At 65.8% G+C, this 114,035-nt stretch carries 109 protein-coding genes and 4 pseudogenes (1 of these 113 running past the window's edge); 54 read left to right on the top strand and 59 right to left on the bottom strand.

All coding sequences use genetic code 11. From position 1 onward, the window contains the following. On the top strand, positions 1 to 596 hold the 3' portion of the coding sequence (locus NS1_RS04580; RefSeq protein WP_062981922.1) for an HD domain-containing protein. It extends 127 nt beyond the left edge of the window; the window shows 596 of its 723 coding nt (coding positions 128-723); its start codon lies off the left edge, out of view; it ends in the stop codon at positions 594 to 596. A gap of 29 nt (positions 597 to 625) precedes the next feature. Here NS1_RS04580 and NS1_RS04575 read toward each other — a convergent pair whose 3' ends face one another. Continuing rightward, positions 626 to 1,219 carry a TetR-type transcription factor C-terminal domain-containing protein gene (locus NS1_RS04575; RefSeq protein WP_062981920.1) on the bottom strand — a complete coding sequence of 198 codons (594 nt, stop codon included), beginning with the start codon at positions 1,217 to 1,219 and terminating at the stop codon, positions 626 to 628. 144 nt (positions 1,220 to 1,363) lie between these two features. On the opposite strand from NS1_RS04575, the gene NS1_RS04570 reads away from it, so the two are divergent. The 7 genes from NS1_RS04570 to NS1_RS04540 are packed head-to-tail and all read left to right on the top strand — an operon-like array spanning position 1,364 to position 7,940. Continuing rightward, on the top strand, positions 1,364 to 2,581 hold the full coding sequence (locus NS1_RS04570) for an acetyl-CoA C-acetyltransferase (protein WP_062981918.1): 1,218 nt from the start codon (positions 1,364 to 1,366) through the stop codon (positions 2,579 to 2,581). Then, on the top strand, positions 2,578 to 3,333 hold the full coding sequence (locus NS1_RS04565; RefSeq protein ID WP_062981916.1) for an SDR family oxidoreductase: 756 nt from the start codon (positions 2,578 to 2,580) through the stop codon (positions 3,331 to 3,333). The genes NS1_RS04570 and NS1_RS04565 overlap by 4 nt, the downstream gene beginning before the upstream one ends. A 51-nt stretch (positions 3,334 to 3,384) precedes the next feature. After that, positions 3,385 to 4,140 carry a 3-oxoacyl-ACP reductase FabG gene (fabG, locus tag NS1_RS04560; RefSeq protein WP_062981907.1) on the top strand — a complete coding sequence of 252 codons (756 nt, stop codon included), beginning with the start codon at positions 3,385 to 3,387 and terminating at the stop codon, positions 4,138 to 4,140. Then, positions 4,137 to 4,589 (top strand): MaoC family dehydratase, encoded by a 453-nt coding sequence (locus NS1_RS04555; protein WP_062981905.1) that lies wholly within the window; start codon positions 4,137 to 4,139, stop codon positions 4,587 to 4,589. Before fabG ends, NS1_RS04555 begins: the two co-directional genes overlap by 4 nt. Then, positions 4,589 to 5,668 carry a phosphotransferase family protein gene (locus NS1_RS04550; RefSeq protein ID WP_062981903.1) on the top strand — a complete coding sequence of 360 codons (1,080 nt, stop codon included), beginning with the start codon at positions 4,589 to 4,591 and terminating at the stop codon, positions 5,666 to 5,668. The genes NS1_RS04555 and NS1_RS04550 overlap by 1 nt, the downstream gene beginning before the upstream one ends. After that, positions 5,665 to 6,843: an acyl-CoA dehydrogenase family protein gene (locus tag NS1_RS04545; RefSeq protein ID WP_056820668.1), complete on the top strand. Its 1,179-nt coding sequence runs from the start codon at positions 5,665 to 5,667 to the stop codon at positions 6,841 to 6,843. Before NS1_RS04550 ends, NS1_RS04545 begins: the two co-directional genes overlap by 4 nt. After that, entirely contained in the window at positions 6,840 to 7,940 is a 1,101-nt protein-coding gene (locus tag NS1_RS04540; protein ID WP_062981902.1) for an acyl-CoA dehydrogenase family protein, read from the top strand. Before NS1_RS04545 ends, NS1_RS04540 begins: the two co-directional genes overlap by 4 nt. Before the next feature lie 20 nt (positions 7,941 to 7,960). Here the strand turns inward: NS1_RS04540 and ald are convergent, their stop codons facing one another. Then, positions 7,961 to 9,061 (bottom strand): alanine dehydrogenase, encoded by a 1,101-nt coding sequence (gene ald, locus NS1_RS04535; protein ID WP_062981900.1) that lies wholly within the window; start codon positions 9,059 to 9,061, stop codon positions 7,961 to 7,963. Positions 9,062 to 9,181: 120 nt separating this feature from the next. Here ald and NS1_RS04530 point away from each other — a divergent pair, with 120 nt between their 5' ends. The 3 genes from NS1_RS04530 to NS1_RS04520 all read left to right on the top strand — a co-directional run bounded on the left by NS1_RS04530 (position 9,182) and on the right by NS1_RS04520 (position 11,965). Then, complete coding sequence (locus NS1_RS04530; RefSeq protein WP_062981898.1) at positions 9,182 to 9,694, top strand: Lrp/AsnC family transcriptional regulator; 513 nt, start codon at positions 9,182 to 9,184, stop codon at positions 9,692 to 9,694. 60 nt (positions 9,695 to 9,754) lie between these two features. After that, positions 9,755 to 11,044, top strand: coding sequence for an MFS transporter (locus NS1_RS04525; RefSeq protein WP_062982313.1), 1,290 nt, complete (start codon positions 9,755 to 9,757; stop codon positions 11,042 to 11,044). Between the two features lie 105 nt (positions 11,045 to 11,149). After that, a complete protein-coding gene (locus NS1_RS04520) occupies positions 11,150 to 11,965 on the top strand; it encodes a cyclase family protein (protein WP_062981896.1) in 816 nt (271 codons plus the stop codon). Between the two features lie 6 nt (positions 11,966 to 11,971). Here the strand turns inward: NS1_RS04520 and NS1_RS04515 are convergent, their stop codons facing one another. Both NS1_RS04515 and NS1_RS04510 read right to left on the bottom strand, forming a co-directional pair. Then, positions 11,972 to 13,528, bottom strand: a complete 1,557-nt coding sequence (locus tag NS1_RS04515) for an FAD-binding oxidoreductase (RefSeq protein WP_084503485.1) — start codon at positions 13,526 to 13,528, stop codon at positions 11,972 to 11,974. Between the two features lie 134 nt (positions 13,529 to 13,662). Then, the gene (locus NS1_RS04510) at positions 13,663 to 14,229 is read right to left on the bottom strand and encodes a type 1 glutamine amidotransferase domain-containing protein (protein ID WP_062981894.1); all 567 of its coding nucleotides are present in this window, start codon (positions 14,227 to 14,229) and stop codon (positions 13,663 to 13,665) included. 115 nt (positions 14,230 to 14,344) lie between these two features. On the opposite strand from NS1_RS04510, the gene NS1_RS39850 reads away from it, so the two are divergent. Continuing rightward, positions 14,345 to 14,611 (top strand): hypothetical protein, encoded by a 267-nt coding sequence (locus tag NS1_RS39850; protein WP_157125096.1) that lies wholly within the window; start codon positions 14,345 to 14,347, stop codon positions 14,609 to 14,611. A gap of 22 nt (positions 14,612 to 14,633) precedes the next feature. On the opposite strand, the gene NS1_RS04505 is transcribed toward NS1_RS39850, so the two are convergent. Further along, positions 14,634 to 15,317, bottom strand: a complete 684-nt coding sequence (locus tag NS1_RS04505; RefSeq protein ID WP_084503483.1) for a GTP pyrophosphokinase — start codon at positions 15,315 to 15,317, stop codon at positions 14,634 to 14,636. A gap of 360 nt (positions 15,318 to 15,677) precedes the next feature. Between NS1_RS04505 and NS1_RS04500 the strand changes: the two genes are divergently transcribed. Beyond that, positions 15,678 to 17,738: an AMP-binding protein gene (locus NS1_RS04500; protein ID WP_062981893.1), complete on the top strand. Its 2,061-nt coding sequence runs from the start codon at positions 15,678 to 15,680 to the stop codon at positions 17,736 to 17,738. Positions 17,739 to 17,774: 36 nt separating this feature from the next. Here the strand turns inward: NS1_RS04500 and NS1_RS04495 are convergent, their stop codons facing one another. From NS1_RS04495 to NS1_RS04475, 5 genes are all read right to left on the bottom strand, one after another. Next, positions 17,775 to 18,647 (bottom strand): CE1 family esterase, encoded by an 873-nt coding sequence (locus NS1_RS04495; protein WP_062981891.1) that lies wholly within the window; start codon positions 18,645 to 18,647, stop codon positions 17,775 to 17,777. A 112-nt stretch (positions 18,648 to 18,759) separates the two neighbouring features. Further along, positions 18,760 to 19,866, bottom strand: coding sequence for a PDR/VanB family oxidoreductase (locus tag NS1_RS04490; protein WP_062981888.1), 1,107 nt, complete (start codon positions 19,864 to 19,866; stop codon positions 18,760 to 18,762). Further along, positions 19,863 to 20,762, bottom strand: coding sequence for a metal-dependent hydrolase (locus NS1_RS04485; RefSeq protein ID WP_062981885.1), 900 nt, complete (start codon positions 20,760 to 20,762; stop codon positions 19,863 to 19,865). Before NS1_RS04485 ends, NS1_RS04490 begins: the two co-directional genes overlap by 4 nt. Further along, positions 20,759 to 22,537: an N-acyl-D-amino-acid deacylase family protein gene (locus NS1_RS04480; RefSeq protein WP_062981883.1), complete on the bottom strand. Its 1,779-nt coding sequence runs from the start codon at positions 22,535 to 22,537 to the stop codon at positions 20,759 to 20,761. The genes NS1_RS04485 and NS1_RS04480 overlap by 4 nt, the downstream gene beginning before the upstream one ends. A 21-nt stretch (positions 22,538 to 22,558) precedes the next feature. After that, positions 22,559 to 23,485: an alpha/beta fold hydrolase gene (locus tag NS1_RS04475; protein ID WP_056820652.1), complete on the bottom strand. Its 927-nt coding sequence runs from the start codon at positions 23,483 to 23,485 to the stop codon at positions 22,559 to 22,561. A gap of 211 nt (positions 23,486 to 23,696) precedes the next feature. Here NS1_RS04475 and NS1_RS04470 point away from each other — a divergent pair, with 211 nt between their 5' ends. Further along, positions 23,697 to 24,404 (top strand): TetR/AcrR family transcriptional regulator, encoded by a 708-nt coding sequence (locus NS1_RS04470; protein ID WP_063816068.1) that lies wholly within the window; start codon positions 23,697 to 23,699, stop codon positions 24,402 to 24,404. A 14-nt stretch (positions 24,405 to 24,418) separates the two neighbouring features. Here NS1_RS04470 and NS1_RS04465 read toward each other — a convergent pair whose 3' ends face one another. After that, positions 24,419 to 26,341, bottom strand: a complete 1,923-nt coding sequence (locus NS1_RS04465) for an acyl-CoA dehydrogenase family protein (RefSeq protein ID WP_062981881.1) — start codon at positions 26,339 to 26,341, stop codon at positions 24,419 to 24,421. A 107-nt stretch (positions 26,342 to 26,448) separates the two neighbouring features. On the opposite strand from NS1_RS04465, the gene NS1_RS04460 reads away from it, so the two are divergent. Beyond that, positions 26,449 to 27,075: a TetR/AcrR family transcriptional regulator gene (locus NS1_RS04460; protein WP_062981879.1), complete on the top strand. Its 627-nt coding sequence runs from the start codon at positions 26,449 to 26,451 to the stop codon at positions 27,073 to 27,075. Between the two features lie 76 nt (positions 27,076 to 27,151). Here the strand turns inward: NS1_RS04460 and NS1_RS04455 are convergent, their stop codons facing one another. Then, entirely contained in the window at positions 27,152 to 28,219 is a 1,068-nt protein-coding gene (locus NS1_RS04455) for a polyhydroxyalkanoate synthase family protein (protein ID WP_062981877.1), read from the bottom strand. A gap of 206 nt (positions 28,220 to 28,425) precedes the next feature. Then, complete coding sequence (locus tag NS1_RS04450) at positions 28,426 to 29,223, bottom strand: SAM-dependent methyltransferase (RefSeq protein WP_062981875.1); 798 nt, start codon at positions 29,221 to 29,223, stop codon at positions 28,426 to 28,428. Between the two features lie 170 nt (positions 29,224 to 29,393). Here NS1_RS04450 and NS1_RS04445 point away from each other — a divergent pair, with 170 nt between their 5' ends. Together NS1_RS04445 and NS1_RS04440 are read left to right on the top strand one after the other, a co-directional pair. Further along, the gene (locus NS1_RS04445; RefSeq protein WP_062981873.1) at positions 29,394 to 29,717 is read left to right on the top strand and encodes a hypothetical protein; all 324 of its coding nucleotides are present in this window, start codon (positions 29,394 to 29,396) and stop codon (positions 29,715 to 29,717) included. A 234-nt stretch (positions 29,718 to 29,951) separates the two neighbouring features. Beyond that, complete coding sequence (locus NS1_RS04440; RefSeq protein ID WP_062981871.1) at positions 29,952 to 31,154, top strand: cytochrome P450 family protein; 1,203 nt, start codon at positions 29,952 to 29,954, stop codon at positions 31,152 to 31,154. 49 nt (positions 31,155 to 31,203) lie between these two features. Here NS1_RS04440 and NS1_RS04435 read toward each other — a convergent pair whose 3' ends face one another. Genes NS1_RS04435 through NS1_RS04425 form a run of 3 tightly spaced genes read right to left on the bottom strand, consistent with a single transcriptional unit; the run spans position 31,204 to position 34,108 of the window. Further along, positions 31,204 to 32,427: a cytochrome P450 gene (locus NS1_RS04435; RefSeq protein ID WP_131816562.1), complete on the bottom strand. Its 1,224-nt coding sequence runs from the start codon at positions 32,425 to 32,427 to the stop codon at positions 31,204 to 31,206. Between the two features lie 2 nt (positions 32,428 to 32,429). Further along, a complete protein-coding gene (locus tag NS1_RS04430; protein ID WP_056820635.1) occupies positions 32,430 to 32,858 on the bottom strand; it encodes a roadblock/LC7 domain-containing protein in 429 nt (142 codons plus the stop codon). Further along, on the bottom strand, positions 32,858 to 34,108 hold the full coding sequence (locus tag NS1_RS04425) for an ATP-binding protein (RefSeq protein ID WP_056820633.1): 1,251 nt from the start codon (positions 34,106 to 34,108) through the stop codon (positions 32,858 to 32,860). Before NS1_RS04425 ends, NS1_RS04430 begins: the two co-directional genes overlap by 1 nt. 430 nt (positions 34,109 to 34,538) lie before the next feature. Here NS1_RS04425 and NS1_RS39845 point away from each other — a divergent pair, with 430 nt between their 5' ends. The 12 genes from NS1_RS39845 (at position 34,539) to NS1_RS04370 (ending at position 47,255) form a co-directional block, all read left to right on the top strand. After that, positions 34,539 to 34,697: a hypothetical protein gene (locus NS1_RS39845; protein WP_156677555.1), complete on the top strand. Its 159-nt coding sequence runs from the start codon at positions 34,539 to 34,541 to the stop codon at positions 34,695 to 34,697. Positions 34,698 to 34,858: 161 nt separating this feature from the next. Then, the gene (locus NS1_RS04420) at positions 34,859 to 36,049 is read left to right on the top strand and encodes a lipid-transfer protein (RefSeq protein WP_056820631.1); all 1,191 of its coding nucleotides are present in this window, start codon (positions 34,859 to 34,861) and stop codon (positions 36,047 to 36,049) included. 34 nt (positions 36,050 to 36,083) lie between these two features. After that, the gene (locus tag NS1_RS04415) at positions 36,084 to 36,524 is read left to right on the top strand and encodes a type II toxin-antitoxin system Rv0910 family toxin (protein WP_056820628.1); all 441 of its coding nucleotides are present in this window, start codon (positions 36,084 to 36,086) and stop codon (positions 36,522 to 36,524) included. After that, positions 36,521 to 37,393 (top strand): MaoC/PaaZ C-terminal domain-containing protein, encoded by an 873-nt coding sequence (locus NS1_RS04410; protein WP_062981868.1) that lies wholly within the window; start codon positions 36,521 to 36,523, stop codon positions 37,391 to 37,393. Before NS1_RS04415 ends, NS1_RS04410 begins: the two co-directional genes overlap by 4 nt. A 12-nt stretch (positions 37,394 to 37,405) precedes the next feature. Then, entirely contained in the window at positions 37,406 to 38,284 is an 879-nt protein-coding gene (locus tag NS1_RS04405; protein ID WP_056820622.1) for an SDR family oxidoreductase, read from the top strand. Between the two features lie 2 nt (positions 38,285 to 38,286). Then, the gene (locus tag NS1_RS04400; RefSeq protein WP_062981865.1) at positions 38,287 to 40,521 is read left to right on the top strand and encodes an acyl-CoA dehydrogenase family protein; all 2,235 of its coding nucleotides are present in this window, start codon (positions 38,287 to 38,289) and stop codon (positions 40,519 to 40,521) included. Next, complete coding sequence (locus NS1_RS04395; RefSeq protein ID WP_062981863.1) at positions 40,518 to 41,675, top strand: CaiB/BaiF CoA transferase family protein; 1,158 nt, start codon at positions 40,518 to 40,520, stop codon at positions 41,673 to 41,675. The genes NS1_RS04400 and NS1_RS04395 overlap by 4 nt, the downstream gene beginning before the upstream one ends. Before the next feature lie 233 nt (positions 41,676 to 41,908). Continuing rightward, the gene (locus NS1_RS04390; RefSeq protein ID WP_062981861.1) at positions 41,909 to 42,592 is read left to right on the top strand and encodes a TetR/AcrR family transcriptional regulator; all 684 of its coding nucleotides are present in this window, start codon (positions 41,909 to 41,911) and stop codon (positions 42,590 to 42,592) included. 84 nt (positions 42,593 to 42,676) lie between these two features. Further along, positions 42,677 to 43,636, top strand: coding sequence for an AurF N-oxygenase family protein (locus tag NS1_RS04385; RefSeq protein WP_056820609.1), 960 nt, complete (start codon positions 42,677 to 42,679; stop codon positions 43,634 to 43,636). Next, positions 43,633 to 44,961, top strand: coding sequence for a lipase family protein (locus NS1_RS04380; protein WP_062981859.1), 1,329 nt, complete (start codon positions 43,633 to 43,635; stop codon positions 44,959 to 44,961). Before NS1_RS04385 ends, NS1_RS04380 begins: the two co-directional genes overlap by 4 nt. Before the next feature lie 81 nt (positions 44,962 to 45,042). Further along, the gene (locus NS1_RS04375) at positions 45,043 to 46,077 is read left to right on the top strand and encodes an alpha/beta fold hydrolase (protein ID WP_062981857.1); all 1,035 of its coding nucleotides are present in this window, start codon (positions 45,043 to 45,045) and stop codon (positions 46,075 to 46,077) included. A gap of 143 nt (positions 46,078 to 46,220) precedes the next feature. Then, complete coding sequence (locus tag NS1_RS04370) at positions 46,221 to 47,255, top strand: alpha/beta hydrolase (protein ID WP_255284417.1); 1,035 nt, start codon at positions 46,221 to 46,223, stop codon at positions 47,253 to 47,255. 49 nt (positions 47,256 to 47,304) lie between these two features. On the opposite strand, the gene NS1_RS04365 is transcribed toward NS1_RS04370, so the two are convergent. The 3 genes from NS1_RS04365 to NS1_RS04355 all read right to left on the bottom strand — a co-directional run bounded on the left by NS1_RS04365 (position 47,305) and on the right by NS1_RS04355 (position 50,124). Further along, positions 47,305 to 47,958, bottom strand: a complete 654-nt coding sequence (locus NS1_RS04365) for a class I SAM-dependent methyltransferase (RefSeq protein WP_157125095.1) — start codon at positions 47,956 to 47,958, stop codon at positions 47,305 to 47,307. A 577-nt stretch (positions 47,959 to 48,535) separates the two neighbouring features. Beyond that, positions 48,536 to 48,814 (bottom strand): hypothetical protein, encoded by a 279-nt coding sequence (locus NS1_RS04360; protein ID WP_062981850.1) that lies wholly within the window; start codon positions 48,812 to 48,814, stop codon positions 48,536 to 48,538. A 68-nt stretch (positions 48,815 to 48,882) separates the two neighbouring features. Further along, complete coding sequence (locus NS1_RS04355) at positions 48,883 to 50,124, bottom strand: oxygenase MpaB family protein (RefSeq protein ID WP_062981848.1); 1,242 nt, start codon at positions 50,122 to 50,124, stop codon at positions 48,883 to 48,885. 740 nt (positions 50,125 to 50,864) lie between these two features. Here NS1_RS04355 and NS1_RS04350 point away from each other — a divergent pair. Then, a complete protein-coding gene (locus NS1_RS04350; protein ID WP_062981846.1) occupies positions 50,865 to 51,608 on the top strand; it encodes an SDR family NAD(P)-dependent oxidoreductase in 744 nt (247 codons plus the stop codon). 46 nt (positions 51,609 to 51,654) lie between these two features. After that, a complete protein-coding gene (locus NS1_RS04345) occupies positions 51,655 to 52,287 on the top strand; it encodes a TetR/AcrR family transcriptional regulator (RefSeq protein WP_062981844.1) in 633 nt (210 codons plus the stop codon). A gap of 28 nt (positions 52,288 to 52,315) precedes the next feature. Here the strand turns inward: NS1_RS04345 and NS1_RS04340 are convergent, their stop codons facing one another. From NS1_RS04340 to NS1_RS04325, 4 genes are read right to left on the bottom strand one after another with little or no spacing between them, the layout of a single operon-like run. Continuing rightward, the gene (locus NS1_RS04340; protein ID WP_084503481.1) at positions 52,316 to 52,639 is read right to left on the bottom strand and encodes a WhiB family transcriptional regulator; all 324 of its coding nucleotides are present in this window, start codon (positions 52,637 to 52,639) and stop codon (positions 52,316 to 52,318) included. Between the two features lie 58 nt (positions 52,640 to 52,697). Then, positions 52,698 to 53,627 carry a hydroxymethylbilane synthase gene (hemC, locus tag NS1_RS04335; protein ID WP_062981840.1) on the bottom strand — a complete coding sequence of 310 codons (930 nt, stop codon included), beginning with the start codon at positions 53,625 to 53,627 and terminating at the stop codon, positions 52,698 to 52,700. Positions 53,628 to 53,660: 33 nt separating this feature from the next. Then, positions 53,661 to 55,514, bottom strand: coding sequence for an AMP-dependent synthetase/ligase (locus NS1_RS04330; protein WP_062981838.1), 1,854 nt, complete (start codon positions 55,512 to 55,514; stop codon positions 53,661 to 53,663). An 11-nt stretch (positions 55,515 to 55,525) separates the two neighbouring features. Continuing rightward, entirely contained in the window at positions 55,526 to 56,383 is an 858-nt protein-coding gene (locus tag NS1_RS04325; protein ID WP_062981836.1) for an oxygenase MpaB family protein, read from the bottom strand. Positions 56,384 to 56,579: 196 nt separating this feature from the next. Between NS1_RS04325 and NS1_RS04320 the strand changes: the two genes are divergently transcribed. The 5 genes and pseudogenes from NS1_RS04320 (at position 56,580) to tatA (ending at position 61,054) form a co-directional block, all read left to right on the top strand. Next, positions 56,580 to 58,226: an acyl-CoA synthetase gene (locus NS1_RS04320; protein ID WP_062982310.1), complete on the top strand. Its 1,647-nt coding sequence runs from the start codon at positions 56,580 to 56,582 to the stop codon at positions 58,224 to 58,226. A 399-nt stretch (positions 58,227 to 58,625) separates the two neighbouring features. Further along, positions 58,626 to 59,858 carry a PucR family transcriptional regulator gene (locus NS1_RS04315; protein ID WP_063816067.1) on the top strand — a complete coding sequence of 411 codons (1,233 nt, stop codon included), beginning with the start codon at positions 58,626 to 58,628 and terminating at the stop codon, positions 59,856 to 59,858. A gap of 193 nt (positions 59,859 to 60,051) precedes the next feature. Continuing rightward, on the top strand, positions 60,052 to 60,174 hold the full coding sequence (locus tag NS1_RS41500; RefSeq protein WP_255284416.1) for a hypothetical protein: 123 nt from the start codon (positions 60,052 to 60,054) through the stop codon (positions 60,172 to 60,174). Between the two features lie 250 nt (positions 60,175 to 60,424). Next, a pseudogene (locus NS1_RS04310) lies at positions 60,425 to 60,603 on the top strand (oxygenase MpaB family protein); the annotation flags it as partial. A gap of 190 nt (positions 60,604 to 60,793) precedes the next feature. Then, positions 60,794 to 61,054 carry a Sec-independent protein translocase subunit TatA gene (gene tatA / locus NS1_RS04305; protein WP_062982308.1) on the top strand — a complete coding sequence of 87 codons (261 nt, stop codon included), beginning with the start codon at positions 60,794 to 60,796 and terminating at the stop codon, positions 61,052 to 61,054. Positions 61,055 to 61,371: 317 nt separating this feature from the next. On the opposite strand, the gene tatB is transcribed toward tatA, so the two are convergent. The 3 genes and pseudogenes from tatB to NS1_RS42690 all read right to left on the bottom strand — a co-directional run. After that, entirely contained in the window at positions 61,372 to 61,782 is a 411-nt protein-coding gene (gene tatB, locus NS1_RS04300; protein ID WP_062981828.1) for a Sec-independent protein translocase protein TatB, read from the bottom strand. Between the two features lie 14 nt (positions 61,783 to 61,796). Continuing rightward, positions 61,797 to 62,579, bottom strand: a complete 783-nt coding sequence (locus NS1_RS04295; protein WP_255284415.1) for a PucR family transcriptional regulator — start codon at positions 62,577 to 62,579, stop codon at positions 61,797 to 61,799. Between the two features lie 30 nt (positions 62,580 to 62,609). Beyond that, a pseudogene (locus NS1_RS42690) lies at positions 62,610 to 62,978 on the bottom strand (RsbRD N-terminal domain-containing protein); the annotation flags it as partial. Positions 62,979 to 63,306: 328 nt separating this feature from the next. Here NS1_RS42690 and NS1_RS04290 point away from each other — a divergent pair. Continuing rightward, positions 63,307 to 64,410 carry an acyl-CoA dehydrogenase family protein gene (locus NS1_RS04290; protein ID WP_169812741.1) on the top strand — a complete coding sequence of 368 codons (1,104 nt, stop codon included), beginning with the start codon at positions 63,307 to 63,309 and terminating at the stop codon, positions 64,408 to 64,410. Between the two features lie 117 nt (positions 64,411 to 64,527). Here NS1_RS04290 and fadD5 read toward each other — a convergent pair. The 3 genes and pseudogenes from fadD5 to NS1_RS04275 form a co-directional block, all read right to left on the bottom strand. Continuing rightward, a pseudogene (gene fadD5 / locus NS1_RS04285) lies at positions 64,528 to 66,109 on the bottom strand (fatty-acid--CoA ligase FadD5). Between the two features lie 23 nt (positions 66,110 to 66,132). Continuing rightward, the gene (locus NS1_RS04280) at positions 66,133 to 66,939 is read right to left on the bottom strand and encodes an enoyl-CoA hydratase-related protein (protein ID WP_062981822.1); all 807 of its coding nucleotides are present in this window, start codon (positions 66,937 to 66,939) and stop codon (positions 66,133 to 66,135) included. After that, positions 66,936 to 67,922, bottom strand: a complete 987-nt coding sequence (locus NS1_RS04275; protein ID WP_062981819.1) for an NAD(P)H-dependent flavin oxidoreductase — start codon at positions 67,920 to 67,922, stop codon at positions 66,936 to 66,938. Before NS1_RS04275 ends, NS1_RS04280 begins: the two co-directional genes overlap by 4 nt. 232 nt (positions 67,923 to 68,154) lie before the next feature. Between NS1_RS04275 and NS1_RS04270 the strand changes: the two genes are divergently transcribed. Continuing rightward, on the top strand, positions 68,155 to 68,427 hold the full coding sequence (locus NS1_RS04270; protein ID WP_056820546.1) for an aldehyde dehydrogenase family protein: 273 nt from the start codon (positions 68,155 to 68,157) through the stop codon (positions 68,425 to 68,427). A 39-nt stretch (positions 68,428 to 68,466) separates the two neighbouring features. Then, positions 68,467 to 69,612 (top strand): acyl-CoA dehydrogenase family protein, encoded by a 1,146-nt coding sequence (locus NS1_RS04265; protein ID WP_062981817.1) that lies wholly within the window; start codon positions 68,467 to 68,469, stop codon positions 69,610 to 69,612. A 70-nt stretch (positions 69,613 to 69,682) separates the two neighbouring features. On the opposite strand, the gene NS1_RS04260 is transcribed toward NS1_RS04265, so the two are convergent. The 12 genes from NS1_RS04260 to NS1_RS04205 are packed head-to-tail and all read right to left on the bottom strand — an operon-like array spanning position 69,683 to position 80,674. After that, positions 69,683 to 70,972: a TetR/AcrR family transcriptional regulator gene (locus NS1_RS04260; protein WP_082844220.1), complete on the bottom strand. Its 1,290-nt coding sequence runs from the start codon at positions 70,970 to 70,972 to the stop codon at positions 69,683 to 69,685. Positions 70,973 to 71,012: 40 nt separating this feature from the next. Beyond that, a complete protein-coding gene (locus tag NS1_RS04255; RefSeq protein WP_062981815.1) occupies positions 71,013 to 71,615 on the bottom strand; it encodes a hypothetical protein in 603 nt (200 codons plus the stop codon). A gap of 15 nt (positions 71,616 to 71,630) precedes the next feature. After that, positions 71,631 to 72,815 (bottom strand): MCE family protein, encoded by a 1,185-nt coding sequence (locus tag NS1_RS04250; protein WP_056817271.1) that lies wholly within the window; start codon positions 72,813 to 72,815, stop codon positions 71,631 to 71,633. After that, entirely contained in the window at positions 72,812 to 73,924 is a 1,113-nt protein-coding gene (locus tag NS1_RS04245) for an MCE family protein (protein ID WP_062981813.1), read from the bottom strand. The genes NS1_RS04250 and NS1_RS04245 overlap by 4 nt, the downstream gene beginning before the upstream one ends. Then, complete coding sequence (locus NS1_RS04240; protein WP_062981811.1) at positions 73,921 to 75,021, bottom strand: MCE family protein; 1,101 nt, start codon at positions 75,019 to 75,021, stop codon at positions 73,921 to 73,923. The genes NS1_RS04245 and NS1_RS04240 overlap by 4 nt, the downstream gene beginning before the upstream one ends. Next, a complete protein-coding gene (locus NS1_RS04235; RefSeq protein WP_062982306.1) occupies positions 75,021 to 76,034 on the bottom strand; it encodes an MlaD family protein in 1,014 nt (337 codons plus the stop codon). Before NS1_RS04235 ends, NS1_RS04240 begins: the two co-directional genes overlap by 1 nt. Continuing rightward, positions 76,031 to 77,053 carry an MCE family protein gene (locus tag NS1_RS04230; protein WP_062981803.1) on the bottom strand — a complete coding sequence of 341 codons (1,023 nt, stop codon included), beginning with the start codon at positions 77,051 to 77,053 and terminating at the stop codon, positions 76,031 to 76,033. The genes NS1_RS04235 and NS1_RS04230 overlap by 4 nt, the downstream gene beginning before the upstream one ends. Continuing rightward, positions 77,050 to 78,492: an MCE family protein gene (locus NS1_RS04225; protein ID WP_062981801.1), complete on the bottom strand. Its 1,443-nt coding sequence runs from the start codon at positions 78,490 to 78,492 to the stop codon at positions 77,050 to 77,052. The genes NS1_RS04230 and NS1_RS04225 overlap by 4 nt, the downstream gene beginning before the upstream one ends. A gap of 9 nt (positions 78,493 to 78,501) precedes the next feature. Beyond that, positions 78,502 to 79,365: an ABC transporter permease gene (locus tag NS1_RS04220; protein WP_056817257.1), complete on the bottom strand. Its 864-nt coding sequence runs from the start codon at positions 79,363 to 79,365 to the stop codon at positions 78,502 to 78,504. 1 nt (position 79,366) lies between these two features. Beyond that, on the bottom strand, positions 79,367 to 80,218 hold the full coding sequence (locus NS1_RS04215) for an MlaE family ABC transporter permease (RefSeq protein ID WP_056817255.1): 852 nt from the start codon (positions 80,216 to 80,218) through the stop codon (positions 79,367 to 79,369). Positions 80,219 to 80,264: 46 nt separating this feature from the next. Then, positions 80,265 to 80,450 carry a hypothetical protein gene (locus tag NS1_RS04210; protein ID WP_056817253.1) on the bottom strand — a complete coding sequence of 62 codons (186 nt, stop codon included), beginning with the start codon at positions 80,448 to 80,450 and terminating at the stop codon, positions 80,265 to 80,267. After that, on the bottom strand, positions 80,450 to 80,674 hold the full coding sequence (locus NS1_RS04205; RefSeq protein WP_062981799.1) for a hypothetical protein: 225 nt from the start codon (positions 80,672 to 80,674) through the stop codon (positions 80,450 to 80,452). Before NS1_RS04205 ends, NS1_RS04210 begins: the two co-directional genes overlap by 1 nt. 564 nt (positions 80,675 to 81,238) lie before the next feature. Between NS1_RS04205 and NS1_RS04200 the strand changes: the two genes are divergently transcribed. Together NS1_RS04200 and NS1_RS04195 are read left to right on the top strand one after the other, a co-directional pair. Continuing rightward, positions 81,239 to 82,405: a thiolase family protein gene (locus NS1_RS04200; protein WP_062981797.1), complete on the top strand. Its 1,167-nt coding sequence runs from the start codon at positions 81,239 to 81,241 to the stop codon at positions 82,403 to 82,405. Between the two features lie 413 nt (positions 82,406 to 82,818). Beyond that, complete coding sequence (locus NS1_RS04195; protein ID WP_084503522.1) at positions 82,819 to 83,817, top strand: oxygenase MpaB family protein; 999 nt, start codon at positions 82,819 to 82,821, stop codon at positions 83,815 to 83,817. A gap of 60 nt (positions 83,818 to 83,877) precedes the next feature. Here NS1_RS04195 and NS1_RS04190 read toward each other — a convergent pair whose 3' ends face one another. From NS1_RS04190 to NS1_RS04165, 6 genes are all read right to left on the bottom strand, one after another. Continuing rightward, a complete protein-coding gene (locus NS1_RS04190) occupies positions 83,878 to 84,552 on the bottom strand; it encodes a TetR/AcrR family transcriptional regulator (RefSeq protein ID WP_062981795.1) in 675 nt (224 codons plus the stop codon). Between the two features lie 42 nt (positions 84,553 to 84,594). Beyond that, on the bottom strand, positions 84,595 to 85,326 hold the full coding sequence (locus NS1_RS04185; RefSeq protein WP_373864327.1) for an ABC transporter ATP-binding protein: 732 nt from the start codon (positions 85,324 to 85,326) through the stop codon (positions 84,595 to 84,597). 11 nt (positions 85,327 to 85,337) lie between these two features. Continuing rightward, positions 85,338 to 86,132, bottom strand: a complete 795-nt coding sequence (locus NS1_RS04180; RefSeq protein WP_062981792.1) for an ABC transporter ATP-binding protein — start codon at positions 86,130 to 86,132, stop codon at positions 85,338 to 85,340. After that, on the bottom strand, positions 86,122 to 88,134 hold the full coding sequence (locus NS1_RS04175) for an ABC transporter permease (protein ID WP_062981790.1): 2,013 nt from the start codon (positions 88,132 to 88,134) through the stop codon (positions 86,122 to 86,124). Before NS1_RS04175 ends, NS1_RS04180 begins: the two co-directional genes overlap by 11 nt. A gap of 88 nt (positions 88,135 to 88,222) precedes the next feature. Beyond that, entirely contained in the window at positions 88,223 to 89,485 is a 1,263-nt protein-coding gene (locus tag NS1_RS04170; RefSeq protein ID WP_174562621.1) for an ABC transporter substrate-binding protein, read from the bottom strand. A 231-nt stretch (positions 89,486 to 89,716) separates the two neighbouring features. After that, positions 89,717 to 90,622: an oxygenase MpaB family protein gene (locus tag NS1_RS04165; protein ID WP_084503475.1), complete on the bottom strand. Its 906-nt coding sequence runs from the start codon at positions 90,620 to 90,622 to the stop codon at positions 89,717 to 89,719. A 225-nt stretch (positions 90,623 to 90,847) separates the two neighbouring features. Here NS1_RS04165 and NS1_RS04160 point away from each other — a divergent pair, with 225 nt between their 5' ends. Then, a complete protein-coding gene (locus NS1_RS04160; protein ID WP_063816066.1) occupies positions 90,848 to 91,480 on the top strand; it encodes a TetR/AcrR family transcriptional regulator in 633 nt (210 codons plus the stop codon). A 17-nt stretch (positions 91,481 to 91,497) separates the two neighbouring features. Here NS1_RS04160 and NS1_RS04155 read toward each other — a convergent pair whose 3' ends face one another. From NS1_RS04155 to NS1_RS04145, 3 genes are all read right to left on the bottom strand, one after another. Continuing rightward, entirely contained in the window at positions 91,498 to 92,472 is a 975-nt protein-coding gene (locus NS1_RS04155) for an oxygenase MpaB family protein (RefSeq protein ID WP_084503520.1), read from the bottom strand. A 1,007-nt stretch (positions 92,473 to 93,479) separates the two neighbouring features. After that, on the bottom strand, positions 93,480 to 94,661 hold the full coding sequence (locus NS1_RS04150; RefSeq protein ID WP_062982296.1) for an acyl-CoA dehydrogenase family protein: 1,182 nt from the start codon (positions 94,659 to 94,661) through the stop codon (positions 93,480 to 93,482). A gap of 260 nt (positions 94,662 to 94,921) precedes the next feature. After that, positions 94,922 to 96,205, bottom strand: coding sequence for an MFS transporter (locus NS1_RS04145; protein ID WP_255284413.1), 1,284 nt, complete (start codon positions 96,203 to 96,205; stop codon positions 94,922 to 94,924). Positions 96,206 to 96,317: 112 nt separating this feature from the next. Here NS1_RS04145 and NS1_RS41490 point away from each other — a divergent pair, with 112 nt between their 5' ends. After that, positions 96,318 to 97,163 carry a winged helix-turn-helix transcriptional regulator gene (locus tag NS1_RS41490; RefSeq protein WP_255284412.1) on the top strand — a complete coding sequence of 282 codons (846 nt, stop codon included), beginning with the start codon at positions 96,318 to 96,320 and terminating at the stop codon, positions 97,161 to 97,163. 65 nt (positions 97,164 to 97,228) lie between these two features. On the opposite strand, the gene NS1_RS42380 is transcribed toward NS1_RS41490, so the two are convergent. Next, a complete protein-coding gene (locus tag NS1_RS42380) occupies positions 97,229 to 97,546 on the bottom strand; it encodes a hypothetical protein (protein WP_062981786.1) in 318 nt (105 codons plus the stop codon). Positions 97,547 to 97,704: 158 nt separating this feature from the next. Between NS1_RS42380 and NS1_RS42375 the strand changes: the two genes are divergently transcribed. Continuing rightward, positions 97,705 to 97,953: a hypothetical protein gene (locus tag NS1_RS42375; RefSeq protein ID WP_062981784.1), complete on the top strand. Its 249-nt coding sequence runs from the start codon at positions 97,705 to 97,707 to the stop codon at positions 97,951 to 97,953. A 64-nt stretch (positions 97,954 to 98,017) separates the two neighbouring features. Here NS1_RS42375 and NS1_RS04125 read toward each other — a convergent pair whose 3' ends face one another. Beyond that, positions 98,018 to 98,581: a TetR/AcrR family transcriptional regulator gene (locus tag NS1_RS04125; protein ID WP_063816078.1), complete on the bottom strand. Its 564-nt coding sequence runs from the start codon at positions 98,579 to 98,581 to the stop codon at positions 98,018 to 98,020. On the opposite strand from NS1_RS04125, the gene NS1_RS04120 reads away from it, so the two are divergent. Beyond that, positions 98,580 to 100,100 (top strand): FAD-dependent oxidoreductase, encoded by a 1,521-nt coding sequence (locus tag NS1_RS04120; RefSeq protein WP_157125094.1) that lies wholly within the window; start codon positions 98,580 to 98,582, stop codon positions 100,098 to 100,100. The two genes, NS1_RS04125 and NS1_RS04120, sit on opposite strands and share 2 nt — an antisense overlap. Before the next feature lie 62 nt (positions 100,101 to 100,162). On the opposite strand, the gene NS1_RS04115 is transcribed toward NS1_RS04120, so the two are convergent. Continuing rightward, positions 100,163 to 100,528: a VOC family protein gene (locus NS1_RS04115; protein ID WP_062981778.1), complete on the bottom strand. Its 366-nt coding sequence runs from the start codon at positions 100,526 to 100,528 to the stop codon at positions 100,163 to 100,165. Between the two features lie 134 nt (positions 100,529 to 100,662). Continuing rightward, positions 100,663 to 101,646, bottom strand: coding sequence for a zinc-binding dehydrogenase (locus NS1_RS04110; protein ID WP_062981776.1), 984 nt, complete (start codon positions 101,644 to 101,646; stop codon positions 100,663 to 100,665). Positions 101,647 to 101,729: 83 nt separating this feature from the next. On the opposite strand from NS1_RS04110, the gene NS1_RS04105 reads away from it, so the two are divergent. Further along, complete coding sequence (locus tag NS1_RS04105; RefSeq protein ID WP_174562620.1) at positions 101,730 to 102,371, top strand: TetR/AcrR family transcriptional regulator; 642 nt, start codon at positions 101,730 to 101,732, stop codon at positions 102,369 to 102,371. Between the two features lie 432 nt (positions 102,372 to 102,803). Next, the gene (locus NS1_RS04100) at positions 102,804 to 103,988 is read left to right on the top strand and encodes an alanine--tRNA ligase-related protein (protein WP_062981772.1); all 1,185 of its coding nucleotides are present in this window, start codon (positions 102,804 to 102,806) and stop codon (positions 103,986 to 103,988) included. Between the two features lie 135 nt (positions 103,989 to 104,123). Here NS1_RS04100 and NS1_RS04095 read toward each other — a convergent pair whose 3' ends face one another. Beyond that, the gene (locus tag NS1_RS04095; protein WP_218019895.1) at positions 104,124 to 104,879 is read right to left on the bottom strand and encodes a phosphotransferase family protein; all 756 of its coding nucleotides are present in this window, start codon (positions 104,877 to 104,879) and stop codon (positions 104,124 to 104,126) included. A gap of 27 nt (positions 104,880 to 104,906) precedes the next feature. Here NS1_RS04095 and NS1_RS41480 point away from each other — a divergent pair, with 27 nt between their 5' ends. The 4 genes from NS1_RS41480 (at position 104,907) to NS1_RS04080 (ending at position 107,818) form a co-directional block, all read left to right on the top strand. Further along, positions 104,907 to 105,290, top strand: coding sequence for a VOC family protein (locus NS1_RS41480; RefSeq protein ID WP_255284411.1), 384 nt, complete (start codon positions 104,907 to 104,909; stop codon positions 105,288 to 105,290). Between the two features lie 29 nt (positions 105,291 to 105,319). Further along, entirely contained in the window at positions 105,320 to 105,487 is a 168-nt protein-coding gene (locus NS1_RS38825) for a CsbD family protein (protein WP_174562626.1), read from the top strand. 88 nt (positions 105,488 to 105,575) lie between these two features. Continuing rightward, entirely contained in the window at positions 105,576 to 106,415 is an 840-nt protein-coding gene (locus NS1_RS04085; RefSeq protein WP_062981770.1) for a DUF1206 domain-containing protein, read from the top strand. A 344-nt stretch (positions 106,416 to 106,759) separates the two neighbouring features. Further along, entirely contained in the window at positions 106,760 to 107,818 is a 1,059-nt protein-coding gene (locus NS1_RS04080; RefSeq protein WP_255284410.1) for a lipase family protein, read from the top strand. 131 nt (positions 107,819 to 107,949) lie between these two features. Here the strand turns inward: NS1_RS04080 and NS1_RS04075 are convergent, their stop codons facing one another. Beyond that, a complete protein-coding gene (locus NS1_RS04075; protein ID WP_218019894.1) occupies positions 107,950 to 108,576 on the bottom strand; it encodes a hypothetical protein in 627 nt (208 codons plus the stop codon). Positions 108,577 to 109,065: 489 nt separating this feature from the next. After that, a complete protein-coding gene (locus NS1_RS04065) occupies positions 109,066 to 109,905 on the bottom strand; it encodes a LysR family transcriptional regulator (protein WP_062982285.1) in 840 nt (279 codons plus the stop codon). A 105-nt stretch (positions 109,906 to 110,010) separates the two neighbouring features. Between NS1_RS04065 and NS1_RS04060 the strand changes: the two genes are divergently transcribed. After that, a complete protein-coding gene (locus tag NS1_RS04060; RefSeq protein WP_062982283.1) occupies positions 110,011 to 110,736 on the top strand; it encodes an SDR family NAD(P)-dependent oxidoreductase in 726 nt (241 codons plus the stop codon). Positions 110,737 to 110,918: 182 nt separating this feature from the next. After that, complete coding sequence (locus NS1_RS42370) at positions 110,919 to 111,137, top strand: hypothetical protein (RefSeq protein ID WP_373864326.1); 219 nt, start codon at positions 110,919 to 110,921, stop codon at positions 111,135 to 111,137. Positions 111,138 to 111,323: 186 nt separating this feature from the next. On the opposite strand, the pseudogene NS1_RS04055 reads toward NS1_RS42370, so the two are convergent. Continuing rightward, positions 111,324 to 112,633 (bottom strand): annotated as a pseudogene (locus tag NS1_RS04055) (carotenoid oxygenase family protein). 24 nt (positions 112,634 to 112,657) lie between these two features. Continuing rightward, entirely contained in the window at positions 112,658 to 113,218 is a 561-nt protein-coding gene (locus NS1_RS04050) for a DUF3159 domain-containing protein (protein WP_062981764.1), read from the bottom strand. 101 nt (positions 113,219 to 113,319) lie between these two features. On the opposite strand from NS1_RS04050, the gene NS1_RS04045 reads away from it, so the two are divergent. Next, positions 113,320 to 113,889, top strand: coding sequence for a PadR family transcriptional regulator (locus NS1_RS04045; protein WP_084503465.1), 570 nt, complete (start codon positions 113,320 to 113,322; stop codon positions 113,887 to 113,889). Positions 113,890 to 114,035: the final 146 nt, after the last annotated feature.

Genomic DNA, 114,035 nt, shown 5'->3' with positions numbered 1-114,035 from the left:
CGGGGTGGGCGGCGCCGGTACCGCCGGATTCGCGACTGTGCCGGTCCGCCCTGGACGAGGCCACCCAGGTACTCACGCCCGCGCTGCTCGCCCACAGCCTGCGATGCTGGGAATTCGGGATGGCCTTGGCGCAGGTGGACAACCTACGGCCCGACCCGGAGGCGCTCTACGTCGCCTGCGTGCTGCACGATGTCGCGGTGGGGGAGCCGGCCGACCCCACGGTGGGGTGTTTCGCGTTGCTCGGCGCACGGCGCGCTCGCACGTTCGTCCTCGACCGCGGCGCCACGCCCGAGCTGGGTGAGTGCGTCCATACCGCCATCGCACGCCACATGGACCCGGCGACACCGCGTGATCGTGGGGCGGAAGCGGCATTGCTGCACGACGCCGCCCATCTGGACGTCACGGGTCTACGTGCTTACCAACTGGATTCGCGTCAACTCGCCGCCATCGATGCCCGCCACGACAGGGCCGGATTCGCCGCCGAGTTCACCGCGACCATGCGCGACGAGGCCCGCATCCGGCCGCGCTCGACGGCCGCGACGCTCTGGCGCTCGGGAATGCGGGTCGCCATCACGCTGAACCCGCTGGATCGCTGATTCGCGACAGCTCACCGGGGTTCGCCGGGTCAGTGCGCCCCGACGATGCGTAGCGCCATGTCGGCATAGGCGGCGGCGATGTCTTCGGGGCTCCATTCACCCTCGTCGCGGTACCAGCGGGCGATGTCGATGCCCAGCGAGAGCAGGGCGACCGCCGCCATCCGGGGGCTGGCGGTGTCGAAGACGCCCGCCGCGACGCCGCGCTCGACGAGTCCACGAATCTCCCGGTCGATCCGGTGGCGAATGTCGAGGATCTCGGCGTAGTGCTCGGGGGTGAGCGCGGACAGCTCGTAGTTCACGATCCTGGCGCCGGTGTGTCCTCTGGCATGGTGAACAGCGAAGGCGTGCACCACATTTCGCAGCGCGGTGGCCGGCTCGTCGGACGACTCGACCCCCTTCAGCACGAGGTCGAGTGTTTCCTCGTGCCCGGTCCGCGAGATCAGATAGAGCAGCTCTTCCTTCGATTTGTGATGCACGTACACCGCGGCGGGGCTCAGGCCCGCAGCCGCGGCGATGTCGCGCGTGGTGGTGCCGTTGAAGCCCTTCTCGGCGAACGCGGCGATGGCCGCGTCGAGTAGACGCGCGCGGGTCGCATCGGAGCGGGCTTCTGTCATGTCGGTCATCGCCGGGTCATTATCTCGCCCCGGAATCGCCTGCCTCGGACCAGGTGGTGTGACGTGGATTACAAGGATGCGCGTATTGACGGCCGTGGCCGGGCTGTTGCACCATGCTGACTAAGCAAGCGCTTACTTAATTGAGGAGATTCGATGCCGGAAGCCGTGATCGTCGCCGCCGCCCGTTCCCCGATCGGCCGGGCAGGCAAGGGGTCGCTCAAAGACATGCGCCCCGATGATCTGACCGTTCAGATGGTCCAGGCCGCCTTGGCGCAGGTACCCGCACTGAACCCCGCCGAGATCGAGGACCTGGTACTCGGCTGTGGGCAGCCCGCGGGGGAATCGGGCTTCAACATGGCCCGGGTGGTCTCGGTACTGGCGGGGCTCGACGGCGTCCCGGGTACTACGGTCAACCGCTACTGTTCGTCGAGCTTGCAGACCACCCGGATGGCGCTGCACGCGATCAAGGCCGGCGAAGGTGATGTCTTCATCTCGGCCGGTGTCGAGACAGTGAGCCGCTACTTCAAGGGCAATGCCGACGGCCTGCCCGACACACAGAATCCCTACTTCGCCGACGCGGTGGCTCGCACCGAGAAGCGTGCCGCGGGCGGCTCGACCTGGGGTGATCCGCGCGTCGACGGACTGGCTCCCGATGTGTACATCGCGATGGGGCAGACGGCGGAGAACGTCGCCCAGTTCACCGGCATCACCCGCGCGGAACAGGACGCCTTCGGCGTGCGGTCGCAGAACCTGGCGGAGAAGGCGATCGCCAACGGCTTCTGGGCCACCGACATCACACCGGTGACATTGCCCGACGGCACGGTTGTCAGCACCGACGACGGTCCGCGCGCGGGGGTCACCCTGGAAGCGGTCTCGGCGCTGAAGCCGGTGTTCCGTCCCGATGGCACCGTCACCGCGGGCAACTGCTGTGCCCTCAACGACGGGGCGGCCGCCCTGGTGATCATGTCCGACACGCGAGCCAAGGAGCTCGGCCTCACCCCGTTGGCCCGGGTCGTCAGCACCGGAGTCTCGGCGTTGTCGCCCGAGGTCATGGGCCTGGGCCCGATCGAAGCGTCGAAGAAGGCGCTGCTGCGCGCCGGTCTCACTGTCGACGACATCGACCTGGTGGAGATCAACGAGGCCTTCGCGGTGCAGGTGATCGGCTCGGCCCGCGAGCTCGGCATCCCCGAGGACAAGGTCAATATCAACGGCGGCGCGATCGCGGTGGGACACCCGTTCGGCATGACCGGCGCGCGGATCACCAGCACCCTGATCAACTCACTTCGCTACCACGACAAGCAGTTCGGCCTCGAGACCATGTGTGTCGGCGGCGGCCAGGGTATGGCGATGGTGCTGGAGCGTCTGTCGTGACCGGCCGATTCGCGGGCAAGACCGCGATCGTGACCGGGGCGAGCCGGGGCATCGGCTTCGGCATCGCCGAGCGACTGGTGGCCGACGGGGCGAAGGTCGTGATCACCGCACGCACACAGGACGCGCTCGACGACGCCGTCGAGCAGTTGGGCGGCGCCGAGCACGCGCTCGGGGTAGCCGGACGCGCCGACGACGTCGAGCACCAGGCCGATGCGGTCGGGCGGGCGATCGCGGCGTTCGGCAGCGTCGACCTGCTGGTGAACAACACCGGAATCAATCCGGTGTACGGGCCGATGATCGAGATGGATCTCCAGGCCGCCCGCAAGATCATCGAGGTCAATTGCCTCGCGGCGTTGTCGTGGGCTCAGCAGGCGCACAAGGCGTGGATGGGCGAGCACGGCGGCGCGGTCGTCAACGTCTCCTCGGTCGCCGGCGTACGGCCCGCGCCGGGCATCGGCTTCTACGGTGCCAGCAAGGCGATGCTGACCTACATCACCCAGGAACTGGCCGTCGAGCTCGGCCCGAACATCCGGGTCAACGCGGTGGCGCCCGCCGTGGTGAAGACGAAGTTCGCCACCGCGCTCTACGAGGGTCGAGAGCAGGAACTCGCCGAGACCTACCCGCTCAAACGGCTCGGAGTGCCAGAGGACATCGCGGGCGCGGTGGCGTTCCTGCTCTCCGCCGATGCCGGCTGGATCACCGGCCAGCTGCTGGTCGTCGACGGCGGCATGACCTTGACCGGCGGCGTCTGAATTATCGCCTCGCCCAGCCGAACACACATCGAACCCACAGGAGTGACTCCCATGAGCACCACCAACACCGCGATCGTCACCGGTGCCGCCCGAGGAATCGGCGCGGCCGTGGCCCGCCGTCTGGCCGCGGACGGATTCGCCGTCGCCGTCATCGATCTCGACGAGGCCGCGGGCAAACCCGTGGTCGACCGGATCGAGGCCGCCGGTGGCCGGGCGATCGCGATCGGCGCCGACGTCGCCGACGAGGCCGCCGTCGACGCCGCTGTCGAGCGGGTCACCGCCGAGCTCGGCGCGCCCACCGTCCTGGTCAACAACGCAGGCGTCCTGCGCGACAACCTGATCTTCAAGATGACCGCCGACGACTGGGACATCGTCATGAACGTGCACCTGCGCGGGTCGTTCCTGATGACCCGGGCGGTCCAGAAGCACATGACCAAGGCCGGTTTCGGACGCATCGTCAACCTGTCGAGCACCTCGGCGCTCGGCAACCGAGGACAGGCCAACTACGCCGCCGCCAAGGCCGGGCTGCAGGGATTCACCAAGACCCTCGCCTTCGAGCTCGGCAAGTTCGGCGTCACCGCGAACGCGATCGCACCCGGTTTCATCGAAACCGAGATGACCGCGGCTACGGCGGCGCGCATCGGTGTTCCGTTCGAGGACTTCAAGGCCGGGGCCGCGGCCGAGATCCCCGTGGCGCGCACCGGCGTGCCCGACGACATCGCGCACGCGGTGTCGTTCTTCGTCAGCGAGGGCGCCGGTTTCGTCTCCGGCCAGGTGCTCTACGTCGCGGGCGGGCCGAAGGCATGAGGACCTTCCACGGCATCGACGAACTCACCGACGCTGTCGGCACCCATCTCGGCTACTCCGAGTGGCACACCGTGGCCCAGCCCCAGATCGACACCTTCGCGGACGCGACCGGCGATCACCAATGGATCCATGTCGATCCGGCGAAGGCGGCCGACGGCCCGTTCGGAACCACCATCGCGCACGGCTATCTGACGCTGTCGCTGGTCCCGGATCTGGTCGGACAGGTCTATCGGATCGAGGGCGTCCGCATGGGTGTCAACTACGGCGCCAACAAGCTTCGGTTCCCGGCGCCGGTGCCGGTCGACTCGAAGGTTCGCGCCGGTGTCGAGTTGCTCTCGGTGAAGCCCGGTGGCGGCGGACACCTGGTCACCGCGCAGGTCACCGTCGAGCGCGAGGGCGGCGACAAGCCGGTGTGCGTGGTCGAGACCGTGTCGCTCGTGGTGGTGTGATGGGGATCCGGACCGAACTCCCCGGGCTCGATCTCGGTCGCTTCGCGGCGTGGTTGCGGACCGAGATCCCCGGTGCCGACTCGCCGATCAGTGGTCGGCTGATCGCGGGTGGGAGGTCGAACCTGACCTACGAGGTCACCGATGGCACCCGGCGGTGGATCGTTCGTCGTCCGCCGCTGGGCCATGTGCTGGCGACCGCGCACGACATGGCGCGCGAATACCGGGTGATGGCGGCGCTGCGGCCGACCGCCGTCCCGGTGCCCGAGATGTACGCGCTGTGCGGTGACGCCGATGTTGTCGGCGCGCCGTTCTATGTGATGGAGCGCGTCGAGGGCACGCCGTATCGCGACGCCGCGGAGCTGGTGGCGCTGGGACCCGAACGGACCAGGGCGATCTCGACCGGTCTGATCGACACCCTCGCCGCGTTGCACGCTGTCGATCCGGCCGCGGTCGGGCTGTCGGACTTCGGTCACCCGACGGGTTTTCTCGCGCGCCAGGTGAACCGGTGGCGCAAGCAGCTCGACGCCTCGCACACCCGCGACCTGCCCGCGGCCGTCGAGCTCCACGCGCGCCTTGCCGCCGACGTGCCCGCCGAGTCGGCGGTCGGGATCGTGCACGGCGACTTCCGCCTCGACAATGTGTTGACCGACGCCGACGACCGAATCGCTGCCGTCATCGATTGGGAAATGGCCACTCTCGGCGACCCACTCACCGATCTGGCGTTGATGGTCGTCTACGGTCGCCTCGCCGCCGCGACCTCGAGCAACACGAATGTGGCCGACGCCTCTGCCGCGCCCGGGTTCCTGTCCGAAGCCGAGATCATCGCGCGCTACACCGCGCGCAGCGACCGCGACATGTCGCGCTTCGGTTTCTACCTGGGCCTGGCGGCCTTCAAGCTCGCCGCGATCCTCGAGGGCGTGCACTACCGCTACCTGCACGGCCAGACCGTGGGCGAGGGCTTCGAGACCATCGGCGCCTCGGTCGAACCGCTGCTCGAAACCGGCCTCGCCGCACTACGTTTCGAGACCGACGAGAACGCTCCAGCCGGCGCCGAGCCGCACAGTCAGGAGGCACGATGACAGTCGACGAACTGGCCCGGGCGATCGAGGAGTTCCTCGCCGCCCATGATCCGGCCACGACCGAGCGCCTGGAGTTCCTGCGCGCCCGTTACGACGCGGGACTGGCCTGGGTGTACTTCCCGCACGGCCACGGTGGGCTGGGTCTAGCGCCTGCCCGGCAACTCGAGGTGGACCGTGCCTTCGCGGAGGCGGGCGCACCCGACAACAACCCCGAGGGCAACGGCATCGGGCTCGGCATGGCGGCGCCGACGATCCTGGCCTACGGGACCGACGAGCAGAAGCGGCGCTTCCTGCGGCCGCTGTGGACCGGCGAGGAAATCTGGTGCCAGCTCTTCAGCGAGCCGGGCGCGGGCTCCGACCTGGCCAACGTCAGCACCCGTGCGGTCCGCGACGGCGAGGACTGGGTCGTGGACGGGCAGAAGGTGTGGACCTCGGGGGCGCACCTCGCCCAGTTCGCGATCCTGCTGGCCCGCACCGACACCGGGCTGCCCAAGCACCGCGGCATGACGTACTTCCTGTGCGACATGACCGATCCCGGCGTGGAGGTCCGGCCGCTGCGTCAGATCACCGGCGAGGCCGAGTTCAACGAGGTCTTCCTCACCGGTGTCCGCATTCCCGATGCCCAGCGCCTCGGTGGCGAAGGTGACGGGTGGCGGGTGGCCAACGCGACGCTCAATACCGAGCGGGTCGCGATCGGCGGCAGGGCAAGTGACCGCGAGTCCGGAATCGTCGGCGTGGTCACCGACACCTGGCGCGCGCATCCCGACCGGCGCACATCCGAGTTGCACGACCGGCTGTTGCGGCTGTGGGTCGATGCCGAGGTAGGCCGGATCACCGGCATGCGGCTGCGGCAGAAGCTGGCTCAGGGCAGGCCGGGTCCGGAAGGAGCGGCGATGAAGCTGACCTTCGCCCGGGTCGCCCAGCAGCTGTCCGGCCTGGAACTGGAGATCCTCGGCGAAGAGGGCCTGCGCTACTCGGACTGGACCATGGTCCGGCCCGACCGGGTCGATTTCAACGCCCGGGACGCGGGCTACCGCTACCTGCGGGCCAAGGGCAACTCGATCGAAGGCGGCACCTCCGAGATTCTGCGCAACATCGTGTCCGAGCGGATTCTCGGCCTGCCACCCGAGTCGCGAACCGACAAGGACCGACCATGGAACGAGGTTGCCCGATGACCGAGCTGGATCTGCTCTACACCGAGGTCGAGGACGACCTGCGCAATGTCGTGCGCGCTGTGCTCGCCGCACAGTGTGATCCGGGTGCGGTGACGGCGCTCTACGACGGTGACCGGTCGCTGGTCGCAAGCCTGTGGAAGAGCATCGCCGTCGACCTCGGTCTGGCCGGGCTGCTGGTCCCCGAGGACCGCGGGGGTGCGGGAGCCTCGGCACGGGAGGCCGCGGTCGTGCTCGAGGAACTCGGCCGTTTCGTCGCGCCGGTGCCGTTCCTGACGAGTGCGGTAGTGGCGACCACCCTGCTGCTCGACACCGACGGTCCGCTGCTCGGTCAGTTGGCGGCGGGGGAGCTGACCGCGGCGCTCGTGACACCGTTGTCCACGTCGGCCGACGGGACGTTTCCCACCGTGTCCCTGGGGTCGGACGGCCTGACCGGCACCGTCACCAGCGTGGCCGGTGCGCTCGAGGCCGACGTCCTGTTGGTTCCGGTCAGCGGGCCCGAAGGCATTGCGGTGTACGCCGTTTCGGCCGACCGTGCCGACATCAGCCCGGTGATCTCGCTCGACATGACTCGGCAGCTGGCCGACATCACCTTCGACGCCGTCGCGGGTGAGCAGGTCGTCGCCGACGGAGAGGTCGCGGTGCGTCGCGCGCTCGAGGCGGGCACCGCCCTGCTGGCGTCGGAGCAATACGGCATTGCCCGGTGGTGCCTCGAAGAGACCGTGGCCTACTTGAAGGAGCGACGCCAGTTCGGTCGGGTGGTCGGCGGCTTCCAGGCGATCAAGCACCGGCTGGCCGATCTCTACACCGCGGTCGAGTCCGCCAACGCGGCCGCTCGATACGCCGCGGCCACCCTCGCCGCGCACGACGCCGACGCCGCCGTGGCGGCCGGTGTGGCTCAGGCGTTCTGCAGCGATCTCGCGGTATTCGCGGGCGAGGAAGCCGTGCAGCTACACGGCGGTATGGGTATGACCTGGGAACATCCCGCGCACCTGTATCTCAAGCGGGCCAAGGCCGACCAGATCGCCTTCGGCACGGGCGGTATTCATCGGTCGCGTCTGGCCGAGCTGGTCGACATACCCGGCCCGCGACAGGACTGATTCGCTGCCGCCTGTGCCCCTCACCGGACCTGTGTCACGAGGTCATGGGCGGCAGCGACCGGTGCGTTGGTGACGTGGCCCGCGTGGGTGTTCAGGCCCAGTGCCAGGCTCGAATCCTGCGCGCAGGCGCGTTCCCAGCCCTTGTCGGCCAGGGCCACCACATAGGGCAGGGTCGCGTTGGTCAGTGCGTAGGTCGAGGTATGCGGCACGGAGCCCGGCATGTTCGCCACGCAATAGAACGTCGAGGCGTGGACCGGATAGGTCAGATCCGCGTGGGTGGTCGGGTGGGTGTCTTCGAAGCAGCCGCCCTGGTCGACCGCGATATCGACCAGCACCGATCCCGGTTTCATCTGCGCTACCAGGTCGTTGCTCACCAACTTGGGTGCCGCGGCGCCGGGGATCAGGACGGCGCCGATCACCATGTCCGCCGCGCGGACCTGCTCGGCGATCGCCAGCTTCGACGAGGCCAAGTCGCGCACGCGATTGTTGTAGCGCCAGAACGACATTCGCAGTTTGTCGAGGTCGGTGTCGAGCAGTGTCACGTGCGCGCCCATGCCCAAGGCGATATTGGCCGCGTTCTGTCCCGCCACCCCGGCCCCGATGATGACCACCTTGGCCTGGTCGACGCCGCCGACGCCGCCGAGCAACACCCCGCGACCACCATAGGGCTTCATCAGCGCGTGCGCGCCCACCTGCGGCGCCAGACAGCCCGCGACCTCCGACATCGGATACAGCAACGGCAGCGCGCCGGACGGCAACTGCACGGTCTCGTAGGCGATGGCCGTAACCCGCTGCGCCAGTAGCTGTTCGGTCAACGGCCGGTCTGCCGCCAAATGCAGGTAGGTGAACAGGATCAGCCCTTCGCGCAAGCGGTGATACTCCTGCGCGACAGGTTCTTTCACCTTCAACACCAGATCCGCCTCGGCCCAGACGTTGTCGGCTTCGGCGAGGATCTGCGCTCCTGCCGCGAGGTATTCCGAATCGGGAATCGACGATCCCAGCCCGGCACCCGCTTCGATGACCACGTGATGACCGTTCGACACGAGTTCGTGCACACCGATCGGTGTGATCGCTACGCGGAATTCGTTGTTCTTGACTTCTTGGGGGACACCGATGCGCATGGGAGCTGCTCCTTCAGGATGATCGGGTTCTGCTCCAAGCATCGAGAATTAGTGCGGCAATCAGCGATGACACCTGCATGATCGACGGAATTCGGTGTCGAAGCTGAGTATCCTGCGGTGATGGCGTCGCGAGAGCAACACCGACCGCAACCCGTGCAACCGTTTCGTGGGTCCCCGACGAACCTGGACGACATCGACCGCAGGCTCCTCGCCGAACTCGCCGAGGATGCGCGCGTACCCAACAATGTCCTGGCGGCGCGGGTGGGCATCGCCGCCTCGACTTGCTCGCTGCGGCTACGCAGGCTCCGCGAACTCGGTGCGATCCGTGGTTTCTACACCGACATCGCCCCGGAGGCGCTGGGGCTGCCGATCCAGGCGATGATCTCGGTGCAGGTCCAACCGGCGGCGCGGGCCCGCATCGGTGAGCTCAGCGCCAAGCTCGCCGCACTGCCGGGTGTGGTGAACGTGTACTTTCTCGCCGGAACGGTCGACTTCTTGATCCAGGTCTCGGCGGCCTCGCCGGACGCGCTGCGCGAGTTCGTGACTCAGGAGCTCAGCGCGACCCGCGAATTCGCCTCGACCGAGACCAGCTTGGTCTTCGAGCACGTCCGCAGTCCGCAGCCCACGCTCTGATATCGGATCACGCCGAGTCCGTGCGCTGTGCTCGGGCGGACTCTCTGCGACGATGTGCCCATGAGCACCACCACCCGACCGGGTGTGATCACGGCAGGCACGCTGGTTCTGTTGTCGTCGCTGTACTTCGCGCAAGGGTTGCCGTTCGGCTTCTTCACCCAGGCGCTGCCGGTGGTACTGCGCGAATCGGGCTATTCGCTGGTGGTGATCAGCGCCTCGGGTGTGCTGTACCTGCCCTGGGCGCTGAAGTTCCTGTGGGCGCCCTATGTCGATCGGTACGGCACCCGGCGCACCTGGCTGCTGGTGTTGCAACTGCTGTCGGCCGCGGTCGCGATGGTGTTGGCCTGCCTGGATCTGTCGTCCTCGCTGCGCTGGTTGTTCGTCGGCATCGTGGTGGTGAATCTGCTCTCGGCGACCCAGGACGTGGCCACCGACGGTTCGGCCGTGCGGTTGCTGGGTCCGCGTCAGCGCGGGCTGGGCAACGGCATCCAGGTCGGGGCCTACCGGGTCGGCATGATCGTCGGCGGCGGGGCCCTGTTGTGGTTGTACGCGCTGGCCGGGTGGCGGGCGCTCTTTCTCGCGATGGCGGCCTTGATCGTGCTCACCACGGTTCCGGTGTGGCTGATGCGCGAGCCGGTCGCGGACCGGCTGCCGAGCCCGAAGCCCGCACAGTTGCTCTTCGCCTGGTGGACCAGACTGCGTCGACCCGGCGTTCTCGCCTTCATCGCGTTGATCGGCGCGTTCAAATTCGGTGACTCGATGGCCGCGGCGCTCACCGGCCCCTTCCTGTCCGACGCCGGACTCGACCTCAGCGAGATCGCCCTGATCAAAGGCGTGCTCTCCTCGGCGGGCGCGCTGGCGGGCGCGGCCCTCGGCGGTTGGCTCGCCTACCGTTTCGGTCGCGGCAAGGCCCTGCTGATCGGCGGTGTCACCCAGACCGCCAGCATCGCGCTGTACCTGTTCGCCGCCCTCGGCCTGGGTGGTTTCGAACTTCTCGTCACCGCGAGCCTGGCCGAGCATGTCTTCGGTGGCGCGGCCACGGTCGCGGTCTTCGCGCTGATGATGGACGCGTCCCAACCCGAATACGCGGGCAGCGACTACACCCTGCTCGCGTGCGCGATCGTCGTCGTCCAGGGCGTGGCCGGGATGGCCGCGGGCATCGTCGGCGAACTGGCCGGTTATCCCACGCTCTTCGCCACCGGGCTCGTCCTGTCCGGACTCGGGTGCGCCGCAATGGTTCTCGGCCTGTCCCGGGGTCTCGGCCCCTCGAACCTGCACCGAGCCCTTGCCCCGACGGACAATCGGCTGCGTGACGCCGCCGATGGCGGCGATCGCCGCGTCGACAGGTAGTCGCGTGTCGTCGTCGGCGGTCCGCCCGGTCGGCCGACCGAGCCGGAGCGCGGCATCGGCCCCGATCAGGCGCCGGACCCGGTTCGCTTGGCTATCTTGAGTCCGATGTGTTCGCCCGAAATCGTTCGTCTCGCCCACGAGAGCGCGCCGCAGCCGAGTCGGCGGGCGCTGCTCGGCTTCGCGGGGCTCACCGCTCTGGCCGCGGTGGCCCCCGCGCCCGCCGTCGCCGCGCCGCACCGCGGCGTTGTCGATCTCACCCACACACTGACGCCGCACCTGCCGGTGTGGCCGGGTAATCCGCCGCTGGTCATGGTCCCGGTGGCCACGCACGCGTCGGGTGGGTTCGGGCAGTTCGCACTCGGGTACTGGGAGCACACCGGAACCCATCTCGACGCGCCCGCGCATCGGATCCCCGGCGCCGCCACGACCGATGCCCTCGCCGTCGACGATCTCGTCGCGCCGCTCGTCGTCATCGATATCAGCGCCAAGGCCGCCGTCGACGCCGACGCGGTGGTGACCGTCGCCGATATCGACAACTGGCGATCACAGCACGGCGACCTCCCGGAGCGGGCATTCGTCGCGATGTACTCCGGGTGGGAACGCCGCATCGACCGACCGTCGACCTTTCTCAATCTCGACGAACGCGGAACGCCCCACGCCCCGGGGTTCTCCGCCGACGCCGCGGAATACCTTGTCGCGCGCTGCGGAATCGTCGGCGCCGGTGTCGATACGCTCAGCCTGGATTGCGGTGCCGATCCCGAATACGGTGCGCACACGGCCTTTCTCAGTGCCGGTCGCTACGGCGTGGAGATGCTCGCCAACCTCGCCGCGGTTCCGCCGAAGGGCGCGACGGTCGTCATCGGCGCACCGAAACACGCGGGCGGCACCGGCGGACCGTGTCGGGTGCTCGCGCTCACCTGACTGTCGTCACCAGTCCGGCCGGCCGATCGAAAGCCGGTGCTGGAAAACATTTCTCGGATCCACCGCCGCTTTGACTCGCAGTAGCCGCCGATAGTTGTCACCGTAGTAGAAGGCGTGCCACGGCAGGCCGGAGGTGTTCCACGCGGCATCGGCCAGATCCGGGTCCGGGTAGTTGATGTAACTGCCGCCGTAGGCCGCGTTCGGCACCGGAACACCGCCGGTGCCGGCATGCACCTCGCGATACATCTCGCGCGCCCAGCGCAGATACCGTTCGTCGTCGAAGGGCAGTCGCCACGACGCGTGGATCAGCATCTTCATGAACGAATCCCGTGCGGGCATCGCCGTCGCGTCGGCGGCCACGGCGTTGATCGCGCCGCCGAACGGCAGGAATTCGAGCTGGGATTCGCCGAGGAAGCCGGGATCGGTGATGTAGCGGTAGAAGATTCGGAGTTGTTCGGGGGAGTACGCCTTACGCAGATAGGCGGCTTTCACTTTGACCCGTGTGGTGTTCACGCCCTTCGCGTAATACACCTGGTTCACGGTGTCCGGGTAGGACAGTTGTGTGACCGGGGTCAGGATGGGCGGCGGGAACACCCCGTCGCTCACCGTGGCGACGAATTCGTCGAAACGTTGTCGTGCGTCGGGTGTTTCGGCATCGAAGAGGATCAGCATCTCGGCCGCGCCGGTGCCGGTCGTCCTGATCATCAGCGGCGCGTAGAGACCGGCGAATTCATTACCCGGTGCACTGTGGCGTTCGAAGAACCCGAGGTAGTTACCGAGCAACCGGACGAACGAATCCTCGGTGGTTATGGGCAGAATCAGTCGCGCGTTCAGCATGCTGCTCGGCGGTTTCGGCAGCGCGCGCCTGGGGTCCGCGCCGTCGGAATCGGGAGATCGCAGCAGATACCGGGTCACCACACCGAAATTGCCGCCGCCGCCACCGGTGTGCGCCCACCACAGGTCGCGGTCGGGGCCGTCTTCGGTCGCCACGACCACTTTCGTGGTTCCGTCGGCATCGACAGTGACCACTTCGACCCCGGCCAGGTGATCGGCCACGAGCCCGAATCGCCGGGACAACGGACCGTAGCCGCCCCCGCAGACATGACCACCCATCCCGACGCCGAGGCAGATCCCACCCGGCACCGTCACGCCCCAGCGGTGCAGCGCGTTGTAGACGGTGCCGATATCGGCGCCCGCGTCGACCGAGAACGCGCGGTGGTGCTCGTCCCAGTACACCGCGCCGAGTCGGCCGAGGTCGATGATCGAACGGGTCCGCGCGTTGTCGACGAAATCGTCGAAGCAGTGCCCGCCCGAGCGGACCGTGATCCCACCGTCTCCGCCCACCGCCTCGGCGACCGCGCGGCGAACCTCTTCGGCGCTGGTCGGCACATAGATCTTCGCCGGTCGCGCCAGGAACCGCCGGTTGTACCCGCGCGAGGCCAGCGACTCGACATCGCCCGCACCGAGCACCCGCTCCTCGGCGCGCCCCGCGGGCATTCCGAGCGCGGCCATCGCGCCGCCCGCCGCGGTCGCGGTGATCAACTTCCGACGTGAGAGCGCCACCGGATTCCTTTCGCGCCACGCTGTTCGAGATGAATCTGCTCGGACAGTAGCGGAATCGCCGAGGCGCGGATGGCGGAAATACCCAGAGGTCGCAGTGGTTGTGAGTTCGATATCGAGGCAGTCTCAGCCGAGGACTAGGTGGCGGCCGGGTGGCGTCCCTCGGCGAACTCTTCGACGACCTTGGCGCAGAACGCGGGCAGATCGTCGGGGTTGCGACTCGAGACCAAGCCCCGGTCGACGACGACCTCCTCGTCGACAACGGTGCCACCGGCATTGCGGATATCGGTGCGCACGCTGGGATAGGAGGTGAGCGTGCGGCCGCGCACGGCGTCGGCCTCGACCAGCGTCCACGGTCCGTGGCAGATCACGCCGACCGGTTTGCCGGTGCCGACGAATTCCTTGACGAAGCGGACCGCGGCGGGATCTTGGCGGAGTTTGTCGGGGTTGGTAGTGCCGCCCGGGAGCAGTAGCGCGTCGAAGTCGGCCGGGCTCACGTCGGCGATCAGCTCGTCGACGGTGAAGGTGTCACCCTTCTCGACGTCGTGGTTCATCGCCTGGATGGTGCCGGAAGCGAGGGACACCAGCGTCGTGACGGCGCCCGCGTCTTCCACCGCCGCACGGGGTCGGACGAGTTCGACCTGCTCCACCCCATCGGTGGCGAGGATCGCGACGCGCTTTCCTGTCAGCATCCGGTCAGTCATCTTCGGCTCCTTCCTGGCTCTGGCGCCCAGCAGGCGATGTCAGTGTGGCGGTACCGCAGATGCCGGGACCTAAACAGGATCGGGCGGGTGGGCACGGTGGCGATCCTGTGCTCAGATGGAGACAGGATCGCCGACCGAGTCATGGGAGGTACCAGCGTTGCCTGACGACGGCGCGAATCAGGGGACCGAGGACCCGGCTTTTCGGCGAGCCGTGATCTATGGCCTGTCGGTGATCGCGACGGCCGCGGTGGTGTGTGCGATCGCCACCGTCTGGGCGGCGAACAGGAGCGCGTGTGCGGCGGCCGAGGCCCGGCTGTGCGACGACGCGGCCAAGACGATGACGGCCTATCTGGCGATCGGCGCCGGTTCCCTCGCACAATGACACGCGACGACCACGGTGTATGTCAGGCCGGCGGATCGGTGGGGCGGAGGTAGACGGGATGGCCGCCGGTGAGGCTGTTGTACAGCACGCTGAGGTCCAGTGAGTCCGTGCTCGGCTTCGGCTTCGGGTGCGCGCTGCGGTCGACCTGACGGTGGAGGGCTTCCATCTTCTCGTCGAGCTGGGTGGCGACCTCGGCGGCCTGGGCGAGGTCGGTACGCAGGTTCGGGGGGACCTCGCCGCGGTACTTGTAGTAGATCTTGTGCTCGAGGCTGGCCCAGAAGTCCATCGCGATCGTGCGGATCTGGATCTCGACCGGAATCCGCTCGGTGCGGTCGGAGCGGAACACCGGGATCGACACGATCAGGTGCATGCTCTGGTAGCCGTTCGGCTTGCGGTGGGTGATGTAGTCGCGCTCCTCGATCACCGTGATGTCTTCCTGACCGGCCAGCATGTCCCTGATCGTGCCGATATCGGAGATGAAGCTGCACACCACCCTGACCCCGGCGATATCGAGCACGTTGTCCCTGATCGCGGCCAGATTCATCGCGTAATTCTTGCGACGGACCTTCTCGAGAACACTCTCGGGCGACTTGAGTCGCGATCCCACGTGCTCGATAGGGTTGTACTCGTGGGTGTTGTTGAAGTCCTCACGTAAGATGTTGATCTTGGTCGTCACCTCGTCGATCGCGAACTTGTAGCCGAGCATGAAGTCGACGAACTGCTCCCGCAGGGCCCGCAGGTCATCGATACCGACGCCTTAGCCGTTGCCAAGGGTGCTGTCATCGGTGCCGGGATCGCGCTGCCAAGGTTTCATCGACTCCATTGTGCCGTTCGCACGGTGAATGCCTCGTCCGGCGGCTGCCGGGAGATATTGGCATCGCTCACAGTTACCGGGGGTTGTGTTCGTTCGGTCACCAGAATCCGTAGATATTTCGTTCGCCCACGCGCGGGCAGGCCGATGATGACTTCTGGTGCAGTGCCTCACGACGGGCACCGTCGCGGCACGGGGGCCGAGGCGAGCAGGCACTACCCGGCAGTGTGGCCGGGCCGAGGAAGGCGCGCAGCAATGCCGAGTGATGTCGTCGATGTGTCCGTGGAGTTCTCCGTCTCGCGCCGGGCGCTGTGGGATGTATTACTCGAGCCGCAGAGTTACCCGCGGCTGTGGGCCGGGATCGGGGGTTGTGATCGGGTGTCGAACCCCGACGGGAGCACCGTCTGGGAGGTCAGGATCGGGGACAGGGCGGTCGGCGTGCGGCGCACCGGGCTGGTGCTGACCATCGGGCGCTGGTACGAGAGTTTCGAACTGCACAATCCCGAATCCGGCAGTTTCGCCATGATCCGGCTCACCGGGGACGAGCAGCGCACGAGGGTGAGCGTCACCGTCTTCGCCGCGCCGCGGCTGCACCCCACGCTGGCCGGTGTCACGAACTCGGTGATCGTCGGATGGGTCAAGGACGGTCTGCGTCGCGCGGCCGATGTCGTGGGTGGAGCCCGCACCTCGGTGGTGGCCAATGGCAACCGGGCGCCGATCCGGCGCAAATCCGAACTCGTGCGCTGGTGGGTGAACTCGGGTCAGGTGTCGCCGCCGCTGACCTCGGCCAGACAGTTGCGGTCGCTGTACCGGTGGGGATTCAATCTGGCGGGCGGATACGCCGCGGGCGCCGCGCACAGCCCGGACCAGATCGCGCTGATCGACGACACCAGCACCGCCAGCTTCGCCGAAACCGACAAGCGGACCACCGCGTTGGCGGGCGCGATGTACGAGGTGGGGCTGCGTGCGGGTGACGCGGTGGGCCTGCTGGCCGGAAACCATTGCGGCATGGTCGAATCCATGGTCGCGGCGGGCAAGCTCGGTGTCGACGTCGCACTGCTGAACTCGGGACTCTCGGGGCGGCGGATCGAGGAAATCGTGCAGCGGCACCGGCTTTCGGCGTTGTTCGTCGACACCGATCTGGCTTACCTCGTGCAATACCTGCACACCGATCTGCCGCGCTTCTTCACCGACGACGCCCCCGCCGACCCGACGCGGATCACGATCGAAGACCTCATCGCGACCCGCGACTCGAAGTTTCCCGTCCCGACGGTGCCGGGACGCCAGATCGTGCTCACCTCGGGCACCAGCGGCACCCCGAAGGGAGCCCGGCGTCCGCACCCGAAGGGCTTCGACACCCTGGTCGCGCTGCTGTCGCTGATCCCGATCCACGCGGGCAGCACCATGATGATCCCGGCGCCGCTGTTTCACACCTGGGGGTTGTCGGCGCTGCAATTGAGCACCGCGGTGCGGGCCACGGTGGTGCTGACGCAGGGCTTCGACGCCGAGGACTGCCTGCGCCGGATCACCGAACACGGAGTGAACACGCTCATCGCGGTGCCCACCATGGTGCAGCGACTGGTCGACCTGCCCGCCGAGGTGCGCGAGCGGTACGACCTGAGCAGCCTGCGGCATGTGATCAGCTGCGGCGCACCACTGACCGCGGTCACCGTCGACCGGTTCCTCGACGACTACGGCGATGTCCTCTACAACCTCTACGGTTCCACGGAGGTCTCCTGGGCCAGCGTGGCCGGGCCCGACGACCTGCGCGCCGCGCCCACTACCGCAGGACGCCCGCCACTGGGTACCAAGATCGCGATCCTCGATGCCGAGCACAAAGCAGTGCCGATCGGCGTGGTCGGGCGGATCTTCGTCGGCAACCACATGCTCTTCGACGGCTATGTCAGCGACGCACCGCCCGAGGAATCCGACGGCATGATGGATACCGGCGATCTCGGTTACCTCGACGCCGAAGGCAGATTGTTCGTGGCGGGACGCGACGACGAGATGATCATCTCCGGCGGCGAGAACGTTTTTCCGCGACCGGTCGAGGAAGCGTTGGCGTATCTGCCGCAGGTCACCGATGTCGCGGTGGTCGGCGTGCCGGACCGTGAATTCGGCCAGCGACTGGCCGCGTTCCTGGTCAAGAACGAGGGCTCGGGGCTCGACTCGGACATGGTGCGCACCTACGTCCGAAACCGCCTCAGCCGCTTCTCCGTCCCGCGCGATGTCACCTTTCTCAACGCGCTGCCGCGCGGCGAGACCGGCAAGGTGCTCAAGCGGTTGCTGGTGGACCCGGAAGGGCTGGTCGGCTGAGCCGGGGCGCGGCGACCAGCCCTTGCACCGGGGGCGTTACGGGCGCGGGTTGTCCTGGAACAACTGCCACATCCGGTTCATCATCTCGGTGCGCCGCGCGCCCGTCGGCCAGGTATGGCTGCCGCCGTTGTAGACCCGCCACAGCACCTCGGTGCCGGACTCGCAGTCCCAGTGCCTTGAATCCTTGATGTCGGTGCCGCCGCCGGGCTGCTCGTTCTGGCACGGACGGTTTTCCCAGCTCCAGTACATGACGTGGCCGTAGGCGATGGGCTCGAGGACGATGGGATCGCTCGCCGAGGCGAACACGCCCCACGAGACCGCGCGGGCGGGATTGCAGCCGGTCGGCGGGGGCGCGGGTGCGTACACGGCGCCCGAGGCGAACACCTCCGGTGCGGTGCAGGCCGCGCGCGAGGCCATCTGACCACCGTTGGAATGGCCTGTGAGATGGACCCGATCGCGGTTCACCCCGTATTGCGTGGCGACCGCGTTGACGACGTTCTTGATATGCGTGACGTCGGCCGCATCGGCGTTCCAGCCCCAACCAGGGGAGCCGTCCGTCTTGCACTCCTTCTTGGTACCCCGGGGGTAGACGACGATGAACTTGTGCTGATCGGCGAGGGCGTTCCACCCCCACGCCGCCTCGACGCTTTCGGGCGAGTCGTAACCACCGTGGATGGCGACCACGAGCGGTGCCCCCGCCGGCACGCCTGACGGGACGTGAACGCGGTAGTGCCGACCTTCGAACCCGATGTTGCCGGGGTAGTTCGGCGGTGTCGGGCATTCGTCGGCCGGACTTTCGAGAACTGCCCGGTCGGCATGGCCGGGCGCGGCCGCCGGTACCGCGAGTAGTAGGGCTGCGCAGGACGCGCCGAACAGTGCGGCCAGACGTTTGATCAGAGAGGACGCCACGGAAACTCCTTGTGTGCGAACGGTATTGCACGTCGCACACTACGCGGACAGTGGTGTTCTTCGATGTCGATTGACCCGTGGGGGATGAGACGGAAAAGACCCGCGCTCGGGCTCAGAGGTCGAGAACCAAGCGCTTTCCCGCGCAGCGGGAGACGCACGCCAGCGTCACCCCGGCGGCGCGTTCCTCGGGGGTCAGCGCGCCGTCGCGGTGGTCGGGGGTGCCGTCGGTGACGCGGACGACGCAGGTGCGACAGAAGCCCTGGCGACACGAGTAGGGCTGGTCGGGGCGCACCGCCAGTAGTGCGTCGAGCATGGTCTGGTCCGCGCCGACGGCGATGACCTCACCCGTGCTCGTCAACTCCACCTCGAACGCGGTGCCGTCGACAACCGGTGCGGGAGAGAATCTTTCGGAATGGAATTCGATGCCGGGCATCGTGCGCACAGCGGCGACCAGGACGGCCGTCATCGGGGTGGGTCCACAGCAGTAGATCGCCGTGTCGTGGTCGACGCCGTCGAGAAGATCTGTAGCACTGGGTGTTCCGTGCTCGTCATCGGTGCGCACCACCACGTGTCCGCGGAGTTCGGCGAGCTCGTCGAGGAAGGGCAGGGTGTCGCGGCTTCGCCCGCAATAGACCAGGGTCCAGGCGATGCCGAGCCGGTCGGCGGCCCGCGCCATCGCCAGGATCGGGGTGATGCCGATGCCGCCCGCGACGAAATGCAGGCGTTTCGCCGACGAGCCACGCCCAGGGGGCGCGAACGGGAACGCGTTGCGCGGCCCGCGGATCACCACCGCGGTACCGACCGTCAGCTCGTCGTGGATCTCGATCGACCCGCCGCCACCGTGCGGAATGCGGCGCACCGCGATGCGGTACTCCCCGGTTTCGGCCGGGTCGCCACACAGCGAGTACTGCCGTAGGCGCCCGGACGGCAGCTCGATGTCGATGTGCGCGCCCGGCGCCCACCGGGGCAGCTGAGCGCCATCGGGTGCGCGCAGCCCCAGGTTGATGACGGCCTGGTCCTCGGCCACCAGCACCCGGTCGGTGACGACCACCGGAAAGCGGGCGTCGTCGGCCCTGGTGAGCAGGGGGCGGCGGTTGATCAAGGTAGACCAGCGCACGCGCAGGTTGGCGACCGTGTCGAGCACTCTGGTCGTCGGGTCGTGCTCGTGTTTGCCGTACAGGTCCGGCGGGATCACCGTGGGTGCGGGGTAGACGGTCACTGGGCGGCCGCCCTGGCTGCCGGCGACTTGGCCAGATAGGCGATCGCCTGTTCGGTGGAGCCCACATTCGCCGGGTCGTAGCGGGGATTGAACGTGGACCCGGCACTGATCAGCAGGGCCGGAATGCCCGGCAGCGCGCCCCGGCGCATCGCTCCCAGAATCTTCCAGATCAGCCGCGGGTAGCCGATATTCGGCAGCTCCGGATCCTGATTGACCAGGTACTTCGTGCCGCGCACGAGCAAGCTGAGCAGGATCGGGATGACGAGCAGCATGATTCCCGCCCGCCGGATGTATCCGGCCCCGAAGTAGATCGCGACATCGTGGGCGACGCTGCGATGCTCGACTTCCTCGGCGCCGTGCCAGCGGAACAGGTCGAGTACGCGTGGTTCGGCGCCGTGGGATTCCAAGTCGGCGTTGAGGATCCAGTCACCGAGCCACGCGAAGAAGTGCTCGAGGCTGGCGATGAACGTCAACCGTTCGACCAGGCGGGTCTGGGCCGCTTGTGGGCTGCCCTCGCGCGCGCCGAGCGAGTTGCGGAAGACGTACTCCATCTGGCGGGTGTAGGGCGCGGTGTCGATGTGGTGGGCGGCGAAAACCTGATCGAGCACCTTGGCGTGGGTTTCGGCGTGCATCGACTCCTGGCCGATGAACCCGAGCATTGCCTCGCGCACCTTCGCATCCCGCACGTAGGGGAGGGCGTCGCGGTAGGTGGCGCAGAACATCCGCTCGCCCTCGGGCAGCAGCAGGTTCAGCGAGTTCACCACGTGCGAGGCGATCGGCTCGGACGGCATCCAGTGCAGTGGTGCCGAGGTCCAGTCGAACTTCACATTGCGTGCCTGCAGGGCGACATCAGGTGTGCGCGGGGTCTTGGCCGCACGCCGGTTCGGGAGTTTCATCGGGTCTCCTGTGCCTGGGGAGCGGAGTCGGCATGTCCTGCGCGCAGGAACCGCCCGGTTCCCCAGTCCGCGCCGATTCCGGGCGCTACTTCGCCCTCGCCGAAGACTCGGCGGCCGTTGACGACGGTCGCGACGACGGCGCGGTCGTTGCGGTTGACCATCCGGTCCAGGCCGAATTCGGGGAGCGGCGCTTCGTGGAGCCGGTGTACCTCCTCGTCGAGTCCGGCCGGGTCGATGACGACCAGGTCGGCTCGACCGCCTTCGCGCAGGTGACCGGCGTCGATCTGGTACCAGTCGGCGAGCTCGCCGGTGAGGCGGTGAACGGCACGTTCCAGACTCAGGAACGGCGTGCCGGATTCCTGGGCGCGCAGCACTCTTTCGAGCAGACGCAGCCCGAAGTTGTAGAATGACATGTTGCGCAGGTGCGCGCCCGCGTCGCCGAATCCCATCTGCACGCCCGGGCTCGCGGCGAGCTTGTTCAGGTAGTCGGGGCGATCGTTGGCGATCGTCGTGCGCCACCGCAGCGCCGGGCCGTATTCGACAACCATGTCGAGGTAGGCGTCGACCGGGTGCAGGCCACGGTCCTTGCCGACCTGGCCGATCGACTTGCCGACCACCGACTCGTCGGGGCAGGCGATGATCTCGGCGTCGAAGAAGTTGCGGTGCCAGATGCGGGGGGTGAACTTGTTGTCGTACTGCTTGCGGAACCAGCGACGGTACGGCTCGCTCTGGAGCAGCTCGTTGCGTTCGACCTGGTCTTTGAGGTGCAGGGCCGCGGCGCCGGCGCCGAACTCCTCGAACACCACCAGGTCGATACCGTCGGCGTAGACGGTGAACGGCACGGGCAGATGCTGCCACCGGAAGTTGGTGCGGGCGAAGCGATTCAGCAGCGGCGCGGCGTAGAGCATGAACCACACCAGCGGCGGGTAGGCCTTGGAGTCGGCCGCCGACAACAGCGAGGTGCGCAGCCGGGGTCGGCCGATGCCGGCGCTGGCGAGGAAGAACTTGGCGATGTTGGGGCTCAGGCTGACCGTCGGGGCGCTCTGCAGCACCCGGTCCCGCTTGCGCAACACCTTGTTGAGCGCGCGCACCTCTTTGCCGCGGGTGTAGGTCGACGGCAGCGACCGCGACCGGTATTCGTCGCCGTCGATCTTGTCGAGCTTGTTAGTCATCGACGACAGCCCGAGGAAGCCGGCGTCGATCGCCGCGTCGAGCAGGGTGGTCATCTGCTCGATCTCGGCGGCGGTGGGTTCGGTGTCGCGGGTGACCGCCCGGCCGAGCCCGAGCACATGGGTGCGCAGATCGGAGTGTCCGAGGAACGCGGCGACGTTGGGGCCCAACGGCAACGCGTCGAGCGCCTTGGCGTACTCGCCGGGATCCGACCAGGTGCGGTGCTTGTCGAGGGCGCCGTGCACCGCGTCGCGGGGCACGGCCTCGACCCGGCTGAACAGATCCGCGCAGTCGGCGTTGGAGGCCAGGACCGTCGACAGCGAGCAGTTGCCGACGACGACCGTGGTGACGCCGTGGCGCAGCGACTCCGATAATTCGGGCTTGATCAGCATTTCGGCGTCGTAGTGGGTGTGGACGTCGACGAAGCCGGGCAGCACCCACTTGCCCGCGGCGTCGATCACCTCGGTGTCGGCGCCGATCGGCAGCGGGTCCACCGAGACGGCCTCGACGATGCCGTCGCGGATGCCGATAGTGCGCTGTGCGGACGCGGCCCCGGTGCCGTCGAACCAGCGACCGTCGGTAATGACGATGTCGAAGTCGAGCATTGGCTTTTCTCTCATTCGTCGTTACTTGGGCTGAGCCTGGATGAACGCGTCGGCGTATCCGGCGATCGCGGCGGGGTCGGAGTAGGGCAGCCAGTGCCCGCGCGACAGGTCGTGTCGCACGACCTGATCGGCCCACTTCGCGGTGTCGTCGTAGCCCGCGGGGCGCACGGCGATGTCACGGGTGTTCACGAGCAACTGCACCGGAACGGTGGTGCGTCGTTCCCGTGGCCCGAACATGCGGGCGATGATGTTGGCCTTGTAGAAGCGCAGCCCCGAGATCATGTCCTGTTTCAGGGTCGGAGCCAGCGAGATCTGCTCGGCGGGGGTGCCCTCGATCACGCGAAGGAACAACTTCCAGCTCTTCTCGGTGCCCACGAGCCGGAAGAACAGGCCCGGCAGGATCGGCAGCATGAAGAAGGTGGTGTAGGCCGACGACAGGCACTGGCTGAGCGTGCCCCAGATGCCGCGCGGCGTACCCGACAGCACGCCACGGCGCATCCAGGTGGCCAGGTGGTCGAGGTTCGGGCCCGAGATCGAGGTGAACGACGCCACGTACTGGTCCGCGCCCGGCTCACACACCGCTTCCCAGACCTGGACCGAGCCCCAGTCGTGGGCCACGACGTGCACGGGTTCGGTGGGGCTGACAGCCTCCACCACGGCGAAGAAGTCGGTCGCGAGACGATTCAGCTCGTAGGCCGATACCTCGGTCGGCGCGCTGGATCGGCCGTACCCGCGAGTGTCGTAGGAGATCACGCGATATTTGCCCGACAGCAGCGGCACGACGCCGTCCCACAGGTGATGGGTATCGGGCCACCCGTGGACCAGGACCACCGGAATGCCGTCTTCGGGACCGAATTCGTAGACAGCGAGCGATATGTCGCCGTTGCGCACCAGATGCGATCTGGATGACGCTGCCCCGGGATTGTCGGTGCCGGTTTCGCGCGTCATACGAGACTCCTTCCGCACGGGGCTTCGTTGCTCCGTGCACAATCGATAGTACCGGCGGTACCGATATGCGGTACGCGGGGTATCGGGAATATCTTGAGGATCTCGCGGCCCGCTGTCAACAAGACCGCCGAGACTGCCCGCGACAGGGCGGCGGAGCCGTCGCCGCACGCCGCTATCCTGGCCGTACGCGAAGGGCGGATCAGGGAGAACAGTGACTACATCGTCGAGGCCGGTGCGCCGGTCGCCAGTACGGTTGCTCACCCGCGAACAAGTCATCGCGGGTGCGGTGCGGTGCATCGACCGCGACGGACCCCAGGTGAGCATGGAAACGCTGGCCCGGGAGATGGGCGTGGCCAAACCGCGTCTGTACCGGATGTTCGCCGACAAATCCGAACTCGACGGCGCGGTGTCGGATTGGCTCGTCGCGCAGGTCTACGCCGCCGTCGCGCCGGATCTTTCGCTGATCATGCAGCCGCCACGTGCCACGATCCATCGGTTCCTCACCGCCTACGCCGGGGTCATCGCCGAGCATCCCGATGTGTTCCGTTTCCTCGTGCTCACCCAGAGCGTGTCGAGCGCCGACCCGTCTGCCCGGCCGTTGGACATCGGTCGTCGCCTCTCGCACGATCTCGCCGAGCGCAGCCGCAGTGTGCTGTCCTCGGTCGCGCTCGATACCGACGGTATCGATCATCTGCTGCGCGGCATCGTCGGTTTCGTCATGGCCGTCACCGACCTCTGGCTCGACACCGATCCTGTCCCGCTGCCGGAACCGACGGCATTGTTCGTCGATCGGACGACCAATGCCGTCGTCCAGTTGTTCGACGGCTTTCTCCGGGAGAAGGGCGTCGTCATCAAGCCCGATATGTCGGTGGCGGCGACGCTGGCCACCATCACCGAAACCGCGCCGCCGCTCGACTGACTCCGGTTGCCGGGTCAGGCCTTCATCTCGTACGTTCCGGCCAGCGCACGCGCCTTGGCGAGCACACGCTCGAAACGAGCCTGGTCGAAGACCGGCCGCCGCACCAGGTCGAGGGCCCGGCGCTGCTGGGTGGGGGTAGCGGTCGGCTTGTTGTGCAGGTTGAGCGCGTTGGCGGAGAAGGCGCGCACGAAGCCGTCGAAGATCTGATCGATCACCGCCGGATCGGTGCCGTCGATGACCGCTTGCTCCAGCACCAGCTGCGCGTAGGGCACGGCGGTGAACAGCTCACCGAACGCGAACAAGAAGTCCACGTCCTGCTGCTGCGAGGCCGTCGGTGAGGCCACCGCCAGCAGTGCCTGCAGCGCCAGCACCTGTTCGAGGAACACCGCCACGTTCGGAATGTCGCCGAAGCTCTCGAAGACCGGGCGCCAGTCGGCGAAGCGGATGCGACCCAGGCCGCTGCTGGGGCCCTGCCGGAACAAGAACTCGTCGTCGGCGGTGTCGTGGCGCGACGGCACCGGAGCGTATGCGGCACTGGCGAATTCGGCCCGCAGCGGCTTCACGACCGCGCCGAGGCGGGGGGTGATCTTGCGACTGGACCAGGTCAGCGCACCGGCGACCGCGCGGGTGGCCCCCTTGGATGCCACCGAGGCGCCCGGCAGCGACTGCATCGCGGCCAGGCCGGCATCGGCGGGGTGGAACATGTAGTTGGCCATGAACTTCAGTGACAGCGCCATGTTGACGTGGACGGTGCCCTCGAGTCGCGGGAGGCCGAACATGGCCGTCATCGCGACCGGGAAGTACATGTCGTTCTCGAACCCGCGCGCGGCGATCACGTCGGCGAGGTCCTCGATGACGCGCTGGCCCTGCCGGGTCACCGACATCTTCTCGATGGCGTTGAACAGCAGGTAGCGACGATCGTCCGGCGATGCCGAACGCATGTAGTCCACCGCGCGTGCGCTGTAGAGCTTCATCGCGGCGATGCGCGCGTAGGAATCGGTGATCAGCGCGCGAACCTGCGGGAACTCGGTGACCCTGTGCCCGAACAGAATCCGGTTCTCGGCGTGGTCGATCGCCTCGTAGAAGGAGTGCTCACAGGCGCCGACCGCGCCGAAGCCGAGGTTGAACTTGCCCACGTTGACCGTGTTCATCGCCGCGTGGAACGCGTCCTCGCCGCGGTGGAGGATGTCCTCCTCGGCGACGGGGTAGTTCTCGAGATCGAAAGCCGCGACATAGATCTGGCTGTTGACGACATTCTTGCGCAGCTTGTACGCGTCGTGCTGGGAGTCGGCGACAAAGAAGAGATACCCCTCGTAATCCTCCTGAGTCGGCTTGCCCCGCAACGCCGCGGCGCTGTCGATGATCGGCTTGTCCGACCGACGGCCGAAGACCGAGACCATCGAGGCCAGGTTGCCGTTGCCGATGTAGTACTTGCCGCCGGTCGCGGTGTAGCCACCGTCGGGCTGCGGGTCGACGATCATGTCGGTGGAGTACACGTCGGCGCCGTGTTCCTTCTCCGACAGCCCGAACGCGAAGATCTCGCCGGATTCGAGCTGGGCCGCCGCCTTCTTCTTGGCCGCGCTGTTGCTGCTCTGCCAGATCGGGCCGAGGCCGAGGATGGTGACCTGCCAGACGTACCAGTAGGTCATGCCGTAGAAGCCGAAGATCTGGCTCAGCATGGCGTTGCGCGCGGTGTCCCAGCGCTTGTTCGGGTCACCGCCCGCTTCGGCCGCCGGGGTGAGGAAGGTGGCGAACAGGCGCTCCTTCTTCGCGAAATCGAGGAACTCCGCAGGCCAGACGCGGGACCGATCGTCATCGAGCAGTTGAGTCTTGCCGCGAGTCTCGAACCAGTCGACCATCGCGCGCAACAGCCTGCGCGTGTCCGGATCGAACTGCGCGAAGTCGGCGGTGTTCGGGTTGAAGAAATCCTGGGGCATCGTCGCTCCTCCTGCGGGGCGTCCTGCACGGTCGGACGCTTCATTCGCCACTGTAGCATTTTCGTACATCGTTGTAGGAACACCGGGTGGGTTGCTATTGTGGGCGCATGGCTAGCGAGACGGCAGTGCAGCGGCGAGGGCGGGCCGCGCACCTCGGCCCCGAGCGGCGCAGACCACAGGTACTCGACGCGGCGCTGGCCATCGCCGCCGACGACGGCGTCGCCGCGGTCACGATGGGCGCGGTCGCCGACTATATGAAGGTCACCCGCCCGGTGATCTATGCGTGTTTCCCTGATCGGGTCGAGCTGATCGACGCGCTGATCCGGCGCGAGGAGAGCTATCTGATCTCCGGGGTCCTCGACGTACTGCCACCGCGCGCGACCGATGCCGACGAGACGGTGTTCGTCGAGGGTTTCCGCACTCTGCTCAACAAGGCGGCCGAGCGGCCCGACGCCTGGCGACTGATCTACGGCAACCCCGACCCCGCGGTCGCCGGTTCCTTCGGACGAGGTCGACGCCTGGCGGTCGAGCGCTGCACGGCGTTGCTACGTCCGACCTTGCAGGCCTGGGGAATCGACGACGCCGAGCGCAAACTGCCCGCGCTGGTGGAGTTGTGGGTCTCGGCCGCCGAAAGCGCGGTCCGAACCCTGTTCGCCAACCAGGACGAGTGGAATCCCGATGACCTCGGTGCCTTCGTCGGCTCGGCCGTCTACCGCGCCATGCGCAGCGCGTGATGTCCGCGCCGTAGGTGATCCGTCCCGATGAACGGGGGCGCGGCTGCTCGCCGACCCCGGTTCGTCGGTCGTTCGGTCAGTGGGTGGGCGACGGTGTCCGGGCGGACAGCCGTGCGCTGTCGAGGAATTCCGCGATCGTCGCCCAGGTGGTGTCGCGGGCGGCCGGCCCGGCGATGATGCCGAGATGGCTTCCCGGGACCTCGGTGAAGCGAACCTCCGCCGCGCCGGTGAGGACCCCGGTGCCCGCCGCGACGGATGCCGACGAGGCCAGCGCGTCTTTGGTGCCGCCGATCAGCTGCGTCGGCGCGGTGAGTCCGGTCAGATCGATCGCGCGATGCGGGCCCAGATGCACGGTGCCCTTGAACATTTCGTTGCGGATGATCAATTGCCGGTAGGCCTGGCGATAGAACCGGCCCGGGTATCCGGGCATGGTGTCCATGAACCGATCCACTGATTGCATGCGGGCCAGCGCTTCGGTGTCGGCGATTTTGCGGGCGATGTACCAGGGCTTGGTGAGCTCGCGGTCGATCGACTGGATCCGGAAACCGGCCCGCACCCCGTACTTCGGGACGCCACCGGCCACGCGCACGGGCAGGGTGACCTCGCGGCCGCCGGTGAGCTGTCCGAGCCTGCGGGCCAACGAGATCTGACCGTTGCGGCGCTGATCGAACGGGGTTCCCACCGCGGTGACCGACCCGATCGGCAGGTCGGCGTACCCGGCGGCGGTGAGCACGCTGATGGTGCCGCCGAACGACCAGCCGATCAGCTCGACGGGGGAGTGCTCGTTGTCCGCGCTGACCGCCTCGATCGCCGTCGGCACGATGTCGTCGACCCACTCCTCGAAGCCGAGATCGCGGTCCGCGTAGGTGATCTCGCCGTAGTCGAGTACATAGACCTCGCGTCCCAGCTCGAGCAGGAATCGCACCAGGCTCTGACTGGGCCGCATGTCGTAGCAGGAAATCGTCACCGCCAGCGGTGGCACGAGCAATACGGGATCGCCGGTGGCGGGGGTGGAGCGGCGGTAGCGCAGCAGCCTGCGGTGCGGCTGGTCGTAGACGATGTCCGACGGCGTCGGCGCGTACGGCTCGACACCGTCACTGAAGAGCGCGACCACGTTGCGCAGTGCAACCGACAGGGTGCCCATGTAATTCTCCGGAACGTCGAGACGGCGGGAGAAAACTAGCTGTAACTCCCTGTAGCACCTTATCTGCTGCCGTGGAGTCGTCCGAATCCGCAGGTGAACCGCTGCTCCGTATTACCCCGAACAACGTCGACGCCCCGTTCGAGTACGAACGGGGCGTAGTGCTGTGCTTGCACGGCAGCGGTGACCGCTGCCGTCCGCGGCGTGGGTCAGGGTTTGCGGGCGACCGCGCCGTAGGCCGAGATCGGGAGGACCTGGCCTACCTCGGTGGTCTCCGGGCGCCACTGGGTGATCGAGACGACGCCCGGATCGACTACCTCCAGACCGTCGAAGACGCCGCGGATCTGGGCCTGCGTGCGCGGGATGTACGGTGTGCCGCCGGTGCCGGTGTAGTTCTCGCACAGGGTGACGTAGGCCTGGCTGTCGTCGGTGCCGTCCCAATAGATCAGGTGGCTGCCCGACGGCACCGCGCCGATGACGGTGTGCACGATGCGCAGCAGGTCGTCGTAGGTTTGGGCGTGTCCGAGTACGCCCATGAACATCACGGCGATCGGCTCGTTGAAGTTCAGGACGTTGCGCGCGTCGGCGACGATCTGTTCGGGATTGTGGAAGTCGGCGTCGATGTAGGTGGTGACGCCTTCGTCGGTGGTGCTGGTGAGCAGTGCGCGCGCGTGGGTGAGCACCAGTGGGTCGTTGTCCACGTAGACCACCTTGGCCTCCGGGGTGACGCCCTGGGCGACCTCGTGGGTGTTCTGCATCGTGGGCAGGCCCGTGCCGATGTCGAGGAACTGCTTGATCCCGCGTTCCTTCGCCAGAAAGCGGACGGCCCTGATCAGGAACTGTCGGGACTGCACGGCCATGGTCGAGATGTCGGGGTCGACCGCCAGTCCCGCGTCGCCGGCGATCTTGTCGATCTCGTAGTGGTCCTTACCGCCCATCCAGTAGTTCCAGATCCGCGCGGAGTGGGGAATGTCGGTCCTGATCACGGGTGTCTGCACGTCGGCCATAACCTTGCTCCTCTGCAACTTTGACGGTGGCGCGCCCCACCCAGGGGAGAACCACCAGCGACATAGCATCTGATCTGTTTGCGACAGTACAAGATTCATGCCGAAACGGTCGGTCCAATCCGTCGATCTCTCGCCTGCGTTCAACGGCGGAAATCGGGTAAAGCCGTCACATGACGACACTGCGCAGAAATGCTGTGGCCACCGTGCTCACCGCGGCCGCGATCACCCTGCTCGGCACCGGGTGTGACCAGGTGGAGAAGGCGATCAACAAGGGCGGCGATACCCCCTGTAGCGAGTACACCGCCCAGAGCTCGGACGACAGACGGACAACGGTGACCAAGTTCCTCGAACAGGAGCGTGGTGAGGACGCGAAGCCGGATGCGAGCCAGATCGACCTGTCCGTCGCCGCCATCGATCTCATGTGCGGGGCGCAGGCCAACCCGGACACCCCCATCCGGGAAGCCGATCTGACCGGGGTGCTCGTGCCCAAGTAGCCCCGCCGCAGGTCGCTGGGTATCCCCTCCAATGGCGACGATAGCTCCGATCTCACCGCGTGCCTGGCATTTCACATGTTCACTGCGACGGACACGTTCGGCCGGTAGCATCGCTAACGGACCGTAAGGTCTAGTCCAGCAAGATGTTTCGTTGCGATCGCGGAGAACCGGGGTCCGCGGGGCACCGGGTGATCGAGAGGTTTCGCAGTGGAAACGGTGACGAATCGGGTCGTAATGGATCCGACTGGGCAAGACATTCAGGGCGAGCTCGTCGAGATCAGGGCACACGGTCCCGCCACCAGGGTGGAGTTGCCCGGCGGGGTGCAGGCATGGTCGATCACCGATGCCGCGCTGCTGGAGAAGCTGCTCGTCGATCCCCGGGTGTCCAAGGACGCGAGCCAGCACTGGCCCGCCTTCGTCGCCGGTGAGATCCCCCCGGATTGGCCGCTGTACCTGTGGGTTTCGGCGCCGAACATGTTCACCGCCTACGGCACCGAGCACCGCAGGCTGCGCAAGCTGGTGGCGCCGGCCTTCACCGCGCGGCGCACCGAGGCTATGCGCGCACAGGTCGAGCGCATCACCAACGAACTGCTCGACGAGTTGGCGCGGACCCCGGCCGGTCAGACAGTGGACCTGCGCGAGCAGTTCGCCTACCCGCTGCCGATCCAGGTGATCTCGGAACTGATGGGCGTGCCCGAGTCGCTGAACCCCGGCCTGCGCACGTGCGTCGACGGCATCTTCGACACCACGCTCACCCCGGAGCAGTCACAGGCCAACTACATGGAGATGTACCGGATCCTCGGTGAACTGGTGGCGCTGCGGCGCGAGCAGCCCGGCGACGACATCACCAGCCTGCTGATCGTCCAGCGCGACGAGGACGAGGGCCAGCTCACCGAGGAAGAGCTCGTCGGCACGCTGCTGCTGGTGATCTCGGCGGGTCACGAGACCACCGTGAACCTGCTCGACCAGGCCATCACCGCGCTGCTCACCCGGCCCGACGTGCTAGAGGGCGTGCGCGCGGGCACGATCACCTGGCCCGATCTGGTCGAGGAGACGCTGCGATTCGAGTCGCCGGTCGCGCACCTGCCGTTGCGCTTCGCGGTGGAGGATATCGACATCGACGGTGTGCAGATCGCCAAGGGTGACCCGATTCTGGCGAGCTACGCCGGTGCCGCGCGCGATCCGAAGCTGCACGGCGAGACCGCCGACCAGTTCGATCCCGCGCGAGAAAAGCAGTCGCACATGGCATTCGGCTACGGGGCGCATCACTGCCTCGGTGCGCCGCTGGCCCGCTTGGAGGCGCTGGTGTCGCTGCCGGCCCTGTTCGAACGGTTCACCGACCTCAGGCTGGCCGCTCCCGTGGCCGACCTCGGCACGGTGCCCAGCTTCATCTCCAACGGTCACCGCCACCTGCCCGCCTACGTCCACGGCGGATAGCGTCGAACTTGCTCGGCCGACCCGTTCGGTCGGCCGAGCAAGGCGATCATCAGAGGCCGGGTACCACCAGGGGGGCGGTGCTCGGGAACACCACCGGCAGGCCGGCCAACGCCCGGTGGAAAGGCCCTGGCCGCCAGACCAATTCCTCCGCCGGGACGGCCAGCTCGAGTTCCGGCAACGCGTCGAGGAGCTGGTCGATGGCCTCCTGGGCGATCAGGTAGGCCGGGGACTTCGCCGGGCAGCCGTGCGGGCCGGTGCTCCACGCCAGGTGCGCGCGGTTGTCGAGGAAATCGCCGGTCCCGATCGCGGGATCGTTGTTGCACGCGGCCATGCTGATGACGACCGGCTGATGCGCGGGCAGCCACACATCGTCGACCAGGATCGGCTGACGCGGATACGTGGTGCAGAAATTGGCCATCGGCGGGTCGGTGTAGAGCACCTCGTCGAGAGCATCGCGCGTGGACAGGCTGCCGCCGAGCAAGCTGCCCGCGAAACGCTGATCGGTGAGCATCAGCCGCACCGTATTGAGAACGAGATTGAGCATCGGCTCGATCCCCGCGCCGTAGAGCGTGAGCACCTGGTTCATCAACTCTTCGTCGGTGAGCCGCTGCGGATGCTGCACCAATCGGGTCGTCACATCGTCGCCGGGTTCGCTCTGCTTGAGCCGCACCAGGTCGTAGAGCGCGTCTTCCATCATCTGCGTGCCCGCGGCCGCGGTGTCGCCGCCCTCGAACATCTGCCCCATCCCGGTCGCCACCCGCCCGCCGATGTCGGCCGGGACGCCGAGCATCGCGTTGATGGTGGCGAAGATGACGGGAAAGGCGTACTGGCTCAACAGATCCGCGCTGCCGTCGGCGCAGAAGGAGTTGATCACCGGCATCGCGATCTGCTCGACGGTGCGATGCAGCTGGTACAGGTCGACTCCCGCCAGACCCGCGACGGTGACCTGCCGGTGGCGCGTGTGCTCCGCGCCCGCGGTGCGAATCGCGTTGGGGCGGTAGCGCATCATCGGAAGCACCGGGCAGTCGGCGGGGATGTCGCGCTGCCACATCTTCGGGTCGGCGGGAAAATGGTCGGGATCGTTGAGAATCTGCACCGCGGTGCGGTAGCCGATCACCAGGGTGGCCGGGACCCCGGGCACCAACTCGACCGGCACCAGCGAACCGAAGCGCTGCCGCATATCGCGGTAGGTGCTCTGCGGGTCGGCCGCGAATTCCGGCGAGTACAGCGGCACCCGATCCTGGCCGCTGCGCGAGTCCGGCGAAACATCCAGTGTCACAGCGAGTACTCCTGAGTCGAGGATCGGTGCCTCGGCGACGCGCCGAGTTCGTGGCCGACCCTGGCGGCCAGCTCGTTCATGCGATGGGCGATGAGCGCGAGGTCCACATCGCCGGTCGTGGCGACCCCGAGCAGGGTACCCGCGCCCGCGGCCGTGATCAGGACCATGCCCTCGTCGTACTCGGTCATGTTCTGGCGCACTGTGTTCGCGAGTCCACCACAGAACTCACCGAGCACCTTGCCCAGCGAACGCAGCCCGCACGCGGCGGCCGCGAAACGCTCCGCGTCATCGGTGGAGATTGCGCCGGAGTGCGCCACGCGTAGGCCGTCCTCGGATAACAACACCGCGAAGCGGACGCCGTCCAGAGCCAGGTCGTCCAGCAGCCACGCGAGGCGGTTGGTGCTGTTCGCGATCGGAGTACTCATCAGCTGTCGTGCCCTTTCGTCGAGCGTGCGGCCGCGGCGCGACCGTGTCTGGAGCCGCTGTGCCAGGCCGCCGCGAGCTCGGGGCGGGCCAGTACCTCGCCGGTGTCGACGCGCTCGTCGGCCGGGGCGACGGTGCGGCGCGTGCGTTTGGGCAGCCCGCCGGTGGTGCGGTCGAGCTCGGCCACGTCCAGCTCGGGCGCCGACGCGCTGATCTCGGAAACGGGTGGTGGCGGTGCTACCGGTTCGGGCGCCTCGGCATGCTTGGGGCGGTGCGCCTCGGTGGCCGTGACGAGCAGGGCGGCGGGAACGAACACCATCGCCCTGGTGCCGCCGTAGATATTGGGCCCGTCGACATAGGCGGCGAAGCCGTAGCGGCGCGCGAGCGCGGCGACACCGGGGAACCCCACCCGAGGGGACGGGCCGAGCGCGTTGATGTCGACGACGCGCTCACCCGAGAGCACCTGGCGGGCCTCCTCCATCTGTTCGCGGCTCATCCGCACACCCGCGTCGTCGATGATCACGGTGACGCCATGGTGGCCCTGCTGGTAGGAGATGTCGACGAACGACGACGGCGGCGAGTAGCGCAGCGCGTTGTCGAGCAGGGTCGCGACCGTGTGCACCAGCGGTTCGACCGCCCGGCTCATGACCACGAGATCGCAGTTGCCCGTGCGCACGCGCAGATAGTCGCGCACGCGGCCGGTGGCGCCGCCCACCACGTCGCCGACGGTCTGCTGCGGCCAGCGCCTGCCGGGCAGCCCGCCGGAGACGATGACGTAGGCCTGCGCCTGGCGGATCATCTGCTGGACCGTGTGATCGATGCGGGTCAGCGTTGCGTAGACCTCGTCGTTGCGGTTCTCCCGCAGCGCGTTGCTCACGACCTGGCCGACGTCGGCGCCGAGACTCACCACGGTGGTGCCGAAGGCGCGGACCGCGTTGCTGGTGGCGGACCGCGCGTCGGCGGAGACCTGGGCGCGCGTCTGTTCTTGTGCCGCCTCGACCTGCGCGGCGGTGCGTTCATCGGCGGCCCGCTCGGCCAGTACTGTCTCGTGTTCTCGCGCACGCAGTTCCTCGGCGTGGGCGAGCGACAGCTGTTTCATCGCCGCGTCTTTGGCGTGGAGATCGCGCTCGGCCACCACCAGGCGGCGGCGGATCTGACGTTCGTTGCGCAGGGCCTGTAGCGCGACAGCGACCGCGCCGAGCAGGACCAGTGTTGCTAGGGAGAACAAGAAGACCGCGAGCGTCGGAGTCATCGGTTCCTTTGTCGTTTGTACCGACCGAAGAGCCGTGGTGGCCGGGTCCTCGCCGGTCTCTCCGACGAGACTTCTCGCCGACGCCCTGCCCTCACGAGAGCTGCGCCGCAGCACAATTCGGCACCGCGCGTGAGTTCGGTCGATTCCGGGCTCGCTGCCCGGCGTTTCGGCGATGCCGGACACGTTAGCAGTGCGAATTGCCGAGTGCACCAAAGGGGTTGCCGCAGAACGTGACTCGCATTGTGGTGTAGGGCTCGTGAATTGATACCGGCGGTTCACCCTCGCCGTGTACGGTTGAACACATACAGGTCGGCCGTGACCAGCGGCGACCAACGCGTCGTCGCCGCACTCGGCCCCGAGTCACCGGCTCTCATTCCTTACCCTCGTCTGCCGCAGCGGCGCCGTCGATCGATCCGAGGAAGAGCCCTGCATGACCAGCGATCTCGACGACGACCCGCCCGACATGACACCCGCCGACCCCGAGGAAGAAGACCCGACCGTCCACTGGCCCGAACCGAGCCCGCTGCAATCGTGGTGGACCGACATCATGGGCGCGAAGAAACCACGTCGTTTCGGCCAGCAGAGCTGACTCAGCCGATATGACCCCCAGGGCCGCACCGTCACCGGTGCGGCCCTTGTCGTGTTCGAGCTGTATTCCCCGGGGTATTGACCTGGACGCCGTGTCCAACATAAATTACATGGACACCGTGTCTCAGGTATCCGGGACACACGGCACACGGGAGTGCGTACATGACACAGAAGGTGTTCGTCGTCGGCGTCGGCATGACGAAGTTCGAGAAGCCGGGTTCGCTGGAGTGGGACTATCCGGAAATGGCCCGCGAGGCCGGGACCAAGGCGCTCGCCGATGCCGGTATCGACTACGCCCAGGTCGAGCAGGCCTACGTCGGCTATGTGTACGGCGAGTCCACCTCGGGCCAGCGCGCGGTCTACGAGCTGGGCCTGACCGGCATTCCGGTGATCAACGTCAACAACAACTGTTCCACCGGTTCGACCGCGCTCTACCTCGCGGCGCAGGCGATTCGCGGCGGCCTCGCCGAGTGCACGCTCGCACTGGGCTTCGAGAAGATGCAGAAGGGCTCCCTCGGTTCGACCTACGACGACCGTGAGCAGCCGATGATGAAGCACCTGCTGGCGCTGGCCGAACTGCAGGAGTTCGCCATGCCGCCCGCGCCGTACATGTTCGGCGCCGCGGGCAAGGAGCACATGGAGCTCTACGGCACCACCGCCGAGCAGTTCGCCAAGATCGGCGTCAAGAACCACAAGCACTCGGTGAACAACCCGTACGCGCAGTTCCAGAAGGAATACAGCCTGGAAGAAGTGCTGGACGCCAAGCAGATCTACGGTCCGCTCACCAAGCTGCAGTGCTCGCCGACCTCCGACGGCTCCGGCGCCGTGATCCTGGCCAACGAGGACTTCGTCGACCGGCACAATCTGGCCGACCGCGCGGTCGAGATCGTCGGGCAGGCCATGGTCACCGACCTGCAGACCACCTTCTCCACCAACAGCGCGATCAACCTCGTCGGCGCCGACATGTCGCGCACCGCGGCGCGCAAGGTCTACGAGCAGGCCGGGATCGGCCCCGCTGACATCGACGTCATCGAACTGCACGACTGCTTCTCCACCAACGAACTGCTGACCTACGAGGCCCTCGGCCTGTGCGCACCGGGTGAGGGCGGTCGGCTCGTCGACGACAACGCCACCACCTACGGCGGCCAGTGGGTCGTCAACCCGTCGGGCGGTCTGATCTCCAAGGGACATCCCCTCGGGGCGACCGGGCTGGCCCAGTGCAGCGAACTCACCTGGCAGCTGCGCGGCGACGCCGACGCCCGTCAGGTCGCGGACGCGCGTATCGCCCTGCAACACAACATCGGTCTCGGTGGCGCGGTCGTGGTGACCGCCTATCGCCCCGCCGTCCGCTGAACTTCTTCCACCGAATCACACCAGGAGAAACCCCATGGCATCTGTATCCGTTTCCACCGCACTTCCCGTCGCCCCCGAGCTGGCGTGGGCCCGTCTGAGCGATCTCGCCAACTGGGAGGAATGGCTGACCATCCACCAGGGCTGGCGCGGCGATCTGCCCGCCGAGCTCGCCGCGGGCTCGCGTTTCACCGAGGTCGTGTCGGTGATGAACATGGCCAACAAGATCGAGTGGACCGTCGCCGAGGTCGTCCCGAACTCGTTCCTGCGCATCACCGGCGCCGGAATGGCCGGTGTCACCATCGAATTCGCGCTGAAGGTGGAGGCCACCGAGACGGGCTCGGAGGCCGCGTTCGACGCGAGCTTCAAGGGCGCGATGATCGTGGGCCCGATCGGCAAGGCCGTGGCCAAGCACGCCGAAGCCGATCTGAAGGAGTCGATGGAGAAGTTCACCGCGCTCGTCGGCTCGGCCGCATGACCACCTCGGAATCGGCCGGAGTCGTCTTCGACGGCTCCGGCCTGGGGGAGTGGACCGACGAGGAGCGATTCTCGGTCACCGCCGAGCGGATCGCGCAGTACGCCGCGGCGACCAATGATCCGATCGCCGCGCACCTGTCGGGCGAGATCGCGCCGCCGGTGTTCGCGGTGGTGCCGGTCTTCACCTCGATGGCGCCGGCCGCGCTGTCGGTCGCGCCGGTGGAGCTGCTGATGAAGCTGGTTCACGGCGAGCAGGACTTCCTCTTCCATCGGCCGATCCGGGCCGGTGACGAGCTGGTGGTACGGGCCAAGCCGATCGGCTACGTGGGCAGACCCAACGGTTCGACGGTGGTCATCTATGCCGAAACCCGGGACGCGGCAGGCGAACTCGTCAACGAGCAGTGGATGACCGCGTTCTTCCGCAAGGTCGACGCGGGCCCCGGTGAAGGCGAACTCGCGCCCGCACACCGGATCACCGACGAGGACCGGGCCGCTGATCCGTCCGCGAAGCTCACCACCCACATCGACGACGACCAGACCTTCCGCTATTCCCCGGCTTCGGGTGACCCGATGCCGATCCACCTCGACGACGAGATCGCCCGCATGGCAGGGCTTCCCGGCATCATCAACCACGGTCTGTGCACCATGGCGTTCACCTCGTGGGCCGCGCTGACCGAACTCGCCGACGGCGACACCGCGCGCCTGCGCAGGCTCGCCGTGCGTTTCGCCAAGCCGGTGCTGCCCGGCCAGGACATCACCAGCACCTTCTGGCCCACCGAATCCGATGATCCCGGCGTGCGGGCCTACGCCTTCGAGACCGAAGCCGCGGGCCAGATCGCGATCACCGACGGCCGCGTCGAAATCAACTAGGAGACAAGACTCATGGGAAAACTCGACGGTCGCGTCGCGGTCATCACCGGTGCCGGTCGCGGCATCGGCCGCGAACACGCGCTGCTGTTCGCTCGCGAAGGCGCGAAGGTCGTGGTCAATGACCTCGGCGGCGCCAACGACGGCACCGGCACCGACGCGGGCCCGGCCCAGCAGGTGGTCGACGAGATCGTCGCCGCCGGCGGAACCGCGGTCGCCAACACCGACAACATCGCCACCTGGGACGGCGCGAAAGCGCTGGTCGACCAGGCGATCAGCGAGTACGGCACCCTCGACATCGTGGTGAACAACGCGGGCATCCTGCGCGACGCGTTCATCGCGGGCATGGACGAGTCGCAGTGGGACTCGGTCATCGCGGTGCACCTCAAGGGCCACGCAGCCACCCTGCATCACGCCGCCGCGTACTGGAAGGCGCAGTCCAAGGCCGGTACCCCGGTCTCGGCCTCGGTGATCAACACCGCGTCGGCCTCCGGCACGTTCATGCCCAATGCCGGTCAGGGCAACTACGGTGCGGCCAAGGCAGGCATCGCCGCGCTGACACTGGTCGCCGCCGACGAGCTCGAACGCTACGGCGTGCGCGTCAACGCGATCGCCCCGATCGCCCGCACCCGACTGACCCTCGCGACCCCCGGTATGGGCGCGCTGTTCGCCGCCGAGGTGCCCGAGGGCGAGTTCGACGCGTTCGCCCCGGCCAATATCTCCCCGCTGGTCGCCCACCTCGCCGCGGCCGACTGCGCGCTCACCGGCAAGGTGTTCGCCGTGCAGGGCGGTGCGATCGTCGAACTGGCCGGTTGGCACGACGTGCGCACCGTGGAAACCGACGGACCGTGGACCATCGACGAGGTGGCCGCCCAGCTGAAAGAGACCAATTAGCCATGGCGCGCAACAGTTATGAGCTCGGGGTCGGCGTCAGCGAGGACCATCTGGCCCTCGCCGACTCGGTCGCCGGATTCGTCGAGCGAACCGTCACGGCCGATGTCGTTCGTGCCGCGGTCGAGTCCACCGACTCGGGCAAAGTACTGCCGTACTGGGACGCGCTCGTCGCCCAGGATCTGCTGAGCCTGCACATCGCCGAGGACCTCGGCGGTCAAGGGGCCGGTCTGCTGACCCTGGCCGTCGCACTCGAACCACTCGGGCGTGGCCTGCACACCGGCCCGTTCGTCCCGACGGTTCTCGCCGGTGCGGTGCTGGCCGCCGCGTCCGGCACACGCGCCGAGGGCACGTCGGAATCGGCTTCCGCACGGCTCGCCGGGCTGGCGGACGGATCGCGCACCGGTGCGGTGGCCTTGACCTCGAACCTCACCGGCACGCTGACCGATGGCACGTTGACCGTCAGCGGAACGGCCGATGGCGTACTCGGGGCCCTGTCGGCCGATGTCGTCATCGCGCCGGTCACCGTGGCCGGCGAACAGCGGTGGGTCGTCTTCGAGAACATCGATCTCACGATCAGCGCGCAGGACAGCATCGACGTGCTGCGTGGTTCGGCTCGCCTGCACGCGGATTCGGTCGCGGTCTCGTTCGATGCGGTGCTCGATGTGACGTCGACGCGCGTGCGTTCGGTGGCCGCGGTGGTGCTCGGCGCCGAGGCGGTCGGCGTGATGTCGTGGTGTGTGTCGACCGCGTCGGAATACGCCAAGACCCGGGTGCAATTCGGTCGGCCGATCGGTCAGTTCCAGGGTGTCAAACACAAGTGCGCCCAGACGGGCATCGCGCTGGAGAAGGCGCGCGCCGTGCTGTGGGACGCCGCGTACGCCCTCGATCGCGACGACGACACCGCCGACTACGCGGCGGCCGTCGCCGCGCTGATCATTCCCGACGCCGCGGTACAGGTCGCCCAGGAGTGCATCCAGGTGCACGGCGGCATCGGCTTCACCTGGGAACACGACGCGCACCTGTACTACCGGCGGGCCCTGGCGTTGCGTGGTCAGCTCGGTGCGCGCGACGAACGTGCCGAGGCGGTGGCCGGTTACGCGCTGTCGGGGCTGACCCTGTCCAGTGAACTGGAACTGCCCGCCGAGGCCGAACAGATCCGTGCCGCGGTCCGGGCCGAACTCGCCGAGATCGCGGCGATCGACGACGAGGACGACCAGCTCGTCGCCCTCGGCGACGGCGGCTGGAACCTCCCGCACCTGCCCCGCCCCTACGGCCGCTCGGCGTCCCCGCTCGAGCAGGTGGTGATCGCGCAGGAGATCAAGGCCTCCGGCATCCAGATGCCGCAGCTGCTGATGGGCACCTGGGCGGTCGGCGCGATCGTTCCGCACGGGGACGACCGCCAGAAACAAGAACTGGTCGTGCCGACTTTGCGCGGCGAACTGGTGTGGTGCCAGCTGTTCAGCGAACCGGGCGCGGGCTCGGATCTGGCGAGCCTGACCACCAAGGCCACCAAGGTCGACGGTGGCTGGCGGGTGAGCGGACAGAAGATCTGGACCACGGTCGCGCAGTTCTCCGACTGGGCGATGCTGATCGCGCGCACCAGCCCCGACAAGCCCAAACACGAAGGCATCACCTACTTCGTGCTCGATATGTCCTCGCCCGGGATCACGGTGCGCCCGCTGCGGGAGATGACCGGATCGGCACTGTTCAACGAGGTGTTCCTCGACGAGGTGTTCATTCCGGACGAGAACGTGGTCGGCGAGGTCGACGACGGCTGGCACGTGGCCCGCACGACCCTCGCCGGTGAGCGGGTGGCGCTGAGTCAGAAGATGGAGGCCTACGCCACCGACACCGACCTGCTGCGTTTCGCGATCGGCCGCGACCTCTCGCCGGTGGCGCGCTACCGGCTCGGCGAACTCATGGCGGAGAGCCGCGCGGTGGACGTGATCAGTTCGCGGGTGGTGCTCAAGCAGCTGTCCGGCATCGACGTGTCCACCACCTCCAGCGTCGGCAAGCTGCTGGGAATGGCGCTGGGACAAGCGATTTCGGAGTACGTCGTCGCCGAACTCGGCGTCGCCGGTGTGGTGTCGGTGCCCGGCGAGCGCAGCGACCACGCGATGGAACAGCTGATCGCGGGCCGTGCCACCACCATCTACGGCGGCACCACCGAGGTCCAGCTCAATGTCATCGGTGAACGGATGCTCGGCCTGCCACGGGACGCGGCGGTGAACGGGTGAGTACTCCCGGCTCTCGGACGAGCGGACCTCTCGCCGGTCTGCGGGTGATCGAAATCGCCAGTCTCGCACCGGGTCCCTTCGCGTGCATGGTGCTGGCCGATCTCGGCGCCGAGGTGATCCGCGTGGATCGGGTCGGTGACTCGGCGGGGCTGCTCGCCCCGTCGGGTGTGCTCGACCGCGGCCGCGCCTCCATCGCGGTGGACCTGAAATCGACCGACGGCCGGGAGGTCGTGCTTCGCCTGGCCGAAACCGCCGACATTCTCGTCGAAGGGTTCCGGCCGGGCGTGGCCGAACGCATGGGCATCGGGCCCGACGACTGCGCCGCTCGCAATCCCGGGCTGATCTACGGCCGGATGACCGGGTGGGGCCAGGACGGACCGCTGGCCGACGCCGCCGGTCACGACATCAACTACATCGGTGTCGCCGGCGCGCTGGATCTGCTCGGCCGGGCCGGACAGAATCCGACTCCGCCGGTGAACCTGCTCGGGGACTTCGGCGGCGGCGGAATGCTGCTCGTCGTCGGTGTGCTCGCCGCGCTGCAGGAACGGACGCGATCGGGCCTCGGCCAGGTGGTCGACGCCGCGATGGTCGACGGAGCGGCCCTGTTGACGGCGTTCGTGCACGGCATGCACGCCGCGGGCCTGTGGGAAGGCGAACGGGGCGAGAACCTGCTCGACGGCGGCGGCGCCTACTACGACACCTATCGCTGCGCCGACGGCGGATATGTCGCGGTCGGCGCCGTCGAGCCACACTTCTACGCCGAACTGCTCGACCGACTCGGCTTGGCGTCGGCCGAGTTGCCCGCGCAGTACGACCTCGACAGCGCCGAGGAACTACGCGCGGCGCTGGCCGAGGTGTTCGCCACCAAGTCGCGCGACGAGTGGGCCGCGGTGTTCGCGGACTCGGATGCCTGCGTGTCGCCGGTGCTGTCGCCGTGGCACGCCCACGAGCACCCGCACAACAAAGCCCGTGACGCCTTCGTCGAGGTCGGCGGCATCAGGCAGCCCGCACCCGCCCCCCGGTTCGGGCGCACCCCCGCACCGGTGCCGCGCCCGGGCAGCGCCACCGGCGCCGACACCGGCGCGGTATTGCGCGAGCTCGGCTACAGCGACGACGAGACCGACCGTCTGCGCCGCGCCGGAGCGATCGCCTGACAACCACCGATCACCGGTGCCATATGGCTCGACCCGCTGCACTACAGTTCGTCGTTGTATTCGGTAACGGCCCCTCCGGTCTCGGCAACCCCTATGTTTCCCTGCCCGGAGGGGCCCGCCCCGATCTGGACTGAGTGGAGGGTGCGACGAAGGAGTACCCGGAGGGAGGGAAGATCGGGGGCCCGAAGGGCCCCGACTCGAGCGCGCCAGCGCTCCAAAAGAACAGGAGGAAAGTGACCGCACAGCGCACCGACGGTAGAGCCAGCCGCTGGGACCGCCACCGCGCCGACCGCCGTGAACTGATCCTCGCCGCCGCCCTCGAGGCCGTGCAGTCGCAGGGCGCCTCGGTCGGCGTCCAGGAGATCGCCGACCTCGCCGGCGTCCCTCGCTCGGTCCTGTATCGCCTGTTCAAGGACCGCCAAGACCTCGACGAACAGCTGCGCACCCGCATCATCGACGACTTGATGGCGGTACTCGCGCCCACCCTGAATCCCGAGGGCACCGTCACCGAGGCGATCGCACGCTCCGTCGACGCCTATGTGGGCTGGATCGCGACCAACCCGCGTCTGCACTACTTCCTCGGGGCCGGATCCGGTGCCAGCAAGGATCACAACTCACCGATCGTGTCCGGGACCAAGATCGCCATCGCGGGGACCGTGCGCGAGGTGTTCGCGAGCGCATTGCGGGCACAGTCCGCGCCGGAGGCAGTCGCCGAACCGATGGCCTTCGGCCTGGTCAGCTTCGTCGACGGCAGCGTCAACCGGTGGCTGAGCCGGTCGATGCAGCCGATGGACGCCGCCGAACTGTCGTCCTACCTGCAGGTCGCCATCTGGGCGATCATCGACGCCAGTCTGCGCGAGGTCGGCGTCACCCTCGATCCGCAGACGTCGATCGCCGAACTGACGGCGGATAATTAGATGTAACACGCGGTAGCGTCAACCCTTGTGTGGTACCGCTGGTACCACTAAACTGGGTAGTGGAATCGTACCGAGGAGACACCGATGACGCTGTCCAGCTACCACGAGGTCCTGCAGAGCCTGTCCGAAGGCTCGGTGACCAAACACTTCGATCCCTACGTCGATATCGACTGGGACTCGCCCGAGTTCGCCGTGCACTCCGACGACCCGCGCTGGATCATGCCCGAGGAAGACCCGCTGGGCCGTCACCCCTGGTACAAGGCGCAGCCGGTCGAACGGCAGATCGCGATGGGTCTGTGGCGCCAGGCCGGGATCGCCAAGGTCGGCATCGACTTCGAGCAGCTGCTGATCCGCGGGCTGATGCAGTACCTGACCTCGGTACCCAACGGTGACCCGGAATTCCGCTACGTCACGCACGAGGCCGCCGAAGAGTGCAACCACACGATGATGTTCCAGGAGATGATCAACCGCATCGGCTATCGCGATGTGGTTGGCATGGGCCCCGTCGATCGCACACTCGCCCTGGTCATCTCGCCCGCGGTGAAGTTCTTTCCCGGGTTCTTCTTCACGATGGTCCTCGGTGGCGAGGAGCCGATCGATCATCTGCAGAAGGCGCTGCTGCGCAGCGGCACCGACCTGCATCCGATGGTCCATCGGGTGATGGAGATCCACGTGGCCGAGGAGGCCAGGCACATCTCGTTCGCGCACGAGTATCTGCACCGCAACGTGCCTTCGATGAACCCGGTATCGAAAACCGTGCTGTCGGTGGCCTTCCCGATCACGATGCGGGTGATGCTGGCGATGATCGCGACCCCGCCGAAGCAGTTCGTCGACAAGTTCGGCATTCCCGACGAGGTGATGCGAGACGCGTACTGGCGCAGCCCCGGATCCCGACACATCAAGCGTGACGTGTTCACCGATGTGCGCGCGCTGGCCACCGACATCGGCCTGATGAACCCGGTCGCCAAACGGGTGTGGCGGCTGCTCGGCATCGACGGACCGGTATCGCGCTACCGCAGCGAGCCCGCGCGCAGGCTCGCATGAGGCCCGAAAGCTGGCCGGCGCCCACGAAGGCCGTGCTCCCGGACAAGGATCCGTTCTTCGCGCCCCGGCCCGGATTCGAGAGCCTCGCCGAGGGCACGATCCTGCGTTCGCGACCGGTCGAACTCGCCGCGTTCGGTCTGATCGGGCTGAAGGTCGAGGCGTGGCAGCTGCTGTATCGCACGACCGATCTCAACGGCGTGCCCGAGGCATCCGTCACCACTGTGGTGGCGCCGGTCGGCGGTGTCGCACCCGGTGCGCCCCTGCTGTCTTTCCAGTGCGCGATCGACGCCATCTCGCCGCGTGCTTTTCCCTCCTATTCGTTGCAGCGCGGCTCCCGCGCCATCGGCACGTTCGCGCACGTGGAGCTCCTGTGTTTCGTCGACGCGCTGTCCAAGGGCTGGGCGATCTCGATCCCGGATCACGAGGGCATGCTCGGCGCGTGGGGAGCGCCACGCGAACCGGGCTACCGCGCCCTCGACGGCATCCGCGCCGCGTTGGCCTTCGAACCCGGCGGGCTCGACCCGTCGGCGCAGGTCGGCTTGTGGGGCTACTCCGGCGGCGGGCTGGCCACGGCATGGGCCGCGGAAATGGCGCCGACCTACGCCCCCGAACTCGACATCGTCGGTGCGGTGCTCGGTTCCCCGGTGGGCGATCTGGTCTCGACCTTCCATCGACTCAACGGCGGCCTGCACGCCGGACTGCCGACACTCGTCGTCGCCGCGCTGCGCCGGGTGTATCCGGCGTTCGAGGAGCTCGTCACCACCCATTTCAGCGACGAAGGTCGCGCGGTGCTCGACAAGGCCGCCCAGTCGACGACCGCCGCCGCGGTAGTGCGGCTGGCTCGCTACAACGTCGACCGGCACAGCGGTACCCCCATCGCCGAGCTCCTCGCGATGGAAGCGATGCTGGCTGTCTTCGCCGATCTCACGCTCGGCGACCGGGCGCCCGCGGTGCCGCTGCTGGTCGTGCAGGCCGTGCACGACCAGATCATCTCGGTGGCCGATATCGACGCGCTCGTGCAGCGCTATCGCGAGCACGGCGCGCACGTGACCTACCTGCGTGACCGGGCCAGCGAACACCTCACCCTGCTTCCGCTGTCGACACCGTTGAGCCTGAACTGGCTCAACGACCGGTTCGCCGGAGTAGCGGTGACGCCGTCGCAAACCCGCACGGTGCGCAGTGTGCTCGCGCTCCCCGCGGGTCGTCGGGGTCTGGGCGCCCTCGCGCTCGCCGCGCTGCGGGTCCTGTTCGGGCGCCCCATCACGGCCTCGACGGCCGGTTACGGCACGGAACGCACGGCGAGCAGGGCTCATCGCGCAGCATGAAGCAAGAACTTACTCACTGGTAAGATATGAAGATTGTGGGTCTGCCGACAGGCAGTGACTGGTGAAGTAAGGGGTTTACCGATGGGGATCGTTGCCGAGCTGCCGCGCGCGGTGCGCAATGTGTGGTCGGTGTCGTTCGGTGGTGGACTCGAGTCCTACCGCCCCGCACCGTCGACGACGGTGTACGACGGGGCGCACCGCCACCTGAAACGCTACGACCGCGCCACGTCGGCGAAGGGTAATCCGGTGCTGCTCGTGCCGCCGCTCGCGGTGACCACAGCGTGCTTCGACCTGCGTCCGGGACAGAGTCTGGTGCGCTATCTGCTCGACCAGGGCAGGCAGCCCTACGTCATCGACTACGGCGAATTCGGTTATGCCGATCGCGATCTCGGTCTCGAGGACTGGACCGACGACATCCTGCCCGAGGCGATCTCGCGAGTCTCCGAAGCACACGACGGCCGCGGCGTGGACATCATCGGCTGGTCGCTGGGCGGTGTGCTGGCCCTGCTGACGGCGGCCTCCCATGCCGACCTGCCGATCGCCTCGATCACCTGCCTGGCTGCACCGATCGACCAGGCCCGCACCGCGTTCCTGATCCCGCTGCGCCTGGTCGCCAAGGTCACCGGTGGTCGGGAGATGGCCGTGGCGACCAAGGTCATGGGCGGCATCCCGCGGGAATTCGTGCGGCTGGGCTTCCGGATCCAGGCTTTCGACCGCGAGCTCGCCAAACCGATATACCTGGCCCGCAACGCCTTCGACGCCGAGGCGCTGGCCAAGATGGAGGCGACCGACCGATTCATGGCCACCATGCCCGGCTACCCCGGCCGCTCGTACTGGCAGATCTACCGCAGCCTGGTGCTGCGCAACGAACTCGCGAGCGGTTCGATCCGATTGCGGTCGGACCTGGTGATCGAGCTGTCGAAGGTCACCTGCCGGGTATTGCTGGCAGGCAGCCGCAGCGATGTGGTGGTGCCCGCGGCCTCGGTGCGCCGCGGCCTCGAGGTGCTGCCCAACGCCGCCGAGGTGGAATTCGTCGAGGTCAGCGGCGGTCACCTGGGCATGGTGTCGGCAGCCGATACGACCTGGCCCGCGATCGAGGAGTTCCTCAGCCGCTGATCGCCGTACCCGGATCGGCAGAATTTCCGCCCTCCACCAAACCGCGGGCCGGGGCAGCCCGAACCTCTCTACATGCCTCACGTCGACCGTGGGGTGACCCGCACTGCCTCGACAGTGCACCCGGTAGACGAGAGGTTTTGTCAGTGAGAAGAACACGGCGATCGATCCGTACGGCGAGGGTGCACGCGGCGTTGGTGAGCGCGCTGACCCTGGCAGGTCTGGCGCTGCCCGCGAATGTCGCGGTCGCCGCACCCGACGCCGCGCGGGTGGTCTCGGCGGTCGACATCGACGACAGGCGCCAACTGGTGACCGTCTTCTCTCCGGCGATGGACAAACCGATCCCGTTGCAGGTCATCCGTGCTGCCGACACCGCGAACCCGCGGCCGACGATGTACCTGCTCAACGGCTCCCAAGGTGGCCCGAATCAGAGCGGTTGGGACGCGCAGACCGACGCCGTGAGCTTCCTTCGAGACAAGGACGTCAACGTCGTGACCCCGGTCGGGGGCGCCAGCTCCTACTACACCGACTGGGTGCGCGACGACGCCGTGCTCGGTCGCAACAAATGGCAGACGTTCCTCAACGAAGAGTTGCCCTCGGTCATCGAGGGGTTCCTGCGCGCCGACGGAAACCGCACTGTGGTCGGTGTGTCGATGAGCGGCACATCGGTGCTGAATCTGGCGATCGCCAAGCCCGGCTTCTGGAACAGCGTGGCCTCCTACAGCGGTTGCGCGCAGACGTCGGACCCCATCGGCCAGGAGTTCGTCAAGATCACGGTGGAGAACTGGGGCGGCGGCCAGAGCATCGAGAACATGTGGGGACCGCGCAACGGCCCGCTGTGGCGAGCCAATGATCCGCTCGTCAACGCGGAAGGACTACGAGGCACCGAGGTCTATCTGAGCACCGGCACCGGCATACCCGGCGCACCCCACGACACACCGGCCGACCCCCGTGTCCAGGACGGCAGGATCCCGCTCCCCGTTCAGATCGCGTTCGGCGGCCCCATCGAAGCGGCAGTGCACTTCTGCACCGTGAACCTCGCCAACCGACTGCGCGAGTTGAACATTCCGGTCACGCTGGACGAGCGTCCCGTCGGCACACACTCGTGGGGATACTGGGAAGACGACCTGCGATCCTCCTGGCCTTTCCTGGCGCAGTCGCTCGGCAGCCGGACCAACTGAGCCGACCGCGTCGACCCTCGTCGCCACTGCCGGGCGACGAGGGCGACGGTCAGGCCTTCGTGGCGACGACCAGGATGTTCTTCCCGAAGAGCTTGCCGGTGACGACCTGAAGGAGCTTGCTGAGCGGGAACACCACCCGGTCGTAGAGCTTCAGCGCCCGCGTGTTGATCGTGCCGTCGTCGCTGCCCGCGAATTTGTACGCCAAGGTGGCGAAGAAGCCGATCGGGTCGCAGTAGCGCGACTCCACGATCTCCAGCCCGGCGTTGCGCAGTATGCGATTGAGCTGGGTCCGGCGGTAACGACGGTAGTGCCCGACCTTCGTGTCCATGGACGTGAACAGCATCTCGAGCGCCGGCACATAGATCACCAGCGTCCCTCCCGGCCGCAACAGCGAGGTGAGGTGTTCCGACGCTTCCTGGTCGTTCTTGATGTGCTCGAAAACGTTGAAAGAATAGATGAGACTGTACAGTTCGGATTCGGACGGCTCGGCCTCGCAATCGACGACCTTGTAGCCCTTCGACAGCAGCAATTTCTGCAACTCGGCGTCGGGTTCGAGACAATCCGGGATGATCCGACGCTCGGCCAACATATCGGCATAGGTGCCTCTACCAGCGCCGAAGTCGAGTATGCGTAGATCTGGCGACGTGACATGTTTATCTACGCAGTCGATCAGAAACTTGTTGTAGTTGACCGCTTCGGTCATCGCCTCCAGGTTGTCGCACCCGGTGTACGCGAATTCGCTGCTGGTCACGCTTGATCCCCTCAATGCATCGATGGGCGGCAATGGCGGTCAGCGTAGTCCGACTACATTGCGGTGCCGCGACATCGGGCGACATTGCCTGCGCGTCTCGACAGGCGCGCGGCGTGGCCGACGAGGCTGCCCGCCGGAGAAGGGGACCGGATCATGGTGGGAGGTAACGGATTCGGCGCATCGGGTGTGTGCTCACGCCCGATGCGCCGAACCGGTTTCCGCGGCATCACGTCGTCGGTGTGCCGTCAATCCTGCTGATCGAACCGGCGGCGATCAGTCATCGTGGTGAGGGCGACCGGTCCGGACCAACCGCAGGGTGACTCGCATATGCCGGTTACCATCGCGGTGGTCGACCCGTCGCTGTAATAGACGGTGTGCGTGCTGGCCCGCGCCGGATAACCGCAGGACGGGCACTTCCCGAAGTAGTCGAGCACCTCGCGAACTCCGGACGCAGCTACCGGTTTCGGCGTCCAAGGCATTGAATCTGTGCGTTCGACTGCACTGTCGCGCAATTCGAGACAAGAGCCTTTCAGTAGTGCTTGGCTCCCGGCGTGCACGGGCTGGCCGAACCTGCCGCTGTCGCCAGGTCGCAGACTCCACCGGTCAGGATCTGGAACGGAGTGACCCCGAGCAGGACGATCAATCCGATGATGTCACCTTGCCCGGCCAGTAGAACGGCCGAGTTGGCCGCGGCCGAGCCCGCGTCGGCTCCCGACGAGCCTGTCTCGGCTACTGCCGTGCCCGCTGCGGTTCCGACGAGGCCGGCTACCGCGACCGAGGCCGCGGCGATACGAAGGGTGTTACGCATGTCGTGCTCCTTGCTAGGGAGTAGGAACTCCCTGGAAATGGGGTTCGTGGGAGAACTTCGCCGACGTGTCAGCGCGGCGGCTTGCTCATGTCGCGGTTCATCATCGGGAGTTCGATGCTGATCGGCAGGCGCAGTTCGGCCAGATAGATCAGGGCGGCCTTGCGCAGGAATTCGTCGAGGAGCCAGTAGGGATCCTCGAGCGGCGGGACGACGGTGAGCAGGCCCTCGCGCACGGCGATGAACGGACCCCAAGCGACCTGGAGCAGGGGATCCCAGACCGGTTCCCTCGGAATCGCGAGCCCGTCGGCGATCTTGTCGCCGAGCAGGAAACGAGTGAACGCGCCGAGTACCGGCTTGCTCAGAATCGACAGATCGATGTTGGCGCCCAGGCTGAGGAGCCGATCGGCCAGCTTGGCGCCTTCCGGCGTCGGCGCGAGGATGGGATCGAGGATCTGCGCCGCTTGGGAATTGGCGTCGGGCCATGACTTGGGGATGTATTCGTCGCGGACACCCAGCAGGTGCGCGGCGACCTGCCAGGAGTGCAGGAAAGCGTCCGATTCGTGTGCCGGGATCGGCACCTTCCACGAGTTGAGGTGTTTCATCACGGTCGTCGGCAGGCTGTGCCAGGTGACCATGATGTCGTTCTGGCTGATCGGGATGTCCTCCTCCGCGGAGTTCACCCAGTGCGGGGACTGCGGCAGCAGATGGCGCACCGCCGCGTGCACCAGCCGGGTTTTGACGCAGGTGACGATCATCTCCCCGTCAGGGGTGTAGGCATTCGCGCTACCGATGTCATAGCCGAGTTTCGCGGTCTTGGTGATGCGGTCTTTGAGGTCGTGGCCGCCCTTGGAGTAATAGACCGACCGCGCCTCCTTCGGGATGACGGTGCTCATCATGCCGCTGGCGAACCCGTAGAGCACCCCGAGATACAGTCCGCGCTTCTTGTTGAACGCGATCGCGGTATCCAATTTGCCTTGATCGGTCCACTGCGGCAGTCGGCGGGCGTACTCCATGAAGTCGCGCAACTCCGTGGGCAAACCGGCAGGCAGTGCCTGACCGTTCCTGGTCCAGGTCCGCAACAACTCGTTGATCTTGGGGACTTCGCCGCGGTCGATGAGTCCCGCGACGAGTTCGTCAGCTTCGGGATCCCATACCGTCAACGGGTCGACACCGGCTCCGGATCCGGCTATCGATCCTTCTGGCGACCACGTCCACGGATCGGCCCGTGCGGTCGCACCCAATCCGATAGCGCCTGCGACGCCGAGCATTCCGCCGGCCTTCAGCGCGTTACGCCTATTGAGACTATCCATGACATGACTCCTCATTGAGCACACTCAGACCTCTAGACCGCCTCGTGAGCACTCGATGTGCCTCGTCGAGACGGACTAGAATGTGCAGTAACTTAACAGGCGTTCGGCGCGGTGTCTACGTTCTGCGGACTTGCGCCTTGCAATCGCTCGGGTTCGAAGGGTGGGACGGTGTGTCGATCTGTCGAAATATCGCTCTGAACTGCACTGTTACTAGCCTTTCGGCTGGGGCATGCGCTCAGGAGTAGGGCCGAACCGGCGATCCGCAGCACTGATCGGCGATCGATGTATGGTCGGTAACTTAGCTGGGAGGGGTCACGGGGTACCGGACGACTCGCCCTGGCCGTTGCGCGCCGCACCTCGCCCTATGTAGCCGATTTCGATTCGCAAACACTGCCGTAAGAGGCACATGCGAAGAGTGTCGGGCCTGAATCGCTTCGTCGCCCAGCCGATCGGTCCGAGGGCTGCGGTCCACCGAGTGGCGGCAGGACCGTGGTTGGGAACACCACGTAACATAGTGCCGTAAACTCGCGACGATGCGTCTCGCTTTCGGCCCTCGACCGGCGTTCCGATTTGAAGAGAATCGTGATTAACTTGTGGACGCTGTCGCCGACGGTCGGCGACGACGCGCGAGGAGAGTCAAAGATGTCCGCTGTCATCGTCGACGTGATGCCGACACCGCCCGGCGGGGCGAAGTTCGGTGGGGGACTGTCGCAGGTTCCCGGCGCGGGATCGGCGCAGTGATGACGAATCGACGGTGCGCCCTGATCACCGGCGGCTCGCGCGGGATCGGCGCCGAGGTCGCGCGACGCCTGGCCGAACTCGGCTACGACCTCACGCTCGCCGCTCGCGACAAAGCCGTGCTGGACAGCGCCGCTGAAGAGCTACGCAACGACCACGGCGTCGACGTGGAGACCGTGATCGCCAATATGAACGATTCCGAGCAGCTACAGCGGCTCGCCGATGTCCACGCCGACCGGTTCGGTCGCCTCGACGTGTTGGTGCACTGCGCGGGCACCGGCACCGCCGGACCGGTAGCGACCATGAGCGCCTCCAGCTACAACCGCATGTTCGACATCAATGTCCGGGGTCCCCTGACCCTGGTGCAGCATTGCCTGCCATTGCTGCGCGAGACGGCGAAGGACAACCCCGGCACAGGTGCGAAGATCGTTGCGCTGGCCTCGATCACCGGTGTCGCCGGCGAGCCGGGCTTGGCCGCCTATGGGGCCTCGAAGGCCGCTTTGGTGTCCCTCTGCGAAACCATCTCGCTGGAGGAGTCCGCGAACGGTGTCAGCGCGACAGCCATCTCACCCGGCTATGTCGATACCGATATGACGGCGTGGAAGCGCGAGGAGCTCGACCGTGCGGCGATGCTCACCACCGGCGACATCGCGGAACTGGTACTGGCCATCACTCGTCTGTCCGCCAATGCTGTCGTCCCCAATATCGTCGTATCCCGGTCGGGAAGCCAGCTGTGGCGAGCATGATCGGCTGCCCGTCACCGACTCGGGCTGACGGATCGAGCACAGCCCGATGACCGTCATGCGCGGCGACGTGGGGAACATGCACATCTCTCCCCGCGCAGCACGCGGCGTCGCCCGTGCGCGGCGTCGCGAGGTCGTCATCGACGCCGCGCGTGACGTCTTCGTGAATCACGGTTTCCACGGCGCCAGCATGGAAGAGATCAGCATCAGGGCGCAGGTGAGCAAACCGGTGCTCTACGACCACTTTCTGGGCAAGGTGGACCTGTATTCCACTGTCCTGCAACGCTATCTGGACCAGATGACCGATGGGATCCGTCACGCGCTCCGCACGACCACGGGGTACGAGAACAAGGTCCGGCGCGTGGTGACGGCCTATTTCGACTTCGTCGACGAAGACGACGGCGCGGGATACACACTTGTCTTCGACACCCCGGTCCCGAGTGAGCCGAGCGTCGAGGGGCGGGTGCGTGTCGCGATGGACGAATGCGCCGCACTGGTCGGTGCCGAACTCGACGCGGCGGGAATGGATTCCTACCGCGCCCAGGCGTGCGCTTTCGGTCTCGTCGGCGCCAGCCATCTGGCGGCGCGCTACTGGTTCGACGCCGGTCGCCCGATCCCCAAAACCGACGCGGTCGACACCACCGTCGCCCTGTTCTGGACAGGCCTGTCCGGACTCGGCTAGTGCGAATACCGGTGGGGTTTCGGATCTTCTAGGTGTCCGCGTGGCGCAACGAGGTTCGACGCCGATGCCGCCCGCGTTCCAATGCCGTCATTCCACCCCAGATTCCGTGCGTCTCACCGGCTTCGATGGCGTAGGCGCGACAATGGGCGAGCACCGGGCACGCCCGGCAGATCTTCTTCGCGAGCAGAACCTGGGTGCGGACCGATCCGAGGCGTTCCTCGGTGCTCGGAAAGAACAGCTCGTGGTCCATCTGCCTGCACCGGGCGGTCAACTGCCAGTCCCATGCTGCGGCGGTCGGCCCAGGGAGGACGACACGCGCGCTGCGATCAGGTCGTCGACTATCGGCAGCCATTGGTGTTCTCCTGTTGATCGTGAGTAGGAATTGTCGAGTGCGTCCGCATACGCACGGGTCAGTGCGGGATCTCGTCGATCAATCGACGTGCGCCCTGACGCAGCAGGTTCGACCCGATGAAGAATCCCAAGGACTCGGGATCATCATCGACGCCCCAGTCCTGGGCATCGAGCCATCGCGATCCGTCTGCGGAGAAGACTGTGCCGCGCAATATGATTCGGCCGCCCGGAGCGTCGGTCGCCAAGCCCGCGATCGGAGAGTTGCAATGTCCTTGGAGGGCGTGCAGCAACGCTCGTTCGGCCGTAGCCTGGCGGCGGGTGCCAGGATGGTCCAGCTGAGCGGCCAACTGCTTCACCTCGTCGTCATCGTCGCGACACTGCAGCACGATGATTCCCGCACCGATCGGCGGGCACATGTGCTCGATCGTGAGGGTTTCGGTGATTCGGTGCTGTTGACCGACCCGTCGAAGGCCCGACACCGCGGCGATGATCGCGTCGAAATGGCCCTCGTCGAGGCGAGCCAGCCTGGTGTTGACGTTGCCCCGCAGCGGCTGGATATCGAGGTGAGGGTGACGCAGTTGCAGTTGCGCTGTTCGGCGCACGGAACTCGTGCCGACGATGGCGCCGGGGGAAAGGTCGGACAGTGCGGCGCCGGTGCGGCTGATCACGGCATCGCGGACATCGTCGCGGGCCAAGTAGGCGGCGAAGGTCGAACCCGGTGGGATAGGGACATCGCCGGGAACATCCTTCAGGCAGTGCACCGCCACATCGGCCTCGTTGTTGAGCAACGCACTGTCGATCTCCTTGACGAACGCGCCCTTGCCGCCGAGCACAGCCAGGTCGCCCATCCACCGATCACCCGCCGTCGTGAGTTTGATCAGCTCGGTTTCGGCGCCGAGCCGATTCAGGCCCGCTGCCACTTGTTCGGCCTGATGAACAGCCATCGGGCTCGACCGTGTTGATATCCGAATTCTGCGTGAACGAGGCATAGTGGACCCTTGCTCTTGGTCTGGTAATTCCGATTACATTCCACGTGACGGCCAGTGGGCCTCGATGACGTTGCTCGGTGGCGAGGAATGGTAGAGCGACTCGATTTCCGCACCGTATTTCTGCTCGATCACCCGGCGACGCAGGCTTGATTTGGGAGTGACTTCCGCGCTACCGAGCCGCCAGGCATGGTCGAGCAACGCGAACCGCCGGACCTGCTCTGGCCCCGACACCGCGGAATTCGCTGCGCGAACGGCTTCGGACACCGCGGCGCGAATTCCGGGTCGTGTGCACAGAACATCGAGCGTGGCAGGCTCGACGTTCGCCAGTCGAGCATCGGCGGCGATGGCCTCTTCGTCCAGGGTGATCAGCGCTGTCAGATACGGCCGCTGCTCACCGATCACCAGCACATGGCCGATCAGGAAAGACGCGGCGGCGATGGCATTCTCGATGATGGCCGGAGAAACGTTGTCTCCCTCATCGGTGATGATCATCTCGCTCTTGCGACCGACGACGCAGAGTGTGCCCTCGGCATCGATCTCTCCGAGGTCGCCCGTACGCAACCAGCCCTCGGCATCGATGGCTCGGTAGGTGGCCGCCTGGTCCTGATGGTATCCGCGCATGACGGTCGGTCCGCGCAGGAATATCTCGCCATCGACACCGAGCCGCATGTCGACGCCGACTACCGGCTTCCCGACCGACCTTGCCGACAGCTCGGTCGTCGAAGTCGTGGTGCAGACGCCGGTGGCCTCGGTCAGCCCCCAGACTTGGGTCAGGGGGATTCCGAACGCATGAAAGAACTGGGTGGTATCCCTGGACAACGGCGCGGCACCCGACACCGCGAAACGCACGGCGTCCAGGCCAGTTGCCTGCAGTACCCGGCGCAGCACCAGCCGATCGGCCACTCGAGACCGAAGCCACAATCCTGGGCCAGGTCGACCCCCCTCGATGCGCACGTTCGCGCAGCGCCGGCTGGCAGTCAGTGCCCAACGGCCGATCCTCCGGGCGGCCGCGTTCGGGTGAGTATCGATTCCACGTTCGATCGCGGATGCGGTCTTCTGCCACACTTGGGGAACCCCGAACACGATCGTCGGGCGCGTGTCCGACAACGCCTCTGCCAACTTCGTCGGTTCATGGAGCGTTGTCACCTGCACACCACGGACCATGGCGCCGTAGTGAGCGGTTACCCGGTCGGCGATATGGGCGGCCGGCAGGTACGACAGGATCCGATCCTGGGGGCCTACGGGCAGATGTTCGGCGAGACCTACCAATTGGGCCAGGATGTTGGCATGCGACAACTCCACGCCCTTCGGTGAACCGGTCGTACCGGAGGTGTAACTGATTGTCGCGAGGTCGTCAGGGCGGACATCGCGCCAGACCGAGTCGAAAATGTGCGCCTTCGCTTTCATCTCGGCGAGTTTTTCCAGCGGTAGCGTCCCGCGTATCGGATCGTCTACGCAGATGATGACCTCGAACATCACCCCCGCCTGTCTGAGAACGGGCAGGAACCGGCTCTCGGTGACAATGATTCGGTTTTCGGCATTGGCGCAGACTTCGGCGATCTGCTGTGGTGACATCGTGTTGTAGATCGAGAACGGAGTCGCGCCGACGTGCAGCGCGGCAGCGTCCACCAGGTGGAATTCCGGCCTGTTCGACAGCATCAGGCCGATCGTCTCACCTTTTTCGACCGACAGTTCGAGCAGTCCGCACGCGATGTCACGCACAGCGTCTCCGTATTCACGCCAGGAGAACTGACTCGTGCGGTCATGGCTCCGCAAGGCCGTCGTGTCCCCTCCCATCGCGACGGTCGCTTGAAATGCTTCGGGCAAAGTGAAGATGAAATTGCCGCAGCGATGCGGGAAAGCGACCGAGGATCTGGCCCGATGCACCCTGTGCCCGCTCAGATCAAATTCTTGCCCTGGGATCGACGCTCACGCATGTCTTCCAGGTAGCGCTCGAAGGGTTGAGCTCGCCAGGAGTCCGGCAGCACCTCGAGTAGTCGACCGACGGTGCGCATCACGATTTCGAACACCCGCTGCCTGCGAGGGCTCCACCGCAGGCCCAACGCGTCACGGAACTGCTGTGGCAGAAACCCGGTGGTGAAGAAGCGATTCGGCCGACCGAACAGCACGCGGGTGCTTCGACTCCATGCCGCCAGCTCGACCACGTAGTTGAGCAGATAGGTGCGGACTTCGTCGTCGAAGGACAGATCACCGAGCATCGAGTCCCAGTACAGATCGAAGGCTGCGCGGTCGGCGGGCCACAGTTCGGCGGGCATCTGCAGAGTTGTCCCGAACCTGGCGGCATCGTGATACATCTCGTCGGCATCCTGCTCGTTCATCCCGCCGTACAGCAGGTTCACCGTGTCCAGGACGCCGCGGTACAGGCAGGCGGCGACCCACAGCTGGAGCCGGGGGTCGAAGGCGTTGTACCGAACAGGGCTGTGCGGGCCAGAGCGCACCTGGCGGTGCGCGGTGCCCACCGCGGCACGGTATGCCGCCTGATCTTCGTCGGTTCCGATCATCGCCACCGCGAGATAGGTGAGCGTGGTTCGACCGCGCTTGGCCGGTCGCGTTGCGTAGCTACCTGATTCGACGACGCTTTCCACCACACCGCGCCCCACCGGCGGCAGGCTCAGCTGCATGATCACATTCGCCGGGCCGCCGAGCAACGCGCCGACGCCGTTGAGGTAGCGGTGGCGGCGCGCGATGTCGTCCGAGACATCCTGCGGCCGACCAGCCCTTGCTGAACGGGTCATGGCCGCCCTCCGGTTCGAAAGGATGAGAGATTCACGCGCTCATATTCTCACCGAGGCCGGGCTTCCACAATACTTTTCTGTACTTTCGACCGCATTAAGTTACCAACGATTCCTCCACAGGCTACGATCGCCATCGGCTGTCGGTATGAAGATTCCGATCGCTCGTCCCGAGTACCCGAGCCCTTCGGAGGTGTCCATGTCGGCGATCCCGAGTATGCCCGCAGCCCTGGTCAGAACCATGTCCGACGGCCTGTCCGCCGTCGGGGTCCTGCGCAGGAGCGGCGCGATCGAACTCCAGAACCCGGTGGAACTGCTCCGCACCGCCAAGGACGCGACAGTGCTCGGTCCTGTCGTCACCGCGTTCGCGCACGCGGCTCGCCACAACGGCGCCGCCACTGCCATCGTCGACGAGCGGGGGCCGCTGACCTTCGAAGAGCTCGACCGCAGGTCGAACGCGGTGGCCAACGGCCTTGCCGCGCGCGGGATCACGAGTGACACCGTGCTGGCCGCACTGTGTCGCGACCATCGGGGGATGGTCTTGTCGCTTCTCGCCGCGGGCAAGCTGGGTGCGCGAATCGTGTTGCTCAATACGGGAATGGCGGGGCCGCAGCTGGTATCGGTGGCCGAGCGCGAAGGCGTCGGCGCGATCCTGCTGGACGCGGAGTTTCTCGACCGCTTCGGCAATCTGCCCGATAAGTTACCCATTATTCTAACCTCGGATGACGGCTGGGCGAGCCATGGACAGCTCACTCTGGATGATGTTCGAGCGGGTCAGAGCACCCGCCCGCCGGCGAGTCCCAAACAGCCCGGCGGGATCGTGGTCCTGACCAGCGGCACGACCGGAACACCGAAAGGTGCACCGCGAGGCAAAGTGTCGCCATTGCAATCGGCGCAGTTCCTCGACCGGATCCCGTTGCCGAGGGCGAGTACGACGGTGCTCGCGGCGCCGGCATTCCACGGCACCGGTCTGTCCCAGCTGATCCTGGGCTGGGCACTGGGAAGCACGATCGTCTTGCAGCAGCGGAAATTCGACCCGCGCCGCACGCTCGCCGATATCGAACACCATCGCGCGGGCACGCTGGTACTGGTACCCACGATGTTGCAGCGCATCGTCGATCTGGGCGAGTCCGTGCTGGCTGAATACGACACCTCCTCGCTGAAGGTGATCTTCGCGGCCGGATCCTCCATTTCGCCCGATTTGAGCAGGCGTACCGCGCTGGCGTTCGGCGAGGTGCTCTACAACCTGTATGCCTCGACGGAGGTCGCGGTGGCGGCCGTCGCCACACCCGACGACATGCGTGAAGCACCTGGCACCGTCGGTCGTCCACCCGTGGGCTGTCGGGTCGCGATCTACGACGAAGCCCGCCGTCGGGTCACCGAACCGGGCGTGGTCGGCACCATCTTCGTCGCCAGCGCACTCAGTTTCGGCGGTTACACCGACGGCACGGGTAAGGAGATCGTCGACGGGATGCAGTCCAGTGGCGATGTCGGCCATTTCGATACGGCCGGAAGGCTGTTCATCGATGGTCGAGACGACGACATGATCATCTCCGGCGGAGAGAACGTCTTTCCGCTCGAGGTCGAAAACCTGCTCGTAGAACGACCCGACGTCCTCGAGGCGGCGGTCGTCGGGGTGGACGATCGCGACTTCGGAAAACGCTTGCGCGCGTTCGTCGTGCCCGCGCCGGGTGCTTCGTGCGACGCGCAGCAGATAAAGGATCACGTCAAGGCGGCCCTCGCGCGGCACAAGGTCCCGCGGGACGTGGTGTTCGTAGACGAGTTGCCACGCAACGCCACTGGCAAACTGCTTCGTCGCAAGCTCGAGAACGCCGACCCGTGGTGAGGGCCGAATAGATGGCTCGAGATATCGAGATCCACCTTGTCGACGACATCGACGGTCGCGGGCGGACGAAACCGTCACCTTTGAGTAGGAATGTACAGTAACTTAGGCCGAGCTTGCCTGTCCGCCTCGCTCTCGATGTAGTTCGCTCGGGTGTCTGGTGCTGTGTTACGCCCGGCATTGACCAGCGAGAATCGTTGCGTTGAGTCATGTTTGAGGCGAAGCTCGATGTGTCAGGTGTGAGGGCAGAGGCGTCGGAGCGGTGAAGGGTAGGGCCGATTCGAACCTCGGCAGGCTGGAATGAGGACTAACATAACCTTGTGCTGGAGTACCCGCCGTGGGAGACTGCTTGCCAGCCATCGCCGCCGAGAGGCGACGTTGAACGCAGTGAGGAAGTCATCGATGACTACCGACTATTCACCAAGAATCGATTCTGTACGGCCCCGTGCGGCCACGGCAGAATCCTCCATCAGAGTCCGAGTGCTCGCCGACGAGTTGGTCGCCCGCATGCTCGAGAGTGTGGCCACGCGGCGCGGTGGCGTCAGCGATGGTGCCTTGGCTACCGTTGATGTTCTACCATCCGGTTCCACACTGGCCGCAGTTCCGGTCCGTGGGCGAGGCGACAGCGTTCGACATCGCATCGCCGCGTCGCCGCCGGCGCGTACCGAGGTGCCGAGCGAGGTGATCGATCGCGCGATCGATCAGGGTTTCGAAACCAGTCTGGAGCAGATCGCCTCGAGTCTGGTCGGCACCGACGAGCAGAAGCTGACGGTAGTGCGCCAACTCGCGACCGAAATGCTGGACAGCGTCACGGCGGCGATATCGCTGGCGTACGCCGACCACGTCGAGTCAGAGGTCGTCGAGGATCAGCGGACCAGAAACGCGCTAGCGGTCGCGTTGCTCGGCGGGCAGGACACCTCGGCGATCACGCGGTGCAGTGGCTTCGAGATCGCCGAGAGCTATTCCGTGCTGGCGGTGCACTTTCCAGCCCGTAGCGACGGCAGATCCGACACCTTTGTTACCCAGATGGACGTCCGGCGGATGATACGCAATATCCGGTCGGCCCTGGATTCGCATTGGTCGGTGCGTTCATTGTCGCGACTCGACGTGCGCGGTGGTGTCGTACTCATACCGTCGGCCGAAGCCGGGGATCTCGACAACTTGTTGGCTGATCTGTCCGCTGTGGCCGGACTCGAGATGACCGCGACCTGTGCGGAGGCCTCGCCGACGGAAATTCCGGAGACCGTTGATCAGCTGTACGAACTCTTGGATCTGACGCAAAGAATGCAGCGTCCACCTGGCCTGTTTCGTTTCGCTGATCTGGCGGTCGAATATCAGTTGACCAGGCCATCTCCTGTGCGTCGACACCTCGAAGCGATACTGAACCCGCTCGATGATCACCCTGTTCTGATGCAGACCTTGTGCACGCACCTCGACAACAATCTGAATCGTCGCCGAACCGCGCGACAGCTCAGTGTTCATATGAATACCATCGATTATCGACTGAAAGGAATCAGCAAGCTCACGGGCTTCGATCCTTCGTCGGCCGACGGGCTCTGGTATCTACAGTCGGCGCTGGTCGTGCGTAAAGCGAACTATCAGGAGAACGATGTCGGTCACGGTGTCATCGTATAGACAGCATCGTCCGCAATTCGGCGGCTGACTATCAGAGTTTTGGTGGTCGAATTGATGGAACCAGCGGAACATTCCGGCGGGGAACGATCGACTGCCGCTCCGCTGGTCTGCACGGCGACAATTGTCGCGGCACTGCTCAGGATGCCGTCCGGCGCCACCGCGGCTCCTGCGGGCGATCGGCATACGAGAAGCGGTGGTCATCAGCTCCGCTGATCACATCGAGCGCGCTGCCGAGGTGCTCGCTGCGACAGGGATCGAGGTGGTCGGCACGGTAACGCCTGACCAGGTGCCTGCGCTCGCGTGGAATACGATCTGAGCCGGTAGTCAGCGGTCATTTGTTTTGATTGTTCATAGGCCGTATTCAGAATTTGTGAAGAAATTCCATTGATATCGGCAACGTGTCTGGCTCACGGCAGTGGCTGTGCGATGTCACACCCGCATTTTTACGACATGTGAAGACACGACATGTTGTTCTTGGAATACGCAGAAGCGAATCACTTTTCATCGCATCATTGCCTGTGTGTGTACTCGAGATGGAGCTGAACGTGGACAATATGAGTACCGAGAACGGCCAGGCGTTGCCGACCGGACTGCCCAGTGAGTTGCGTGATTTCATGGAAAACGCGCACAAACCTCCGTCGTGGACCGACCAGGGAAGACTGGCCGGCGCCATCGATTTCAACAAGAAGCGTGGGCTCTACCTCGCGTTCTGTACGGGTTCGCCAGCGGCATGATGAGCACGGTCTTCGTCGCTATTCGACGAGTTCTTGCGTCAGGCAGCGCTGCTCCACCTGCTCGAGTTGCGCACGATCAGCATCGAGATCCCTCAGACCAACCGGCCGAAATGAGGTGGATATTCTGAGCTGAATCTCGGAATTCCCCGGCTCGCAATCGGATTGATTCCGAGCCGACCATGTCGAATGCAGGAGGTAAAGATGGGTCAGTTCAGCGTCTGGCATTGGTTGATAGTCGCTGCTGTCTTCGTGCTGTTCTTCGGTGCGAAGCGTATGCCGGATGCCGCTCGCGGCCTCGGGCGGTCGCTACGAATCTTCAAGAGCGAGGTGAGTCAGATGCAGTCCGAGGACGCGGACTCGGCGAGCGAGCGGCCGCGTGAGCCTGAAGGGCTGGCTGCGTCGGCACAGCCGACCACAGCACCGTTCAGTGAACCGATGGCTTACCGATCGAAGACGCTCTGAGCGTTGTGTCGGTACCGAAGTGGGCGACTGCTCACTTCGGTACCCCACTGTCGTCGACCGAGCCGCACTCCCGAAGGGCCTACCGTTACGCGCATGCGGTTCTCGGCATCCAGAGCCTGGCGATGTATTGCTCGGGCCGTACTGCGCGCTCGACCCCTCGACGCGCCGATTTCGATGCTGGTTCTGGCTGTCGCGTTGACTGTGTTGTTCGAAGTGGCGGTGTAGTTCGCCCGAATCAATGACAAGCGGCGCAGCCGACGCGCAGTGGCCGAGGGCGACGATCTGCTCGACGACGAGACGGCTCCCCGGGGGCCTTCTCAGGTGTAGTCGGTGGCTTGCCACCCGTGCGGCGCCGACGATGAAGGCGGTTCGGTCGCCGGGGGGCCGGGAGCCGGCTTACTGACCACGTCGAGATCTCCGGTGGTGGGTAGCGCACCCTCGATGTCACGCAGTATCGAATCGTCGCCATCGAAGAGATGTTGGGTGAGCAGCGATCGAGGCGACATGCCGCGCATCTTGTTGAGCTCGGCCAGGGGTTTGCGGAGTTCTTCGAACTCCGGGCCGATTTCCTGCCTCAAGTGTGTTGTCGCGCCGCCGGCGAAGTCTCGCAGTTGGCGGACAGTGTCGATCGTCCAGCGCAGTGCGCCGGGCAGGCGCTCGGGGCCGATGATGATGAGGGCGGCGATGACAAGAATGATCGTCTCGCTCCACCCGACGTTGCTGAACATCTACGTGGACTCCATCAATTCTCTAGGCCGTCGTCGCGGCAGTCTCGGACGACCATCGCCGACCGCAACTGCCACAGATCCGATGCCCGCGCCGGGTTGAGCCCGGTGAGCCGGGTAATTCGGCGAAGTCGGTAGTCAACGGTATTGGCGTGGATATTCAGGATTCGCGCGGTCTGTGCCCGGTTCAAGTTGTTGGCGATGTGCACCCGTAGTGTTTTGCGCAATTCGGGATACTGCTCCAGCGGCGCCAACAAGTCGCCGAGCCGGGAAAGGCCTGGTCCTGGCCGCGAAAGCTGGTATTCCAGTGCCAGTTCACCGAATCGATAGAGGCCAGGTGCGCAGGCGAGTCGCTCGACGACTTCGAGTATTTCGTGTGCGGTTTTCGCTGCTGAGGCGATATCGGCGGTGGGCGCCGATACCACTGCTGCGACGATTTCGACCTGTGCCGCCTCCGCCAACGCTGCGACCAGTGCATCGAGTTCGTGCTCGGCCACCGCCTCGGTCGGGATGAGAACCGTCCCGCCGTCGGCAGACAGCCGCGCCAAACCCTGGCCGTCGCTGTGTCGGTTCAGGGCTTTCCGCAACCTGCGCAGGTAGTGCAAGGCGATCCCGGCGTCCGGGTTTGCTCGAATCGCGATGGCGAGCACCGAGTACGCGGCAGCGATGGTAATGCCGCATTTGCGGGCCATCGCGGGTGTCCACTGGCCGGCCAGTAGGGCGGAAGTGAGAGTCCGCTCTGCGTCCGGTCCGAATCTTGCTCCGCCGTGCTCGCCGATGTACGCGTGAGCAACGGTCATGCAGAGCTGATCACTGATCGTCATGGCGATCTGGAATCCATCGATCACAGTCTCGCGGGTGCAATCCTGGTACTGGACGAACATCTGGCCGACAACGAGCCGTATGCCTTCATGGAAACCGTGCAGGACAAGGTCGATGGGTACGCCTTCGCCCGCCAATCCCGCGGCGATGATCGCGAGTTCTCCGAGTTCGTGCGTGATGTCGCGTCCCTCGAGCATCCCTTGCGCGACCTCGAGAGAAGCCCGGGTGATTGCTCCGAGTCTCGTCGCGATCGGCGTGCCGGGCGAAATATCATACGTCGCTACATCGTCGATGAAATGGATGACGAGTTGATCGGTCAACGATGCCACATCGTGCAGTGTTGGCCGCCATGCGGCATTGTCGGATGGGATTGTCATCGTTGGTACCCCTTTCCGCGATCCTCGACCGACTCGGCGGGTGAACCCGAAATCAGCACTCTGCGACTGATATCGGCCTCGCATGAGGATCCGTCGCTGTGCTCGAGCTGAGTCAGTCGGGCAGGCGGGGCCCGCACAGGCGAACCGACTACGTTAGCGGCAGCTCGTGCGGTGCATCGCGTTCCGAGCATTCGATGCAGAATAAACAGTAACATGACTTCCCGTGAACACGCTATAGTGGTAGTACACAGTCGAATTCCGGCAATCGATAGCGAAAATGGCTGGTAACTTAAGGTTGTTGGGTCGGCGATGGTGCGGGAGGATCATGGTGTCCGCGGAGTCGGGCCGCTCCGTTGTCGCGGACCTGGCCATGCGCACCGAGTTGCTGGTGCGCGACGTTGTGATCGACGTCGAAGATCGATTTCACGGCATTGCTTCCGATTTGCCCGATGACGTCCGTGCGGCGCTGCACACGGCTGCCAGAACGGCCGGTGTGTTCGCTCCTCAGATAGGCACCGAATTCGGTGGTTCGGGCCTGAACATGCGCGATCGTCTTCCGATTGTCGAAGCGTCCGGGTATTCGCTGTTCGGGCCGCTCGCGCTGAATTGCTCCGCGCCCGACGACGGCAACATCTTTCTGCTCGAACAGCTGGCATCGGCGGCACAACAGGATCGATACCTGATCCCGCTGGCGGCCGGACGCATCCGTTCTTGCTATGTATCGACCGAATCGGCGGTCGTGGCCAGGACCGGGCGATCGGGGCTGCCCACCATGGCCGAGCGCACCGGTGCCGGATGGGTGATCAACGGCCGGTCGAGGTTCGTCCGCGGTGCCGTCGGCGCCTCCGTCGCGATCGTGACCGCACATACCAGCGCTGGTGGCGGATCTCGCGGCGGTACGACGATGTTCGTGGTGGACGCCGACACTCCGGGCTACACGCTGCGTCGCGATGTCGATTCCCATCGGGCACGGACGTTCGGTGGCGACGGCGAGTTGGTGTTCGAGGATCTCGAGGTCGGCGAGGACGCGGTGCTCGGCGAGGTGGACCGTGCCGTCGACTATGCCCTGGCCAGGGTCGGACCGGTGACGTTGACCGCCTGCATGCACTGGATGGGATCGGCGCGTCGCGCCGCCGACATCGCCGTCGAACGGTCGACCGCGCGCACCTCGGTAGGAAGCGGCGCAGGTGTGGTCGAGCAGTTCATCGTCGACAACGAGGTCGATATTCTGGCCGCTCGGGCACTCGTGGACCGGGCCTGTCTGCTGTTCGATGTCGGGGAGCCCTCGGCACAGGCGATCTCGATCGCGACAACGTTCGTCGTCGAAGCGGTGGGCCGGGTGGTCGACCGCTCGCTACGGATCTGCGGGGTGCTGGGAGTTACCGATGACGCGGTCCTGTCGAGATTGCATCGACATGTTCGTTCGCTCTGATCTCGGAACACGGCCGAGCAGAGCCCGCGATCGGCGCTGCTGTTCAACGCGTTCGGCGGTGGCCACCTCGGCTCAGTTGCCGAGTGGACCACCGCCGAAACCCACAGCGGGGCTTTCTCAGCCGATGACCGCGGGCGTCAAGCCCGGCGAGCCGTGCAGTGTGCGCAGTTCGTGCTTGACGACCTTGCCGCCCGCGTTGCGCGGCAGTGCGTCGACCACCACCAAGGCCTTCGGATGCTTGTAGCGGGCGAGGTGGGCGTTGAGATGCGGTTCGAGGTCGGCGAGACTGATGTCGTCGGTGTCCTCGACGGCCACGATAGCGACCGGGACCTCGCCCCATTTGTCGTCGACGCGGCCGATCACTGCTGCTTCTCTGATCCGCGGGTGCGCGAACAGGACGTTCTCGACCTCGGCGCAGTAGATGTTCTCGCCGCCGGAGATGATCATGTCCTTCTTGCGGTCGACGACGTAGACGAACCCCTCCTCGTCGAGGCGAACGAGATCACCGGAGTGGAACCAGCCGCCCGCGAACGCTTCGGCGGTCGCGCGCGGGTTGTTCCAGTATTCGCGCATCAAAGTCGGTCCGCGATAAACGATTTCGCCGATCTCGCCCTGGGCGACATCGTTCATCTCGTCATCGACGACGCGGGTGGCGATGGTGGGGATCGGCTTGCCGACGGAGCCGAGCTTGCGGATCGCGTCCTCGCCGTCGAGGACGCAGGTGATCGGCGACATCTCGGTCTGCCCGAAGACTGCCACGTTGAGCGCGTTCGGGAAGGTCTGCGCCATGGCTCGCAGCACGGTGTCGGAGGCCGGGGCCGCGCCCCAGCTGATCACCCGCAGCCGTAGATCGCGCTGTGCGACAGTCGGATCGGCGCACACCACCTGCCACTGGGCGGGCACGAGGAACACCGAGGTCGCGCGTTCGCTTTCCCAGGCGTCGAGCACTTCGCTCGCGTCGAAGGCCTCGAGCGGATGGATCACCGTCAACGCACCGAGGACGAAACACGACGCGATGCTGCCCAAACCGGCGATGTGGAACAGCGGCGAGGCGCAGAAGGCGATGTCGTCGGGGCTGTAGCGCATGGCGCGAATACAGGTGAGCGGCCTGCGAATTCATGTTCAGGTGGGTCAGGACCGCGCCCTTGGGGTTTCCGGTGGTGCCGGAGGTGTACATGATCAGGGCGGCGGTGTCCTCGGTGACATCGCGCGGCTCGTGCGGTTCGCCGTTCTCGGCAATGAGGTCCTCGTAGCCGAGCACCCCGTCGTCGGCCGGTGCCCCGACCACGATATGAGTACGCAGATCAGCGGACTGGACGGCTACCGCGGCGGCCAGAGGGGAGAGCGCCGCGTCGGTGATGATCACGGCGGCGCCGCTGTCGGCGACCAGGTAGGCGATCTCCGGCGGAGTGAGCCGGAAGTTCACCGGCACCGCGATAGCGCCCAGGGTGTTGATCGCGAACACCGATTCGAGGTACTCGGTGTTGTTGAGCATCAGGATCATCACGCGGTCGCCGGGCCCGACGCCGCGGCGAGCGAGCGCGTCGGCGAAACGCCCCACCCGCCAGTGCAATTCACCCCAGCTCAGGGTCTTGCCCAGGTAACGCAATGCGGGAGCGTCCGGCATGGTGGTGGCGTGGATCGCGATCTGGTTCATCCAGTGATTGCGTCGCGAGCGCAGGGGTTCTGTCGACAACATCGTCTCCTCGAAGGCGCGGAAGGTTAGGCCGGTTCGGCGACCGGATGCACGGCGCCGGTGAAGTTCGGCGCGCGACGGGTCAGCATCGCGGTCATTCCTTCGAGGAAGTCCGCGGAGGTGAGTAGCTCGATCTGTCCGTCCTTCTCCCGCGCGAGCGCGGCATCGAGTTCGGTCAGCGTCGCCGCGTTGATGGCCGCCTTCGTCAGTTGCAGCGCGCGGCGCGGACCCGCCGCGAGTCGGGCGGCGACGGAGTCGACCAGATCGTCGAGTTCGGTGGCGGGCACGCATCCAGTGATCAAGCCCGCCGCGGCGGCGTCGGCAGCGGGCAGTCGGGCGCCGAGCAGCGCCATTTCCGCGGCTTTGGCACGACCCATCGCGGCGGCGACGACCGCCGTCGCTCCGCCGTCGGGCATCAGACCGATGGAGGTGAACGGCAGCAGCAGGTAGGCGCTGTCGGCCGCGTAGACGAGATCGGCGGCCAGTGCGATCGAGGCGCCGACACCGGCGGCAGGCCCGTTGACGCGAGCGATCACCGGAAGCGGCGAGGCGATGATCGCGTGGATCACCGCGTTGGCGCTGTCCATCACGACCTGCGGTGCCGCCTCGTTGCCGCCGGCGGCCGCGGCGGCGGCCAGGTCGGCGCCCGTGCAGAACGCTGTGCCCGCACCGGTCAGCACGATCACCCGAACAGAGGGCCGATCCGCGGCCGCGCGGATGAGATCGCCCAGTTCGGTCATCGCCGCGAGATCGATCGCGTTCAGCCGTGGTTGGCGGTCGATCGTCAGGCGCAGGACGCCGCCTGCTTCCTCGACCAGAATGCTCTGGCTCATCGGGCCACCGTTTCGACGATCGACCCGGACAGGCGCCCCGCGATGAGCGCCTCGGCTTCGCGCACGATCCGCGCCACCAGGTCTGCGCAGGTGGGAATGTCATGGATCAAGCCCTGGCACTGGCCCACACTCCAGATGCCCGCGTCGAGGTCGCCGTCCTCGTAGACCTTGCGGCCGCGAGCACCTGCCACGAGTTCGCGGACATCGTCGAACGTGCCGCCACCGCGCTCGATCTCGACAACCTGGCGGCTGACGGCGTTGTCGGCGACTCGGGCAGTGTTGTTCAAGGTCCGGAAGATCAGCTTGGTGTCGAGCTCGGTGTTGGCGACGATCTGTTCCTTGACCACGTGCGCGATCGGCGACTCGATGGTGCACAGGAACCGGGTGCCCATATTGACGCCGTCCGCGCCGAGCGCCATGGCGGCGACCAGTCCACGAGCATCGGCGATGCCGCCGGAGGCGATCATCGGGATCTCGATCTCGCGAGCAGCGGCGGGAATCAGGACCAAGCCCGGTGTGTCGTTCTCGCCGGGGTGACCGGCGCATTCGAAGCCATCGATACTCACCGCGTCGACGCCGACCTGCTGGGCCTTGAGCGCGTGCTTGACGCTGGTGCACTTGTGCAGCACCTTGATGCCCGCGTCTTTGAGATAGGGCAGGTGGGTGGCCGGGTTGCCACCGGCGATCTCGACGATCGAGACGCCGCCGTCGATGATCGCCTGGCGGTACTCCGCATAGGGCGGCGGAGTGATCGAAGGCAGGATCGTCAGATTCACCCCGAACGGCTTGTCGGTGAGGTCCCTGGTCCGGGCGATTTCCTCGCGGAGCGCTTGCGGGGTCGGCTGGGTCAGTCCGGTGATGATGCCGAGACCACCCGCCTCCGAGACCGCGGCCGCGAGTTCGGCACGGCCGACCCACATCATCCCGCCCTGCACGATGGGGTGCTCGACACCGAAGGCCTCGGTGAATCGGGTGCGCAGCATGGAGCCTCTCTCCGCTCAGGAGTTCTGCGCCGGCGGCAGAGAAGCCATGGGCTCTTTGCATCCGGCTAGAATCATGATTAACTTATTGAGAATGGTTGTTAACTTAACCGAGCTGGAGCGTTCCTGTCAACGAACTCGGGGCAAGTGTGAAAGCGTTGGGTCCACCCTGGTCGACCGATGATCGGGTGTGTGCGGACCGGCCCGATCCGACTCCTGCCGAAAGAAGTCAACGATGACTGAATCTCTTGTCGCAGAGGCCGTTGAACAGCAGTTTCTCGAAACCCACCATCCTGTCACCGGTGAGATTCTCGGTCGTCGGCCGGTCGCCGACGAGGCCGCTGTGGCCGACGCCGTCGCATGCGCTCGCGCGGCCGCGTCCCGCTGGGCGGGCATCGGCGCCAAGGCCAGAAAGGCCGCGCTGCGGCGATGGGCGAAGCATCTGATCGCCAACATCGACGATGCGACTCATCCGCCGCGTCACCACGTTGCGCTACCGCACCGGTAGCTGATCCTCAACTCATCGAAAACAAGGGAGAACTTCACTATGGGCGTCGAATTCAGCCCGGAACAGCAGGATTTCGCGGCGGCGGTCGCCGCGTTCGCCAAACGCGAGGCAGGTACCAGGGAAAAGCGTGACGCGCTGACCGAACACGACGCCGAGCAACACCACGCCGGTCTCTACGCCAAGATGGCCGAACTCGGCTGGCTGGGCCTGACCGTGCCCGAACAATACGGTGGCTCCGATGCCACGATGGTCGACATGTGCATCCTGCTCGAGGAAGCCATGCGTGGGCTGCTCCCGATCGGCGCGATCGGACCGACCCTGATCACCGGTGGCGCCTACGCCAAGTTCGGTACCGAAACACAGAAAGACACCGTGTTGCGCGGGATCGTTCGTGGTGCGTCGCAGTCGATCTCGATGTCAGAACCCGAAGCCGGATCCGACGTCGGTAACATCACCACCCGCGCGGAGAAGACCACCGACGGTTGGTTGATCAACGGGCAGAAGACCTGGTGTTCCAACGCCCATATCTCCGAGAACATCCTGCTCGTGGCCCGCACCGACCGTAGCGGCGGCAAGCACGAGGGCTTGACCATGTTCCATGTGCCCGCCGGTACCCCGGGGTTGAAGATCAACCCGATCGAGTTGATGGGCAACCAGAAAGAAACCAACGACCTCTACTTCACCGACTGCCTACTGCCCGAAGACGCGGTCGTGGGTGAGGTCGGCAACGGGTGGCGGCAGCTGATGACGGGGTTGAACTTCGAACGGCTCATCCTGGCCGCGATGAGTTTGGGCGCGGCCGAACGCGCGTTCGACGACACCTTGCAGTTCGTCTCCGAGCGTAAGCAGTTCGGTCGGCCGATCGGGACGTTCCAGGCGTTGCGTCACCGCGTCGCTGACCTCGCGACCGAGATCGAGTGCACCAAACTGCTGGTTTACAGCGTCGCGGCCGCGGTGGATGCGAATCCGACCAAGACCTTCGCTCGGGAGGCGTCGATGGCCAAGCTCAAGGCCACCGAAACCTCTAAACAGGTCGCGTTGGCGGGGATGCAGATGATGGGTGGTTACGGTTACGCCCGCGAGTTCGACATGGAAAAGCATGTCCGTGGTGCTTTGGTCTCGACGATCTTCGGTGGTACGAGCGAGATCCAGCGCGATATCATCGGCAAGACCTACGGTCTCTGAGACGCAGAATGAAGGGAGCGTCCGACCGGTCATGGTCGGACGCTCCCTGAATTACGGCGTGAGTCGGTGCCTACCGCGGTAGGGGCTGACCGAGCAGAATGGTCTCGAGCAAGCGGATCACAGTCTCCTGTGGACTGATTCCGTGGTCGCCGAAGGTGCGCCCGAGGTCGACTACGAGGCTGAACGCCGCGTGTACGAGGATTCGGGCCTCGCCGATGGACAGGTCCGGTCTGGCCTCTACGACCAACTTCGCCCATTCGGTGATGATCAATTGTTGAAGATGGCGCAGGGTTACCTGATCGGGTTGGTCGACATGGCTGAACTCGGCGTAATAGACGAAGGTCAGCGCGCGCTCGGCGAAAGAACCGGAGACATAGAGGTCGATCAGGGTGCCGAGTGCCTCAGCGGGAGTATCCGCAGCGGCCACCGCGGGCGCGATCGCTCCCGACACCCGGTCAGCGGCGCGCCGGAAGGCCGCTACCAGCAGGTCGCTCTTGCTGCGGTAGTAGCGATACACCGCCGATGCGGCCGACAGATCCGCGGCGGCGGCGATATCTTCCATACTGACATTCGGATAACCGCGCTCGTGGAACAGCTCGACGGCCTTGCCCAGCAGCAGATCATGCTTGAACGGCTGCGTGTGCTCGCTCTCGGGATCGGCAGGCTTCGTGCTGTCGAGTCCGCTGAGATCAGCATCGATCAGCGTCCAGCTGGTCGTATGGAGCAGCCGGGCGAGAGCTTTCGCCGGTACGGTGGCGTGGTGGTCGCCGATGCTGCTCACCACAGCGAAGATCGAGACCGCGCGAACCGCCCGGTCTCGACCGTCCAACTCGGGTCTTACCTCGCCGATCAGCTTGCGCAGCGTGGCGATGGCCACGGCGAACTGATCGGTGAACTCCTGAAGATCGGCCGGCTCGAGATAGCGGCGCTCCCAGCGGGCCAGCGCCACGGTCGGCCGATTGGCGATGGTCAAGCCGATGATGGCGTCGAGCACATGATCCACGCGCTGGCGTGGCGTCCAGTCGACGGCCTCGCCGGGTAGCTCGACCGCGCCGACGGCTATCCCGGACAACCGCAGAAGTTCTTCCCGGAACAACGCGTATTTGCTCGGAAAGTGCCGATACAGCGCGGTGGAACTGATATCGAGGCGCCGCGCGATGTCGTCCATGCTCACACCGTGGTACCCGTGCGCGCCGAAGGCGGCGGCCGATTCCGCCGCGATCTGGGCACGACGATTCTTCGGCCTGCGCCTGACCTGGCGGGTCGGCGCATCCGCGGGGGATTCGTCTGCCTGGTTGCTCGTCGTCCTACCCTTTGTTCCACGCGGGGACAGTGAGTTCCCGATGATCTTGCCTGTCATGCTATCGCCTGGGGGAGTGAGGTCGATCCGCCGGACCGAGTCATGGGGTGGGCGGCGAGGTCAACGGGGAGTTCACCTTCTCGACGAGCCAGCGGCCGTCATCGTTGCGCAGGTCGAACACCATCGACAGTTGACTCGGCTTGGCCTTGTGTTCGGTGCCCAGGCTGGAGATGGTCGTCCCGATCACCACGATCGCCTCGGCGGAGGTCTCGTCGCCCGAGCGCAGCGCGCACTGGGTGTCGGTGACCTTCGAGACGACCTCGCCCTGGGTGAGGGCGTCGCGCAGCTCGGTGCTGGTGGATTCGAACTGCTTCTTCCAGTCACCTGTCGCGCCCGCGAGAACCGCCTTGAAATAGGTGTCGAGATTCTTGCTGTCGTAGTCGGCCAACGCGGGCGCGTAGTGGCACGCGGCCTCGCGGGCCTGCTGTTGGGCCTGGAGGAGGTCGGTGTTGCTCTTGTTCTCCACGAACAGGAACACCGAGGTCGCCAGCGAGGCGCCGAGGACGATCGCGGTAGCGCCACGCAGGCCGAGAGTCTTGCGGTCCATCGCCCACCACTTGGCCTTGGTGGCCGACTTCGCATCGACCGTGGCCGCGAGCCCTTCCGATGGTGCTGTGCTGGTGGATGTTTCGTCGTTGGTCATTGCTTTTCGTGCTCCTTATCTTGGTGCGGGCACCGAGGGCTGGGACAATTCGTCGCCGGTCACACCGGGCGGCGGTCCCGCACCGTTGTCGGGTCCGGCGGGCCGTGGCGCGTTCGCCGACCCACGGACCTGCAGCGCGGGATTGTCGGTGACGCAGTAGTTGTAGAGCCGCACCCTGGTATCGGCGGTGGCCTGCGTGGGAAGAATCGGGACCGTGTCGTAGTCGCAGGTCGGTCGCGGCCACGGGTCGACGAGGGTGTAGAAGGCGTTGTCGTGAGCCGGGATGCCGACCGCCTCGGAGAAGCGGCTCAACGTCGGAAACAGCAGCTCGATCGCGGGCTGACGCAATTTCGCCGCCCGGGTGATCGCGACGAAGTTCGTCACCAGGTCCGTGATCGGGTTCTGGGTGCGGGAAATGAAGCCCCCGAGCGTGGCCAGCTGCCCCGGCCCTTCCTGGAGCAGGTGCCGCAATTCGGCATCGGCGGCGGAGAACTGCTGGAACAGGGCGCTACCCGCGTTGGTCAGAGTTCCCAGGTCGGGTTGCGCGTTCGCGGTCGTCGAGGCGATGACCTCGAGATTGCGCAGCAGATGCTCGGTCTGCGGCAGCAGATCGTTGAGCCCTGCCATCGCGCGGCTGATCCCGGAGATCATGTTGCGCAAGCCGTCCGGACCGCCCGCGAGCGCTTTGTCGAGTTCGTTGACGATCACATTGAGGCGTTCGGGGTTCAATCCGCTGACCAGGCCCGACATGTTCAACAGCACCGACTGCACCTGCACGGGCACGCCGGTGTCCGCCCGGGCGATGACGGAGCCGTCGCGCAGATACGGCCCGGTATCGGTCTCGGGTCGAAAATCCAGGTACTGCTCACCCGCGGCCGACAAACGGGCGACGGCGACCGTGCCGCCGAGCGGAATCCGGGTGCCCTCCTCGATCTCGGCCACGGCCGCGATCCCGTCGCCGGCGACCCGCACGTCATCGACCCGGCCGACCCGAACGCCACGGAACGTCACATCGCTGCCCTTGGTGAGTCCACCCGAGATGGCCAGTTCGACGGTGACGGCGTAGCGCTTGTTCGTCGGGTCGATCCGCAGAACCGCACCGCCCAGGTACCCGCTGCCCAGCAGTAGGACGACGACAAGGCCGGCATTGGCGACCGCGATGCGACGGCGAACCAGCCATTCCCACAACGGTGAATTCATCGAGGCCCCTCTTGGGTCGGCTGCTGCGGTGTGCTGTTGAGGCGGCCGGTCACCTTGGCGATCACGTCGGTGATGCTGCCGATGAACGCGGGCACATCGGTGCCGTCGGGCCAGCGGCTGCCGGCCGGATCGGTGATCGCACCGATATCGAGGTAGGACAGGATCGCTCCGACGGCCAGCGTCGGTCCTTGCACGCTGTCCATGACCGAGGGGTAGATCTTGTGGAGGCCATCGAGCGTGCCGGTGAGGTCATCGCCCATCTGCGCGAATCCGGACATCAGATTCTGGATGCTCTGGAACAGGCTGACGAACTGCGGCCCGTTCGTCGCGCTGAAGTCGCCGAGGGCGTCCATCGTCACCGCCACCTTGTTGATCAGGTCGACGATGGCCTGGTTGTTCTCGGCGAACAGCCCGATCAGTTGCGGGAAGTCGTCGGCCGCGGCACCGAGTTCGGCCTTGCGCCGAGCCAATTCGCCGGTCAGCACCGACAACCCGGAGAGCGTCGCGTCGAGATCGCCGGTACGTGCGTTGAGCGCGGCGATGACCGAGGTCATTTCCCCGATCACGTGCTGCAGTTGGGGCGCCTTGCCCGCGAAGATGGAGTTGAGTTCGGAGGTGACCTTGGCTGCCTGATTGAGTCCGCCGCCGTTGATCAGCATCGACACCGACATCATCAACTGCTCGACCGAAGCGGCCGATGCGGTGAGCTCGGCGCCGATGGTCGCGCCCTCGCGCAGCGGTGGTCCAGCGGCCTCGGCGGTGGGCAGGGTCATGGCGACGAAGATGTCACCGAGCGGGGTCGCCTGGCGCAGCTCCACGGTGGTGCCCTGCGGCAGTTGGATGTCGGTGCGGATCAGCATCTCGACATCGGCGAGGAACGACGTCGTCGAAATTGCGGTGACGACACCGATATCGGTGCCGCCGATCTTCACGTGGGCGCGGTTGGGCAGGTTGAGCGCGTCCCGGAAAGTGGCGTGCAAGGTATAGCCGGGCCCGCCGATGCCCGGTTCGGGCATCGGCAGCTCGGCCACGGTCATCGAGCAGCCGCTGCTCGATGCGGCCACGGCGGCGGCGCAGAAGGCCGCGGCCAACGTGGTGCGCAGAGTCATTTCGTCAATCCCAACAGCGCGGCGGTCAGCCCGAAGTCCGGGCCCATATCGGAGATTTTGCCGGTGCGGCAGCCGTCCAGACGCATCTGGACGCGCTCACAGAACAGCGAGACCACCTCGCTGTCGAGCACGATCTTGTCGAGCAGACCGTGCAGACGCAGCGCCTGGTGTTCTCGGCTGATCGCGTTGTCGAAGTTCTGGAACATCAGCGGACCGACATCGATGATCTCGGTCAGATTGCGGGCATTGGCCCGCATCTGGGCTGCGATCGCGACGAACTTGGTGAGCGCGCCCGCGAGCTGGTCCTGATTCTGGCCGACCACCGAGGAGGTATTGGTGATGAAGTCGTCGAGCTGGGTCAGCACCGCCTGCAGACCGGGGGACTGCTGTCCGAACAGCGCGACCAACTCGGTGATGCGACCGCTGAAATCGCGGACGGTCTGATCGTTGTCGGCGATGATCTGGGTGATCTCGCCGAGTTCGATGATGGTGTTGGCGATCTGATCCTTGTTGGCGAAAGTCAGCTCGAAGGCCGCCGACAGTTCGTCGAGCGTTTCGCGCAACCGGTCGCCGTTGCCGTCGAGCAGTGGGAAGAGCACCCGGCTCGCCATGGGCCCGTTCTGGCTGTCGCCCTTGAGCGCCTCGCCCAGCTGATCGAAGTTGGACAGGATCCGGTCCAGTTCGACGGGTGTCCTGGTGCGAGACAGCGGAAGATGCGCGCCGTCGGCGAGCTCGGGCCCTGAGCCGGTATAGGCCGGGGCGAGCTCGACATGGCGGTTGGTGATCAGCTGCGGCGACACCAGCGCCGCCATCGCTTCGGCGGGAATGCGAACATCACGGTCGACCGACATCACCACCTCGACGTAGCTGCCGCGCGGCGTCACCGAATCGACGACACCGACCGGCACACCGAGCACGGAGACCTCGTTGCCCGCGTACAGTCCGGCCACGTTCTCGAAGTCGGCGCTGATGCGCTTCTGCGCGCCCAGCACCTGGTTACCCAGTCCGGTCAGGCTGTCGGGCAGTAAGGAGCAGCCCGAGGCGAGTGTCGCGGCCAAGCAGACCGCCGCGAGCTTGCTCGTGCGTGTGGTCCTCATCAGTTGCACCCCTGTACGGCCTGTGCGAAACACAGCCAGTTGTCCGGAAGGATCCACGGTGCCCAGATCTCGCCGTAGGGGCCGTTGCCGAGCAGATTGTTGAACTGGCGCAACGTGATCGGGGCGTACTCGTAGATCCGGTCCAGGTTCTCCTTGTTCTTGGTCAGGCCGTCGGACATCGTGTTGAGGTTCGCGATCAGCGGTCCGAGTTCACCGTTGTTCTCGATACCCATGTCCTGCAGCAGCCTCGACATGTCGGCGACGTTGTCGAGCAGCTGGGTGAGCAGGGTCTGGCGCTTCTGCACAGCGGCCCCGATCGCTTCGCCCCTGGTGAGCAACACCAGCACGCTGTTGCGGTTGTCCGAGACCAGTTGGGAGACCTGATCCATGCTCTTGAGCAGGGTGTCGACCTCGTCGCGCCTGCTGTTGATCACCTGGGCGAGCGCGCCGATGCTGTCGAGGGCCTGCACCGCCATGGCGGGTGAATCGCCCAGCTGGGCACTGAACACATCGAGCGCGGTGCGCAGTTTGTTCGGGTCGATCCGTTCGATCCGCTCGAACGAGGAGGTGTACTGCGGATCCTGGATGACCTTGCTCAGGTTGTACGGAACCTCGGTGTTGTCGACCCGGATCCGGTTGTCGGGGAGCTCTTTTCCGTCGCCGGGCCGCAGCACGATGTGCAGCCTGCCGAGGATGGTCGACATCTTGATCGCCGCGTGGGCGTTGGCGCCGAGGCGGATGTCCTTGCGGATCCGCAGCGCCACCTCCACCCGGTCGTTGACCAGCTTCACCGCCTGGACCGCACCGACCTCGATGCCGGAGACATCGACTGTCGCGCCGGGCCGAAGGCCCGCGGCCTGGGCGAACTCGGCGTGAACGGTCTTGTCGCCGAGTTGGACCTGGTTGATCAGACTTGAACCGCCGAGCAATATCAGCACCGCGAGGGCCGCGATCAGGCCGAGCCGCAGGTGCCGGTTGTGCCGCAGAAATGCTGGAACGCGTGGTTTGATCATCGGCACACTTCCGATTGTGAGGTGCCGCCGACCTGCGAGAACAAGCCCTCTGGCAGGAGAACGCCCCACAGGGAGACGTCGAGGCGGCAGATGTAGGCATTGCCGTAGGTGCCGTATTGGGTGAACCTGGCGACGCCGTTGAGGAAGTCCGGGAATTCGACCGCAGCGCGATCGAGGGCGGCGCCGTTGTAGAGCAACATCATCACGCCGGTAGTGGCGTTGCGTTGCGCGTCGGCCAATCCGGGCTTGACCTGCTCGATGAGCGAGACAAGGCCGTTAGTCGCTCCCGCCACCCGTTCGACCGAACTCTTCAGCGATTCGCCCTCGGTGTAGAGCCCGTCCATCAAACTGCGAGTCTGCGTGATCAGGGTCTCCAGCTCGTCGCTGCGGTTGGCCAGACCTGCCATCACCGAGCTGAGATTGCTCAGCACATCGCCGATGATCTGGTCGCGTTCACCGAAGGTGCTGGCCAACTGGGCAGCCTGGGTGATCAGCGCCGCCAGCGACACCTCGTTGCCCTGCAATGCCTGGATGAGCGTTTCCGACAGCGAATTGATCTGGTCGGGTTGCAGCACACTGAACAGTGGTTCGAATCCGGACAACAGCGCCGAGACGTCGAACGACGGCTCGGTCCGGTCGAGCGGGATCTGCGAGCCTGCGGGGACAACGGTGCCCTCGCCGGTGCCCGGCGCCAGCGCAAGGTAGCGCTGACCGATCAGATTCTGGTATCGCACAAGGGCTTTGGTGGTATCGGTCAGGTGCTGGCGCGCCTCGATCTGGAAGTCGACCTTGGCGATGTAGTTGTCGGTGAAATCGATCTTGTCGATCCGGCCGACTCGCACACCCGCCATCCGGACGTCGTCGCCGATGCGCAATCCGAGAACATCGGTGAAGACCGCCGAATAGCTCGTGGTGTTGCCGGGGACGCTGCGTTGCAGGGTCGACCAGATCGTGTAGGTGAGCAGCGTCGCCAAGACGGCGAAGAAGCTGAAGCCGAGCAGTGCTTTGCTGGATTTCACTGTTGGACACCACCTTCGGCGTCGGGGACGATGGCAATGTTGCCCAGAATCGACCCGAGCAGGAGCAGCTGACTGAACGTCGGTTTACCGCCGACCAGTGCCGACACCGCGGCGATGCCGCCCAGCCGAGACTGCGCCGCCGGGGTGGCGGCGGGCGCGGGATCGCGAGATGCGGCGGGTGCGGTGATCCCCGGGATAGCGGGCAGTCCCGGAATGGCAGGCAGACCCGGAATCGTCGGCAGGCCGGGAACAGTCGGCACGGTGATGCTCGGCAGTGTGGGTAGCCCGGGAATCGGCAGTGCCGGTGCCGGGCCGGCGGACTCGAGTCGCTTCGGCAGCATCTGTGCCGGATACTCTTGCGGCGGTGCGACTTCTGGCACGGTAGGGCCACCGCATCGGGGTCCGGCCATGTCGCCGTAGTGCGGGCAGTCCTTGGCGGTGTACTGCTGGAACGGTGTGAACGTCACATCCATACGCCAGGTCATCTGCTTGCTGGGGCCGAAGTTGAACGTTTGCTGCAGCCTGCGCAACGAGTTGTTGAGGTTGGCCGCCGTCAACTGCAGTGCGCTGGGATCCTTGGCGATGCCACCGAGTAGCTGGTCCAGGCCGGAGACCAATTCTTTGCCCGAATCGGGATTCGCGGCGAACAGGGCGTTGACCGATTCGATGGTGGAGTTGCCCTGTGTGAGCAGCTCCACCATTTGGGTGCGGTGCTCGTTGAGCGTGCGCGCGGTCGTCACCGAATCGGCCAGTACGCCGACCAGTTCCGGTGCCGACTGGCTCAGCGCTGTCGCCGCCTGACCGAAATTGCCGAGCAGGTGACCGATTTCGGGGATCTGGTGGATGGTGGTGAGCCAGGTGTCGAGGCGCTCCACCGTCGAACCCGGTACGCGACTGCTCGGATCGAGCGCTGCGGACAGGGTGGCCAGCACCCGGCCGAGCTTCTCGGGCTGGATGGTGTCGAGCACATCGCGCAGGGTGTTGAGCGTGGTCTGCAGCTGGATCGTGGCCTGGCTGGTGTCCTCGCGGATGGTCGCACCCTCGCGCAACCCCTCGGCGGTCCCCTCGTTGTCCACGAGCTGGAGCGAGGAGACGCCGAAGATGTTGTCGGGGATGACGCGCACGGTGACCGTGTTCGGAATCGTCTGCGCCAGACCCGGCTTCAGTTCCAAGGTGGCGTGCTGGCGTTCGCCCTTGGCGACCATCTCCACCGAGCCGACCGAGCCGACCAGCATGCCGCGGTACTTCACGTCGGCGCGCTGAGGTAGCCCGTCACCGGTACTGGTGAGGTCGGCACCGACCACCACCGTGTCCTCGAACTCGCCGTTGTAGCGCAGTGCGAGCAGATACAGAGCGACCGCGAACGCGGTGATCACCGCCAGTCCCGCGAGCGTGAGCTGCAGGGGTTTGGGGCCGCGGCCGCTGAGATCGAGAATCATTCGATCGACCTATCCCGAGATCCGGAATCCGGGGTCGATGCCCCAGATCGCAAGCGTGAGAAACAGATTGGTGAAGACCATGACGACGATGACCATCTTGATGGCCTGGCCCGCCGCGACGCCGACGCCTTCGGGGCCGCCAGAGGCGACGAAGCCGTAGTAGCACTGGATGAACGCCGCGATGAGAACGAACACCACCACTTTGAAGATCGAGAAGAACACGTCCCCGCCGATCAGGAACTGGAAGAAGTAGTGGTCATAGGTGCCTGCGGTCGTCCCGCCGAGGAACAGCACCGACAGCTTGGTCGCTATGTAGGCGACCGCGAGGCCGAGTGTGTACAAGGGGATGATGGTGATCGTGGCCGCGATCATCCGGGTGGTTACCAGATAAGGCAGCGGCCGGATCGCAATGGATTCCAGTGCGTCGATCTCTTCGGAGATCCGCATCGAGCCGAGCTGCGCGGTGAATCGGCAACCGGACTGGATGGCGAAGGCGAGCGTGCCCAGGATCGGCGCGATCTCACGGGTGGTGGCGAAGCCGGAGATGGCCCCGGTCAGCGGTCCCATAGTGAGCAGGTTCAACGCGGTGTAGGACTCGACTCCCACGGTGATGCCGCCGAACGCGCACAGCGCGATGACCACGCCCACTGTGCCGCCGCCGACGATGAGCGAGCCGTTACCCCAGCCGACATCGGCGACCAAACGGGCGACTTCCTTGCGGTAGTGGCGCAGCGTGAACGGGATGGCGATCAGCGCTTGGAAGAACACGATGGCCTGGTGACCGAGGCGCTGATTCGCGTGGACGGGAATCTTGGCGGTCGCTTTGATCGCGCGGACCGGACGCAGTGCCGGTGGGATGTACTCGGCGGCCATCTCACACGACCTTCGCGGGGAAGAAGATGTTGTACAGCTGGGTGACGATGATGTTGGTGGCGAACAGCATCAGGATCGAGGTGACCACCGCCGAGTTCACCGAATTCGCGACACCGCCCGGACCACCTTTGGTGTGTAGGCCGATGTCGCAGGCGATGATCGCGGTGAGCAGGCCGAAGATCGCCGCCTTGAACAGCGCGGCCACGAGGTCGTTCGCGACCGCGAACGAGGCGAACGAGCTGATGAACGATCCCGGTGTGCCCTGTTGGGCATAGACGTTGAACATGTAGGCGGTGGCGAAGCCGACGAACACGATGAACCCACACAACAGCATGCTCACCAGTACGGCGGCGACCAGTCGCGGGACGACCAGTCGGCGCACCGGGTCCACACCCATCACCTTCATCGCGTCGATCTCCTCCCTGATGGTGCGGGAGCCCAGATCGGCGCAGATGGCCGAGCCGACCGCGCCCGCGATCATCAGTGAGGTGACCAGTGGTGCGCCCTGGCGGATGATGCCGAGCCCGGCGACCGCGCCGATGAAGGTGGTGGCGCCGACCTGATTGACCAGCGCACCGACCTGGATCGAGACCACCACCGCGACCGGAATCGCGACGAACACGGTCGGCAACGCCGAGACGTTGGCCATGAACGCGCACTGCTTGATGAACTCCTGGAACGGAAATCGCCGTTGCACGAGCGACAGGAACAGCTGCGCGATCGTTGCCCTGCCGAGCAGGACCTGCCTGCCGAGGGTCTCGAGCGACTGCTGGGGATGCCGTCGCCAGAGCCCGGTGGCGCTGTCGATGAGCCGTCCGATCTCGGACGGTTCGGTGGCCGGTTGCGGCGTCACGCTGCACCGATCCTTTCTTGCTGCGGGGGATTGTGTTCCCGGCTGCTCAGAGCGAGCTCAGCCAGTGTTCGAGGAGGACGACGAGTGCGCCGACGGCCGCCAGACACAGGGCGATGACGCAGAGCAGCGCGATCCACATGCCGAATCGAAGAACAGGATTTACCTGTGTCCGCCCGCCCAGGATCTTGACGATGATCACGACGATGTCGATGACCCAGACCAGCGCCATCATCAGGTCATCGTCACATTCGCGAAGGTGAGGACCGGCCAACAGACGATCGATCCGATGAACGAGACGATCAGGTCGACCCCGTGAAGGTCACTCAGATGACTGGTGTGGGTGAATGTCCAGATGACTCCCACCAGTCCGTAGGGGATGCCGATGATGATGAGAGTGCCGAGGAATTCGGACACCTTCATCTCATAGCTGAGAAACCTGTCCAGCCGTCGCAACATGGTGGTACCGGTGTCCTTCCTCGGGACCTTGGACGACGTCAGGCCTGCCGGCCGCCGTCGTTGGCGGTGCGTTGTTGTTGTCGAGCGTTCTTCAGGGGTGGACCCGAAGAGCGATCGCCTTCCCGTGAGTCGTTCCAGAAGCACGACGCTTCTGTGGCACGGGAGGCCGACCATCGAAGATCAAGTTACTACTCATTCTCATCGCTGTGATGAGAATTACCGGTAACATATCTCATAGATTCGGGATTGCCTATAGGGCGTCGAATCGTAGGCCGTCGCAGGTCGCGCCCGCGGCGTCCCGACTCGCGGGTCGTCCGACGTGACCGATGGCGAGTGGAGGGGCCACCGCATCGGCACCGGACGCCACTGAGGGGTGTGTGCCGGTGCCGATGCGGTCCGCGCATCATGCCCCCAACCCGTGATGCTGCGGAATCGACGGTAACATAATGTGTCAATAGTGGCCTAATGGCTGGTATTGGCCATGATTCGACGGCAAGTGATAAGAATGAATATTAACTTACTCGAGGGATGTCGTCGTATGGTCGGCGACTGTGCAGGAGGTTCATGATGTCAGCTGTCATCGTCGATGTGGTTCGTACACCGTCGGGTCGGGGTAAGTCCGGCGGCGGACTGTCGTCGGTACATCCGGCCACGCTGCTGGCCGGTGTGTTGGCGGAGTTGGTCGCGCGCACCGGGATCGACCCGGCCCTCGTCGACGATGTGATAGCCGGGTGCGTCACCCAGAGCGGCGAACAGGCCAACAACATCGCCAGGACCGCGGTGCTGGCGGCGGGGTTCCCGGAGTCGGTGCCCGGCACCACGGTTGATCGACAGTGTGGTTCGAGCCAGCAGGCCGTGCATTTCGCCGCCCAGGGTGTGCTCGCCGGCGCGTACGACGTGGCGATAGCCTGTGGCGTCGAGTCGATGAGCCGCACCCCGATGTTCTCCAACACCCAGGGCAAGGACTCCCTGCGTGGCCCGCTCGCCGCTCGCTACCCGGCCGGCCTGATCGGCCAGGGGATCGCGGCCGAGATCATCGCTGCCCGCTGGAAACTGGACCGCGCGGTCCTCGACGAGTTCGCGGCGCGCTCGCATCGGCTGGCTGCCGCCACCGCGGCATCGGGCGGCTTCGACGCCGAGCTCGTTGCCGCCGGCGACCTCGTGGCCGACGAGACGATACGCACGGGCACCACTGTCGAAGGCTTGGCGAACCTGCGCCCAGCCTTCACGGATCCCGCTCTCCTCGACCGGTTTCCGGAGATCGACTGGTCGGTGACCGCGGGCAATTCCTCGCCGCTCACCGACGGCGCGTCGGCGGCGCTCATCATGAGCGAGGCGATGGCGGCGAAACTGGGGTTGACCCCCCGCGCCCGCTTCCACTCCTTCGCCGTTGTCGGCGACGATCCCACACTCATGCTCACCGCCGTCGTCCCCGCGACCCGCAAGGCGCTCGAACGGGTCTCCCTCACTGTCGACGACATCGATACCTTCGAGGTGAACGAGGCGTTCGCCCCGGTTCCGCTCGTCTGGCAGCACGAGCTCGGCGCCGACCCGGCCAGGGTCAATCCGCGTGGCGGCGCCATCGCGCTCGGCCACCCACTCGGTGCTTCCGGAACCCGTTTGCTCGCGACGATGGTCAATCATCTGGAACAGACCGGCGGTCGCTACGGACTCCAGACCATGTGCGAGGCGGGCGGCCTGGCCAACGCCACCATCATCGAACGTCTCTGAGGCTGCGCCGATAGACGAGTGCCCGCCGGACGCGACGAGCGATCGGCGGGCTGGTTCGTGAAGAGCGGGACACAGGACTCGCGGCAGTGGGGACAACAGGGCCTGGACATCCCACGCCGCGAGTCGTGTGCTCCGGGAGTGAACTCCCGGTCGTGTCCACCCGGCGCCGCGGTGCATGCCCGCTTCGCAGCGAGGGTGAATGGCCATCAACTTAATGATCGCGAGCGACGCTGTCAATCACTTGTAATCGCTCTTCCAGTTCCTGGATCACGCTCCTTCAGTTCTGGAATAGTCAGTAACATAATGGGCATGTCGGTGTACCCTTGGCACCGAACCGCGTTCGCGAGGTGTGTCGGGCTGCTGTGCGTCGCCTCGGCTGCTCGGTCGCGCGGCACATCTGGGAAAGGATGACGATGAGCACGGCAATCAGGCCTGGCGAACCCAATTACGTAGACCCACACAGTGATTCCTACGTCGACGAAGGCGCGGCCCCGGTGTGGCGTGGGTCGGCCACCCCGGCGGTGGAATTCACAGCGCCGGAGCATGCGCTGACTCTCGATCGGGTTCGCCTCCATATTCCCGACACCCACCGGTCCCCGCGCAAACGACCCGCTCAGTTGGCCGATGCCTTGGACTTCTGGATGTTCGCGGGTGCGGCGGCGAACGTGGCGATGCAATTCGCGCACCAGGGAGTCGCGGCGGGTGTGATGGAAAGTCAGGTCGAATCCGGTGCGCTCATGGTGCATCCGTGGAAGCGGCTGCGGACCACCTCCGCCTACCTCGCGGTGGCGGTGCTCGGCACCGACGAGGACAAGCTGGCCATGCGGCAGGCAGTCAATGTCGCGCACCGCCAAGTGAGGTCTCGGCCGGATTCGAAGGTGAAATACAACGCCTTCGACCGGAACTTGCAGATGTATGTGGCCGCGGCGATCTACATCGGTTTCGAGGACACCCACCAACTGCTGTGCGGCAAGATGACCGACGACGAACTCGAAGCGTTCTACCAGGGCTCGGACACCTTCGGCACCACGCTCCAGGTACACCCCGATATGTGGCCGAAGACGCGCGCCGAGTTCGACGACTACTGGCTGGAGGCGTGCAGGGGGGTGGTGTGCGACGACGAATTCCGCGCCTACATCGACGATCTGCTGCACCTGCGGATGGTCCACTGGTCCATCCGGGTGATGTTCGGCAGCCTTCTGCGGTTCCTGACCGCGGGCTTTCTGCCGCCGCATTTCCGCGAGCAGATGGCGGTCGAATGGAGCACCTCGGATCAGCGCCGATTCGAGCACCTTTTCCAGTTCGTCGGCTTCGTCAACCGCTTCATCCCGAAGTTCATCAGGTTCGCCGGCACCAACGCGATGATGCGCGACGTGCGCAACCGCATCAGGAAGCAGCGGGCCCTCGTCTGATCGAACGGGGCCGATGACCGCGGCGGGTGAGGCGTTCTCCAAGCCGCCGCGCTCGCGCCGTTATGACGTAGTCGGCGCGTGGGTGTCGATCGCCCGCAGTTGCTCGGGGTCGACGGCTCGCAGAACCGCCAGTGACGCTGTGATCGCCAGATCGCAGGCCGTGCTGATGTCGGCTCCCGCGAGGATGACGGCGCGGTAGGCAACGTCCAAGCTGATGCCGAGGAGCATCGTGGCGAGTGTGTCCGCGCCGCCGTCGATGGGAGTTCCACGCTCGGCGTAGTTGGCTCGCAATCGTTCGGCGATACGCGGTTCGAGAGCGGCGGACAACCGACGCCCGGGGTGGCTGTCGTCGTATCGGTTGTCGAGCAGGACGCGGAATCCTTCGGGGTGGCGGCGGGCGTAATCGAAGAGCGACTCGATCGAATAGCGGGCCCGCTGCCCGTAGCTCATCGTCTCGCCGTTGTCATAGATCTCGAACATCCAGGTGGTCAACGCGGCGAGCTCGCGTTCGATAACAGCGTCGACGAGTGCGTCACGGGAGCCGAAGTGGGCATAGAGGGTCACTCTGGAGGTATCGGCGCGCTGAGCGATGGTGTCCATCGTTGCCCGATCGACACCCACCTCGGCGATCACCGCGCACGCCGCATCCAGGAGCACGGAGTCGGTCGGGCGATTGCGGGTGCTGCGGCGCGCGGGCGCCTTCGCGCGGCGATCAGGGTGCCCGGTTCCGGCCAACCTTCCTCCTCGATGCTGTCCCACGTTCCGTTCGTGGCGGTGTCAACCTTCGGCATTACCGAAGTAGGCCGCCTCGACCATATCTCGGCGACCACGGAGCTCATCCGCGGAGCCGGACAATACGGCCCTGCCGTGATGGAGCACGACGGCCGTATCGGCGATCGACAACGCCAGTTCGATGTGTTGTTCGACCAGTACCACGGCCATGTGCTGGTCGTCGGCGATCTGACGCAGCCGGGGGAGCAGGCCCTCCACGGCGATCGGCGACAGCCCGAGGCTGAGTTCGTCGACGAGCAGGACCTTGGGTGCGCACAGCAGTGCTTTCGCCAACGCGAGCATCTGTTGTTCGCCGCCGGAGAGAGTGCCGCATCGGCGCGACCGCATCGACCGCAGCGCGGGGAAGTAGTCGAAGACGTCATCGACGGAGGGGCCGTGCTTGCGGCGGGCCAGGCGCAGGTTGTCGTCGACCGACAAGCGGTGGAAGACGCCCCGGCTGTCGGGGACCAGGATGACGCCGCGGCGCGCGTTGGCTTCCACCCGGCGGTCCAGCGGTTCGCCGAGCGCGGTGATGATGCCGGACAGCGCAGGCAACGCCCCGACCGACGCGAGCAGAGTGGTGGTCTTGCCTGCCCCGTTCGGACCCAGGAGTGCGAGGATCTCACCCGCTCGCACCTGGGCGTTCAGATCGCGTACGGCGGGCACGCCACCGTATCCGACAGTGAGCCCTTCGATGTACAGGGCGGACTTCACCTCGATCAGCGGCCTTTCCGGCATCGCCGATGTGGTCATTTGCTGTCTCCTACCGGTCGGGCCGCGTCGTCGTCGGTGCGGGCGGTGCCGAGATACGCGGCGATCACCCGTGGGTCCTCCCGGATTCGGGCAGGCTCGCCGGCGGCGATGACGACACCGAAATCCAGCACGTAGAGCCGCGAACAGGTGTCGAGTACCAGAGACATGTCGTGGTCGATGAGCAATACACCGACACCCGCGGTCGCGATGCGCCGCAGATGCCGACCGAAGTCCCGGCTCTCGTGGGTGTCGAGTCCAGCGGCGGGTTCATCGAGGAGCACCACCTTCGAACCACCGACCAGCGCGCGAGCCACCCCGACCAATTTCTGCTGGCCCAGGGTCAATTCGCCGGGACGCTGGGCCGCGACGCCGGGTACACCCACCAATTCCAGTGCGGCGTCGATGGTTTCGCTCGGCGGCGCCGAGCCGCCGACGATGTCGGCGAACAGCATGCGCAGACCGGTCGGCTGGATCGCGACGGCGAGATTCTGCGCCACCGTGAGGTCGCCGAAAAGCTCACCCGCCTGCCAGGTTCGGGCCAATCCGGCACGTCGTCGTCGATGCGTGCCGAGTCGGTCGAGTGCGGTGTCTTCGAGGGTGACGTTTCCGGTGTAGGGGGTGAACCCGGTGACCGCGTCGACGAACGTCGTCTTTCCCGCGCCGTTGGGTCCGATCAGACCCACGATTTCGCCGGAGCCGACGGCGATGTCGATGTCGGTGTTGGCCGCTACACCGCCGTAGCGAACCGACAATCCGTGGGTCCGCAACAGAGGTTGCACGCTATCGGACATGCGCTACTGCCTTCTTTCCCGGCTCAGCGGCCTCGTCGCCGGTGATTTCACGGCCGCTCCGGCGTGGGATCGTCGCGGTGAGCCACTCGAATGCCGAGGTCATCGCCCCCGCGACGCCGACCGGGTTGAGCACGGCCATCAGCAACAACACAGTCGCGGCGATGACTTCGTAGTATTCGCCGAGTTCGAGAGTCTGGTTGAGGAATACGTAGCCGACGCCCAGTGGGCCGAGGGTGCCTGCGATGAACGCGCCCGACACGGAGGTGATGCCGCCGACGTACGTCATCGCCAACAGCGTCAGGCCGATCATCACGGTGAACGAACCCGCCGAGAGCTGGCCCCTGCTGTAGCCGATCAGACAACCGCCGATGCCGGCCAGGAACGCCGAGACAGCGAAGCCGAGCAATTTCGTTGCGGCGACGTCGATTCCGACCGATGCCGCTGCCCGCTCGTTGGACCGCACGGCCAACATCGCCCGACCGGTCGCGCCCGCCATGATCCGCATCACCGCCAATGTGCAGATCGCGACGACCACCAGGACCATCAGCGAAAAGGGCAGCGTGACAAGGTTGGTGCCGTCACGAACCCCCAGGTCGATACCGAACAGGGTGGGGTCGGTGATGATGTTGCCCTGCGCGGGAGTCAACGAGGGGTTGTTGAACACGAAGCTTTGAATGGCTAATGCGGCAGCCAAGGTCACCACCGCCAATTGGGCGCCGCGGATACGCAACGCAGGCACCGCGACCAGGATGCCCAACGCGGTGGCCGCCAAGGCGGCTGCGATGATGCCGAGCGGAAAGGGAACGTGCCATTCGGTGGACAATTTCGACAGGGCGAAGCCCGCCGTGCCGGCGAAAGCCATACTGGCCAGCGAGATCTGACCGAGGTACCCGGTCAGCAAAACCAGTGACAGAGCGATCAGAGACAGAATGATCGAGGTCACGACGCCGTAGCGCCACGTCCCGGTCGTCATGACGATCGCGAGGACCGCGACTGCCAGCACCGCGACGGTCGGGGTGATCTTGACCCGGGGGATTCGCACGGCGGGCATCTTCACCGCCCCGAGTGACCCGCGAGCCGGTATCCGGCCACCGAGCAGGAACAACGCCACGACAACGATGACGAACGGCACGGCGTCGGAGAGCCCGGACTGCGCCCAATTCGGCCACAGGTCCTTGGTGTCGACCCAGAGGATGACCGCCTGGAACGACCCCAACGTCAATCCCGCCGCACAGGCAACGCCGAAGGACGACAGTCGCCCGACCAGCGCCGCCGCCAGCGCAGGGATCACATAGAACGTGTAGCTCGTCTCGTTCAATCCGATGGTGAAGGCCGCGAGCACCCCGATCAGTCCGCACGCGGCGCCGGTCAGTGCCCAGACGATCGCGGCCAGCCGGTCGGGCGAATATCCGGTCAGGCGTGCGGCGAGTTCGTCTTCCGAGCCCGCGCGAGTCGCGATGCCGACAGTGGTGAGCGTGAAATAGGCCCGCAGACCGACGGCGATCGCGATCGCGATCGCGGCCAACACGAGATCGGACACGTTGACCAGCGCACCGGCCACCGTCACCGTGCTCTCCGGCAGAATCGGTGTGGCGAAAAGGTTTTCGGTATCGAACCGCAGTCCCACCAATGCCTGGATGAACAACATCAGTCCGACCGAGGCAACCACCTGCGCCAACACCGGCGCGTGACGCAGGGGGCGGAATACCACCAGATGCGCCAGCAACGCCCACACCGTCGCGGAGGCGATTCCCAGTGCGATCGCCGCCACCATGGGCGTCGGGTGATCTTCACTGCCGAGCGCGATACTGCCGAGCGGCAGGACGAATGTCCCGTCGGTGCGCAGGGCCGCGACGACATAGACCGCCCACAGGGCGAACGCGCCCTGCGCGAAATTGATGATTCCGGTCGCGGCGTGCACGCCCACCAGTGATGTGGCCAAGACCGCGTATACCGCGCCGGTCGACAGACCTAGGAAGACGAATTGCAAGAACTGGCCCATGTGCCCTGTTTTCTGTGGATAGCCCAGGCCCCGGCGGACAGGTCGCCGATAGTGCGAGCGCCCTGTCCGCCGAGGTCATCCGGATCGGTTACGCCGCACCCGGAATCAATTTGAGGACCTCGAAGCTGGGCGTGATGTACCCACCGGAGACCGGTGTCGTCTTCTTGTCCCCGGTCACCTCGAACAACAACATGTCGGTGGTGCAGTTGGGCGTCGTGGCTTTGCCGCAGTTCAGTTTCGGGCCGAGGAAACTCTGGTAGTCGACGAGCCCCTTGAGCGCCGTGAGGATCGCCGGACCGGTGAATTCGGCAGGCGGAGCGGCGGTGAGTGCCTTGGCGAGATCGATCAGAGTGGCGAAGGTGCCGTACGCGTAGAACCCCGCCGTTCCACCGGCGTTGTCGATGAATTGTTCAGCTGTCTTCAGATTCGATTTCGCGGGCTCGGGAGCCGAGTCGATGGCAGGCGGCAGCCACACCGGCGAATAGGACTGAGCACCGACGGCCTGTGCGCCCATCACGTCGACGTATTCCGTACACGCGGCCAGAAAGACTGTGCCCGAATACTTCACGGACTTCAGTGCTTGGGCCAGCTTGTTGCAGGTGTTGTCGTTGGGCGCGGTCATCAGACCGCCCGCGGCGGGAGAACCGTCCGCGATCGTGGACGCGAGGGCGGTGAAGTTCGGTCCCGCCGGCGGGTAATAGGCACTCTTGACATCGATTCCCAACTGTTTGCCCAGCGGGGTCAGGAGACCGTCGAACACCTGATGCGCTTGGGGCAGATCGGAATTGACCAAGGTCAACGAGTTCTTTCCTGCCTGCTTCAGTGATTGCAGGAATCCGACCAGGAACGCCGCAGGCGGCGGACCGAAGAACACGCGGTTCTCGGGAACCGCGCCGGTCGCGGTATTGAAGGGAATCTGGCCGATCAGCGGAATCGCCGCTGACGTCAAAATCGGCATCGCCGCGGCCGATTCGGCGTTGTAGCCGTCGACCGCCGCCACCACGCCTGCCTGCACGAACTGGTTGGCGCACGAGATCGTGGACTCCGGCGAGGTGTTATCGATACCGCAGTCGACGATTTCGATCGGGCGGCCGTTGATCCCGCCGATCTGGTTGTTGATGTACTCGACCGCCGCGTTCCTGCCGGTGGTCACACCCGCCTGGGTAGCCGGGCCCTTCGAGGGATTGAACAAGCCGATCTTGATCGGGGCGCCGGCCGCCTTGACTCCCGGCGCGATGGCGGACGTGCTGCCGCCCGCCTCGGAACTGCTGTCGTCACCGCACGAAGCAACGGAGAACACACACGCTGCGGCCACCGCAGCCGCGGCGATCCGGCGAGAATTACTGGCCATTCTGAATGCCTTTCCAGGCCGGTTGTCCTGGCGAACAGCGCCGGTCAACCCGTCGATCTCATGTTCGACGCCTGATCGCCCGTTGGCGATTCCAGCGACCCGACCGCTACTTGTGATCTGGGCCACTTGAAGCTAACCCAGCCTTACAAGCGTGTCAAGCTGAATTCGGAACCTCATCGCCAGCGTGAAATGCGAGGTGAGAAGCCTTATCTCGCGGGTTTCCCACCGTGGTCAGATCGGGCAGCCGCCGTTGCGCTCCGCGGGGACCGAGAAAGTGTCCAGCGCGTACTTGCGATGAACGTGGACGAGCTTCTCGTACTGGAGTCGGTTGTACGCGAGTGGCGCCAGCAGCAGCCGGTCCGGCAGAAGCCGCCACGCCGCCTGCAACACCGTGGTGTAGACGGCGAATTCCACATCGTGGCGCGGGCGCAGCCGGAAACCGGTGAGTGCCTGCATTTCCGGAACCATCGCCTTGGACGAGCAGACTTGAATGACGTGACCGACGATCGGCCGAATGAGCAACCACATCGGCGACAGCGCTGCTCGCGCGGGCGCGGAGATCCCGATCGTCGGCAGCGGCAGCCTCGTGAGCGCGGCGAACTGTTCCACCAAGAAGGGGTTGGACTGCAATTCGGTGTCGACCATCCGGTCGTAATAGGCGGTCGCCTCCGCCAGCGTCGCGGGCAATTTCCCGGAGTCGGCGCGCAGTTCCAGGTCGGAGAACGATTCCCGCAGCAGTTGATAGGCCGCTTCCTGCTCCGCGGGTCGCAGCACGGTGCCGGTGCAGTAGGTGAAGGTTCGCAACGCGAGGTAGACGCCACTGAGACCCACCCACACCCACGCATCCGGATTCAGTGCGCTGTACCGGATCTCGGAATAGTCACCCGTGCCGCGGCCGTGGACATCACGGTGTCGCGTCTTGAGCCAGTCTGCCTCGGCGGCTCTATCGGCCGGGTCGCCCCAGATGGCCAGCAATGACGAGAACCCGCTGCGCACACCACGATTGGCGAAGTTGTCCGCGAATCTGCCGGTTCGATCCACCGCGGCCGCGACGGGCACCAGGGCTACTTGATCGAACGCCGCGCCGGCGAAGACGGCGGATAGGGCGCTAGCGGTGTGTTTGCGGAACTCGGTCATCACCTCGGGGCGGATCGAGTTCTGTGTGGCTGGGGATTGTTGAGAGTCCAGGACCTCTCGAATCTTCGCGTCCCGAGTCACCTCGCCACCTCATTGTGATAGTAGTACTGCGATCAGACTATCATTCAGTCTCGGATATCGGCAGTGGCGCTTTCGTGTCTCCGCCCGCTCGCGGGTGGCCGCGCTCCGCTCGAGACGGCCGAATCAGCCGGTAGGGTGTCAGCGGTGAACGACCACCCAGCCCCCTTGCCCGAATCCTGGGCCGAGCTGAGTCGACTGGACGCCAAATCCCGGCGCATCGTCGATGCCGCTCGTGAGTCTTTCGTGCAGGTCGGCTTCGAAGAAACGACGATGGTGCACATCGCCGACGGCGCCGAAGTGGGCGTCGCGACGGTCTATCGCAGGTTCGGGACCAAGTCGGCGATCGTCCGATACGCGCTGATGGCCGAGGCCGAACGGGTCGGCGACATCATCTACGAGGCCATGCGGAAATCGGCGGGCCCGGTCGGTGCGCTCGCGGAGATGTTCTCGGCCTTCGTCAGTGAAGCTTCCGCACCACGGCTGCTGACGCGAAACCTGCGCACCTCGGGCGCCGCCGAGCAGATGGCCGATTTCGTGACCGGTGACGAATTCGTCGATCACGGGCGCATCGGTGTCGCCCGGTTCATTGCCTACTGGCAGCAACGCGGCGAGCTCGGCGACTTCGACCCCGACGTCGTGGCCGAGCTGTTCGTCAGACTGACCATGTCGTTCATCTCGAATCCGGGTGGGGTACTTCCGCTCCATGATGCCGATGCCGCACGCGATTTCGCCCGGCAGTACCTCGCTCCGCTGCTGTTTCCGCACGCCATTCGATAGCGGGCGGGCGGGGCGGGTTACTGCTTCGGACGCACCTTGTACGCGGCCGATTTCAGCTCCCGCTTCTTCATCCGCTCGATGGACTGGTGGTGCTTTCGCGCATGGTAGGCGATCGGAAAATAGGTCAACCGTTCCGGCAGCACGCGGTAGGCGAACCGGATCACCGTATAAATTCGCTCCAGGCTGCGTTGTTCGGCGTGGCTCCATTCGACGCCGATCATGGCTCGCAGTCGCGGGTCGAGTAGACCGACGATGGACAGATAGTTGAATCGCAGCATGGGCAGCAGCGCCAATCGCAACACCCGATCCGCTGGAAACGGCATCTTCGCCAGCTGTTCGATCTCGCCGTCACGCAGTTGCCGGAACTGCTCGCGCACATCGTCGGTGGCGCACAGGACGTCGCGGACCATGTGCTCGTAATAGGTGTCGAACTCGGCCCTGGTCTGCGGGTAACCCCTCATCGGCACCTGCAATATCCGCGCGATGCGGATATTATCGGCCAGCAACTCATCCAATTCCGCAGCGGTGAACTCGCGCCCGATCAGCAGTGGTCCGGCCTTGGCGGTGGTGACGTAGGCGGTGGCGATAACCCATTGGTAGGCATCGGGATTCAGGGCGCTGATGGATTTCCCGTCCGCGTTCTTCATCCGCAACGGTTCGTGCAGCGAACGCAGGCGTTGGCCTTCCTTGATCGCTTCGGCACCGCCGTAGGTCCAGCGCAGCACCGAGTCGACCGACCGAATGGCGCGTCCCGCCGGATCGGTGCGCGAGACCGAGTACTTGTCGACGACGTCGCGGATGGTCGGGTGCAGACCCTGCATGGCGAAGGCGGCGCCTTCGACCATGAGGTAGGTCCAGTGGCCGACCATCTCGGCGGTCATCGAATCGATGGCGACCAGTTCGATCGGGTCAGCGGGGTCGATGCCGACTCTCGCACTTCGCGGTTCGGATTCGTTGCCGGAGTCGGCATTTCGGTGAGTGGTGGTGGTCATCGTCTTCCTTCTGTCTCCGGAGATCAGCGTGTTCCCGGTGGTGGCGGCCCGGATGCGGATCTTGCCGCGGCCGGGATCGCACACGATCAGCGCGAAGACCGGATGACGTACAGACCGCTGTGATAGTTGAACTGCTACGAAGCTATCAAAATGCCTCGGTTTGTGGCCCAGTATCCATAGTTTGATCGTCCAAGAAGCGATAGGCGCTCGGCTAGCTCGGTGGCACGGCCACGCGCACCGCGATGTGCCCCGGTGGCCAGCAGGAGTGGGCCAGCACCGCGATCGGCAGCGCCGCCGAGACGTAGAAGCCGGGCCGTTTCCTGGCTGTGAGCGCGAATTGACTTCCGCGACGACGATTTCGACAAGGCTGTTCCTGTGGATGACGGGCGAGTAGCCCGGACTCGCAACCGGTAGCGCACTGCGTGGGGGAGACGGTGTGCCGATATCGAGGGACCGGCAGTTGGTGAAAGCTCATCGGGATTCGATCACGGGTCCAGCCACAGCGCCTCGCAGGGCATTCGCCGGTTCGGGAGAAACCCATCGCTGATCTCTATGGCGACGATGGAGGGATGCGGGTGGGATAGCCTGTCGCGCAGGTAGTTCCGCACAGCGGTGCGGCAACCGCAGAAATCCACGACCAGGTCGGCACTGATCACTCGCAGGTGAGTGTCGGGTTCCTCGGGGCGAGGCGATCGAGAGAGCGGCATCAGCCTCTACTGTCAACAATCGCGCCGGGGCGGCTGTGTGTGCGGTAGTGCTTCGGGAGTAGCAGGCATAGGTCGACTGCCGACACCGTGTGACCTCCCTGTTTCTGCACCGAGTATGCTGAAAATGATCCATTACTTAACTCGGCCATCATGCTACATCAGTCCAGTATATGTAGTGATCTAGGCCATATCGCACTAGATATTCTAGCTGTACAGGGATGGAATAGTTAGTAACTTATCGTATCAAAGGGAGATCTCGGAATCTGATACCTCTCCCAGACTGCCCGACTGAGATGGTGCTCATGAGGCCCGTCCGTCGGCTGCGCGAAGCGCCCGACGTGCGATCGCCCACCGTTGTGTCTCCAAGGGGCCGTCGTCTATGCGGAACAGCCGAACCTCGCGATACAGCCACGACAGTGGAGCGTCCTCGAAATTACCTGGCGCACTGCAGATCTGCAGCGACCGGTCGACCACCCGCCCCACCGCCTCGGCAACGAATGTCTTCGCGATCGAGGTCGCCTGCGCCGACGGGTCGCCCGCGTCGAGCAACAGGCACGCCCGGTCCACCAATCCGCGGGACGCCGCGATGTCGATCTCGTTGTCGGCGATCAACTGCTGGACCATGCCGAGATCGCCCAGCCTGCCCCCGGACGACGACTGGGTGGCGGCGCGCGCCACCGCGATGTCGGCAGCGCGCCGCGCTGAGCCGAGCCAGCGCATGCAGTTGGTCAGCCTGGTGTTCCACAGTCTGGTCTGGGCGTAGTCGAATCCGCGGTCCACCTCGCCCAGGACCATATCGTCGCGCACCTCGAGATTCTCGAAGATCAACTCCGACTCCCGCGCGAACACGGTCGCCCGGTCATGCTGAACCCGTAAACCGGGTGCACCCGCGTCGACGAGGAACATCGTCGCGCCGCCCCGGGAATCCGGCTCGCCACTCGTGCGCGCCACCACGATGGCGAACGCGGCGCCGTCGGCGCCGGTGACGAACCATTTCCGGCCGTTGATCACCCACCCGTACCTGGTCTTCTCGGCAGTCGTGCTCAGAGTGGACGGGTCGAACCCGTTGCCGGGCACCGGCTCTGTCATCGCGAAACAGGACCGGATTCGGCCGGATGCCACGGGCAGCAGGTATCGATCCTGTTGATCCGGCGACGCCACTCGTTCGAGCAGGTGCATATTGCCTTCGTCGGGTGCTGCGCAGTTCTGTGCGATAGGGCCGAACAGCGAATACCCGGATGCCTCGAAGACGGGTGCGCGATCACGCATGTTCAGGCCGAGTCCGCCGAACGCCGCACCCACCTGGGGAGCGAAGACCCCCGCTGTCCTCGCCGCGGTCTGCAACGCGCGCCGCACGTCGCCGGGCAGGTCGTGCGCATTCCCGCCGTGCTGCTCCTCGACCGGCAAGATCAGCTGTCGCACCAGCAACTCGGTCTTCTTGGTCAGATCAGCGACCGCCGTCGCCACGCCGTCGCCGGTCATCTCGACCACTCGGTGATCGAGGCGCTCGTCGCCCACCTCGCACGCTCCGACGGCGTTCGGTCGACATCGACGAAGACTGCGGACATCATGGCCTCCTCAGCACACGCCGACCTTCGACGCGAGCCCCAACAAGTTAATGCAAATTCTGGTGTGAGGATCCCAATTATTGGCCATAAAACGCGTAGTAGTCGACTATATGTGGCCTATGTTACTGCGCATTCGCCCGGCGAGATGCTGGTGAACCTGATGGGCCTGGGGACTCATCTGAAACGGGAGCCGGCGGTTCCGAGGCCGGCCGCGGTGAGGCAGGCAAGGGCAGCGGTGATCCAGAGGGGAGTGTAGGAGCCGTTGATATCGCGGATCAGGCCGCCCGTGAGGGCCATCGCGCCCGCGCCGAGTTGGTGGAAGACGCTGATCCAACCGAAGGTCAGGGCGCTGTCGGCGCCGAAGTAGCGGCGGCACAAAGCCAGTGTCGGTGGCACTGTCGCGACGTCGAGGATGCCGAATACCACGGCGAAGACGACGAGGTCCGGCGACCATCCGCTGGTGAACAGCCCCGGAAGGAGGGCGAGGGACAGGCCGCGGCCGAGGAAGAACACCGCGAGTAGTAGCCGCGGTTCGATCCGATCGGTGAGCCACCCCGCGGAGACGGTGCCGAGAATATTGGCGACGCCGATGATGGCGAGCAGACCCGACGCGGCGGTGGCGGCCATGCCGTGATCGTGCGCGGCCGGTGTGAAGTGGCTCCACATCAGGCCGTTCGTGGTCGCCCCGCACAGCGCGAACATCGAGGCCAGAAGCCAGAATCGAGCATCGCGAACGGCGCGAAGCAGAGCGGCGATCGTGCGGGCGAACGGGTTGACCTGGCGATCTGTGCCGACCGGTTCGGTGTCCGGATCCGCGCCGTACCGGACGGCGCCGACCGCGGCGGGGCTTTCGCGTAGGAAGAACAGGACGCCGAGCAGGGCCGCCGTCGCCAGGGCGCCGCACGCGAGAACGGGTGCGCGCCAGTCGGACCGTTCGAGCAGCACCGACAGCAGGGGCAGCATCGCGAACTGGCCGAATACGCTTGCCGCGGTGAGTATTCCGGTGGCCAGGCCGATCCTTCGATAGAACCACCGGTTCGCCACCGTCGCGGCGAACACTGTGGTGATCGACCCGGTCCCGATACCGATCGCGAAGCCGAACCATAAAACGAACCAGATCACCGACGGGGTGAACGACGCGGTGAGAACTGAACTCGCGATCAGCGCGAGCAGTGCGTACGACGTCACGCGGCGGATGCCGTAGCGGTCCATCATGGCCGCCGCGAACGGCCCGACCACCCCGTAGAGCACCATGTTCACCGCCACGGCCGCACCGATGCCGGTGCGAGTCCACCCCTTCGTCTCGACCAACGGTTCGGTGATCAGGCCCGCGATCGTGGCGAAGCTCCCCGCCGCGATGAGCGCGAGGGCGGCCACGGCCACGATCGTCCACGCGGGATGGACACGGAGCACCCGCCGGTTCGCGCGCTGCTCGATATCGACTTCGGAAATACTCACCGGAATCCTTCGCGTTGCTCGACGTCCTTACCCTCGTTTCTATCAACCACTGAACTGGATCGACAGTATGCACAATATTGTCCATATGGACGAGTTGGATACCATCGAGCGTATGGCTGACGAGGACGAAATCCGGGCTCCGATTGTGCGAGCGATGCGGAGCTGCCCCGTCGAGGTGAGCATCGCCGTGCTCGGCGGCGCGTGGAAGATGACCATCGTCAAATACCTCCTCGACGAGCCCCTGCGCTACGGCGAACTACGCCGCAAGGTCGGCGAGGTGACTCCGCGCGTACTCACCCGCCAACTACGCGAGCTGGAACAAGACGGCATCGTGAACAGGCACGCCTTCGCCGAAGTTCCACCACGCGTGGAGTATTCGCTCACCACCACCGGGAAAGCGCTGCGCGGCTTCGTCACCGAGTTGAACCGATGGGGAGCCGAATACATCGAGGGTCTGGGGGGTGATCCGGTCCGCCGTCATGGCGCACTGCGAATCGGCGTCACCGGGCACACGAACATCACCGCCGACACGGTCCCGATCGTTCGCGCGGCAATCGCCGATCTGATCGCCGACACCCCGAATCCGGTCGGCATCTCGTGTCTCGCCCGCGGCGCCGACAGCGTGTTCGCCGAAGCCGTCCTCGACGCCGGAGGCCGCCTCGAGGTGGTGCTGCCGTCGCGCGATTACCGAGAGGCGAAGGTGAAGCCGGACGCTCTGGCGCAGTTCGACACGCTCATCGAGCGAGCCACGACGGTTCGGGTGATGGACTTCGACACTGCGGGCCGCGAAGCCTATGAGGCCGCCAACGAGGTCCTCGTCGGCGAGGCCGACCGGATGATCGCGGTGTGGGACGGCCAGGCCGGCGAGCGTGCCGGTACCGGGACAGTCGTCGCCCTGGCGCGTGAACGAGGTGTTCCAGTCGATGTGGTGTGGCCGCACGGGGCCGAGCGCGGCTGACCGCGCCCCGTTGCCCGGGTGAAGTCAGTGGGTGGGCCTGCCGAACCAGTGGGAGGGGTGGTCGTTCAGGTCGTGCCGATCCAGGCAACGTGGCAGTCAGGTCGGAGCAGAAGGGCTGGGACATCCAGTGGTGCAGTGGGATCGGTGATGACATCGACACGGTCCGACCGGCCGTTGACGTTCAGGCGTTCGGTGCCTGGTAGCCGCCCATTGTGCGGCACCCCTGCGGCTTGAAACGGAGCTTCGATGAAGCGTGCGCTGACAGTTCTCGCCGGAATGGCCCTCATTCTGGGTTCCGCTGCATGCTCGACGGACTCGACACCCTCGCCGGCGCCCAGCAGCACGACCGCGCCGTCGGCCACGACCGCCGCTTCATCGACCAAGGCTGCCCGGCCTCGGCGACTTCGGTCCCGTCGCAGCCGACCACCGACCCGGGACAACGCGGCGCCGACGGCTCCACCGGCAACAACTGGGCGCCGGATTTCGCGCGAAGAACCAAGATCCGGGCTGCCCGCTCGGCAGTTACGTCGGTCCCGACGCCATGCAGAACCCCAACGGCGACGGTACCTGGGAGCCCTGCGAGGGAACGATCTGCACCAACCCGAACCATGGCGCGGGCCCGGGCGCCACGGCCCCCGACGAAACCCCCGCACCGGTCGAGGTCCCCTCGACCACCTCGCAGAACTCGGGACAGGTCGAAGGCGCACCCTGCGAGGGTGACGGCTACTGGGTCCACCTGGACGGAGACAACTCCGGGCACTACGGCACCGAATGGCTCTGCCAGCACTGAACTCCGTCCGGCGGTGCGTCATTCGCTGATACGAATGACGCAAACCGTCGCAGTATGGGATCCGCTAGCGGCTGATGGCGCGGGCCACCGCGTCGCCGACCTGTTCGTCGGTGAGGCTGCTGCGCTTGATCAGTACATGCGACAGCACGGTGCGGACGGCGATCTCCGCGGCCTGCGCCGGGGTGACCATGAGCGACGCACTGTCGTCGCGAGCCGCCAGTAGCGGCGCGATGAAGGCGCCGACTGTCTCGATCAGGTTGAGCTCGGACCCTTCGTGCTCGATCGCGACATTGATCAGCCATCCGGGTTCCTGGTCGCGCAGCCGGGAGATCACCGGGTGTCGGCGCAGGTAGCAGATAGCAAAGACCACAGCGTCTTTCGCCAACCGCCGGACCGGAGTGAAGATGTCGATCTCCTGGTAGGCGGCGCTCATCATGCGGGCTACTTCGATCTTGCTGACGGCCGCGATGAGGCCGTTCTTGTCTCCGAACTCGCGGTAGGCGGTCGCGCGTGAGACGCCTGCCCGGCGAGCGACCGCGGTCAGCGTCAGGTCGTCCAGGCCGGTCTCGGCCATCATCGCCAAGGCGGTGTCCGCGAGCAGCGAGGACGACTGTGTCGCATTGGTCATGCCGGTCATTCTGCATGCTCCTCGCTTCGGGACGGCACGACCGGTTGCGGTCGAGTCGGTACTGAGACTATATTCGATTTCAGTCTCAGTGATGGATCCGCGAATCGATCCGTGTACAGGACTCGGAACATCGACGTTCGGAGGTACGGGCATGCCGAAAATCGGCGATCACGCGGTCGTGTTGGGTGCGGGCATCGGCGGGCTACTTGCCGCTCGAGTGCTCAGCGAGACCTACTCGAGAGTGACGGTGATCGAGCGAGATGCCCTGCTCCCGGATTCCGAGGCGCGAAAAGGCGTCCCGCAGGGGCGCCACGTGCACGGGCTGCTGCCGCGGGGTAAGGACATCCTCGAGGAACTGTTCCCGGGGTTCGGCGACGACATGCGAATGAGTGGCGTGGTCGAATGCGATGCTCTCCGCGAAGTCCGCTTCACCATGGCCGGCCGTACCCTCAAGCGAGTTTCGACCGGGCACAAAGCTTTTCAGGCGAGTCGCCCCCACCTCGAGAATCAGCTGCGCAGGCGTGTCGAGGCGCTGTCCAACGTCACCATTCGCGACAGGTGCGAGGCGGGGGCGCCCGTCGTCGACGCCGACGGAACGCGGATCACCGGTCTCGCGATCCTGGACCGTTCGGACGGTGCGCGCGAAACCATCGACGCGGACCTGGTCGTAGCATCGATGGGCCGTGCCAGCGTCGTCCCCGCGTGGCTGGACAAGCTCGGCTACGACCGCCCGGTCGAAGAAGGCACCACCATCGACATCATCTACCGCAGCGCCCTCATCCAGCTGCCGCCGAATGCGCTGCCCCACGACAAGCTGGTCACGATCGGCGTACGCGACCTACCCCCGCGTGCCCTCGCCCTGTTCGCCGTCGAAGGCAACCGCCACATCCTCACCCTGATCGGCCACGACGGCGAGGAACCACCGAAGGACGCGGCCGGCTTCCTCGACTTCGCCGCGGTGATCGCCCCGCCCGACGTACTCGACGCCATCAAGAACGGTGAACTGCTGGGCGACATCTCGACCTTCCGGTATAAGGCCAACCTGCGCCGTCGCTATGAGCGGCTCGATCGTTTCCCCGAGGGACTGCTCGCGGTCGGCGACAGCCTGTGCAGCTTCAGCCCCGTCTACGGACAGGGCATGACCGTCGCGGCGATCCAGATGGCCGTGCTGCGCGAGTGCCTCGCTCGGGGTGGAAACAACCTTGCCGCAAGGTTTTACAGCGCGGTCACGCCCGAGATCGACAACGCCTGGCGACTCACCGTGATCGCCGACGGCGCCATGCCACACGTGAGCGCCAATGCCTCGTTGATGGTTCGAGCCGCCGTCGCGGCGCTCGATCCGGTGCTGATCGCCGCCGAACGTGACACCGCGGTCGCGACCACCCTGTACCGGGTGATGGGACTCGTCGACAAACCCAGCGCACTACTCACGCCCGCCATCGCCGCCCGGATCGGCATCGCGAATGCCCGCGCGGTGCTGGAAGGCCTCGGCCGTATTCTGAACGTGGGCCGGAAATAGTCGAGAGTCCTTTTACGACAAGCCGTTCCACGATCTCCCGAAAGCGCCACATTCACGGCCGCTCAGTCGAGACAGAACTCGTTGCCCTCGATGTCCTGCATCACCAGGCACGACTCGTTGACACCATCGGCACGAAGTAGTTGAACACGTACCGCACCGAGCGCGACCAGTCGTGTGCATTCGGTCTCGAGCGCGGTGATGCGCTCTTCCCCTACGAGCCCGGTACCGACCCGCACGTCGAGATGCACCCGATTCTTGACAACCTTGCCTTCTGGAACGCGTTGAAAATACAGGCGGGGGCCCACACCGGAGGGATCAACGCATGCCGAACCCCGATGCTCGTATCCCGATACCGCCGACCAGAAGCGAGCGAGGCGCTCAGGTTCTGCGCAGTCGAAGGTGACTTGGATCTGTTTGATCGATGCCATCGGTCCACCATAGAGCCGGGGTTCGGCGCCAGCCGCTAGAATTTCCACGGCTCGTTGATCTTCCGCGCCGTAGCGCTGGCAGTTGCCGCCGCACGGGTCGCGGAATCACCGGATATCTCGGGCAGCGAACGATCTCATCGGCGCCCCGTGCCCGCCGATGGCGTGAGCACGATTCTGCCGAAAACCTCGCCCGTCTCCATTTTCTGGTGGGCCAGCACAGCTTGTTCCAGGAAAAGCGTTTCGTGCACAACTGCTTTCAGGTCGCCGCGAACCGAGGCGGCGAAGAGTTCGGCGGTCGCGGCCCGCCGGTCGGATGCAGGCACGGTATCGGCACTGAAGGTCGCGAACGACGTCGATTTCCTGAACGCCTTGACCATTTCCATACCGAAGTCCGCCGGTGGCATGCCTGCCATCACGCCGACAGCCACCATGCGACCGTTCGGCTCGAGCATGGTGAGAAACGATGGTAGATCCGCGCCCGAGGCGATGTCGATGACGACGTCGTAGCCCGCCGGGGCGTTCTCCGCGCCCCGACCTGCGCGGTCAAGCACGTGTGTCGCGCCGAGCTCGCGCAGGCGATCGCCGCGCTCGCGCGAGGAGGTCGTGACCGCGACCGCACCGGCACCGCCACCGGCCGCGAGCTGGACCGCCGCCACTCCGATTCCGCCGGCCGCGCCACGCACCAGCACCGACTCGCCGCGCGCGAAATGCGCATGGCGCAAAGCGAAGTGGGCCACCATGGCCGAACTGCCGAGTGTGACCGCGTCGACAGCCGACAGGGTCTGCGGGAGGGGGACGAGCGTCTCGGCCGAGGCGACGGCGCGCTCGGTGTATCCGCCGCCCTCGCCGGTGAACGCCCACACACGCTGACCGATCCACCCTGTGTCGACACCCTCGCCGACCTCGGTCACGGTGCCGACGACCTCTTGTCCGAGAATGCGACCTGGCGTGGCTCCGTACGCGGCAAGCGCGCCACTTCGGAGAAGGGTGTCGACACCACCGACGCCGATCGCCTCGGTCGTGATCACCACCTGTCCGACGGCCGGATTCGGGTCGGGGAGTTCGACCACCGCGAGGACCTCGGGACCTCCGAACGCTGGGACCATGACCGCCTTCATAGGTGCCTCCATGTTCTGTTCGAGCGGAACTGACCAGTGGGACGGTAACGGACACCCCCGTCCGTTTAGCTAAAGTGAGAGCGGTGACCACTGGTTTGCCTCACACCCTGCGTTCCGATGCCCGCGACAACCGCGAACGCATCCTCGACGCGGCCCGCGCGGTGTTCGTCATCGACGGCCTGGACGTGCCGATGCGGGAGATCGCCCGGCGCGCCCAAGTCGGCCCCGCCACCCTGTATCGCCATTTCCCGACCAAGGAGATGCTGGTCGCCGAGGCGTTCACCGATCAGATGCTCGCCTGCCGGACGCTCGTGGACGAAGGGCTCGCCGACCCCGATCCCTGGCACGGCTTCTGCCGCACCGTCGAGAAGCTCTGCGAGCTGCAAGCCCGCGACCACGGGTTCGCCGCGGCCTTCATGTCCGCCTACCCCCACGCGCTGGACTTCGCCGCGATCCGCAACTCCTCGCTCACCGGCGCCGCCGAACTGATCCGTCGCGCCAAGGACACCGGCCGCCTGCGCCCCGACATCGTGGTGGACGACCTCATCCTCATGATCATGGCCAACAACGGCATCCATGCCGGCACACCGGTAGCACGAATCGCGGCCTCCCGCCGCTTCGCCGCCCTCATGATCCAAGCGTTCCAAGCCTCACCGGCGGCGGCGCCGCTGCCGCCGGTGCCACGATTGATGCCCGCGATGCCCCCGACGAGAGCCCGTCAGTAGACGGGCAGTTGATGAGGTTTCCGTCGATCCGCTGCGGTAGGGGAGTGCGGGCTAAGAGATTGCCCGGTCCGAATTCTCACCGGGCTCCGCCGCTAGTCTCGGTCCGGCCGTGCTCGTCCTCCGGCCAATCCAGCTTCCAGTGGGCGACCGGAGCGTAAAGCGTTGAGGTGAGCCGGGCGCATTTCGTCGACTACCTCCAGCCCATAAATCGGTGGTGCTCGGCACAGCCCCGTTGCTACCGTCGCCGCATGAAGGTCACTTCACGAATCGCTGCCGCGACCGCACGAGCTCTCCGCTCGCCGGTCGCTGCCGCCTGACCTCTTTCTCCCACGCCAGCGGCCGGAAACGGTCCGCTGGTTTGCGTCGGTCTTGTTGCCGGACTTGCCGTATGCGGTCGCTTCCGGTCGATTTCACATCGATGGAGCAACCACCATGATCACGACAGAACAAACCGTTCAGACTTTCCTCGACTTCTTCCGCGAACGCGGGCATGAAATCACGCCGGGCGGATCGCTCATTCCCTCGCCGGATGACCCTGTGCTGTTCACCACCTCCGGGATGCACCTACTGACCCCATATCTGATGGGCCGAACCCACCCGCTCGGTCGGCGGCTCACCAGCTTGCAACGATGCCTGCGCACCACCGATCTCGATGAGATCGGCGACGACACTCACCTCACCGTGTTCGAAATGCTCGGGTCCTGGTCACTCGGCGACTACGGCGGCCCGCAGAGCCTGCGCTGGGGATTCGAATTGCTTCGCGACGGCTTCGGCATCGACCCCTGCCGGATGCACGTCACGGTATTCGGCGGTGACGACCAGGTCGAGCCCGACCACGAGTCGTGGCGCACGTGGAATGAACTGGGGTTGCCGGTCGAACCGACCACTGACGAGAACTGGTGGTCCAACGGCCCGACCGGACTCTGCGGGCCCGATTCCGAGATCTTCGTCTGGACGGGAGACGAAAGTCCGCAGGGCACACCGACATCTGATGACCGGTGGGTGGAGGTGTGGAACCACGTCATGATGCGCTACGTCCGGCATCCCGACGGCAGTCTCGAACCGATGCGCCGACCCGGTATCGACACCGGCCTTGGTGTGGAACGGCTGGTGCGAATCCTGCAGAACACGCAGTCCGTCTTCGAGATCGACGTTTTCGAGCCCTGGCTCACCACCCTGCCCAGAACCTGGGGCCCGCTGGACGAGCGGTCGCTGCGACTGCTGTCGGACCATCTGCGATCGGGCATCGTCGTCCTCGGCGATCGCGTCACACCGTCCCCGTCCGGCCGCGGTCACATACTTCGCCGCTTGATCCGCCGCACCCTGACCGCGCTGTGGCGCGACGATCCGACCCGCACCCTGTCCGACTTACCGATCGAGCTCGTGGAACACACCCTCGGGCATTTCCAGCAATCTGCTGACCCCCACGAGGTGCGCACCGTCCTGCTCGACGAGGAACGAAAATTCGACCTACTACTCCAACGCGGACGAAAGCTCTTGTCCCACCGCCGATTCACCGGACCCTTGACCGACGACGACTACCACTACCTGCACGACACCCACGGCCTGCCCCGCGATCTCGTGGTGTACCTGAACACGGAAGCCGGTGTCGGTTGAGTGCCGTCGCGGGCTGATCCGATCAGCGCCACAGCTTGGCAAGCAACTGCTCCGCATCGCACCCGACTCACTATCGTAGAACGTTCGGCGCACCACCTCAGTGCCTGATCGAATCGGCAGGGCGGGGCGTTCTTGTCAGCCTCGCATCACCTGGGTTCTCAGCACGTCGACCTCGCAGCCCGGCGAGGTCGGGTCGAAACCGTGCTCGACCAGCCAGCGGACCCCGCGCAGACTGCGCAGCGACCACCACGCACGGATCACGTCGAGGTCTACGTCGCTGCCGTAACCGGCGACCACATCGCCGAGGTGTTCCTCGTGTCCGAGTGTCAGGGTGGCGAGGTCGTACAGGGGGTCGCCTCGACCGGCCTCGGACCAGTCGATGATGCCAGTGACCTCGGCACCGTCGACGAACACGTGGGCGACCTGGAGGTCGCCATGGGTGAATGCAGGTGTCCACGGTCGGAGCGCAGTCTCGGCAGCTCGGCGGTTGAAGGCGACCACGTCGGCGGCAACCACCCCGCTCTCGGCAAGCCATGCACATTCGTGGTCGAGTTCCGCCGCGATCTCGTCGACACTGCGACCGGGCCACGGCGGGAGCGGCGCGTCGTGCAGCGTACGGACGGCGGCACCTGCCGCGGCCCACGCCGCCGACGACGCGGTCGACGGCTCACCTAGGCGACCGAGCGCCTTCCCCGGTAGCGCGGCTAGCGCGAGCACAGGCGGCTTGCGCCATAAGACCTTCGGAGTCGGGATCGGCGCCATGGCCATTGCCTCGACCTCGATGTCGGTATTCGACTGATCAGCGTCGATCTTCAGGAACACATCGCCGACCCGCAAGGTCGCGCGCTCGTGATGCGCGACGAGGACCTCGACTTCTTTCACGTCGGCCATTATGGCCGGGATGACCACGGAGGAATCATGGCTGTCGAACACGTCCCCGAGGGGTACACCACCGTCACGCCTAGGGTCATTTCGCAGGACACCGCCGGCGTCATCGACTATCTGAAGGCCGCTTTCGGGGCCGAGGAGCTGGGGCGAGTTGTCGACGCACGCGGGCGCATCGGGCATGCCGAGGTGCGCATCGGGGATGCCGTGGTGATGCTGTTCGACGGGCAGCGTACGTCCAGCGACATTGATGTCGGGTGTTGTCGGCGACACTCCGGTCGGACGCCGCGACTGGAGGTCGGCCGCCTGATGTCGCTACCAGTCGGTGTCCACTGCCACGCGAACGTCCGTCACCATTGCTGCCGGATCGATGTCTGTTCTCTCTCCTGGATTGTGGGTATCCCTGTGTTGACTTGATCTCACACAGCTAGGAAACCGCCATGAGCATGAGCAAGAAGATCGCGAATTCCGTCGAGGCCACCAAGGGGCGGATGAAGAAGGCGTACGGTCGCGCCACCGGCAACCGAAGCCTCGAGGCTGAAGGTCGGACCGAACAGGTCAAGGGCAACCTGAAACAGTCCGCAGCCAAGATCAAAGACGCCTTCAAGAACTAGCTTCCCCCGAACGAGACCTCGCAGTAGATCTCGCGCGCCGACCGTCGCGGACCACCTCGACGGATCCACCACACGGGGGTTTATCACCATGCCGAACAACACTGTCTCGCCATCGTCGTACGACAACTCGTCCAGCACCGTGGCCAAGGTGGCCCAGAACAGCATCTTCGAACGATTCGCCCGCGCGGGCTTCGTCATGAGTGGGCTCGTGCACCTGTTCATCGGCTACATCGCCATCCGGCTCGCCCTCGGCGGCGAGGGTGGCACCGCCGACCAATCGGGGGCCATGGCCGAACTGGCCGCCAAGCCGGGCGGTGTCCTCGCGCTCTGGATCGGTGTCGTGGCGTTCTCGCTGATGGCGTTGTGGCGTCTTGCCGAAGCGGCACTCGGCAGCTCCTCCAAACCGGACTCCGACAGCAAGAAATCCGAGGCCGTCAATCGCGTCAAGGCATTCTCCTTGGCGGTGGTCTACCTCGGTTTCGCCATCTCCGCATTCGGATTCGCTCGAGGTGCGGGCAAATCCAGTAGCGAGCAGAGTACGGGGATCACCGCTGCGATGATGCGATCGAGCGTGGGCACGATAGCCCTCGTCGCCGCAGGGTTGATCATCATCGCGATCGGCGGCTATCACGTGTACAAGGGTGCGACCCAGAGCTTCCTCGATGACTTGCACGGCTCCCCGAGCAACCTGGTTCGTCGGTTGGGCACGGTGGGATACATCGCGAAGGGATTGGCCGTCGCGGCCATCGGATTGCTGGTGATTATCGCGGTGGGTCGATCCGATCCCAACGAAGCCAGCGGACTCGACGGCGCGTTCAAAACCCTGGGGGCACAGCCTTTCGGAGCGACCCTGTTGATCGCGGCCGGCCTGGGCATCATCACCTACGGCCTCTACAGTTTCGCCATGGCGCGATACACCAAGATGTAGCTGGCTCTGTTTACGCGCCAGACCGGCCATCTGCATATCGCTGGGGGAGGGTTTCGGCGGCGGGCGGTAACCGGCCGCTTGGGCGGGACTTCCCCGTAACTCGGGTATCAGGTCCCATCGAATGCACTACGCTCGCGGACGCAAACTAGAACAGGTTCTCGGGGTGGGAGTGTGTGATGCGGACAGTTGCGGCTTTGCGGGCGACGGTAGTCGGCGCAGTTTTCGCGCTGGTAACGGCTTGCGCAGGATCGGCAATGGCAGTGCCACTGCCGGAACAGGATTCGTTCTACGCCGAGCTAGGTGGTCTCGCGGACCTACCCAACGGGACAGTGCTCACGTCCCGAGTGATCGAACCGGAGTCCTTCCTGCAGCCGCTGCCCGCAGATGCGTGGCAGGTGCAGTACAAGACGATCGACAATCATGGGTCACCCCGCGCCTACATCGCGACAGTTCTTGTACCGCAACAAGAATGGACCGGAGGCGGTCCGCGTCCGCTCCTGTCGTACCAGGTCGCCGAAGACGGTGTAGGCGCGAAATGCGCACCCTCCTACGCGCTGCGCGGTGGGATCGACGGCGTCCCGAGCAACGCGTACACCGAGACCGGCATGATTCGGTTTGCACTGCAACAAGGTTGGGCTCTGGTCGTGCCGGACTATCAGGGGCCCGACTCCGCTCTGTTCGGTGCCGACGGCTATGTCCACGGCGTCCTGGACGGCATTCGCGCCGCGAGAGCGTTCGCGCCGGCGAATGTCGACCCCGCAGCGCCGATCGGCATGTGGGGATATTCCGGCGGGGCACAGGCCACTGCAATCGCAGCGCAAGCGCAGAGTACCTACGCCCCCGATCTGAGATTGGCAGGTGTGGTGCTGGGCGGGATCGTCGCCGACCTGGAGGCCACCATGTCCGGCTTCAGCGGTGGAATCGCCGGCGGGGCGGCTGTTGTCGGGCTGGTGGGGTTGAACCGATCGTATCCGGAAGCCGATGTGGCTCAGTACCTCAATGAATCCGGCCGCCGGATGTTGGCCGCAAGCCAAGACGATTGCCTGCTCGACGCCGCAATCGCATATCCCTTCCTCGATGCGGCGGCGCTGGAAGCTTGGCCTGGATCGATCACGAACAACACCGAATTGAGCAAGGTGGTTCGGATGGCCAGTCCCTTGTTCCGCCCGGGCGTACCCGCCGTGCCGGTGCTGCTCCATCATGCCGTCGCTGACGAGTTCGCGCCCATCGGCTCGGCCCGGGAGCTGGCCGGAAAGTACTGTGCCGCTGGGGTTACGGTGCAGCTGGTGGAGAATTCGGTCGGCGAGCACGGTACCGAAGCTGTGGTGGGATTGTCGACGGCCCTGACCTATCTGGCCGACCGATTCGCCGCGAAGCCGGCGGCAAGCACTTGTGCGCTCTAACGCTCGAGATCACCTCGGGCCATTGATTTTCGGACCTGCCGGATGGTCGATTCGAACAGCGGCATGCGGCAGGTCCGGGTGTTCCGCTGCGCATCACCAGCACACGGACCAGAGTCTTGTGCTGGGCCGGCTTAGTCTGTCTGGAACCTCAACGGAGCGGTCACGTCGAAGTTGCGGTCGATGACCTCGACGAGGTCGGTTCCATTGCTGCCCAGGCTATTGCGTTCAGTCCATACCTGGACGCGCGAGAGAAATCCGACTAGGTCCCGGTGCACCTCGTTCAGCAGGTCCGGCAACAAGGATCGTGCCACCACGACGCTTTCCGCGGCACTGCGATTCGCACCGCTGTCCTGCCACACGCGGAGCTCGTTGACACCGATCTCGACCTCGGGAGTCGGGTCATGGCCAAGCCACGGCGACCTTCCCGTGAGCGCATCGGCCCACTCGCGCCAATCCTCGAGCCCAGCACAACATCCCGGTACCACCACTGCTCCGGTGATTGTGTCGGTCAACCGCAACCCCCCAGGTTGGAAGAGGGTCTCCGCGGCCAGCAGGTTTGCCACGACATCCTCTCGGCCACCTGGTTCCGCGACCTCTAGCCCAAGAGTCAGCCCGCCGACGAACAAACCGACTTCAGCGTCTGAGCAACCACCATTGATCGGCACCCATGAATAGGGGTCGGCCGAGGAGACCGGCCATGGGTGTGGCGGCTCGAAGTCGAAGTTCGGTACCTCGACGACGGCCTGCATCTTGATCACCTGGCCACTGAAGCAGAATCAATCGGGTATTTTCCTCCGATTTACGGCATCGCGCAGGATGTGTTCGCGCGAGTGAACCGGTTCGTTCGGCTCACAGCTCGAACAACGGTTCGTAACGTGTTCCTTCGGGTGTGAAGATCAGAATGTAGTCCCCGCAGGCCCGTGTCGTGGTCTGCCGAAGTTGTTCCAGGACCTCTGATTCAGAGGGAAGTTTCAATCCGAGCGCTACGGCGGCTCGGTCGCGGCGATCGAACAGATCCGGAAGGTCGCCCAAGTATTCTGCTGACGCTTTGTGACTCTCGTCCGGGGTGAGCGACGGGCAGTCACGCCACCAAGGCACAACGAGCAAGAGCTTCAACAACTCCGGTACTCCGATCGCTACCAGACCAGCAGAGCCTTCGGAGTCGGCGAGATACAGACTGACGTTCGATGGTCGGCATATGCGGACGTTCGTGACCGCGTAACAGGCGCCACTCGCGGTTGTTATCGCTAGAGGCGCGTCGCCGTACGGACGAGGTCGGCGACGGTTTTGGATCTGCTCAGTGGTGGCCAGGCGATGACGGTCGTCACGGCCGGTGCGTCCGGCACCGGCACGATGGCGTGATCGTCGCGTAGCTGGGCGCGGAGCGACTCGGGCATAACCGCGCAGGCCCGTCCGAGCGTGATCAGCTGGGTCAACTGGGTGTGGTCGCGAACCTGTGGTCCGGGGCCGTCTGGATAACTTCCATCCGGTCGAGGCCAGCGCGGCAGGGGCAGGTCGGTCAGGGCGTTGACCTCGGCCATCGATAGGTGGGGTCGGTTGGCGAGAGGATGTCCCGCGGGTAGGACGACGATCTGCTGTTCGGTGTGCAAGTCCTCGGTGTCGAATCCGGTTGTGGTGTCGTAGGGCAGGTGGAGCAGAGCAACGTCGGCACTCCCGTTGCGTAGCAGTCTCTCCGGTTCGCCGGGTCCGCAGAGCACCACCTCGACTGCGACAGCGCAGGAATCGGCGGCGTAGGCGTCCAGCAGCTTCGACAACAGTTCGCGCGAGGCGCCCGCCTTGGCGGCCAGCACGACACCGGGCAGGTCGGCAGCGGCGCGGCGGGTGCGGCGCTCGGCGGCTTCGACCGCTTCGAGAGCGATCCGGGCCTCCCGCAGCAGCACCGACCCGGCCTCGGTCAACGTGATCGCGCGAGTATTGCGGTGCAGCAGAACGACTCCGAGTCGCCGTTCGAGTTGCTGGATCGCCCGCGAGAGCGGCGGTTGCGCCATCGCGAGCCGTTGTGCCGCCCGCCCGAAGTGCAACTCCTCGGCGACCGCGACGAAGTATCGCAACTCCCGCGTCTCCACCGGGTGATCGTATCCGGCGCTCACCACGACCGATACCCGTGCGGTATCGTCGCCCACTCGATCGGTCTTGGACGCCCCACCCGAGTCCGCAACATGATCAACGGCATGAGTGAACCGACGATCGCACTGGTGACCGGCGCGAACAAAGGAATCGGATACGAGATCGCGGCAGGCCTGGGCGCGCTTGGCTGGCGAATCGGTGTGGGCGCGAGGGATCGACACCGCCGCGAGATTGCGGTGGAGAAACTGCGCGCGGTCGGGGCCGACGCGTTCGGCGTGCCGCTTGACGTGGACGACGACGCCAGCGTCGCCGCCGCGGTCGAGCTGATCGCCGACTATGCCGGAGGGCTCGACGTCTTGGTCAACAATGCCGCGATCACTGGCGGTATGCCACAGACACCCACGACGGTCGATCCTGCGACCGTGCGAGCTGTCGTGGAAACCAACGTGATCGGCGTCATCCGGGTCACCAATGCGGTGCTGCCCATGCTGCGCGGCTCGGCGTCACCGCGAATCGTCAACATGTCCAGCAGCGTGGGCTCGCTCGCCCTGCAGACCACGCCCGGCATCGACATGGGCCCGGTCCCCGCTGCGTACTCGGCGTCGAAGACCTTCCTCAACGCCGTCACCCTCCAATACGTCAAGGAACTGAGCGACACCAACATCCTGATCAACTGCGGCTGCCCTGGTTTCACTGCCACCGACCTCAACGGCTTGCGCGGCGTCCGTACACCGCAGCAAGGGGCGGCGATCGCCATTCACCTCGCGACCCTGCCCGATGACGGACCGACCGGCGGATTCTTCGACGACGCAGGTGCAGTGCCCCTGTGACGGCCCACTGCACCTCAGCCGGTCCCTACCTCAACCTTGCCGTCGACAACTCTGACTGGAAACGTCCTCAACCCAGCCCAGGCCGGCGGGTGAACCTCGAGCGTCGAACAGATGTGCAGCAGTCTCCAGACTGTTCTCCACATAGTCAGCTATGGTCCGCGCAGTAGTCCTAACCCGGCTGGATTGCGTTCTTCCTGCTTCCGGCGGTTGGGCGCAAGCAACCAGTACACCGCGTCCCACGCACGCGTGGAGAAAGTCCGGTCAAGACTGCCATGCAGGCCACCGACGTCACCGCAGGTCGAATGCACGAGACAGTCGAAACCTGGGACATCAAGGGCAATCTCGTCGCCAGCGCTACCCAACTCGCCGCCGTCCGCACCCCCACTGAACGCACGCGGTAATCGGCAGAGCACCCGAAGGCAGTTCGCCATGCAGAGGTAGGTACCTGGTGTTCGGCTCTTGCTCGGCCACGAGTGGGAGCGTATCTGGACCCAACGCTCGCTCATCGGCATGAGCGGACGTGGTCCGGCACCCCTGCGTAATCGGGTAGCTCGACGCCGTTGATCGCACGCTCGATCAGTTCGGTGTCATTCGTCGGCGAGCCAGTTGCCATGGAAACCGTGCGGGACGCGGGCAGGTAGGTGGATCGTGGCGACCGGTGGTGCGGCGAGATCGGCGGCGTCGAGGATGATCAGGTCGCTGCGGTCGGTGGCGGTGTTGTAGAGGTAGGTCATGAGATAGCCGTCGCCGCCCGGGTGCTCGTCGGCGGGGGCGAAGGCGGCTTCGGCAGGTAAATGACCCGGCGCGAATTCGTGGCTGGTGCTGGTTGCGGTGTGTAGGTCGTAGCGGATGAGGGCGCCGTGACCGGATTCGCCGGAGACGGTGGCGTGGCCGAAGCGAGTATCGAGACCGGCGCGGCGATCATCGATGCAGGGAAATCGGCGTTTCGGTCGTCGAGCTGTTCCTCGGTGACGGTGCTGGTGGTCAGATCGATGGTCCAACGCCAGAGCGTGGACCGGTCGAAGGCGTCGGATCCGGTGCGCCACAGCTCCGGATAGCGCATGACGTGCAGGATGATTCGACCCGGTTCGTCGTGGGCGTTGAGGCTGTGGAAGACGTAGCAGGGATCGATCGAGAACCAGCGGACTTCGCCGTGCGGGTCGTCGCGGCGCAGGACACCGAGCCGCGCCTGATAGTCGTCGCGCCATCGGAACGGCATGCCCGCACCGGATTTCGCGGTCTCGAAATCGAAAACCACCGGCAGATCCATGAATACGACATGCTCGGCGGTGAGGTTGAAATCGTGGTGCATCGTCGGTGCGGGCACATCGATGGGACGACTGACCACGAGCGTGCCCGCGGCGTCGGCGCGGTGGTAGGTCAGGAAGGGTTCGCCGGTCAGGCTGTAGCCGAAGAAGTGCAGTTCGCCGGTGCTCGGGCAGGTCTTCGGGTGCGCCGTCATCGCGGTGCGCAGCGCGCCGTCGAAGTCGTAGGGGCCGAGAGTGTCCAGCTCGCAGTTTATTTCGTACGGGTAGGACGATTCGACGAGGGCCAGCGTGTGTCCGGCGTGCCGGATGATGTGGGTATTGGCGACACCGGCGGTGAGATCGCGATTGCCGTGCTCGTCGTAGCCGCGGGCGCCATCGGTGAAGGTGGACGTGCGCACCCAACGGTTGCGGTAGGAGACGGCGCGGCCGTGCTCGAGCCGAACACCGTGCACCATGCCGTCGCCGAGGAACCAATGCTTGGACGCCGCGGCATGCGGATTGGGGCCGTTGCGCAGGTACCAGCCGGTCAATTCGGGTGGAATCGTTCCGGTGACCGATAATTCATAGGCGGTCAGTTCTTCGGTGACAGGGGCGTAGTTACCGCTGAGGTAGGGCACTGAAGTGGTCATCGGGGCACCGATCTGGTCGAAATATCAGGAAATGGGCTCGCCGAGGGTCTTCGTCTTGGCCTGGATGTGGGCGACGTATCGGATCGTGAAGACGACCGGGATGACGAAGGCGGTGACCTGTGTGCAGGTGCGCAAGGTGGAAGAGGAATGGGCGAGGACAGTCAGCGCGACGCAGCCGATCGCGAAGCTCGCGGCCCATACCGAGGTGATGATGTAGTTGGTCCGGATGAAGCCGGGGTGTTCCCACATCTGTCGCGGCGTGCTCTGTTTCGCGATCGGCAGGGTGAAGGGCATCCGCACCGCGAGGGAGATGGCAGCGATCAGCGCGAGTACGCCCGAGGAGATGGCCGGACTGTAGGGGTGCAGTGCGCTGTCCGGGTCGGCGAAAGCGAGCGCGGTGAGCGCGGCGAAGAACAGTGCGGAGCCGATATCGATGAGCTGGGAGTCCACGTGTCGGCCCGCTCTGGTCTGCCGGGCGATATTCGCGAGCGAAATGGCGAACGCGATCAGTGCGGCCCATTGCCAGTGCTGGGCGGGGACTACCGCGTACACGAGCCACGGGGCGAAGGTGCGTAGGTACGACATGTTCGGTAGCTCCTGGGTTCGACCACGACATTCCAATTATGACATGTCCAAAGTAGAGGTAACGGTCGCGACATGTCAATAGTGGAATGTAGGATGAGGTCATGAGCCTTCGTTATGCCTTGCTCGGACTCCTGGCCGATCGACCGGCGAGCGGCTACGACCTGCTGCAACGGTTCAAGGGGTCGTTGGCCAACGTCTGGTCCGCCACCCAGAGTCAGATCTACACCGAACTCACCAAGCTGGCCGATACGGGCTCGATCGCGGTTTCGGATGAGGGACCGCGCGGGCGCAAGGAGTACACGCTCACCCCTGCTGGACGCGAGGATCTTCGACACTGGCTGACCGATACCAGGCCGAAAGGGGTGCAGCGCAATGAGATGTTGCTTCGGGTCTTCTTCCTCGGGGTCATCGCGCCCGCCGACGCCGAAGATTATCTGACCGATATCGAGACCGGGGCCGCGAAAGCGCGAGCCGAACTGTCCGCGTTGCGGGCGGTCACCGACTGGGACGACAGCGATCTGTCCCACTATGGCCGCATGGCGATGGAGTGGGGCGAACGTTTCTATGCGATGAATGCGCAGTGGGCGCAGTGGGCCCTCGCCGCATCGGCCGCGCGTGAGCGGGGTCATTCCGGGGTCGAAGATGCTGGGAGCCGACCCCCGCGCACCTAACGTATGCGGGATTTCGCTGTTGATTGCCACCCGATAAGCGGCATGAGCGCGTTCGCGCGGCCCCACAGTTGTGGTTGATCAAGCTTCGCTGATCTTTCTCACGTCCGCTGTCGCGTCATTCTCCAGGGTGAGATCGAGTGAGTCCC

The sequence above is a fragment of the Nocardia salmonicida NBRC 13393 genome (assembly GCF_001613085.1).
Taxonomy (GTDB): domain Bacteria; phylum Actinomycetota; class Actinomycetes; order Mycobacteriales; family Mycobacteriaceae; genus Nocardia; species Nocardia salmonicida.
The sequence above is the reverse complement of the archived record's forward strand: the minus strand, read 5'-3'. Positions and strand labels throughout refer to the sequence as shown.

Coding starts and splice junctions, on each gene's coding strand:
- hemC (WP_062981840.1), bottom strand. CDS start 53,627: ATGCCTCGTTCACGCAGAATTCGGATATCAACACGGTCGAGCCCGATG.
- NS1_RS04450 (WP_062981875.1), bottom strand. CDS start 29,223: ATGGCCGACGTGCAGACACCCGTGATCAGGACCGACATTCCCCACTCC.
- NS1_RS38825 (WP_174562626.1), top strand. CDS start 105,320: ATGAGCAAGAAGATCGCGAATTCCGTCGAGGCCACCAAGGGGCGGATG.
- NS1_RS04415 (WP_056820628.1), top strand. CDS start 36,084: ATGGCATCTGTATCCGTTTCCACCGCACTTCCCGTCGCCCCCGAGCTG.
- NS1_RS04430 (WP_056820635.1), bottom strand. CDS start 32,858: ATGAGTACTCCGATCGCGAACAGCACCAACCGCCTCGCGTGGCTGCTG.
- NS1_RS04185 (WP_373864327.1), bottom strand. CDS start 85,326: ATGCCGGAAAGGCCGCTGATCGAGGTGAAGTCCGCCCTGTACATCGAA.
- NS1_RS04295 (WP_255284415.1), bottom strand. CDS start 62,579: ATGACCGTTGCTCACGCGTACATCGGCGAGCACGGCGGAGCAAGATTC.
- NS1_RS04480 (WP_062981883.1), bottom strand. CDS start 22,537: ATGCTCGACTTCGACATCGTCATTACCGACGGTCGCTGGTTCGACGGC.
- NS1_RS04400 (WP_062981865.1), top strand. CDS start 38,287: ATGGCGCGCAACAGTTATGAGCTCGGGGTCGGCGTCAGCGAGGACCAT.
- NS1_RS04265 (WP_062981817.1), top strand. CDS start 68,467: ATGGGCGTCGAATTCAGCCCGGAACAGCAGGATTTCGCGGCGGCGGTC.
- NS1_RS04340 (WP_084503481.1), bottom strand. CDS start 52,639: ATGGCTGCCGATAGTCGACGACCTGATCGCAGCGCGCGTGTCGTCCTC.
- NS1_RS42375 (WP_062981784.1), top strand. CDS start 97,705: ATGCAGAACCCCAACGGCGACGGTACCTGGGAGCCCTGCGAGGGAACG.
- NS1_RS04280 (WP_062981822.1), bottom strand. CDS start 66,939: ATGAGCCAGAGCATTCTGGTCGAGGAAGCAGGCGGCGTCCTGCGCCTG.
- NS1_RS04260 (WP_082844220.1), bottom strand. CDS start 70,972: ATGACAGGCAAGATCATCGGGAACTCACTGTCCCCGCGTGGAACAAAG.
- NS1_RS41490 (WP_255284412.1), top strand. CDS start 96,318: ATGGCTGACGAGGACGAAATCCGGGCTCCGATTGTGCGAGCGATGCGG.
- NS1_RS04420 (WP_056820631.1), top strand. CDS start 34,859: ATGACACAGAAGGTGTTCGTCGTCGGCGTCGGCATGACGAAGTTCGAG.
- NS1_RS04350 (WP_062981846.1), top strand. CDS start 50,865: ATGACGAATCGACGGTGCGCCCTGATCACCGGCGGCTCGCGCGGGATC.
- NS1_RS04465 (WP_062981881.1), bottom strand. CDS start 26,341: ATGCCCCAGGATTTCTTCAACCCGAACACCGCCGACTTCGCGCAGTTC.
- NS1_RS04380 (WP_062981859.1), top strand. CDS start 43,633: ATGAGGCCCGAAAGCTGGCCGGCGCCCACGAAGGCCGTGCTCCCGGAC.
- NS1_RS04545 (WP_056820668.1), top strand. CDS start 5,665: ATGACAGTCGACGAACTGGCCCGGGCGATCGAGGAGTTCCTCGCCGCC.
- NS1_RS04150 (WP_062982296.1), bottom strand. CDS start 94,661: ATGACCGGCGACGGCGTGGCGACGGCGGTCGCTGATCTGACCAAGAAG.
- NS1_RS04440 (WP_062981871.1), top strand. CDS start 29,952: ATGGATCCGACTGGGCAAGACATTCAGGGCGAGCTCGTCGAGATCAGG.
- NS1_RS04170 (WP_174562621.1), bottom strand. CDS start 89,485: ATGGCCAGTAATTCTCGCCGGATCGCCGCGGCTGCGGTGGCCGCAGCG.
- NS1_RS04375 (WP_062981857.1), top strand. CDS start 45,043: ATGGGGATCGTTGCCGAGCTGCCGCGCGCGGTGCGCAATGTGTGGTCG.
- NS1_RS04510 (WP_062981894.1), bottom strand. CDS start 14,229: ATGACTGACCGGATGCTGACAGGAAAGCGCGTCGCGATCCTCGCCACC.
- NS1_RS04110 (WP_062981776.1), bottom strand. CDS start 101,646: ATGAAGGCGGTCATGGTCCCAGCGTTCGGAGGTCCCGAGGTCCTCGCG.
- NS1_RS41480 (WP_255284411.1), top strand. CDS start 104,907: ATGGCTGTCGAACACGTCCCCGAGGGGTACACCACCGTCACGCCTAGG.
- NS1_RS04045 (WP_084503465.1), top strand. CDS start 113,320: ATGAGCCTTCGTTATGCCTTGCTCGGACTCCTGGCCGATCGACCGGCG.
- NS1_RS04365 (WP_157125095.1), bottom strand. CDS start 47,958: ATGACCGAAGCGGTCAACTACAACAAGTTTCTGATCGACTGCGTAGAT.
- NS1_RS04530 (WP_062981898.1), top strand. CDS start 9,182: ATGGCGTCGCGAGAGCAACACCGACCGCAACCCGTGCAACCGTTTCGT.
- NS1_RS04100 (WP_062981772.1), top strand. CDS start 102,804: ATGATCACGACAGAACAAACCGTTCAGACTTTCCTCGACTTCTTCCGC.
- NS1_RS04325 (WP_062981836.1), bottom strand. CDS start 56,383: ATGACCCGTTCAGCAAGGGCTGGTCGGCCGCAGGATGTCTCGGACGAC.
- NS1_RS04355 (WP_062981848.1), bottom strand. CDS start 50,124: ATGGATAGTCTCAATAGGCGTAACGCGCTGAAGGCCGGCGGAATGCTC.
- NS1_RS04085 (WP_062981770.1), top strand. CDS start 105,576: ATGCCGAACAACACTGTCTCGCCATCGTCGTACGACAACTCGTCCAGC.
- ald (WP_062981900.1), bottom strand. CDS start 9,061: ATGCGCATCGGTGTCCCCCAAGAAGTCAAGAACAACGAATTCCGCGTA.
- tatA (WP_062982308.1), top strand. CDS start 60,794: ATGGGTCAGTTCAGCGTCTGGCATTGGTTGATAGTCGCTGCTGTCTTC.
- NS1_RS04120 (WP_157125094.1), top strand. CDS start 98,580: ATGCCGGTCATTCTGCATGCTCCTCGCTTCGGGACGGCACGACCGGTT.
- NS1_RS04220 (WP_056817257.1), bottom strand. CDS start 79,365: ATGGCCGCCGAGTACATCCCACCGGCACTGCGTCCGGTCCGCGCGATC.
- NS1_RS04385 (WP_056820609.1), top strand. CDS start 42,677: ATGACGCTGTCCAGCTACCACGAGGTCCTGCAGAGCCTGTCCGAAGGC.
- NS1_RS04500 (WP_062981893.1), top strand. CDS start 15,678: ATGCCGAGTGATGTCGTCGATGTGTCCGTGGAGTTCTCCGTCTCGCGC.
- NS1_RS04125 (WP_063816078.1), bottom strand. CDS start 98,581: ATGACCAATGCGACACAGTCGTCCTCGCTGCTCGCGGACACCGCCTTG.
- tatB (WP_062981828.1), bottom strand. CDS start 61,782: ATGTTCAGCAACGTCGGGTGGAGCGAGACGATCATTCTTGTCATCGCC.
- NS1_RS04360 (WP_062981850.1), bottom strand. CDS start 48,814: ATGCGTAACACCCTTCGTATCGCCGCGGCCTCGGTCGCGGTAGCCGGC.
- NS1_RS04245 (WP_062981813.1), bottom strand. CDS start 73,924: ATGACTCTGCGCACCACGTTGGCCGCGGCCTTCTGCGCCGCCGCCGTG.
- NS1_RS04505 (WP_084503483.1), bottom strand. CDS start 15,317: ATGCTCGGCTACAAGTTCGCGATCGACGAGGTGACGACCAAGATCAAC.
- NS1_RS04345 (WP_062981844.1), top strand. CDS start 51,655: ATGACCGTCATGCGCGGCGACGTGGGGAACATGCACATCTCTCCCCGC.
- NS1_RS04425 (WP_056820633.1), bottom strand. CDS start 34,108: ATGACTCCGACGCTCGCGGTCTTCTTGTTCTCCCTAGCAACACTGGTC.
- NS1_RS04240 (WP_062981811.1), bottom strand. CDS start 75,021: ATGAGGACCACACGCACGAGCAAGCTCGCGGCGGTCTGCTTGGCCGCG.
- NS1_RS04255 (WP_062981815.1), bottom strand. CDS start 71,615: ATGACCAACGACGAAACATCCACCAGCACAGCACCATCGGAAGGGCTC.
- NS1_RS04195 (WP_084503522.1), top strand. CDS start 82,819: ATGAGCACGGCAATCAGGCCTGGCGAACCCAATTACGTAGACCCACAC.
- NS1_RS04095 (WP_218019895.1), bottom strand. CDS start 104,879: ATGGCCGACGTGAAAGAAGTCGAGGTCCTCGTCGCGCATCACGAGCGC.
- NS1_RS39845 (WP_156677555.1), top strand. CDS start 34,539: ATGACCAGCGATCTCGACGACGACCCGCCCGACATGACACCCGCCGAC.
- NS1_RS04540 (WP_062981902.1), top strand. CDS start 6,840: ATGACCGAGCTGGATCTGCTCTACACCGAGGTCGAGGACGACCTGCGC.
- NS1_RS04275 (WP_062981819.1), bottom strand. CDS start 67,922: ATGCTGCGCACCCGATTCACCGAGGCCTTCGGTGTCGAGCACCCCATC.
- NS1_RS04155 (WP_084503520.1), bottom strand. CDS start 92,472: ATGACCACCACCACTCACCGAAATGCCGACTCCGGCAACGAATCCGAA.
- NS1_RS04525 (WP_062982313.1), top strand. CDS start 9,755: ATGAGCACCACCACCCGACCGGGTGTGATCACGGCAGGCACGCTGGTT.
- NS1_RS04410 (WP_062981868.1), top strand. CDS start 36,521: ATGACCACCTCGGAATCGGCCGGAGTCGTCTTCGACGGCTCCGGCCTG.
- NS1_RS04445 (WP_062981873.1), top strand. CDS start 29,394: ATGACGACACTGCGCAGAAATGCTGTGGCCACCGTGCTCACCGCGGCC.
- NS1_RS04180 (WP_062981792.1), bottom strand. CDS start 86,132: ATGTCCGATAGCGTGCAACCTCTGTTGCGGACCCACGGATTGTCGGTT.
- NS1_RS04050 (WP_062981764.1), bottom strand. CDS start 113,218: ATGTCGTACCTACGCACCTTCGCCCCGTGGCTCGTGTACGCGGTAGTC.
- NS1_RS04460 (WP_062981879.1), top strand. CDS start 26,449: ATGGCTAGCGAGACGGCAGTGCAGCGGCGAGGGCGGGCCGCGCACCTC.
- NS1_RS04320 (WP_062982310.1), top strand. CDS start 56,580: ATGTCGGCGATCCCGAGTATGCCCGCAGCCCTGGTCAGAACCATGTCC.
- NS1_RS04520 (WP_062981896.1), top strand. CDS start 11,150: ATGTGTTCGCCCGAAATCGTTCGTCTCGCCCACGAGAGCGCGCCGCAG.
- NS1_RS04270 (WP_056820546.1), top strand. CDS start 68,155: ATGACTGAATCTCTTGTCGCAGAGGCCGTTGAACAGCAGTTTCTCGAA.
- NS1_RS04405 (WP_056820622.1), top strand. CDS start 37,406: ATGGGAAAACTCGACGGTCGCGTCGCGGTCATCACCGGTGCCGGTCGC.
- NS1_RS04475 (WP_056820652.1), bottom strand. CDS start 23,485: ATGACGCGCGAAACCGGCACCGACAATCCCGGGGCAGCGTCATCCAGA.
- NS1_RS04060 (WP_062982283.1), top strand. CDS start 110,011: ATGAGTGAACCGACGATCGCACTGGTGACCGGCGCGAACAAAGGAATC.
- NS1_RS39850 (WP_157125096.1), top strand. CDS start 14,345: ATGGAGACAGGATCGCCGACCGAGTCATGGGAGGTACCAGCGTTGCCT.
- fabG (WP_062981907.1), top strand. CDS start 3,385: ATGAGCACCACCAACACCGCGATCGTCACCGGTGCCGCCCGAGGAATC.
- NS1_RS04205 (WP_062981799.1), bottom strand. CDS start 80,674: ATGTTGCGACGGCTGGACAGGTTTCTCAGCTATGAGATGAAGGTGTCC.
- NS1_RS04550 (WP_062981903.1), top strand. CDS start 4,589: ATGGGGATCCGGACCGAACTCCCCGGGCTCGATCTCGGTCGCTTCGCG.
- NS1_RS04575 (WP_062981920.1), bottom strand. CDS start 1,219: ATGACCGACATGACAGAAGCCCGCTCCGATGCGACCCGCGCGCGTCTA.
- NS1_RS04200 (WP_062981797.1), top strand. CDS start 81,239: ATGATGTCAGCTGTCATCGTCGATGTGGTTCGTACACCGTCGGGTCGG.
- NS1_RS04225 (WP_062981801.1), bottom strand. CDS start 78,492: ATGATTCTCGATCTCAGCGGCCGCGGCCCCAAACCCCTGCAGCTCACG.
- NS1_RS04175 (WP_062981790.1), bottom strand. CDS start 88,134: ATGGGCCAGTTCTTGCAATTCGTCTTCCTAGGTCTGTCGACCGGCGCG.
- NS1_RS04315 (WP_063816067.1), top strand. CDS start 58,626: ATGACTACCGACTATTCACCAAGAATCGATTCTGTACGGCCCCGTGCG.
- NS1_RS04570 (WP_062981918.1), top strand. CDS start 1,364: ATGCCGGAAGCCGTGATCGTCGCCGCCGCCCGTTCCCCGATCGGCCGG.
- NS1_RS04115 (WP_062981778.1), bottom strand. CDS start 100,528: ATGGCATCGATCAAACAGATCCAAGTCACCTTCGACTGCGCAGAACCT.
- NS1_RS04165 (WP_084503475.1), bottom strand. CDS start 90,622: ATGACCGAGTTCCGCAAACACACCGCTAGCGCCCTATCCGCCGTCTTC.
- NS1_RS04250 (WP_056817271.1), bottom strand. CDS start 72,815: ATGAATTCACCGTTGTGGGAATGGCTGGTTCGCCGTCGCATCGCGGTC.
- NS1_RS04210 (WP_056817253.1), bottom strand. CDS start 80,450: ATGATGGCGCTGGTCTGGGTCATCGACATCGTCGTGATCATCGTCAAG.
- NS1_RS04235 (WP_062982306.1), bottom strand. CDS start 76,034: ATGATCAAACCACGCGTTCCAGCATTTCTGCGGCACAACCGGCACCTG.
- NS1_RS04555 (WP_062981905.1), top strand. CDS start 4,137: ATGAGGACCTTCCACGGCATCGACGAACTCACCGACGCTGTCGGCACC.
- NS1_RS04455 (WP_062981877.1), bottom strand. CDS start 28,219: ATGGGCACCCTGTCGGTTGCACTGCGCAACGTGGTCGCGCTCTTCAGT.
- NS1_RS04485 (WP_062981885.1), bottom strand. CDS start 20,762: ATGAAACTCCCGAACCGGCGTGCGGCCAAGACCCCGCGCACACCTGAT.